Here is a 95,766-nt window from a genome sequence, read left to right as displayed (position 1 = left end):
TAGTATATGTTCGTGCGGGCGTTCAAGTCGTGCTGGCTTACCAGGGTGTCGCGCAGGGAGCCCCGCGGCTGGGGGTGGCCCGCCCCGGGCCGGGGCCCGGCCCCGGACCGGCGCGGGCCCGCGACCCGGCGCCGGGTCGGCCGGGGACGGGACGCCGACGCCGCCCGGGCGGCGTCCAGGGCGGCCCGGGCGATGTCCGAGGGGCGCGCCGGGCGGTCGGCGGACGGCTGGTCAGGCACCGGTGACCTCCTCCAGCGGCAGTCCCGGCTCCGGCCGGACGACCCGGGCCTGCCCGTCTGCGATCTCCACCCGGGTGCCGCGCAGCGCCGCGGGCACGTCCTCGGCGACGGCAGCCGTGATGAGGGTCTGCTCAGCGGTGACCGCAACCTCGGCCAGCGCGGACCGGCGGTCGGTGTCCAGCTCGGCGAAGACGTCGTCGAGCACCAGCACCGGGTCGTCGCCGTCGTCGCGCAGCAGGGCGAAGCAGGCCAGCTTCACCGCGAGCGCGAACGACCACGACTCCCCGTGGCTGGCATAGCCCTTGGCCGGGGCCGGCCCGAGGTGCAGCACCAGGTCGTCGCGGTGCGGGCCGACCAGGGTGACACCGCGGTCGACCTCCTCCTGGCGCCGCTCGGCCACCCGGTCGCGCAGCGCGGCCGCGAGCTCCTCGGCCGCGGGCAGCGCCCGCTCCGGGTCGACCGGGGCGCCGTCCCCGGCCAGCGGCACCGTGCTGCTGTAGCCGAGTGCCGCCCGGTCGGCCGCGGGCCCGGCGACGCCGGCGTAGGCGGCGGCCACGTGCGGGGCCAGGTCGGCGACCAGTCGCAGCCGGGCGGCCAGCAGCTGACCACCGAGCTCGGTGAGGTGGCCGTCCCAGACGTCGAGCGTGGCCAGGGAGTTGCCCCGCGCGAGCTTGGCGGTCTTCAGCAGGGCGTTGCGCTGCTTGAGCACCCGGTCGTAGTCGCTGCGCACGCCGGCCATCCGCGGGGTGCGGCTGACCAGCAGGTCGTCGAGGAAACGGCGGCGCTCGGCCGGGTCGCCACGGACCAGCGACAGGTCCTCGGGGGCGAAGAGCACGGTCCTGACCAGCCCGAGCAGCTCCCGCGGGCGGGGCAGCGGCGCCCGGTTGACCCGGACCCGGTTGGCCCGCCCCGGGTTGATCTCCACCTCGACCAGCAGCTCCCGGTCCTGGCGCCGCAGCGCCGCCCGGACGATCGCCTGCTCGGCGCCGTGCCGGACCAGCGGTGCGTCGGCGGAGACCCGGTGGCTGCCCAGGGTGGCCAGGTAGCCGACCGCCTCGACCAGGTTGGTCTTGCCCTGCCCGTTGCGCCCGACCAGGACCGTCGGCCCGGGGGTCAGCGGCAGGTCGACCGCCTCCCAGCTGCGGAACTGGGCGACCTGCAGGTGCCGGACGTACACGGTCAGATCCTCGGTGAGATGGCGGAACGGCCCCCGTGCTCCCCGCGCCGAGGCTGCCCGGCGCGGGGAGCGTGAGGTGCTGGAACGGCCTCGTTGCAGGGGCCCGCGCCGAGCGTCAGCGAGGCGTGGGGGGCAACGAGGTCCTTCCTCACGCGGGCTTCTCGGCCTCCTGCTGCTGCACGGCCTGGACCGCGTGACCACCGAACTGGTTGCGCAGGGCGGCGACCGCCTTCATGGTCGGCGAGTCCTCCTGCCGGGAGGCGAACCGGGCGAACAGCGAGGCGGAGATGGCCGGCATCGGGACGGCGTGCTCGATCGCCTGCTCGACGGTCCACCGGCCCTCACCGGAGTCCTCCGCGTAGCCGCTGATCTTCTCCAGCGCCGGGTCCTCCTGCAGGGCGCGGACCAGCAGGTCCAGCAGCCAGGAGCGGATGACGGTGCCCTGGGTCCACGAGGCGACGACGCCGGGGACGTCCTCGATCAGGTCGACGGCGGCCAGCAGCTCGTAGCCCTCGCCGTAGGCCTGCATCATCGCGTACTCGATGCCGTTGTGGACCATCTTGGCGAAGTGACCGGCACCGCACGGGCCGGCGTGCACGAAGCCGGCCCCGGGGATGGCGTCGCCGGACTCGTCGTGCGGCGCCGGCGGCTTGAGAGCGTCGAACACCGGCTGGGCCTTCGCGACGTCCTCGACGCTGCCGCCGACCATCAGCGCGTAGCCGTTCTCCAGACCCCACACCCCGCCGGAGACCCCGGCGTCGATGTAGCCGATGCCCTTCGGGCCCAGGTGCTCGGCGTGCATCTTGTCGTCGGTGAACTTCGAGTTGCCGCCGTCGATGATCACGTCACCCGGGCTGAGCAGCTCGCCCAGCTCCCGGACCGTGGCCCGGGTGGGCTCCCCGGAGGGCACCATCACCCACACGATGCGCGGCCCCTCGAGCGCGGCCACCAGCGCCTCGAGGCTGTCCACGTCCCGCTTCCCCGGGCTGCGGTCGTACCCGACCACCTCGATGCCGGCGCGGCGCACCCGCTCCGCCATGTTGCCGCCCATCTTGCCCAGCCCGACCAGCCCCAGCTGCACGTCCGGTCCTCCTCCACGCTCGTCTCCCGCGGGGTCCCGCGGGTGGTCTCGGTGGGCGCACGCGACGCTGCGGGCCCAGCTCCCGGGTCCGGCCCGGGATCTTCCTGCCCCATCGTGCTCGCCCCCTCCGGGGTCCGCACGCCCGGGGGCGGCTCAGCCGGGCAGGCGCACCGGCATGATCAGGTAGCGGTAGCTGCCCGGCCGCTCGGCGGGCCGGGACGCCTCGGCGTCCTCGGCGGCGGGCTCGGGCACCCCGGAGAGCACCGCAGGCTTCAGCGCGGTGGTGAAGTCCATCCGCGCCCGCTCGGTGTGCACCGCGGCCAGCCCGTCGAGCAGGAACGTCGGGTTGAAGCCGATGGTCAGCGGGTCGCCGTCGAACTCGACGTCGCAGCGCTCCTCGGCCTGGCCCTCGTCGTCGGTGCCGCCGGCCCGGAGGGTGACCTGGCCCGGGGTGAACTCGCAGCGCAGCGGCGTGCCCCGGTCGGCGACCAGCGCCACGCGCTTGGCCGCGTCGGTGAACAACCCGACCGGCAGCGTGGCGTACGAGGCGGACTCGGTCGGCATGATCGCCCGGTACTTCACGAACTCCGCGTCCAGCAGCCGGGTGGTGGTCTGCCGGTCCTTCCCGGACAGCCCCAGGATGCCCTCCCCGGACCCGCTCGAGCTCAGGGACAGGACCACCTCGGGTCCGCTGGTCAGCGTCTTGGCGGCGTCGGCCAGGGTGCGTGCGGGCACCAGCACGGCGGCGGAGAGACCGGGGGTCTCCGGGCGCCAGGCGAACTCGCGCACCGCCAGCCGGTATCGGTCGGTGGCGGCGAGGGTGACCAGGTCGTCCTCGATCTCCAGCCGGACGCCGGTGAGCATCGGCAGGGTGTCGTCCCGCCCGGCGGCGATCGCCACCTGACCGACGGCCTCGGCGAAGGCGTCGCTGTCGACGACCCCGGCCGTGGACGGCAGGGAGGGCAGCGACGGGTAGTCCTCCACCGGCAGCGTCGGCAGGCTGAACCGGGCGTTGCCGCAGGAGATCGACAGCCGGGCGCCCTCGGCGACGACGTCGACCGGGTGCGGCGGGAGAGCGCGGGTGATCTCGGCCAGCAGGCGACCCGGGACCAGCGTGCGCCCGCCCTCGGTGGACTGGACGTCGATCTCGGAGCGCGCCGAGACCTCGTAGTCGAAGCCGGAGACCGACAGCTGGTTGCCCTCGACCTCGAGCAGGATCCCGGCCAGGACCGGCACCGACGGCCGAGGCGGCAGGCTGCGCGCGGTCCAGGCGACGGCCTCGGCGAGCACCTCACGTGCCACCCGGAACTTCATGTGGAAACCCATCCCTGCTGTCGTCCGCCCGCTCGTGCGGCGGGGTGTGCGGCGCCCATCCTCTCCTGACCGGCCCCCTGTCTGACCAGTCCCCCGTGCCTCCGACCCACCAGAGGCTCTCCTCGTCGCGGCCGGAGGCCCCCGGAGCGCGGGCCGGCCGGCCCCGATCCGGGCCGTCCCCACCCAGAGTGTGGTTCGAGAACTCCTCGAGATAACTCCTTCATCCTCGTCATCACGGGTGTGGATGCTGGGGACTCGGCCTGTTCGTGCACGTCAGCACGGAAGTGGGCCTGTTGGTGCGCTGTGGGCCGGTGACCCTCGTCCTGTGTCGACACGTGGACAACTCGACGGTTGTGCACCGTCGTCGGCCCCGGTCCACCCTGCGTCCCCGGTCCACCCGCAGCGTCGTCCCCAGTCCGTGCCCAGTCCCCCGGTCCCGCCCCGGTCGTCCACCGTCGCCGGTTGACGACTTGTGGACAGGGCGGGGACGACGACCACGAGCGGTTCCCGGACGCGGCCCCCCGGCCCCGGCCGCTGCGGCCCACCGGACGGTCCACCTGCGGGGCAGCGTTGGGGACCGGATCTCCCCAACCTGTGCACAGATCTGGGGACAAGGCGACACGGAGCGGTGGTCGCGCACCGCAGCACGGCACCGCCGGCCGGTGGACCGCACGCGTCAGGCCTCGTCCCGAGCGTGCGGGGACGAGGCCTGACGGGTCCTGCGGCTACTGCCGGGCGCGGCTCTTGATCCGGGCGGTCAGCTCGGTGACCTGCGTGTACGTGGCCCGGCGCTCGCTCATCAGACCGGTGATCTTCTTGACCGCGTGCATGACCGTGGTGTGGTCCTTGCCCCCGAAGGAGGCGCCGATCCTCGGCAGGGACAGCTCGGTGAGCTCCCGACACAGGTACATGGCGATCTGCCGGGCGTTGACCAGCGTGCGGCTGCGGTTGGCGCCCTGCAGCTCCTCCATCGTCACGCTGAAGTACTCCGCCGTGGCGGCCATGATGATCGCGGCGGTGATCTGCGGGCCCTGCTCGTCGCTGATCAGGTCCTTGAGCACCAGCTCGGCCAGCGCCAGGTCGACCGGCTGCTTGTTCAGGCTGGCGAACGCCGTGACCCGGATCAGTGCGCCCTCGAGCTCGCGGATGTTGGTCTGCACCTTGCTGGCGATGAACTCCAGCACCGCGTCGGGAGCCTGCAACCGCTCGCCCCACGCCTTCTTGCGCAGGATGGCGATGCGGGTCTCCAGGTCCGGCGCCTGGACGTCGGTGATGAGCCCCCACTCGAAGCGGGTGCGCAGCCGGTCCTCCAGCGTCGTCAGTTTCTTCGGCGCGCGGTCGGAGGTGATCACGATCTGCTTGCTGGCGTTGTGCAGCGTGTTGAAGGTGTGGAAGAACTCCTCCTGCGTCCGCTCGGCGCGCTCCAGGAACTGGATGTCGTCGATCAGCAGGAAGTCGATGTCCCGGTAGCGGCGGCGGAAGTCCTCGGCCCGGCCGGAGTGCACGAGGTTGATGAACTCGTTCGTGAACTCCTCGGTGCTCACGTAGCGCACCCGGACGTTGGGGAACATCCGGGCGGCGTAGTGGCCGATGGCGTGCAGCAGGTGGGTCTTGCCCAGCCCGGAGTCGCCGTAGATGAACAGCGGGTTGTAGGCCCGGGCCGGCGCCTCCGCGACCGCGACCGCCGCCGCGTGGGCGAACCGGTTGCTGTTGCCGATGACGAAGCTGTCGAAGACGTACTTGGGGTTCAGCCCCGGGTCCAGCCCGGCCGGCCGGCGGTCGGCGAACAGCGGGACGGCACCCCCGCCGCGCCGGCGCTCACCACCTCGGTCGTCGGCCGGCCCACGCCCGGCCAGCTGCTCGGCGTCGTCACCGGAGTCCCGGTCCCAGGGGGCCAGCCGGCCCTGCACGCCCACGCCGATGCCCGACTCCGCACCGGCGGGCGACCACTCGGGGACGGCGTCCTCCCGCGGCGCACCGCGGGACCAGTCCCGTCCGTCGCCGGACTCGGGCAGCCAGACGCCGGCCTGCCCGGGGCCGCTGCGGCCGGTGTCACCCCGGTCGCCATCGGCCCGGACGGCGTCGGAGCGGACCCCGAAGGCGCTGCGACCGTCGTCGACCCGGTCGCGGTCGGCCCGGTCCTCGGCGGCGCGGTCCTGCGCGGCGCGCTCGCGCTCCGCGGCGGTGCGCTCGGCCGGCGGCCACTCCGCGACCGGCCCGTCGGCCGCCGTGCGCTCCCGCTCGGCCGGTGGCCAGCGGCGGTCGTCGGGGTCGGCGCCCCGACGGGGGGTGCTGGGAGCCGGCATGTCCTCCAGCTGCACCGCGACCCGGATGGCGCGGCCGAACTCCGCGGACAGGGCCTCGGCCAGCTGCATGCGCATGCGGGACTCGAGCACCGTCTGGGTGAACTCGTTGGGAGCCGCCAGCACCGCGGTGTCCTCGACCAGGCCCAGCGGGCGGGTCAGCTCGAGCATCGCCTTCTGCTGGGGGGACAGGCTGCTGGAGAGCCGCTCGCGGATCTGGTCCCAGACCGTGGCCAGGTCGACCGGGGAGTCGGCCATCGTCTGTGTCCCTTCCCGTTCCTCAGATCGTGCTCTCCGCACCCGTCGTCCACAGGTCGGTCGGTGCCCGGCGGGCCGGTCGGCCCCCTGCACGGTCCCCAGGTGTGGACGTGGGACGGTGGCGTTCCACATGAGTGTCCACAGTCTGTGCACGCCCGGCGACGCGTGGCCCGCAGCCAGCGGGGGCCGGCGGTCGGATGCGGCGTCCTCGCTGGTCGGCGCCCGGCCGAGGGGACCCGGGGAGAGCTGGCGAGCGGCTGGCCGGCGGGGCCGGGTGGTCGACCCGGGACCCAGTCGTCCAACGCGGAGCGACGGCGACGCTAACAGCCCCGTCCACAGCCGGGCAACGACGGCGACCCCGGACCCCGGGACGCCGACGGCGTGTCCTCCCCGGGTCCCCCGGTGACCGGTGCACCATGACGGGTCGGGCCAGCGCCGCAGACCCGTCGGGCTCTCGGCTATGCTGGTCCGAGCTGTGGACGGCGCCCTGCGCATCGTGGGCCCGCACAGCGCCAGCAGCAAGAACAGCGCCACCAGCAGCAAGTGCCAGCACCAGCGTGGCAGCGGCGCCCGTCCGGGTCCGTGCCGCATCGATGTCGTCAGCAGTGGGAGTACCTCGTGAGCAAGCGCACGTTCCAGCCGAACAACCGCCGCCGGTCCAAGACCCACGGCTTCCGGCTGCGGATGCGCACCCGGGCCGGTCGCGCGATCCTCGCCGGCCGTCGCCGCAAGGGTCGCGACAAGCTCTCCGCCTGAGGTGCTGCCCGCGCAGGCACGCCTGCGCCGGCGGCCGGAGTTCACCGCGGTCGTGCGGTCCGGCCGGCGTGCCGGCCGTCCGACCCTGGTGCTGCACTACCTCTCCGAACGGCCCGTCGCCCGGGTCGGGGGCCACGCTGCCCCGGACTCCGGGCCGCGGGCCGGTTTCGTGGTCGGCAAGACCGTGGGCAACTCCGTCTGCCGGCACCGGGTGACCCGCCAGTTGCGGCACCTGGTCGCCGCCCGGCTGGACCGCCTCCCGGCGACCGCCGACCTGGTGGTCCGCGCCCGCCCGGAGGCGGCCGGGGCCGACTCCACCGCGCTCGGCCGCGACCTGGACAAGGGGCTGGACCGGCTGCTCGGGGCCCGCTCGTCATGAGCGGTTCCCCCACCCGGGCCCTGCTGGCCGCGGTGCGCTTCTACCAGCGGGCGATCAGCCCGGTGTTCCCACCGCGCTGCCGTTTCCACCCCAGCTGCAGCGCCTACGCGGTCGAGGCCCTCGAGGTGCACGGCGCCGCGCGCGGCGCCTGGCTGGCGCTGCGGCGGCTGGGCCGGTGTGCCTCCTGGCACCCGGGGGGCGCCGACTTCGTCCCGGAGCGGACCGACCCGCAGCGGCGCGGAACCGCAGAGACCACCCACTCGTCGTGCACTGCGGCGCAGCCGTCCGAGCGGTTCCCGGAGCCGGCGGCTCCGGGAACCGCCGGGGCGCGTCGACCCGACAGTGCACCCCCGCCGGCCCCGCGCCGGTCTGCGCAGCAGGAGGCTGGCGTTGCTTGACTGGCTGTACACCGCGATCGCGTGGGTGATGAAGCAGTGGCACGCACTGTTCTCCACCTTCCTCGACCCGGCCGGTGGTATCACCTGGGCGCTGTCGATCGTCTTCCTGGTCATCACGATCCGCCTGCTGCTGTTCCGCCTGTTCGTCAAGCAGGTCAAGTCCCAGCGGGCGATGCAGGAGATCCAGCCGGAGATCCAGAAGCTGCGCAAGCAGTACGGCAGCGACAAGCAGGGCTTCAGCCAGGCGATGATGGCGCTGCAGAAGGAGCGCGGGGTCAACCCGCTGGCCAGCTGCCTGCCGATCCTGCCGCAGATCCCGGTCTTCATCTCGCTGTTCCACGTGCTGCGCCGGCTTGCACCGGACAAGCCCGGCCTCTACAGCTGGGACGACCAGCTGACCGACCAGGCCGCGCGTGCGGACCTGTTCGGCGCGCCGATCTCCTCCTCGTTCAACATGGCGGGGGAGAAGGAGCAGGCGATCCTCGCGCTGGAGGGCGTGACCTACACCAGCATCCGGATCGTCGCCTTCACGCTGATCGTGGTCATGTGCCTGACCACCTTCTTCACCCAGAAGCAGATCATGAAGCGCTCCGGGCCCGTCGAGGGTCAGGCGGCGATGATCCAGAAGCTGCTGCTCTACGGGATGCCGATCAGCCTCTTCGTGACCGGCTTCTTCTTCCCGGTCGGCGTGCTCCTCTACTGGTTCACCAACAACCTGTGGACCATGGGGCAGCAGTTCTACATCCTCAAGAAGCTCCCCCCGCCCGGTTCGCCGGCAGCGCTGGCCAAGGCCGCCGCCGACAAGCCGAAGATCGACCCGAAGGCCCTGGCCCCCAAGCCCGGCGCCAAGCCGGTGCGGCCCAAGTCCGGCCGTCCCGCGACCGCCGCCCCGGAGTCCGCGGCCGACGGCGACGGCGCCGCGCCCCAGACCCCGCCGGCCTCGGGCAACGGTGCCGGTCCCGGCAGTCCGGCCGCGAATGGCGGCACCGGCAGCACGGCGGCCGGCGGCAGCGCCAACGGTCGCCCCGCCGGCGGCAACCGGCCGCGCCAGGGTGCCGGCGGGAACCGTGGTGGCAGCGGTCCCGCCAACCGCGGCAAGCGCAAGCGACGCTGACGCCGACGGCGCACCCGGGCTGCGGTCCGCGCGGTGCCCGTCCCCTCGACCACCGGGTACGCCCGGCCGCCTGCACGACACCGGAGGACCGAACGTGACTGCACCCGACAGCGACACCGCCGCGACGGCCGAGGCCACCTCGGACGCAGTGCTCCCCCAGGTCGGGGGCAGCGGGGACCCCGCACTGCCCGACGCCGACCCGGCGTCCGCGGACGCCGTCGTCGAACCGGTCGACCCGATCGACGATGACGAGAGCGACGAGGACGAGAGCGACGATGACGAGAGCGACGACGACGGGGACCAGGACGCCGACGGCCTGCTGGTCCGCGAGGGCGACGTCGCCGGTGACTACCTGGAGCGCCTGCTCGACATCCTCGACGTGGACGGCGACATCGACCTCGACGTCGAGGGCGACCGCGCCTCGGTCGCCGTCGTGGGCGGGCAGCTGAAGACCCTGATCGGGCCGGACGGCGCCACCCTGGAGGCGCTGCAGGAGCTGACCCGGCTCGCGGTGGCCCAGTCCACCGGGGTGCGCAGCCGGCTCATGCTCGACATCGGCGGGTTCCGGGCCAAGCGGCGGGCCGACCTCACCAGCCTCGCGGCGGCCGCCGCCGAGCGGGTGGCGCAGAGCCGGCAGCCCGAGCGGCTCGCCCCGATGAACCCCTTCGAGCGCAAGGTCGTGCACGACGTCGTCGCGGCGACGACCGGGGTGCGGAGCGAGTCGGAGGGCGAGGAGCCGAACCGCCGCGTCGTGGTCCTGCCCGACGCGTGAGCGGGGGCGACCCGGCCGGTGGGGAGCCCGAGAACCGAGACCAGGCGGTTCCGGTGGCGCCACCGGTGGCGGAGCAGGTCTTCGGCCCCGCGCTCGGTGCGGCCACGGCCTACGTGGCCAAGCTCGCCGGCGACGGGGTCACCCGCGGCCTGATCGGGCCCCGGGAGGTAGAGCGCCTCTGGGACCGGCACGTGCTCAACAGTGCCGCGCTGGCCGAGGTCGTGCCGGAGGGCTCTCGGGTGGTCGACGTCGGCAGCGGGGCCGGGCTGCCCGGGGTGCCGCTGGGCCTGGCCCGACCGGACCTCCAGCTCGCGCTGGTCGAGCCGATGGCCCGGCGGGTGGAGTTCCTGGCCGAGGTGGTCACCGCTCTCGACCGCCCGTGGCAGGTCGTCCGCGGTCGCGCGGAGGAGCGGGCTGTCGTCCGCGCCGTGGGGCCGGTCGACGTGGTCACCGCCCGCGCCGTCGCCCCGCTGCCGCGGCTGGTCGGCTGGTGCCGCGGGCTATTGCGGCCCGGCGCCCAGCTGATCGCCCTGGTGGGCGCCCGGGCGGCCGCCGAGGTGCCCGCGCTCGTCCCGGAACTGGAGGCGGCGGGGATGCGGGACATCTCCACGCGGGCCGTCGGTGTCGGGCTCGGCGCTGCAGCCACTACCGTGGTGCTGATGACGCGGGCCGGCGTCCCGCGCCCGCCCCGCTGAGCAGCTCAACGCGTTCCACGTGGAACACGACCACGTCGTTCCACGTGGAACGCAGTCCGTGAGGAGGACGCACCGATGACGGACCCGGGCGAGCGGCTGCGCACCAGCCTCGCCGCCGACCAGGCAGTCGGTGCCGAGTTCGACAGCCCGATCGCCGCCGAGGCGATGCGGGCCACGCGTGTGCTGCACGCGGCCGACCAGGACCCCTTCCCCCGGCCCGGCCGGATCCGGGTGATCACCGTGGCCAACCAGAAGGGTGGCGTCGGGAAGACCACCTCGACGGTCAACCTGGGTGTCGCACTGGCCATGTACGGCCTGCGGACACTGGTGATCGACCTCGATCCGCAGGGGAACACCAGCACTGCCCTGGGTGTCGAGCACACCGTCGGCACGCCGTCGGTCTACGACGCACTGGTCAGCGACGCCACCCTCGCCGAGGTGACCCACCCGACGACGGCCAGCCCGAACCTGCACTGCGTCCCGGCGACGATCGACCTGGCCGGCGCCGAGATCGAACTGGTCTCCGTGGTCGCCCGCGAGCACCGCCTGCGTCGCTCGATCGAGGGCTACCTCGACGGGCTGCCGCCGGAGGAGCGGCCGCACTACGTCCTGATCGACTGCCCGCCGTCCCTGGGTCTGCTGACCCTCAACGCACTGGTCGCCGGGGACGAGGTGCTCATCCCCATCCAGTGCGAGTACTACGCCCTGGAAGGGCTCGGGCAGCTGCTGTCCAACATCGACCTGGTGCGGGCGCACCTCAACCCGGGCATCTCGGTGAGCACCATCCTGCTCACCATGTACGACGGCCGGACCAAGCTCGCCGACCAGGTGGCCGACGAGGTGCGCAACCACTTCGGCGACCTGGTGCTCACCGCGGTCATCCCCCGCAACGTCCGGGTGAGCGAGGCGCCGGGGTACGGCCAGTCGGTGCTCACCTACGACCCGGGGTCGCGCGGCTCGACGAGCTACGTGGAGGCCGCCCGGGAACTCGCCGTGCGGGGCGCTCGGCTCACTCCGGCGTCGCCGCCGGCCCCGCCGCCGGCACAGCCCCGGACGGCGGCACAGCCGGCTGTCCGCCCGGCGCCGCCGCCGCCCGCGGTGGCCGCCCTGGTGCTCGGCGAGCCGGTCGCCGGCCCCGCCACGGGTGGACGGCATGCCACATGAGCACCGTCCGCCCCACGAGCCTCACCTGGGCGCCGCTGCGGCGTTCCGGCATCGGTTGTTCCACCCCCGCGCCGCACCGGCGGCCGGGCAGCAGCGAGGAGAACCAGTGACCAAGCGCGGCGGACTCGGCCGGGGCCTCGCGGCCTTGATCCCCACCAGCGCCCCGGCGCCCACGGCGACGCCCGCGGCTCGCGCCGCGGAGGCAGCCGAGGCGGAGGCGGCGGGCGTCGGTGCCCCGGACCAGGCGAGCCCTCCCCCGCCGACCTCACTGACCGAGCGGGCCGCCGCCCGGGACGCGGCCGCTGCCGTGGAGCCGGTCGCCGGGGTGCCCGGTGCCCAGCTGCGCGAGGTCCCGGTGGGCGATGTCGTCCCCAACCCCAAGCAGCCCCGCCAGGTCTTCGACGACGAGGCGCTGGAGGAGCTCGCGCACTCCGTCCGGGAGTTCGGCCTGCTCCAGCCGATCGTCGTCCGGGAGGCAGGCGAGGGTCGGTTCGAGCTGATCATGGGTGAGCGCCGGCTGCGCGCCGCCCGGGCCGCGGGTCTGGAGGCGGTGCCGGCGATCGTCCGGGACACCACCGACGACGCCATGCTCCGCGACGCCCTGCTGGAGAACATCCACCGGGTGCAGCTCAACCCGCTCGAGGAGGCCGCGGCCTACCAGCAGCTGCTCGAGGAGTTCGGCGCCACGCACGAGGAGCTGGCGGCCCGGATCGGCCGCAGCCGATCGCAGGTCACCAACACCATCCGGCTGATGAAGCTCCCGGTGAAGGTGCAGACCCGGGTCGCCGCGGGGGTCATCTCCGCCGGCCACGCCCGGGCGCTGCTGGGCCTGCCGGATGCCGAGGCGCAGGACGCGCTCGCGACCCGGATCGTCGCCGAGGGCATGTCGGTGCGGGCCACCGAGGAGGCCGTCGCGCTCGCGGTCGCCGAGAGCCCCACGGCCGCCCGGCGGTCGCAGCGGAAGATCAGCGCGCCCGGTGTCGAGGACCTCGCGGGTCGGCTGTCGGACGTGTTCGAGACCAAGGTCAAGGTGCAGATCGGGCGGGCCAAGGGACGCATCGTCGTCGAGTTCGGCTCGGTCGACGACCTGCAGCGGATCGTGGGCATGATGGCGCCGGACATCACCGGGCGCCGCGCCCAGGACTGACGAAGGACCCCGCTGCCCGCCACGACTCGCGCGCTCGCCGCGGGCCCTGCAGTGGGCCACCAGCTGGTTGCGTCAGTGACGCAACCAGCTGGTGCTCAGCCTCGGCTCGCGGCGCGGGCCAGCAGGCGGCCGAGCACATCGCCCAGCCGGTGCCCGGCGGCTTCGACGGCCATCGGGAACATCGAGGTCTCGGTCAGCCCCGGGGAGACGTTGACCTCGAGGAAGTGCACCTCGCCGTCCGGGGTGACGATCGCGTCGGTGCGGGACAGATCGGCCAGCCCGAGCACCCGGTGCACCTGCAGCGCCACCTCGGCCGCCCGGGCGGCGACCGCGTCGTCGACCCGCGCCGGTGCGTGGTACTCGGTGAGGCCGGGGGTGTAGCGGGAGGTGTAGTCGAAGACCCCGGACTCCGGGGCTATCTCCACCGCGGGCAGCGCCTGCGGCCCGTCACCGAGGTCGACGACGGACAGCGCCAACTCGACCCCGTCGACGAAGCGTTCCACCATCACCGTGTCGCCGTAGGCGAAGCAGCTGACCATGGCCGCCGGCAGGTCCTCCACGCGGCTGACCTTCTGCACGCCCAGCGACGAGCCGCCGGTGGCGGGCTTGACCATCAGCGGCAGGCCCAGCCGGGCCACGATGAGGTCGAGCACCGCGCCGGCCCCGAGCTCGCGGAACGTGCTGTGCGGCAGGGCCACCCAGTCGGGCGTCGCGACGCCCGCGGACCCCACGACGGACTTGGCCGCGGGCTTGTCCCAGGCGAGCCGGCAGGCCGCCGCCGGGGAGCCGACGTAGGGCACCCCCGCCAGGTCCAGCACGGCGCGCAGGGCGCCGTCCTCCCCCGTGGCGCCGTGCAGCGCGATGAACACCGCGTCCACCGGTGCGGCCGCCAGGCCGGGCAGCAGCTCGGCGTCGGCGTCGTGCATCCCGGCGTCCACGCCGGCGCGGGTCAGGGCCTCGACGACCTGGCTGCCCGACGAGAGGCTGACCTCGCGTTCGAAGGTCAGGCCGCCCGCGAGCACCAGGGCACGCAAGGGGTGCTGGTCGGCGCCGGTGGCCTCCACCGGTGCGGCGGCCGGCTCGCTCATGGCTGGCGGTCTCCACTCTGGTCGCTGTTGGACGGGCCGATGACGGGGGGCGTGCCGGGACGCACGGCGCGGAAGGTGCCGGTGTCGACCGCGTCGAATGTCGAGTGCAGGTCCAGCTCGGCCTCGATGACCCGGCCGAGCCGGCGAACGCCCTCCCGGATCTGGTCCGGCTCCGGGTAGCAGTAGGACAGCCGCATGTACTCCTGGCCCTGCCCGTCGGCGTAGAAGCCGATGCCCGGCACGTAGGCGACGTGCGCAGCGACCGCGCGGGGCTGCATGAGCTTCGCGTCCAGCCCGTGCGGCAACTTGAGCCACACGTAGAAACCCCCTTCGGGGCGGGTCCACGTCGTGCCCGGCGGCATGAGCGCGGTGAGTGACTCCAGGGTGGCGTCGCGGCGTTCGCGGTACAGCTCGGTGAAGACCTTGATCTGCTCGCGCCACGGCTGGGTGTCCAGGTAACGGGCGACGGCGTACTGGGTCAGCGAGGGCGGGCAGAGCACCTGCGCCTCGGTGGCCAGCACCAGCTTCTCGCGGACGGCCAGCGGCGCCAGCACCCAGCCCACGCGCAGGCCGGGCGAGAACGTCTTGGAGAACGACCCCAGGTAGATGACCCGTTCGTCGTTCCGGGCCCGCAGCGCGCGCATCGGCTCACGCTCGAAGCCCAGCAGACCGTAGGGGTTGTCCTCGATGACCAGCAGGTCGTACTGCTCCGCGATCGCGATGATCGCCTCGCGCCGGGGCTCGGAGAGGGTGACGCCGGCCGGGTTGTGGAAGTTGGGCACCGTGTAGAGGAACTTGACCCGGTCACCCCGGGCCCGGCACTCCAGCAGCGCCTGCTCCAGCGCCTCCGGGATCAGCCCGTCGTCGTCCATCGCGACGTGCCGCACCTGGGCCTGCGCGGCCTGGAAGACGCCGAGCGCGCCGACGTAGGACGGCGCCTCGGCGATGATGACGTCACCGGGGTCGATGAACACCCGGGTGACCAGGTCCAGCCCCTGCTGGGAGCCGACCGTGACGACGACCTCGCTGGGCGAGGCGTCGGTGATCCCCTCCAGCGCCATGACGTCGCAGATCCGCTCGCGCAGCCGGGGGTCGCCCTGGCCGGAGCCGTACTGCAGGGTCTGCGCGCCCATCCCGGAGACCAGCTCGCCGATCATCGAACCGACGGCGTCCAGCGGGAGGGCGCTCACCGCGGGCATGCCGCCGGCCAGCGAGACGACCTCGGGCCGGCTGACCACGGAGAAGAGCGCCCGGATCTCCGAGCTCTTCATGCCGTGGGTGCGTGCTGCGTACCGGTCCGCCAGCGGGTCGAGCCGCGGGTGACGTGGGTGCACAGGAGGGGTCACCCGTCGCAGTGTATGCCCGTGCGGTGACGTGCTGGCACGGCCCCGCTGCAGGGGCTGGCGGGCAGGGGGTCCTCTGTCAGCCGCGGGCGGGCAGCAGGAAGGTGCCGGTCGGCGGGTCGGCCTCGGCCGGCAGGAACAGCCGCTGGACGGCAGCGACGACGGCCTGCGCCACCGTGCTGCGCAGCCGGGCGTCCAGGAGCAGCAGCCGGTCGACCGGGTGCGAGAGGTAGCCGCAGTCGACCCGGACGGCGGGCATCCGGGTCATCCGCAGGATGTCCCAGGTCTTGGGGTGCGAGCCGCAGTCGAGCATGCCGGTGCGGGCGATGACCTCGCGGCGCACCAGGTTGGCGAACTGCTCGCCCACGGTGGAGCTGGCCCCCGAACCGGTGCCGTAGTAGTAGCTGGCGACCCCGCGGGCGTGGGCGGAGCCGTGCGCCTCCATGTGCAGGGAGAGGAAGAGGTCGGCACGGGCGTCGTTGGCGAAGGCGGTCCGCTCGGCGGCGGTGGGGTCGCCGCTGCGGCCGTGCGTGAGGTAGACCGTGGCGCCGGCCGCGGCGAGCCGCCCCTCGATCCGGGAGGCGAGGTCGAACACCAGGTCGGCCTCGGTGGTCTCCCCGGCCGTGAAACCGGTGTCCTGACCACCGTGGCCGGGGTCGATGACGATGACCCGGCCGATCAGGTGCGGCCCGGAGTCGACCAGCGAGGCGCTCTGCCGGAGCAGCTGCGGTCGGCCGCCGGTGACCCGGCGGCCCAGCTGCTTCAGTGCGCGCAGGGTGGCCGGGCCGCAGGTGCCGTCGGAGGTGAGCCCGTAGTCGCGCTGGAAGGAGCGCAGCCCCGCCTCGGTCTCCGGGCCGAGGATGCCGTCGGCCCGGCCCGCGTCGTAGCCGAGCTCGAGCAGCAGCTCCTGCAGGCGTCGGACGTCGTCGCCGCGGGCGGGGTGCTCGGGGTCGTGGCGCAGCAACCGGTCACCCAGCGACCAGCGCGCCTCGGTCAGCGCCCGGTACGTCTCCTCACCGACGAGCCCGTCGACGGACAGGCCGCGGACCTGCTGGAAGTGCCGGACCGCCAGCTCGGTGACCTCGTCGTACTGCCCGGACGCCGGCTGGCCGGTGAGCATGTCGAGCGTGCTGAGCACCGCTTGCACCTCGGCCACCGCAGGGCCAGAGCTGCCGGGTCGCAGGACGTCCATGCGGAAGAGGTCACTCCTGTTCGCGGGTCCCGGCCGGTCGCCGGGTGGTGCGGGCACCGTCGATTGTGGCGGGTGCGGCTCTGCGGCGCGCGCACCGGGTGACGGGAGGCCCGCGATCCGGTGACGCGTGGCCACCGGACGGGTGACCGGCAGGATGCGGACCGGGACACGACGAGGCCCGCCGGTCCAGGGACGGGCGGGCCTCAGTCGACCCTCCTGCAGGGCCCCGCCGCGAGTGTGCGAGCGGTGGGGGGGCAGGAGGCTCCTTCGTCAGATGTAGTCGGACAGGTCCGACAGGATGGCGCCCTTGGGCTTGGCGCCGATGATGCTCTTCACCGGCTTGCCGCCCTGGAAGACGGTCATCGTGGGGATCGACATGACCTGGTAGTCACGCGCGATCTGCGGGTTCTCGTCGATGTTGAGCTTGGCGATCGTCAGCTTGTCCGCGTGCTCGGCGGCGATCTCCTCGAGCACGGGGGCGACCATCTTGCACGGTCCGCACCACTCGGCCCAGAAGTCGACCAGCACGGGCTTGTCGCTGCCCAGGACGTCGCTGGCGAAGCTGGCGTCGGTGACGGTCACGGTGTTGCCTGCCATGGTGCTGCTCCCTGTGGTCGCTCGGGTGTCTGCCTGGTGAACCAACGGGCCATCGCTTCTATGCCCGCTCGGCCCCCTCGCGGGGGCCCGCGCCGAGCCCCCGAGGCGTGGGGGCGAGGGGGTTCCTCTTTCAGCGCTCGTCGAAGGTCTCGGCGAGCCAGCGCTCGGCGTCGATCGCCGCCTTCGCGCCGGTGCCGGCGGAGGTGATGGCCTGTCGGTAGATCTTGTCCACGACGTCACCGCAGGCGAAGACGCCGTCGATGTTCGTCCGCGTGGTCGGGTGCTCGGCGAGGATGTAGCCCTCGTCGTCCAGCTTGAGCTGACCGGCGAAGAGCTCGGTGCGCGGGTCGTGGCCGATGGCCACGAACAGGCCGGTGACCGGGAGCTGCTCGGTGGCGCCGGTCTCGACGTCGGTCAGCTCGACGGCGGAGACGGCGTTGTCGCCGTGCACGTCGGTGACCTGCTTGCCCAGCGCCCAGCGGATCTTCTCGTTGTCCTGCGCGCGCTTCTGCATGATCTTCGACGCCCGCAGCTCGGTGCGGCGGTGCACCACGGTGACCGACTTGGCGAACCGGGTGAGGAAGGTCGCCTCCTCCATCGCGGAGTCGCCACCGCCGACCACGACGATGTCCTGGTCGCGGAAGAAGAAGCCGTCACAGGTGGCGCAGGCGGAGACGCCGTGGCCGAGCAGGCGCTGCTCGTTGTCCAGGCCCAGGTACCGGTACTTGGAGCCGGTGGCCACGATGACGGCGTGCGCCCGGTGCACCTCCGAGCCCACCTTGACGATCTTCGGGTCGACGGTGAGGTCGACCTCGGTGACGTCGGCGGGCACCAGCTCGGCGCCGAAGCGCTCGGCCTGGGTGCGCATGTCGTCCATCAGCTGCGGGCCCTGGATGCCCTCGGGGAACCCGGGGTAGTTCTCCACCTCGGTGGTGGTCATCAGCGCGCCGCCGAACTGGGAGCCCTCGAACACCAGCGGGTGCAGGTTCGCTCGGGCTGCGTACGTGGCAGCGGTGTAGCCGGCCGGGCCGGACCCGATGATGATCAGGTCACGGACGCCGTCGTGCTCCGCCGGGGGGATGGCGGGGTGGGCCGGATCCGTGGAGACGGCGGGGCCGGGGGTGGGCTGGTCACTCGTCACAGGGCGCACAACCGACAGCCTAGGGCCGCCATTCCCCCGCGCCAGGGCCCTCACCCATGAGGCGGAAAGGGGCGTTGCAGCGGGCCTCGGGACAGGCGCCGCGGGCCTCAGGACGCGGCGGTGACGGTGACCTCGGCCAGCTCGGCGGCGAACCCCTCGCCGGCGGGCACCAGCGAGGTGATCCAGACCAGCACGTAGCGGGTGGTGGCCGGCGCCTCGAAGGCGACCTGGTCGTCGCCGGTCAGCTGGGTGGCGGCGACGACGTCGAAGGCGTCCAGGTCGCCGTCCGGCGTGCCACCGGTGCGCACCTCCACCTCGGCACCGGGGGTGCCGGTGAGCAGCTGCACCCCGGCGACGGGCTGCTCGCTGCCCAGGTCGTAGACGATGCCGACGCCGGGCTTGAGGTTGCCGAACTCCGCGGATCCCCGGTAGGTCAGCGTGGACCACGCGGTGGCCGGGTCGCCGTCGGTGGTCAGCGGGACGTCGTCGTCGTTCTCCGGCTCGCCGTCGCCGAACGGGTCGAAGACGGCGGCGCCGGTGACCGGCAGGGCGGCGCCGGGCTCGGGCGCCGGCTCCTCCGCCGTGCCCGGGTCGGCGCCGTCGGCCGGCGCGCTGGGCGCGGGAGCCGTCGGTGACCCGCTCTCGACGTTGCTGGCGACGGAGAGCACGTTCGAGCCGAACCACCACCCGACCGCCACGACCAGTGCCAGGGCGAGGAGCGGCAACCCGACCAGGGCCAGCCGGCGTCGGGCGGCGGGCCCCTCGTCGTCGGCGTCGTCCTCGGGCAGGGAGTCGGGCCAGTCCAGCTCCTCCTCGGCGTCCGCCTCTGCCCCTGCGGAGGACGCGCCGACCGGGCGCGCCAGCGGGGCACCCGGCACCGGCGGCAGGCCCGCGGCAGGCCGGCGGACGGGGACGTGCTCGTCGGCCCCGCCCCGGCCCTCGGCCTCGGCCAGGTCGCGGCGGTCGCGCAACCGGCGCATCCACCCGCTGTCGCTGACCGGATCGGGGCGCGCGGCCTCCTGCGGACCGGTGCTCGTCCGGCCGCGCTCGGTCAGCAGCGCGGCCATCGCCGCGGCGCTGGACAGCCCGGTGCCCGGGTCGCTGGAGCGGGCCCGCCGCACCAGCGCGGCGAGGTCGGGGGCGGCGATCGGCGGGGGACGGTCCCCGGGGAGGTCGGCGCGGGAGCCGGTCAGGCAGAGCTCGAGCAGCGCGCCGAGGGCGGCGATGTCCCCGCGCACCGAGCCGGTGGCCGCCGGCACCGAGACGAGCCCCACGAGGCCGCCGGGACGGAGCACGACGTGCTCGGCGGTGATCCCGCCGACGGCCAGGCCGGCCCGGTGGGCCTCGGCCACGCCCTCGGCGAGGCGGCGGACGACCGCACGGGCCTCCCGCTCGGGCAGCGGGCCGTCGGCGGCCAGCCGGTCGGCCAGCCGGACGCCGTCGATCCACTCGTTGACCACGTAGGCGGCGCCGCCCGGCTCGGTGCCCCCGGTGCCCTCGGCGGCGTCGTAGACCATCGCCAGCGCCGGGGTGGCCAGCCCGCCGGCGGTCAGCGCCCGGGTGATCCACTCCCGGGCGGCCGGTCCGCCGGGGCTGTGCACGCGCAGCGCGACGTCGCGGTTGAGCACCCGGTCTCGGGCACGCCAGGAGCGGATGACGCCGGTGGGCGTCCGCTCGTCGGGGGCGACCTGGTCCAGCGGGCGGTAGCGGTCGGGCAGACCGGTGATCGTCGACGTCACGGACGGTGCCGACCCCCTGGACCACTCCCCCGCCGGGGACGGCGTCCCCGGTCAGGCACCCGGTCGGCCGGACCGCCGTGGCGTGCCGAGCCGGGCCCGGACACCGGCCCACGCTTCCCGGAGCTCGGGGACGCCGACCACCACGGCACCCGCGACGACCGCGATGCCGATGACCACGGTACCGAGCGCGACGGTGGCGAGCGAGCCCGGCACCGACGTCCCCAGGCCCCGACCGGCGAGGGAGACGACCGCCCAGCCCAGGGCCCCGCCGACGACGGAGACCAGGGTCATCCGGGCCACCGTGACGCCCGCGTCGCGGCCGGCCCGGACGCCGAGCTTGCGCTGCAGGGCCACGCTGCCGGCCACCCAGCCGGCCAGGTAGGTGGCGCTGGTGGCCACCATGAGGCCGGCCACCACGTGCTCCGGCTCGACCAGCACCGGCACCATCAGCAGCAGCGGGACGCGGACGGCGACCATGGCCAGCTGGATGAAGGTGGGCGTCCGGGCGTCCTTCATCGCGTAGAAGACCCGCAGCTGCAGCAGGGTCACCGCCATGGGCAGCAGGCCGAACGCGCCGAAGGCGAGGGCGACACCGATGGCCCGCGCCTCCTCGGTGCCGGTGTTGCCGTAGCTGAACACCACGGTCGCGACCGCCGGGCCCAGGACGATCAGCAGCGCGGTGACCGGCAGCAGTCCGGTCGCCGACAGGCGGGTGCCCAGGGTCAGGTCGGCCACCACGCCGTCCAGGTCGTGCCGGGCGGCCGCCCGGCTCATCCGCGGCAACAGCGCGGTGAGCAGCGCGACGCCGATGATCCCGTAGGGCATCTGGAACAGCAGGCTGGCGATGGCGAACGCCGCCGAGCCCAGGCCGTCCTCGCTGCGGCCGGCCGCGTTGGCCACCCGCATCGCCACGATGACGCCGATCTGGCTGATCGCCGCGTAGGCGACCACCCACAGACCCAGCGAGCCCACCTCGCCCAGGCCGGTGCCGCGCAGCCCCCACTGCGGGCGCAGCGGCACGCCGACCTTGCGCAGCAGCGGCAGCAGCACGACCGCCTGGACGGCGATGCCGGCCGTCGTGCCGATGCCCAGCAACCACACCTGCAGGTCGGTGATGGTGGCCGGGGTCAGCTCGCCGGGACCGCTGGCGGCGATGAACAGGACGCCGGTGAGAATGACGACCACGTTGTTCAGCACCGGTGCCCAGGCCGGTGGCCCGAAGACGTTGCGGGAGTTCAGCACCGCGGTGGCCAGCGCCCCCAGGCCGTAGAAGACGATCTCCAGCAGCAGCAGGCGGGCCAGCCAGTTGGCCAGCTCCACCTGCTCGGCGTTGCCGGTGATGCCGGACAGCCGGGTGAGCAGCGGGGCGGCGAGGACCGCCACGACCGTCATCCCCAGCAGCCCGACGGTCGCCATGGTGATCAGCCGCTGGGCGTACCGGGTGCCGCCGTCGCGGTCCCGCTCCTGGGCCTGCACCAGCAGCGGCACGATGACCGACGTCAGGACGCCGCCGAGCAGCAGCTCGTAGACGAGGTTGGGCAGCGTGTTGGCGGTGTTGTAGGCGTCGTTGACCAGGCCGACGCCGAGTGCCGCGGCGATGACCACGGTGCGCAGCAGCCCGGTGAGCCGGCTGACGAGGGTGGCCACGGCCATGGTGCCCGCGGCGCGCAGGATGCTGCTGCTGCCGCCGGGGGCGCCCTCGCGGCCCTCGGTCTCCTCGTCGGTCTCGTCGAGGGGGCGCATCGCCGGGAAGGCCGGGATCAGCTGGGTGTCGTCGGGCCCGGGCACGAAGCGGCGGGCACGGGGCGGCGGCACCGGGGGCAGCGCGGTGCGCCGCAGCGGCACGACCTCGGTCACCTGCTCATGAGCGTGGCCGGTGGCCTGCTCCGGCGCAGGTTCCGGGCGCCGTCGTGGCGGGGCCGGCGGCGGCACCGGCGGCAGGTGACCGGCCGGCGTCGGCCGGGGACCCGGGGGTGGCGGCAGTCGCCGCTCCGGCACCAGCGGGAGCGGCGGGCGGGCGCCGTCGGCCACGCCGTCGGCCGCCCCGGCGGTCGACGGCGGTGCGGGCACGGTGCGGTAGGGCGGCGGCGGCAGCGGGGGACGCGGGGCATCCGGCGGCTGCTGCTGCGGGGCGTCGGCGGGGTTCCGGCCGGTCACACCGGGCTCCGGGTCGGCGCCGGGGCGGTCGGGTCGCCCGCGCCGGGCGCCTCGTCGGCCGTCCCCCGGCGACGGGCGAGCAGGAAGCGCACCAGCCGGCGCAGGAAGAGCAGCGCCAGCAGCGCGGCGGCCCCGCCGGTGATCGCCAGGGTCACCGGGCCGTAGGCGGTGCTCTTGACCTGCAGCTGGACCGCCTCGCCCAGCGGGGCCCCGCTGGGGGTCGTCAGCTGGGCGTTCACCTGGAACCCACCGGACTGCTGCACCTCCGCCGGCACCTCCAGGGTGGTGCGGGACAACGGCTGGAGCACCTGCACCCCGATGTCCTCGGTGGTGAGGCCGACGTTCCCCCGGGCGCGCAGCTCCAGCCGGACGGCGACGGCGAAGGGCAGGTCGTTCTGCACGGTGAGCACCAGCGGCGCACTGCTGGAGGCGAGGCTGTAGGTGCCCTCGGCGGGCGAGACCAGGGTGACCTCGTCCTGCAGCCGGAGGAGGGTCTCGCGCACCCGGGAGGCGTTCCGGACGAAGGCCTCGGGATCGCCGCGCCAGGCCGCGGAGCCGGCGCGGGCGATCGCGGCGTCGTAGCCGGCCAGTGCGGTGGCCGGCTCCCCGGAGACGGCGGCGGCGACGTCGTCGCGGACCCCGACGGCGCGCGCGAGCTCGGTGACCCCGGCCGGGGGCAGCGCCTCGCCGTCCGTCCGGGCGACGGGGTCGCCGACGTCGGCCGACGGGCCGGTCGCCGGCCATGCCACCGGACCCGCCGCCAGCCAGGGCAGCGTCGCCGTGTCGGTCATCATCGCCGCGACCGTCTCCGGGTCGGGGTCGACCCAGCGGGGCGGCACGACCAGGACGCTCTGGTCGCCGGCGCCGCGCAACTGGGTGGCCAGGGCGCCGAGCTCGGCCAGGAAGCGCTGCTCGGCCAGCCGGCCGCCGTCCGGGTCCGGGTCGGTCGCCGGCCCGGCGACCAGGTCGGCCAGCCGCCCGTCGGCGACCAGCACGGGCAGCGGGCCCTCGGCCGTGGTCACGGTCGCGGCGGCGGTCGCGGCCCGGCCGACGGCGCCGGTCGCCCGGTCGCCCTCGGTCAGCGCCCCCTCGGCGAGCACGACGGTGCCGGCCCCGCCCTGCCGGAGGACCTCCAGGGTGGCCGCGTCGGTGGCGCCGTCGACCGGCCAGGCGAGGTCGGTGCGGGGTGCCACGCCGAGCACCTCGCGGACGATGTCGGCCCCGGCGCCGGTGTCCCCGGCTGCTGCCTCGTCGACGGTGCTGTCGGCGGGCGCGCCGGTGGGCGCGGCTGCCGCACCGTCGGTGAGGTCGCCGGCCCCGTCGTCCAGCGGCTGCCGTGCGGTGCCTGCCGGGGTGCCCGGCAGGGTGCGCAGCACCGCGGCCGGTCGGCCGGCCGCGACCAGCGCCTGGGCGTCGACGTCGGCGTAGGGCAGGGCGGCCACCGGGTGGTCGTCGGCCAGCCGGCGCAGCCGCGCCAGCAGGTCCGCGGCGGCGGTGCTCCCGGTGCCGGCCCGCGGTTCGGCGTCCGGCGGGTCGACGGTGTACCGGCCGGCGGCCATCGTCGCGAGCTCCTCCAGCAGCGCCGGGTCGACGGCGAGGGTGACCGGCACCGCCGGCGCGCTGTCGCCGGGCGCCGCGGCCGGCACCCGCGGGAGCTGCTCGAGGGTGGCGAGCGCCCGGTCCAGGCGGCCGCCGGGCGCGACCTGGTCGGCGAGGTCGTCGTCGGTGAAGACGCCGCTGGGGCCGCGGTGCGGGCGGTCGGTCAGCGGCCAGAGCCAGGCGACGGTCGTGCGGGTGGTCCGCTCCGGTGGCTGGGCGACCAGCCAGGTGGAGCGGTCCCCCACCCGCTCGGTGAAGCCGTCCGCTCGGGTGCCGTTGACGTTCACCAGCACCCGGTAGACGCCGTCGGCGTCCAGCCGCAGCTCCTCGGCGGGGGTGACGAAGGAGAAGGGCTGGGTCTCCCCGGGCTCCAGGTCCCCGTCCAGCTGCTGGAACCGGGCCACGACGTTCGTGACGTCGTCCGGGTCGTCGGCGGCGTCGGCCAGCTCGGCCCGGCTGGTGAGCACCTCGCCGCGCTGCAGCCGCACGGCCAGGTCCGACCAGGTCTCGTCGCTGGTGTTCTCCAGCGTCCCGCTCACCTCGACGGCGGCGCCCGGCACGACCGTCCGCGGCTCGATCCGGTCGACGTCGACCACCACCGGCCGGTCGGTGCCCTGCTGGTCCTCCGGGGCGGCGGCCGCGGGGGACGCGAGCAGGCCGCCCACCACCGCCAGCAACCCGGTGAGGACGCCGGCGCGCCGGAGGGGGCGGGAGGAGCGGTGGCCGTCGGCGCGGCCGGCGGCCCGCCGGCTCACGCGCTGTCGGCCAGCAGGCCCGGGGCCCGCTCGACGAGCGCCCGCTCGTCGGCGTAGGCCAGCCGGCTCCGCAGCTCGGTGAGGGGCACCCAGGCGACCTCGGTGACCTCCACGTCGGCGTCGGACAGCGCACCGCCGACGGCCCGAAGCAGGAAGTGGTGCACGGTCTTGTGCACGCGCCGCCCGTCGGCGACGAACCAGAAGTCGATGATGCCCAGCGGGGCGACCACCTCGCCGAGGATGCCGGTCTCCTCGGCGACCTCGCGGACGGCGGTGTCGGCCGGTGTCTCGCCCTCCTCGATGTGCCCCTTCGGCAGGGACCAGAGCAGGCGGCCGCGGCGGTCGGTGCGGCCGATCAGGGCCGCGCGCGGACCGGTGACGTCGTCGTCGGCGACCACCAGACCCCCCGCCGAGGTCTCGTCGACCCGGCGCAGCCGGCGGCCGGGGCGCTGTCGCCCGCCCGTCCCAGCCATGTCAGGAGGGTAGCGCGCGCGGGAGTCCCCGCCCGGCCGGCACTACCCTCGACCGTCGTGTCCGCGCAGCCCCCGCCCCGTCGTCCGAGCGAGCCCGTGCCCCCGGCGGTCCAGGAGACCGTGCGGGCGCTGGTCGACGTCTCCCCGGTGCTGGCCGAGCTGGGCCGCCGGTTCACCGCTGCCGGCTTCTCCGTGCACCTGGTGGGCGGGTCGGTGCGCGACGCGCTGCTCGCCGCCGGATCGGGTGACCCGGCCCCGCCCGGCGACCTGGACGTCACCACCGACGCCCGTCCGGAGCAGACCCTCGAGGTGATCCGGGGCTGGGCCGGTTCCACGTGGAACGCCGGGATCGCCTTCGGCACGGTGGGCGCGGAGATCCGCGGCCAGCGGGTCGAGATCACCACCTTCCGGGCGGACCGGTACGACCGGGAGTCCCGCAACCCCGAGGTCGCCTGGGGGACGTCGCTGGTCGACGACCTGGCCCGGCGGGACTTCACGGTGAACGCGATGGCCGTGTCGCTCGGCCCCGATCGCACGGTCACCGACCCCTTCGGGGGGCTGGGCGACCTGCTGGCCCGGCGGCTGCGCACCCCGGGCGCGGCGGCCGACTCCTTCGCCGACGACCCGCTGCGGATGCTGCGCGCGGTGCGGTTCGTCGCCCAGCTCGGGCTGACCCCCGACGACGAGGTCGTCCGGGCGATGACCGACATGCACCGGGAGCTGGGCCGGATCACCGCCGAGCGGGTGCAGCACGAGCTGTCGCGCACCCTCCTCAACGACTCCCCGGCAGCGGCGCTGGACCTCTTCGTCTCCACCGGGTTGGCCGACGTCGTGCTGCCCGAGCTCTCCGCGCTGCGCATGGAGATCGACGAGCACCACCAGCACAAGGACGTCTACGCGCACTCGCTGACCGTGCTGGACCAGGCGATCGCGCTGGAGAAGGCGGACCCGGCGGTACCGGGCCCGGACCTGGTGCTGCGGCTCGCCGCGCTGCTGCACGACATCGGCAAGCCGGCGACCCGCCGGCACGAGCCAGGCGGCCGGGTCTCCTTCCACCACCACGAGGTGGTCGGCGCCAAGCTGGTGCGCAAGCGGCTCACCGCGCTCAAGTACCCGAAGGACGTCGTCGAGGCGGTCTCCCGGCTGACGTTCCTGCACCTGCGCTTCCACGGTTACGGCCGCGGGGAGTGGACCGACTCCGCCGTCCGCCGCTACGTCACCGACGCCGGCGACCTGCTTCACCGGCTGCACAAGCTGGTGCGGTCGGACTGCACCACGCGCAACCGGCGGCGGGCCGCGGCCCTGTCGGCGACCTACGACTCGCTCGAGGCGCGGATCGCGGAGCTGGCCGAGCAGGAGAACCTCTCACGGATCCGTCCCGACCTCGACGGGAACCGGATCATGGCACTGCTGGGCATCGAGCCCGGCCCGGAGGTCGGCCAGGCCTGGCGGTTCCTCAAGGAGCTCCGGCTGGAGCGCGGGCCGCTGGAGCCAGCCGACGCCGAGGCCGAGCTGCTCAGCTGGTGGCGTTCCCGCTCGTAGCCGGCCGTGGGTCCCGGCCCAGCTCGGGCCGGCGGCGGGCGCCGGGGGGCGGCTGCTGCGGGTGGAGGGTGTCCGACACCCGGCGCTGGCGGACGGCGCACCAGCGGGCGAACGCCGCCGCGGTGAGCAGGTAGCCGGACCCGACCCCGGCCAGGGCCGCCCAGCTCATCCCCGATGCGGGCAGCAGGAACGCGCCGGCCATCAGGGAGAGCACGAAGGTGACGTTGAACAGGGTGTCGTAGACGGCGAACACCCGGCCGCGGAAGTCGTCGTCGATCGACTCCTGCAGGGTGGTGTCCACGCAGATCTTCACCGCCTGGGCGACGAACCCGAGGGTGCCGACCGCGGCCACCGTCGCCGCGGGCACGAACAGCCCGCCGAGCACCAGCTGACCGGTGCCACCGACGGCCAGCATCAGGGTGATCCAGCGCGCCTTGCCCATCCGCCGCACCGCCACCGGTGTGACCACCGCGGCGAGCAGCGTGCCCACCGCGCCGAGCGCCAGCACCTGGCCCAGCCCGGCGAGCCCGCCGGGGAACAGCCGGCTGCCGCCGGTGAAGGTGTTGCGGTACAGCAGCAGGACCACCAGCGTCAGCAGCCCGTAGAACAACCGGTGCACGGCCATCACGGTCAGCACCGCGGTCGCCGGTGGGTGGGCGAGCACGTGCCGGGCGCCGGCGACCATCCCGTGCAGCACGTCCCGCGCGCCGGCGCGGTCCTGCACGGTGTCGTGATCGGGACCCAGGTGCCCGCGGGTGAAGCCCGCGACCACCGCCGAGGCGGCCAGGTAGGGCAGGGCGGATCCGGCCGCGAGCAGCGCGTAGCCGCCGTTCGCGGAGCCGGCCAGGGCGCTCGCCACGATCGCGGATCCGCCGCCGAGCACCGCGGCGACCGCACCCGAGGTGGTCGAGAGCGCATTGGCCGACACCAGCGTGGGCTCGTCGGCGGTGTGCGGCAGCCCCGCGGACAGCGCCGACAGCACGAAGCGGTTCACCGAGATGACCAGCAGGCCCGCGACGTAGAACGCGGGCCCGGCCACCCCGGCGAGGATCAGCCCGGCGACGACGGCCACCAGCGCGGCCCGCACGACGTTCGCCAGCAGCAGCACCTGCCGCCGGCTCCAGCGGTCCAGCCAGACGCCGGCGAAGGGGCCGACCAGCGAGTACGGCAGCAGGAGGACGGCGAACCCGGCCGCGACGTCGACCGGGTCGGCCGCGCGGGAGGGGTTGAACAGCACGGTGCCGGCCAGCGCGGCCTGGAACACCCCGTCGCCGAACTGGCCGGACAGCCGGGTCAGCAGCAGCCGGCGGAAGTCGGGGCGGCGGAGCAGGGAACGCACGGTTCCCGCTCCCTGTCGCACGTACGCCACGGTACGTCGCCCGGCGCAACGACAGCCCACCCCTCAGGTCCCTCGCTGATGCACACTGGGAGGCGATGAACCCGGTGCCCGCCTCTCCCGATCCCGAGCGCCGTCCCGCCGCCTCCCCGGCCGCCGGACGCCGCCGGGGAGCTGCCGTGCCGGCCCTCTCGGTCGGGTGTATCGACGACGTCCGACCGGGGTCGCTGCTGGTGGCCATGCCGGCGCTGACCGACCCCACCTTCGCCGGCGCGGTCGTCTACGTGCTCGACCACTCCGACACGGGCACGCTCGGCGTCGTCCTCGGGCGGCCCAGCGAGGTACGGATCGACGACGTGCTGCCCGGGTGGTCGGAGGTGGCGGTGGAGCCGGGGGTCTTCCACATCGGCGGGCCCTGCGAGAGCGACACCGCGCTGTGCCTGGCCAGCTGGGCCGGCGACGCGCCACCCGCGGAGGGCAGCGGGCTGCGTCCGGTGGCGGGTGCGGTGCACCTGGTCGACCTGGACGCCGACCCCGCTCCGCTGGCGGGGCAGCTGGACGGCGTGCGGGTCTTCGCCGGGTACGCCGGCTGGTCGTCCGGGCAGCTGGCCACCGAGCTGGCCGAGGGCGCCTGGGCGTGCGTCGCCGGGAGCCCGGCCGACGTGCTCACCGCGGCGGCAGGGCCGGAGCTGTGGCGCGCGGTGCTGCGGCGGCAGACCGGGCGGCTGGCGGTGCTCTCGACGGCGCCGGCCGATCCGTCGGCCAACTGACCGATCCGCCCGCGTGTCGCCTCCCGGCCCGGGCCGGGTTCTGGTACGAAGGAGCTGCGGGAGGGGGCGGCCTGGGGAAGAGGCCGCCCCCTCCCGTTCTTTCTGCCGCTTCAGATGCCCAGCTCGGCGGCGATCTCCGGGTGCTCGGTGGCGTCGAGGGTCTCCTCGTCCGAGGGCGGGGTGATCTCCCGCGGGCCGTGGTCGGACAGCGTGATGGTCACGTCGAACTCCTCGTCGGTGATCCGGCCGACGTACTGGACCAGCAGCTCGCTGTCGGCGGCCACCGCGACCGTCGTCCCCTGGCCGTTGTCGAAGCGGGAGGCCAGCTCCCCGTCGATGAGCTCGCTGCTCTGCCAGGTGTAGCCGGAGAACGACCGCGGGTCCTGCTCCTGCTTGCTGGCCAGCCGCAGCACCATCGTCACCAGGACGTCGATCAGCGCGGCGTTGCCGTCGGTGGCCCCCGCGTCCAGGGGGCGGCGCACGTAGGAGGCCTCGGGCAGGTCGGCAGCGGTGAGCGCCCCGTCGAGCCCGGGGACGTCGCCGAGCCAGAGCGCCTCGTCGGTGAAGAACAGGGTGCGCGCGTCGTCCGGGCGGCCGTCGTCGAAGGCGGTGATCGCCTGGGCCCGCCCGGCGGGCTGGCTGAAGTCGACCTCGCCGGTGAGCGTCAGGACCGCACCCTCGGCGTAGGGCGCGGTGACCACGAAGTCCGCGCCGCCCTCCTCGACGTTGCGGGCCAGCAGCTGGGCCAGCACCGCCGACTCCGCGTCGCTCACCGGGTCGCCGGGGGGCCGGGGGGTGTCGTCGTCCGACGAGCACCCGGCGAGCAGGGCCAGCACGAGACCCAGGACGAGCGCCCGCAGCAGCACCAGCGGACGGCGGGGGGAGGGCATGGCCGTCAGCGTAGGAGGAACGGCCGAGGGACCCGGGCCAACCGGCCCGGGCCCCTCGTGCCGCCGTGGAAGGGCCACCGCTCCGGGAACGGTGGCCCCTCGTCAGTCGCCGCGGATGAAGGCCTCGACGGCGTCGCGGGCCTCGCTGTCGCTGTACTGCACCGGCGGGCTCTTCATGAAGTAGGACGACGCGGACAGGATCGGGCCACCGATGCCGCGGTCCTTGGCGATCTTCGCCGCGCGGACGGCGTCGATGATGATCCCGGCGGAGTTCGGTGAGTCCCAGACCTCGAGCTTGTACTCCAGGTTCAGCGGGACGTCGCCGAACGCGCGGCCCTCGAGCCGGACGTAGGCCCACTTGCGGTCCGACAGCCACGGCACGTGGTCCGACGGGCCGATGTGGACGTTGTCCTTGCCCATGTCCCGGTCGACCTGGCTGGTGACGGCCTGGGTCTTGGAGATCTTCTTGGACTCCAGGCGCTCGCGCTCGAGCATGTTCTTGAAGTCCATGTTGCCGCCGACGTTGAGCTGCATCGTGCGGTCCAGCTGCACGCCCCGGTCCTCGAACAGCTTGGCCAGCACCCGGTGGGTGATGGTGGCGCCGACCTGGCTCTTGATGTCGTCGCCGACGATCGGCACCCCGGCGGCGGTGAACTTGTCCGCCCACTCCTGGGTGCCGGCGATGAACACCGGCAGCGCGTTGACGAACGCGACACCGGCGTCGATCGCGGCCTGCGCGTAGAACTCCGCGGCCTGCTGGGAGCCGACCGGCAGGTAGCAGACCAGCACGTCGGCGCCGGACTCGCGCAGGGCGCTGACCACGTCGACCGGCTGCTCGTCGGACTCCTCGATGGTCTCCCGGTAGTACTTGCCGAGGCCGTCGAGGGTGGTGCCGCGCTGCACGGTGACGCCCAGCGGCGGGACGTCGCAAATCTTGATGGTGTTGTTCTCGCTGGCGAAGACCGCCTCGGAGAGGTCGCGGCCGACCTTCTTGGCGTCGACGTCGAACGCGGCGACGAACTGGACGTCGGAGACGTGGTACTCCCCGAACCGGACGTGCATCAGGCCGGGGACCGACGCGGTCTCGTCGGCGTCCTTGTAGTACTCGACGCCCTGGACGAGCGAGGCGGCGCAGTTGCCGACGCCGACGATGGCGACCTTGACCGATGCCATGGACTGTCTCCCTCCGACGGACCCGCTGCGGGGCCCGGACGATGTGTGCTGACGGTGTGTGCGGGTGGTGCTGCTCAGGGGGTGGTGCGGTCGGGCGGTGGGCTGGGCGTCTGCTCCGCCCGGGCGGTGTCGTCCCGCTCGCTGTCGATCAGCTCGGTGAGCCAGCGCACCTCACGGTCGACGGAGTCCAGTCCGTGGCGCTGCAGCTCGAGGGTGTAGTGGTCCAGCCGCTGCTGGGTGCGGCGCAGCGACTCCATCAGCCGGTCGCGCTGCCGCTCGACGGTGCGCCGGCGGCCCTCCAGGATCCGCAGGCGCACGTCGGCGGCGGTGTGCCGGAAGAAGGCCAGGTGGACGCCGAAGCGGCCCTCGTCGTCGTAGGACTCCGGGCCTGCGGAGCTGAGCAGCTCGGCGAACCGCTCCTTGCCCTCGGCGGTGATCGAGTAGACGACCTTGCCGCGCCGGCCGGTCAGCGCCGGGGCGTCGGCGGGCAGCAGTGCCCGCGGGGTCGGCTCGTCGCTGGCGATGAGCCCGGCGGCGGCCATCCGCTTGAGCGCCGGGTAGAGCGAGCCGTAGGAGATGCTCCGCCGCCCGCCCAGCACCGCGGCGAGCTCCTTGCGCAGCTCGTAGCCGTGCATCGGGGACTGGTGGAGCAGCCCGAGGATGGCGAGTTCGAGCACGTCGCCTCCTCGTCGTCGCCGGCCGTTCACCGGATCGATGTATCGGCACGATACATCGGGGTGCGCTGTCGCCCGCAACTCGAGAACGGCCGGCGGAACGGCCCGGGGGGCCTCGACGATGCGTACATTTGGCGCCGTGCCCGGACGACGGTCGGTGGTGGACTACGCGCTGCAGCGCCGTGCGGTCCTCGCCTCGGTGGCGGCCGGGCGGACCGGGCTGTTCGAGGTCTGCGACGCGAGCCCCTACCTGTCCCGGGCGGCGAAGTACCACGGGGAGCCCACCGGGGCGCCCTGCCCGGTCTGCCGTCGCGCAGAGCTGACCCAGGTCAGCTACGTCTACGGCGAGGGGCTGGGTCCGGTCTCCGGGCAGGCCAAGACCGGGCCGGAGCTGTCCCGGATGGACGCCGCCCAGGACGAGTTCTCCGTGTACACCGTCGAGGTCTGCCGCGGCTGCGGCTGGAACCACCTGGTGACCTCGTACGTCCTCGGTGCCGAGCCGGTTCCCGGTCGGGCACCCCGGCGCACCCGGCGCCGGGCCGCGACCGAGTAGTCACTCCCGCCCGCCCTGTCCGTCGGGCCTCACGTGTGGTGCGTGCCACCACCCGTCCACAGCTGAACGCGTCATCCTGATGGGTGCCGGCGCACCCGCCGCCGCCCACACACCCGAGGAAGGGGCCTGTGCGTGCCTCCCCACGACGAGACCGCCCGCGTCTCATCGGGCCCGGTCCGCCGTCCGCCGGCCGCCCGTGCCACCACCGCCGGCAGCGGCGGCAGCCGTAGTCGCACCACCGCCTCCCGCAGCGGGACCAGTGCCTCCCGGAGCGGGACGGGCGCTGCCCGGAGCGGTTCCGGCGCTGCCCGGTCGGGGGCGCCCGGCCGGCCCGCGGGCGCCCGCCCGGCCTCCGGCGGGGGCGGTGGCCGCCCCCCGGGCAGCCGGCCGCCGACCGCCAAGGGCGGACGCGGGGGCGGCGGCGGGAAGAAGAACCGCAGCGCGAAGCAGCGGCGCCAGCGTTGGTACAAGGTGGTCGCCGGCGTCCTGGTGAGCATGCTCGTGCTGCTCGGGGTCTTCGTCGGCGTCGTCTACGCCACCACCGAGGTGCCCTCGGTCGCGGCCATCCAGAACGACCAGACCACGGTCGTGTACTACTCCGACGGCGTCACCGAGATGGCCCGGCTGGGGAGCGAGAACCGGACGAACGTGTCGCTGGACCAGGTGTCCGAGCCGGCCCGGAACGCGATCCTCGCCGCGGAGAACCGCAGCTTCTACACCGACCCGGGCATCTCCTTCACCGGGATCCTGCGGGCGGCGTGGAACAACCTCACCGGCGGCTCGACCCAGGGTGGTTCGACCATCACCCAGCAGTACGTGAAGAACGCCTTCCTGAGCTCCGAGCAGACCTTCAGCCGGAAGTTCAAGGAGCTCTTCCTCGCCGTCAAGCTGGACAACCAGTACTCCAAGGACGAGATCCTGGAGAACTACCTGAACACCATCTACTTCGGCCGCGGCGCCTACGGCATCGAGGCGGCGGCGAACACCTTCTTCGGGGTCACGGCGGCCGACCTCACCGCCGAGCAGGGCGCGGTGCTCGCCGTCCAGGTGCGCAGCCCCAGCTCCTACGACCCGGAGAACAACCCCGAGGGCGCGCAGGACCGCTGGGCCCGGGTGCTCGACGGCATGGTCGAGGAGGGCTGGTACGACTCCGCTGCCCGCGCCGCCGCGCAGTACCCCGCCGTGCTGCCCAACAGCGGGTCCGGCCTGGGCACGCCGGCCGGCCCGGAGGGGCTGATCGTCGACCAGGTCATCGCCGAGCTCGCCGACTACGGCTACAGCCGGGACGAGGTGGAGGCCGGGGGGCTGCGGGTCACCACCACCGTGGACAAGGGCCGGCAGGACGCCGCCGTGGCGGCCGTGCAGGGCGTCATGACCGGGGAGGACCCGGCGCTCCGCGAGGCGCTGGTCGCGATCGACCCCGCGACCGGTGGCGTCGTCGCCTACTACGGCAACGACCGGCGCAGCAGTGACGACCCGGCTGCCGACACCACCGACTACGCGCAGGCCTTCAAGCAGCCGGGCTCGTCGTTCAAGCCCTACACGCTGGCCGCCGCCCTGGAGCAGGGCATCAGCGTGGAGGCGCGGCGGGACGGCAGCTCCCCGCAGGAGTTCGAGGACCGCCCCGGGCAGCCGGTGGTGAACTCCGGCAACGCGCAGTGCGGGGCCTGCACGCTGCGGGAGGCGATCACCCGCTCGCTCAACACGACCTTCTACGGGCTGGCGCTGGAGGTCGGCCCGGCCGAGGTGGCCGAGGTCGCGCGGAAGGCCACCGGGATCCCGCAGAGCTGGCCGACGGACAACACGGTTCCCAAGAGCCTGCGGGGCCTGCCCTCGCTGGTCAGCCCGGAGAGCCAGCAGACCGGTGGTGCGATCGGGATCGGCGAGTACGAGGTGCGCCCGATCGACCAGGCCTCCGGCTTCGCCACGTTCGCCGCGGGCGGGGTCTGGCGCAAGCCGCACTTCGTGGCCCAGCTGGTCGACAACGCGGGCACGGTCTCCAAGACGATCGACGGGAGCACGGTCGAGTCCCGGCAGGCCGTCGCGCCCAACGTGGCCAGCGACGTCACCTACGCGCTGGAGGACGTCGCGTCCTACTCGAAGCGGTCGTTGACCGGCAACCGTCCGGTCGCCAGCAAGACCGGCACCCAGGGGCTGGACCGCACGAACAACTCCGACGCCTGGATGGTCGGCTACACCCCGTCGCTCTCCGCGGCGGTGTGGGTGGGCACCCAGGGCCTCGCCCCGATCCGGAACGCCCAGGGCAGCATCATCTACGGCTCAGGGCTGCCCGGGCAGATCTGGCAGGACTTCATGGACGCGGCCCTCGCCGACACCCCGGTGGAGCAGCTGCCCAGCCGGGCGCTGATCAAGGGCGACACCGGGGAGGGCGTGCCGGAGCCGACGCCGACCCCGGTGGAGACGTCGCGGGCGCCGGTGCAGACCACCCGGGCGCCGGCGCCGGCGCCGGCGACCAGCTCGGCGCCGTCGTCCTCGTCGTCGCCGTCCTCCTCCTCGGCCGTCGCTCCCCCGCCCGGGAGCGAGAACGACGGCGGCACCGGTGAGGACACCGGTGGCGGCGGCGCCGGCGGCGCCGACGGGGACACCGGGGGGGACACGGGTGGCGACGCCGGTGGCGGTGGTGCCGGGGGTGGTGGTGGCGCCGTTCCGCCGGCTCCCGGTGTCCCCGGCACCAACCAGTGAGCACCCCGGCAGACTGATCGCGTGAGCACCTCCTCCGCGGGCCCGTCCGTCCCGGCCGACCAGCCGGGGGGCGGGCCCGCGGTGTTCGAGCCCGAGGCGTCGGGACAGCCCGACCGGGTGGTGCCCACCTGGACCGATCCGGTGGCGATCCAGGCGAGCGAGGCGGTCGGTGGGCCCTGGGGCCGGCACGCGCTCACCGGCCGGGCCCGGTTCTGGACGCCGCTGCGGGTCTGCCTGCTCTTCACCGTCACCGTGCTCGCGGCGGCCTGGGCGAAGCAGGCGCCGTGCGCGGCGGGCGACTGGAGCGGCTCCAAGCAGTACACGCACCTCTGCTACAGCGACGCCGTCGCGCTGTTCGGCAGCCGCGGGCTGTCCGAGGGGCAGGTGCCCTACCTGGACTCCGCCGTGGAGTACCCGGTGCTGACCGGCGCGATGATGCAGTTGGCCGCCGTTCTCGGCCGGGGGTACGACGCGCTGGCCCGCGGCACCGGGCTGCTGCCCGACCCGGTGCCGGTGCTCTCCTTCACCGTCGTCACCGCCCTGCTGCTGTCGGTGCTGGCCCTGGTGGTCACCCGCGGCGTCCTGGCGCTCAGCGGACGGCGGCCCTGGGACGCGGCGATGGTGGCGCTGTCCCCCGTGCTGTTCGTCTACGCCTTCACCAACTGGGACCTGCTCGCCGTCGCGCTCACCACCCTGGGCATGTGGGCGTGGGCCCGGTGCCACCCGGTGCTGGCGGGGGTGCTGCTCGGGCTGGCGGTGGCGGCGAAGTTCTACCCGCTGATCGTGCTGGGGGTGCTGTTCGCGCTCTGCCTGCGGGCCGGCCGGCTGCGCGCCTGGCTCTCCACCGTGGTCGCGGCCGGCGTCGCCTGGCTGGTGGTGAACGTGCCGGTGGCGCTGGCCGCGCCGGAGAACTGGGCGCGCTTCTTCACCCTCAGCGACACCCGCCCGGCCAACCCGGAGTCGATCTGGGCGCTGCTCATCGACTGGTCCGGGGACCGGTTCCTCGACGGTCCGCTGGCCGAGGGGCAGGCGCCGGAGCAGCTGAACACCGTGGTGGCCGTGGTCCTGGTGCTGGCCGCGGCCGGGGTCTGCTGGCTGGCGCTGGCCGCCCCGCTGCGGCCCCGGCTGCCGCAGCTGGCGTTCCTGCTGGTCGCGGCCTTCCTGCTGCTGAACAAGGTCTACAGCCCGCAGTTCGCACTGTGGCTGCTCCCGCTGGCGGTGCTGGCCCGGCCGCGGTGGCGCTCGCTGCTGGCGTGGCAGGCCACCGAGGCGCTGGTGTGGGCGATGACGATGCTGTACTACCTCGGCTCCGATGCCCGCGGGGTCGGCGTCGAGTGGTTCTACACCGCCGTCGTCCTGCGGGACGTCGCGATCGTCGCCCTGATGGTGCTGGTGGTCCGCGAGGTGTGGCAGCCGGACCGCGACCTGGTGCGGCGCAGCTGGCCGGGGGTCGACGACCCGGCCGGTGGCGTGCTGGACGGCGCCGTCGACCGGGTGGTCCTGCGCCGCACCCGGCGGCCCGGCGGGGCGCACCGCCCCGTCAGGACAGGGTCGACCGCAGCCGGCTGATCTCCGCCGCGTGCGACGCGGCGTCCCCGGGTGTCTCCAGGACGACCGGGCAGCCGGCCTCCCGCGCGACGTGCAGCAGCAGCTCGACCGGGATCTCCCCGGCCTCCAGCGGCGCGTGCCGGTCGCGGCCGGAGCCGGCCGGGTCCCGGCTGTTGTTCAGGTGCACCAGGTCGATGCGCCCGGTGACCGCCCGCACGTCGTCGACGACGCTCGCCAGGTCCCAGCCGGCCGCCCAGGCGTGGCAGGTGTCGAGCACGAACCCGGCGCCGAACCCGCCGACCGCCTCCCAGAGCCGGCCCACCGCGGCCAGCTCGCGGGCCATCGCGTTGTCGCCACCGGCGGTGTTCTCGATCAGCACCGGGACGCCGAACCCGCCGTCGTCGGCCTGCCGGGCGAAGGTCTTGCGCCAGTTGTCGACGCCGGCCGCCGGGTCGTCCGCGGCCAGCACGTGCCCGCCGTGCACCACCATGCCGCGGGCGCCGATCGCGGCCGAGGCCTGGGCGTGCTGCCCGAGCAGCTTCCGGCTGGGGATGCGGATCCGGTTGTTGGTGGAGGCGACGTTGAGCACGTACGGCGCGTGCACGAAGACGGCGACGTCGGAGGCGAGCAGCGCGTCGGCGTCCGGGCGGGGCTTCGGCGCCTTCCAGCCCTGCGGGTCGGCCAGGAAGACCTGGACGGCGTCGGCGTCCAGCTCCGCGGCCCGGGCCAGCGGGCCGCCCTCGTCGAGCTCGTTCGCCTCGGTCAGGCCCGGTCCGACGTGCACGCCGATCAGCTGCTCAGCCACCCGAGGAGCGTAGATCGCCGGTCCGACGCACCGGTGGTGTCACCTGCGCTGGTAGCCTGGCCGGTGCGCGTCTGTCCTGCTGTCCGCAGGTCCGGCGCGCGACGCATGTACGACCCTCCTGCCGCAGATGTGCTGCGGCCGCTGAGACCAGAGGAGGTGGGGTTCTCCGTGCGCAACTACGAACTGATGATCATCCTCGACCCTGAGCTCGAGGAGCGGACCATCGCTCCCAGCCTGGACCGGTTCCTGACCGTCGTCACCAACTCCGGTGGCACCGTCAAGACCGAGATCTGGGGCCGCCGCCGGCTGTCCTACGAGATCAAGAAGAACGTCGAGGGCATCTACGCCATCGTCGAGATCCAGGCCGAGCCGGCCGCCGTCGCCGAGCTCGACCGGCAGCTGAACCTCAACGAGTCGGTGCTCCGCACGAAGCTGATGCGGCCCGAGGTCCACTGACCATGGCCGGCGAGACCGTCATCACCGTCATCGGGAACCTGACGGCCGACCCGGAGCTGCGGTTCACGCCGTCCGGCGCCGCCGTCGCCAACTTCACCGTCGCCTCGACGCCCCGCACCTTCGACCGTCAGTCGCAGGAGTGGAAGGACGGCGAGGCCCTGTTCCTGCGGTGCAACGTCTGGCGTCAGGCGGCGGAGAACGTCGCTGAGTCGCTCACCCGCGGTTCGCGGGTCATCGTCTCGGGGCGCTTGAAGCAGCGCTCGTTCGAGACGAAGGAAGGCGAGAAGCGCACCGTCGTCGAGCTCGAGGTCGACGAGATCGGCCCCAGCCTCCGGTACGCCACGGCCAAGGTCACCCGCGCTGCGCGCAGCGAGGGTGGCGGCGGCGGTGGGTTCAGCGGCGGTGGCGGCGGCGGTGGCGGTGGCTTCTCCGGCGGCGGGGCGAGCGACCCCTGGTCCACCCCGCCGGCGTCCTCCGACGAACCGCCCTTCTGATGAAGGACCCCGCTGCCCCCCACCGCTCGCACGCTCGCGGCGGGCCCCTGCAGCGGGGCCGACAACTCCAGTACTGATCTCCCAGGAGAACCCCAAGTGCCCAAGCCCCCTGTGCGCAAGCCCAAGAAGAAGGTCTGCCAGTTCTGCAAGGACAAGGCGACCTACATCGACTACAAGGACACGACCCTGCTGCGGAAGTTCATCTCCGACCGCGGCAAGATCCGTGCCCGCCGCGTCAGCGGCAACTGCAGCCAGCACCAGCGTGACGTCGCCGTGGCCGTGAAGAACAGCCGCGAGATGGCCCTGCTGCCCTACACCTCCACGGCGCGCTGATCATGAGCACCATGAAGCTGATCCTGACGCAGGAGGTCACCGGTCTCGGGTCCTCCGGCGACACCGTCGAGGTCAGGGGCGGCTACGGCCGCAACTACCTCCTGCCCCGCGGGCTGGCCATCGTCGCCACCCGGGGTGCCGAGAAGCAGGTCGACAGCCTGCGCCGGGCGCGTGCCGCCCGCGACGTCGCGTCGCTGGAAGACGCCCAGTCGATCGCCGCGCGGCTCAGCGGCCTGACCGTCACGCTGCCGGCCCGCGCCGGTGAGGGTGGCCGGCTCTTCGGCCGGATCACCACCGCCGACGTCGCCGCCGCGGTCTCCGCCGCCGGTGGTCCGGAGCTCGACCGTCGCCGGATCGAGATCCCGAGCAGCATCAAGACGACCGGCGCCCACACCGTCACGGTGCGGGTGCACCCCGAGGTCTCCGCAACGGTGAACCTCGACGTCGTCGCTGGTTGATGACGTCCGCCGGCTGACACAGCCGGCCCACAGCACCGCCCACGAGGGGCGTCGGACTCCGGTCCGGCGCCCCTCGTGGCGTCTCCGCGGCCGGTCGCCCGGGTGCGGCCACCCGCCGGTCCACCCGCCGTCCACAAGGTCGCCGCGCCGGGAGGCCGCGCCGGGGCCACCGACCGCGGCCCCGTGTCGACTTCTCCACAGTCTGTGGACATCACGGTGCACAACGGTCCCCGCGGTGGGGAGCACGGGGCCCGGCGGCGGCCGTGGAAGGGCTCCCCGCGGCCCTCGCACCGCCGTCGCCGCCGTCGTGCCCGTCGCGCCGCGACGGGGGCCGGGGTCGTGCACCGTTCACCGGCGGCCGCAGCCCCCGCTGCCCGGGACGACGTGGGCGGGCACCGTCGCCGGGCCGCGCCGTGCCCCGCGATGCGCGTGTGACCAGCGGGAACGCGGACGGCACGCCGACGGTGCGCCGCGCCGGGGAAGTGGCGGACTTTCTCCCGTCCACAGGCTGGGTGCGGCTGCGCCGCAGGTGACGAGGGGGTTGCCGGAACACGACGAGTCGTCGTCCCCCGGGCCGTCCACACGGCGACCACGGTCGTCCACCGATTTGTCCACAAGTTGTGCAGATCGACGTGCACAGCGGTGTTGGACGTGCGGCCGACAGCTTCCTAACGTCCTCACCAGCTGCCGCCGGGCACCGAACTGTCGGTGCCCGGCGGTAGCAACGACCCGACGGTCGGCGCCCGCACGGCAGGGGCCGCCGTCGTGCGGTCAGCACCAGGTGCACAGCAGCAGCCGGTCCCGACGTGGACCGGCGGACAGGAGGATCCAGCGTGGCGGTCGTCGACGACATCAGCCGGCCGAGGCCGACGGCTCCGGAGTACGACCGGCAGCCGCCTCAGGACGTCGCGGCCGAGCAGTCGGTGCTCGGCGGCATGCTGATGAGCAAGGACGCGATCGCCGACGTCGTGGAGGTCCTCGCCGGGCCCGACTTCTACCGCCCGGCGCACCAGATCATCTTCGACGTCATCCTCGACCTCTACGGCCGCGGCGAGCCCGCCGACGCGATCACCGTCGCCGCGGAGCTCAACCGCACCGACCAGCTGTCCAAGATGGGCGGCGCGGTGTACCTGCACACGCTGATCGCCTCCACGCCGACCGCGGCGAACGCCGGCTACTACGCGGCGATCGTCGCCGAGCAGGCCGTGCTCCGGCGGCTGGTCGAGGCCGGCACCCGGGTGGTGCAGCTGGGCTACGGCGCGGCCGGCGGGAAGGGCGACGTCGACGACATCGTCGACCGCGCCCAGCAGGAGATCTACGACGTCACCGAGAAGCGGATGAGCGAGGACTACTCGCGCCTCGAGGACGTCCTGCAGCCCACCATGGACGAGCTGGACGCGATCGCCTCGCGCGGTGGCACGGCCCGCGGCGTGCCCACCGGCATCCGCGACCTCGACGAGCTGACCAACGGCCTGCAGGCCGGCCAGATGGTCGTCATCGCCGCCCGACCCGGTGTGGGCAAGTCGACGCTGGGCCTGGACATCGCCCGGTCGGCCACGGTGAAGCACCACCTGCCCGCCGCCATCTTCTCGCTCGAGATGAGCAAGCACGAGATCACCATGCGTCTGCTGTCGGCGGAGGCGAAGGTGCCGCTGCACCACATGCGCGCCGGCACGCTCTCCGACGAGGACTGGTCGAAGCTGGCCCGGCGGATGGGCGAGATCGCCGACGCCCCGCTCTACATCGACGACTCACCGAACATGACGATGATGGAGATCCGGGCCAAGGCGCGGCGGCTCAAGCAGCGCAACGACCTCAAGCTCATCGTCATCGACTACCTGCAGCTGATGACCTCGGGCAAGAAGGTCGAGAGCCGCCAGCAGGAGGTCTCGGAGTTCTCCCGCGCGCTGAAGCTGCTGGCCAAGGAGCTGGAGCTCCCGGTGATCGCGATGAGCCAGCTGAACCGTGGCTCCGAGCAGCGTCAGGACAAGAAGCCGATGCTCTCCGACCTCCGCGAGTCCGGCTCGATCGAGCAGGACGCCGACATGGTGATGATGATCCACCGCGAGGACATGTACGAGAAGGAGTCCCCGCGGGCCGGCGAGGCCGACATCATGCTGGTCAAGCACCGCAACGGCCCCACCGCGAACGTCACCGTCGCGTTCCAGGGCCACTACAGCCGGTTCGTCGACATGGCGAACTGACGACGCCCGCTCGATCCGCCGCTGACCTGCACGAACGTGACACGCCGCAGGTCCGGCGGTCGGGGTTGCGGGGCCGCTGGGCGCACTACCTTCCCGCTCACACTGCGCACACAGGTGCACCCGTGCCCAGACAGCGGGGAGCTCCAGGTGTTCGGTCTGCGTCGGTCCGTCCGGCGGCCCGGTGGCCGTGTGCGGTCGGTCGGTCTCGTGGCGGTCGCGGCGGCGGCGCTGCTGGGCGCGCCCGGTGTCGCGTCGGCGGAGGAGCCGACGGCGGTCGAGCGCGGCGCCGGCTGGGCCACCGACGGCGACCCCTCTCCCGCAGCTGGGCAGGCCACGGCGCAGGCCGCCCCGCCGGTGGCCGCCGCCTCCTCCCCGATCGCCGCCAAGTACGCCGCGACCGGGGGGTCCGCCGGTCCGCTGGGCCTCGGGGTGGGGGTGGAGGACTGCACGCTGACCGGTGGCGGGTGCGTCCAGGAGTACGAGTACGGCGAGATCGTCTGGTCCGCCGCCACCGGCGCCCGGGCGCTGACCGATCCCGACATCTTCCTCGCCTGGTACGACGCCGGACTGGAGGCCGGGTCGCTGCGCTACCCGACCAGCGACACCTTCTGCGGGCTGCCGGCTGACGGCTGCGGTCAGCACTTCCAGGGTGGGTCGATCTACTGGTCCCCGCCCGCCGACGCCGCGGTCATCGTCCCCGACTCGGTGCGCCGCATCTGGTCGAGCGGCGGTTGGGAGCGGGGCAAGCTCGGCTACCCCCTGCAGGACCAGGAGTGCACCCTCAGGGACGGCGGCTGCCTGCAGCGCTTCCAGCGGGGCGGCGTCTACTCCAGCCCGAGGACGCCGACGGTCGCCGTCCTGAACGGCGTCGTCCGCAACCGGTGGGGCGCCGGCGGGTGGGAGCGCGGCTGGCTGGGCTACCCGACGAGGGACACCTTCTGCGGGCTGGCCGGCGGTGGCTGCGGGCAGCACTTCCAGGGTGGGTCCATCTACTCCTCCCCGGCCGGCGCGTTCGCGGTGTCTGCTGGGATCCGCGACCGCTGGGCCGCCCAGGGCTGGGAGCGTGGCATCGGCCTGCCCACCAGCGAGGCCTTCTCGATCGGCGCCGGGACGGCGCAGCACTTCCAGCGCGGGTCGATCTACCCGACCCCCGGCGCGCCCCTGCTGGTCGTGCCGGGCGCCTTCCGGGACGCCTACGCCCGGCAGGGCTGGGAGCGCGGCTTCCTCGGCTACCCGCTGTCCGGCGTCTTCTGCGGGCTCAAGGACGGCGGCTGCGGCCAGCACTACACCGGCGGGTCCATCTACTCCTCGCCGGCCGGGACGTTCGTGATCCCGAGGGCGATCGTCGACGAGTGGTCGAAGCAGGGCTACGAGCGCGGCGGCATGGGCTACCCGACCTCCGCGGTCTTCTGCGGCCTGCGCGACGGTGGCTGTGGCCAGCACTTCCAGGGCGGGTCGGCCTACGCGGGCGGCCCGATCACGAACGGCTACCGGGCGATCGTCAACTTCGTCTCCGGCCCCATCCGGGACGCGTGGGCCGCACAGGGCTGGGAGCAGGGCCGGCTGTCCTACCCGGCGGGCGCCATGACCGTCCGCAACGGGCTGGTGAGCCAGCCGTTCGTCGGTGGTGGGATCTCGGTCCGTGACGGGCGGGTCTCCGTCTGGTACCGCTGACCCTCCGGGGACGGTGCCACGGCCAGCCGATCGGGTGATCGGCCTCAAGGTGCCGCCGCACCTGCCGATCACTTCCGAGAACGTTCGTTCTCGATGAGGAGTGCCCCATGCTCGGACTGGTCCCTGCCCTGCTCGCCAAGGTCGCCTCGGCGGGCCTGGGCGTGAAGCTCACCGCGGGCGCCGCCGCCGTCGTGGTCGCCGGTGGAGGTGCGGCCGCCACCACCCAGGTGGTGCAGTCCGCCTCGGAGAGCACGTCGGTGACCGCGCCGGACACCACGGTCGAGGCAGTCACCACCGAGGAGCCTGCCGCGCCCGCTGACCCGACCACCGAGGAGCCTGCCGCGCCCGCCGACCCGACCACCGAGGCCCCCACCACCGAGGCCCCGGTCGAGCAGGAGTCCCCGGTCACCGAGCCGGTCGTCGACGAGACCGTCGCTCCCGAGCCCGGCACCGACGAGGACGCCGGGACGTCGCCGACCCATGGCGAGGCCGTCTCCGAGGTGGCCCACCAGAGCTTCGACTCCGGGCGCGAGCACGGTCAGGCCGTCTCCTCGGTTGCCCGGCAGAACGGCGGCGGCAAGAAGGACCCTGCCCCGGCCCCCGCGCCGGCCGAGGAGACCGCCGAGGTCGCTCCGCAGCAGGCGGTCGTGGAGCAGAACGGCAACGGCAGCGGCAACGGCAACAACGGGCGCGGCCGCCAGGGCTGACCCCCGGCCGGCCCGGTCAGGACCGGGCCGGCCAGCGCACCGCGCCGTCGTCCCCGAGCACCGCGCCCTCGGCCGGACGGTGCGGTGCCAGCCGGCCGTCGGGCATCAGGTGGTGCACCGGTGCGCCGTGCGCCAGGACGGCGACGTCGGCGACGAGCCGCCGGTGGCAGCGCCACCACACGCTCTCACTGCACATCACCGCGACGACCCGCTCCCCGGCGGCGGTGAGCACCTCGTCCAGCGCGGTCGCGAACTCCGCCGTCCGGGTGTGCGCGGCGTAGGCGGCGAACTGCGCCACGGTCCACCAGTCGTCGACGACCGGCTCGCCCGGGGGCAGCCGCCGCCGGCCGCCCAGCCGCGGCTCCCAGCGGTAGGCCACGTCGAGCTCCGGCAGCCAGGCCTCCAGCGCCTCCCGCCGGACGTCGGGGTTCACCCGGCTGCCGGGGAAGCGGCGCACGTCGACCAGCTCGGCGATCCCGGCGGTCCGCAGCCGGTCGCCCAGGCGGGTGCGGTCGTCGGGCCCGTGGCCCACGGTGAGCAGCGGCACGCCGGTCAGTCGCGCAGGTTGAGCTGGTCGTGCCGGAGGGCGAAGTCGTCGATCTCCGCCGTCGTCGGCGTGCGGCCGCCGGCGTGCAGCTCCAGCAGCCCGGTGAAGTAGTCCTCCCGCGGGATGCCCGGGGTGAACAGGATGAGGAACCGGGCGCCGACGTCGTCGCCGGCGGACCGGAAGGCGTGCACCCCCGACCGCGGCACGTAGAGCAGGTCCCCGGCGTGCGCGGTCGTCCACTCCCCGTTCGCCAGCACCGCCAGCGAGCCCTCCAGCACGTGGAACGCCTCGCTGAACGTGCGGTGCAGGTGCGGCCCCGGCCCGCTGCCACCGGGGGGCATGGTCACCTCGAACAGCCCGAAGTCCCCGCGCGTCTGCGCTCCGGTCGCGACGAACCGGGTGCGCCCCGCGCTGGGCTGGTCGTCCCGGCGGGAGAACGTGGCGGGGTCGGGCAGGTGGGTCATGCCGCCGTCCTACCCCGTCCGCAGCACCGCGACCAGGAAGTCCGACTCCGGCGTGAACGGCCGCAGGTCCCAGGTGGACAGCAGCAGGTCGGGCACGAGCCCGGCGGCCCGGACGTCGTCCAGGAACTCGTCGAAGTCGTAGCCCCGGCCGGCGCCGAAGCCGATCGCCGCGCGACCGCCGTCGGCCAGGTGGGCGCCGAAGCGCTCCAGCACCGTGCCCCGGGTGCTGGGGGCGAGGAAGGCCATCACGTTGCCCGCGCACACGATGCCGTCGAAGCGGTCGGGCAGGTCCAGCTCGGCGAGGTCGCCGACCAGCCACCGCGGGCCCGGGTGGTCGGCCTCGGCGGCGGCGATCAGCACCGGGTCGACGTCCACCCCGACCACGTCGTGCCCCTCCGCGGCGAGGAAGGCGCCCACCCGGCCCGGGCCGCAGCCGGCGTCGAGAACCCGCGCGCCGCGCGGCAGGAACGCGTCGACCAGCCGCGCCTCGCCGGCCAGGTCGGCGCCCTGGGCGGCCATCACCCGGAACCGCTCGGCGTACCGCGCCGAGTGCTCCGGGTCGGCCTGCGTGATCTGCACCCACTGGCTCTGCTCGGTCATGCCCTCGTCGCTCCTCGTGCTCGGTCGGTCGGGGAGATGATGGATCACCCGGGGGAGCAGCCCCGTGGCGGGCCGGCGTGTTCCCGGGCGGAGGGAGGTGTGGACGGCGTGCGGCGCGAAGCGAGCATCCTGCACCTGGACCTCGACGCCTTCTTCGCCGCCGTCGAGCAGCGGGACAAGCCCTCGTTGCGCGGTCGTCCGGTGGTCGTCGGCGGCACCGGCGGCCGCGGCGTGGTCGCCACCGCCTCCTACGAGGCCCGGGCGTTCGGCGCCCGCAGCGCCATGTCCACCGCCGAGGCCCGTCGGCTCTGCCCGCCCGGCACCGCGTTCCTCGGCGGCCGGTTCGCCGCCTACCGGCGCACGTCGGAGGTGGTCATGGGCCTGCTCCGCGAGCTCTCGCCGCTGGTCGAGCCGGTCTCCATCGACGAGGCCTACGTCGACCTGGCCGCCGGCGGGCACGACCTGTCCGTCGCCGGCGTCACCACGCTGGCCCGCGACCTGAAGTCCCGCATCGCCGCGGCCACCGGCGGGGTCACCGGCTCGGTCGGCGTGGCCACGTCGAAGTCGCTGGCGAAGATCGGCTCCGAGCTGGACAAACCGAACGGGCTCACCGTCGTCCCGCCCGGCTCCGAGCTCGAGGTGCTGCACCCGCTGCCGGTGCGCAGCCTCGGCGGGGTGGGCCCGGCCACCGCCGAGCGGCTGGCCAGCATCAAGGTGACCACCGTCGGCGAGCTGCACCGGCTGTCGCTGGTCGACCTGACCAGCCTGGTCGGCCAGGCGCACGGCACCGGCCTCCACCGGCTGGCCCGCGCCGACGACGACCGTCCGGTGGTGCCCGACCGGGAGGCGAAGTCGGTCAGCGCGGAGGAGACCTTCGCCCGCGACCTCACCGACCCCGCGCGGCTGGCCGCGGAGATCGAGGCGCTCGCGGTGCGGGTGGGCACCCGGCTCCAGCGCTCGGGCACCTCGGGGCGCACCGTCACCCTCAAGGTGCGCCGCTACGACTTCACCACCCTGACCCGCTCGCAGACCCTGCCGCACCCGGTCGACGCCCCCCGGCAGATCGCCGAGGTCGCCCACCGGCTGCTCGCCGGGGTGGACCGCAGCGGTGGGGTGCGGCTGCTCGGCGTCGGCGTCTCCGGATTGTCGACATTCGTGCAGGGCGACCTGTTCGCCGAGCAGGACACCGGTGCGGTGGTGAGCACGGAGGAGCCGGTCGAGCCGCTGCCGGCCGATCCGGCCCCCGGGCCGTCGGTGACCGCCTGGTACCCCGGTCAGGACGTCGTCCACACCGGGCTCGGCGCCGGCTGGGTCTGGGGCAGCGGGCTGAACCGGGTGACCGTCCGCTTCGAGGGACCGCGCACGGCGCCCGGGCCGGTCCGCACCCTGGCCGCCGACGACCCGGACCTCGCCCCCGGCGACCCGCCGGACTGGACCGGCTGAGTCGCGAGCCAGCCGGCGGATCCCCCGGACTGGTCAGTCCGGGTGCGCAGGCGGTCGACGGACGACCGCGGGCCACCCCAGACTGCCCGCATGACCCGGGACGGCGCGGCGGAGGCCGAGATCGACGACCTCATCAACCGTGGCTGCGACCTGGCCGAGGCCGGGGACCACGCAGCCGCGGTGGTCGCGTTCGGCCGGGCCGCCGCGCGCGGCTCGGCGCTGGCCTGGTTCAACCTGGGCAACAGCCTGGCCGAGCTGCGCCGCTGGGACGAGGCGGTGCACGCCTACGAGCGGGCCGCGGCCGACGGTGAGGACGACGCCTGGCTCAACCTGGCGATCGCGTTGTTGCACGTGGAACGGTGGGCCGACGCCGAGGAGGCCGCGCGGGAGGCGCTGGCCGCCGGTGACCGCGCCGCCTGGGCCACCCTCGGCACCGCCCAGCTGGAGCAGGGGCAGCGTGAGGAGGCCCGGGCCGCGTTCCGCCGCGGCGCGGAGCTCGGTGACCCCGACGCCGCCGTCCACCTCGCCTGGTCGCTGCGCGAGGAGGGCGACCTGTCCGAGGCGCAGGCGTGGCTGCAGCGCGCCGTCGACGCCGGCGACGCCCACGCGCGGGCCGTGCTGGCCTGCTGGCGGTGGGACGAGACGCGCGACCCGGCGCTGGAGGGCGAGCTGCGGGCCGGGGCCGACCGGCACCCCTCCACCCGGGTCGACCTGGCCGACCTGCTGCGCACCGCCGGCCGACTGGAGGAGGCGCGCAGCGTGCTCGAGGCCGGGGCGCTGCGCAGCGAGGAGGAGAGCTGGCGGCCGCTGGGCGGCCTCCTCGCCGAGGAGTTCGACCACCCGGTCGCGGCCGCGGCCGCCTACCGGGCGGGCATCGACGCCGGTGACCTGCACTGCCACCACGACCTGGGCGTGCTGCTGCTGGAGCAGGGCGACGTCGACGGCGCCATCGAGCAGCTGCTGCGCGGGGCCGAGGGCGGCGACCAGATGGCCGCCCGGCTACTGCGCCGGGTGCTCGACGCGGAGAGCTGAGCCCTCACCACCAGCCGGCCCTCACCACCAGCCGGCGAAGTGGTGCACCGGGCCGTGCCCGGAGCCGATACTCAGCGTCTCCCCGGCGGCCAGGGCGGCCTGCAGGTAGTCCCGCGCCTGCTCGACCAGCGGCGCCCAGTCCACCGGCCGCCCCGCCTGCCGTTCGCGGGCGGCCAGCGCGGCCAGCGCGGAGGAGAGCGTGCACCCGGTGCCGTGCGTCGACGTCGTCTCGATGCGGGGTCGCCGGGTCTCTACCACGCGATCAGCGGTGACCAGCACGTCGACGCTGTCGTCCCCGCCCAGGTGCCCGCCCTTGAGCAGCACCGCGGCCGGGCCGAGGGCCAGCAGCGCCCGGGCCTGGTCGGGCAGCTCGTCGACGGTCGTGGCCGGGGCGACGTCCAGCAGGGCGGCGGCCTCGGGCACGTTCGGGGTGATCAGGTCGCTGACCGGCAGCAGGTCGGCGCGCACGGCCGCGACCGCATCCTCGGAGATCAGCCGGTCACCGCTGGTCGCCACCATCACCGGGTCGCACACCACCGGGCCGCCCGGCCGGCCGGCCAGCGCGGCGGCCACCTCGCGGACCACCTCCGCGGTGCCCAGCATGCCGAGCTTGGTGGCGTGCACCGTCACGTCGGCGAACAGGGTGCGCAGCTGCTCCCCGACGAACTCCGCCGGGACGCCGTGCACGCCGGTGACACCGCGGGTGTTCTGCGCGGTGAGCGCGGTCAACACCGCGGTGCCGTAGGCGCCCAGCGCGCTGAACGTCTTCAGGTCGGCCTGGATGCCGGCGCCGCCGCTGGGGTCGGAGCCGGCGACGGTGAGGGCGACGGCGGCGGTCATCGGTCGATCAGCTCCTGGGTCAGCGCGGCCCGCAGCTCGCGGGCGGCGGCAGCGGGATCGGGGGCGGCGCAGATGCCGGAGACGACGCAGACGCCGTCGACGCCGGTCGCCCGCACCTCGGCGGCGTTGGCGACGGAGATGCCGCCGATCGCGACGGCGGCGATCCCGCCGGCCTGTGCCCGGGCGGCCAGCGACCGGGTGCCGGCCAACCCGAGCCCCGGGCCGGCGTCGGGCTTGGTCGGGGTGGCCCACACCGGGCTGAGCCCCACCACGTCGACCGTGCCCGGCGGCAGGGCCAGCGCCCCGTCCAGGTCGGCGTCGTCCCCCACCGAGACCCCGACCAGGGCGTCGGGGCCGAGCAGGGTGCGCACCTCGCCGGCCGGCAGGTCGTCCTGGCCGACGTGCACCCCGTCGGCGCCGGCGAGCAGCGCGACGTCGACGGCGTCGTTCACGAACAGCCGCACCCCCGGGGTGGGGGCGAGCACCGCCTGGACGGCGCGGGTGAGCGCGAGCAGGTCGCGCCGGCCCGCGGTCTTGTCCCGCACCTGGACGGCGGTGACCCCGCCGGCCACCGCGGCGGCGACCACCTCCGGCACCGATCGCGGCGCGCACAGCAGGGTGTCGGTGACCAGGTAGAGGGTGGGGTCGAAGGCGCGTCGCATCAGGCGGCGCGGACGTCGGCGCGGGTGAGCGCCTCGCCGTCGAGGGCGTCGAGCGCGTCCAGCCACTGCGGCGCGAAAGTGCCCGGCCCGTCGGCGAGGTCGGCGGCGACCTCGGCGGCCAGCGCCACGTGCGCGTGGGCGGCGACGGCGCCCAGCAGCGGGTCGCCGGTGGCGGCGACGTAGGCGGCGGTGAGCGCGCCCAGCGCGCAGCCCGCGCCGGTGGTGCGGGTGAGCAGCACCGAGCCGCCGCCGACGCGCAGGGTGCGCTCGCCGTCGGTGATGACGTCCACGGGCCCGCTCACCGCGACCACGCCGCCGGTGCGCCGGGCCAGCGACGCGGCGACCTCCACGGCGTCGTCCGGGTCGGCGGTGCTGTCCACCCCGCGCCCGCCGGCCCCGGCGCCGGCCAGGGCGAGCACCTCGGAGGCGTTGCCGCGGACGACCGTGGGCCGCAGCTCGACCAGGTCGGCGGCAAGCGAGGTGCGGAACGCGAGCCCGCCGACGGCGACCGGGTCGAGCACCCACGGGGTGCCGGCCTCACCCGCAGCGCGGGCGGCCAGGCGCATCGCGTCGGCCGTGCGGGCGGAGACGGTGCCGACGTTGACCAGCACCGCGGAGGCGACGGCGGCGAACTCCCCGGCCTCGGCCGGGTCGTCGACCATCGCCGGGGCCGCGCCCACGGCGAGCAGCGCGTTCGCGGTGATCGTCTGCACCACGGTGTTGGTGAGGCAGTGCACCAGGGGTGCGGTGTCGCGCAGCGCCTCGTGGGCGGTGCGCAGGGAGGTGGCGTCCACGCGGTGACATCCCTTCGCCAGTGCGAACTGGAGCAGGTTCGACGGGTGTGATCTCAGTCCCGGGTGGGACACCCCGTGTCAGGGCATCGACGCTAACACCGCACCGCGGCCACCGGGTGAGGAGCGGCTTGCGACGATGACGCGGTGACCGATGCACGGGTGACCGGTTCGCCCCGCCTCCGCCAGGCGCCGTTCGCCGAGCTGACCCCGGCCGAGCTGTACGGCATCCTGCGGCTGCGGGTCGACGTGTTCGTCGTGGAGCAGGCCTGCCCGTACCCCGAGCTCGACGGCCGCGACACCGAGCCGACCACCGAGCACCTCTGGTTCGCCGCCGACGACGGCACGGTGCTGGCCACGATCCGGGTGCTGCACAACGGCGAGGACCGCGCCATCGGCCGGGTGGCCACCGCCGTGGGCGCGCGAGGCCGGGGGCTGTCCGCGGCGCTGATCCGCCGCGGTCTCGAGCTGTGCGCGGGCCGCACCGTCGACATCGGCGCCCAGGCGTACCTGGAGAGCTGGTACGAGCGCTTCGGCTTCCGCCGGTCGGGCCCGGACTACGACGAGGACGGCATCCTGCACCTGCCGATGCGGCTGGTGTCCCCGCAGCTCTGAGCTCGGCGGCGCCGGACCACCCTGCGTGACCGGCCTGCCCGGATGTGCGTCACGTCCTCCCGACTTCGGTCACCCAGTGGAGTGGCACGGTCACCTGGAGTCTTCCAGGCCGGACCGTCCGGTCCTAGCGTCGGGGGCTGCAGGAGGTGGCCGGAGCGGCCGACTCCCCCGGATCCCCGGAGAGCCAGGCATGACGAGGGTGACCCTCCGCCGTCCCAGCCGTCGCGCGACGCGACGCGGGATCGTCGTGTCCTCGGCCGGCGCGCTCGTCGTCGCTGCCGCGCTGGTGTGGCAGGCCGCGTACGCCGGGTTCACCGCCGCCACCCCGACGTTGGCCGCCGGCGTCAGCACCGGCACGGTCGCGGTGGCCAACGAGATCGAGGGCCTCGGCACGTTCACCCTGCCCGCGCTGCGCCCGGGGGTCACCTACACCGAGTGCATCGCCGTGACCTCCACCGGCTCCGAGCCGGCGCAGGTGCGCCTGTACGTGAAGCAGCGGACGGCCACGGTCTCCGGGCTGACCGAGGCCCTGGACTTCAGCTGGACCGCCGGCACCGGTGGCGGCGTCAACGACGACTGCGCCGGCTTCACCGCCCTCACCGCGCCGCTGGCGACGACGCTGGCCCGGTTCCCCACCACCTACGCCGACGGCGTCCTGCCCTGGGACACCGCCGGCGGCGCCGCGCCCGAGCGCCGGACCTACCGGGTGAGCTTCGCGCTGTCCGAGGACGCGCCGACGAGCGTCAAGGGCGCCTCGGCCAGCGTCACCTTCGCCTGGGAGGCGCAGCAGCGATGAGCAGCACCACCTGGCGGCAGGGCTGGACCGCGCTCGTCCTGAGCACGCTGAGCCGCATCGCGCTCGGCGCCCTGGCGCTGCTGCTGGCGGCCTCGGTGCTCCCCGCCCTCGTCGGCTGGCAGTCCAGCGTCGTGATGTCCGGCTCGATGCAGCCCACCTTCTCCCCCGGCGACGTCGCCGTGGTCCGGCCGGTCGCCACCGGCGCGCTGGAGCCCGGCTCGGTCGTGCTCGTGGACGACCCGGACCTGCCCGGTCAGCTGCGGCTGCACCGACTGGTCGCCGTGGAGTCCGGCGGGCTGCAGCTGAAGGGCGACGCCAACCCCCGGGCCGACGGCTCCCTGGTCGACCCGGCCGACGTCCACGGGGCGGTCGCGTTGCGCCTGCCGCTCGTCGGTGAGCCGGCCGTCTGGCTCGCCGAGCGGCGGGTCTGGCCGCTGGTGGCCGCGGTGCTGGGGCTGGCCGCGCTGCTGGCGCTCGCCGTGGCCCACCGCCGTCCCGACGACGCCCCTCCGGCCGGACCACCGGCCGAGCGGACCGACGACGGGAAGCGACCCGGCTGGGGCGGCGTCCGGCGACCACCGGCCCGCGTCCTGCGCCGGGGCACCGTGCTCACCGCCGCCGTGGTGCTCACCGTCTCGCTGCCCGGCGCCACCGCGGGTTTCAGCGACACCGCGTCCACCCCGCGGCTGACCGTGCCGATCGCGGCCGCCTGGAACTGCACCGATGTCGCCGGCGGGGCCAACGCCGCGCAGTACTACCGCCTCCAGGAGACCCGGGGCAACGTCGCGAGCAACACCGGTGCGGCCCGGACCGCGGGCAACGGCACCTACGCCGGCAACCTCACGTCGACCGCGAGCGGCGCGCCGTGCGGGGTGGGGGACGACCGGGCGATCGTCTTCGACGGCAGGAGCGGCAGGGTGTACAGCACCCAGGCCGTAGCCGGCCCGCAGACGTTCTCGCTGCAGCTGTGGTTCCAGACCACGACCGGCGGGGGCGGCAAGCTGATCGGCTTCGGCAACGGTACGAACGGCGACCTGTCCAGCAGTTACGACCGGCACGTCTACATGACCGACAGCGGGCAGCTCGTCTTCGGCGTCTACAACGGTTCCATCAGCACGGTGACCAGCCCGCGGTCGTACAACGACGGTGCGTGGCACCTGGTGACCGCGACCTTCTCCGCCGGCGACGGGCTGCGCCTCTACGTGGACGGTGCGCTGGTCGCGAGGGGCTCGGCGACGGGGGCGGAGCCCTTCACCGGGTTCTGGCGGATCGGCTTCGACAACCTGAACACCTGGCCGTCGGCTCCCACGAGCAGGTACTTCGCCGGGTCGCTGGCGCACGTGAGCATCTACGGCACGGTGCTCAGCGCCGCCCAGGTGCGGGACGCCTGGCAGATCACCCGCTGACGGGGATCAGTCAACACCGGTCAGCGAGGCGGCGGGCAGCCAGTCGGCGTCCAGCAACTCGGCGATCTGCTGCAGCCCGGCGGTGTCCCCGCCCGCGGTGGACCCGGTGACCGCCAGGCGCTCGACCATCACCCGGGCGACGTCCTCCTCGACGGTGTCGGCGGCGAACGCGACCCGCCACGGCGACACCTGGTGGTCGCGGTGCGTGCGGCCGGTGACCTGCCGGGCCGCGATGCCGGAGAACCGCGGCTGGTGGAACAGCCCCACCCGCGGGGTGGTCGAGGCGACGAGGCCGCCGGGCAGCTGCTCGCCGGCGTGCAGGCTGATCGAGGCGGTCACGGTGAACACGCACACCGGCGCCTCGCCGGTCTGGAACCGCAACCGCTCCGCCTCGACGTCGAAGCGGTCCCGGCCGTAGATCCCGGCGACGGCGATCCCGCCGTCCAGCAGCGCCTCGCGGATCGGGTCGGCGGCGGTCTCCACGAACTCCGCCGACACGGCGACCTGCCGGTCGGCCTCCACCTGAGCCGTCACCCAGTCGACGGTGGCCGCGGCCCGGATCAGCCCGGCCTTCTGCCGGAAGCGCAGCAGCGCCGCCCGGCCGCGGGCGGTCTCCCGCTTCCGGCGGGCCAGCTGCATCTCGGCGCGGAACTCCGACCACTCCGCCTCGTACTGCGCGCGCTCGGCCGGGGTCAGCTGGACCGGGGTGCCGGTGACGGACACCGGCCCCCAGGGCGCGGGCCGGTGCAGGGTGGCCGGCGGGTCGGTGTCGGCCAGCCAGCTGCGCAGCCGGGCGAGGTCGGCGCGGCGCTCGTCGGCGTCCTCGGTCCACGCCCAGCCGTAGCGGCCACGTTCCACGTGGAACCCGTGCGCGGCGAGCCGGGCAGGCAGATCGGCCCACTCCCGCAGCGGCTCGCCGTGCAGCGTGGCGAAGTGCGGCGCCAGGTAGGGCAGCTCGAGCGGGGTGTGCGCCGGCGTCGCCGTCGCGAGCAGCACGAACGGGGCGTCCTTGACCCGGCCGCTGCCGGAGACCGCCTTCCAGTGCTTCCACCGCTGGGTCGTCGTGTGCCGCACCATGTGCGCCTCGTCGGCGACGACGACGTCGAAGCCGTGCCCGGTGGCCTTCGTCGCGGCGGCCACCTTGCCCAGCCGGTCCCAGGTGGTCACGCACCAGCGCAGGCCCTGCCCGCCAGGCGCAGCGCCCCCGAACCCGCCGATGGAGCGGGCCCAGTGCGGCACGGTGATCGCCGCCGGGCGGTCGGCGACGACGAGCACCCGGCGCACCGGGCGGGGGGTGGCCGCGCGCTGCTCGGCGATCCGCTGGACGGCGAGCACGGCGGTGCCGGTCTTCCCCACCCCGGGGTCGTCACCGAGCAGGAACATCCGCCCGCCGGCGGCCGCGTGCGCCGCGATCACGCCCGCGCCGGTGACCTGCTGCTCGCGCGGGGTCATCGGCCGGGCGGCCGGCAGCGGACGGGGGACGGTGTTGAGCTCGTCCTCCAGGTACCGCTCCAGGCTGTGCGGCGGCGGGTCGTAGGGCTGCAGCGCCGCCGGGAGGGTGGCGCCGACGTACACGTGCGCGGAGAGCCCGGCGTGCCAGCTCGCCCCGGGCGCGGGAGCCCGGAAGGGGACGGCGAGCACCCACACCCGCTCCCCCGGCCCGGCCACCGGCAGCTCCGGCGCTGCCTTCTTCGGGGCTGCCTTCCGGGCGGCCGCCGTGCGGGCCGGGGCCGCCTTCCGCGTGGGGGCGGCCTTCCGGGTGGTCGTCGTCCGGGCGGTGGTGCTGGTGGACGAGCGGGTGGCACGCCGGCGGCGTCCGGGCACGGGGATCTCCTCGCAGCGGTGGTGCAGTGAGCCCGTCGACGGTAGGTGCGGGCACCGACGATCCGGTGCAGGGACATGGGCTGGGCGCACGATCACCGGCTCATCTGATGGGATCGGGGCATGACCGACCCGAACCGGCTGGCGGCCCGCACGCTCGGCGACACCGGACCCCGGGTGGTCTTCGTGCACGGCCTCTTCGGCCAGGGGCGCAACTGGACGACGATCGCCAAGGCCCTGGCCGACGACGGCCACCGGGTCACCCTGCTCGACCTGCCGAACCACGGGCACTCGCCGTGGACCGACCGGGTCGACTACGGCGACATGGCCGAGTTCGTCGCCGCGGAGCTCGCCCTGCTCGGCGAGCCGGTCACCCTGGTCGGGCACTCCATGGGCGGCAAGGTCGCGATGCAGCTGGCGCTGCGCTGGCCGGAGCTGCTGCGCGCGCTCGTCGTCGTCGACATCGCGCCGGTCGACTACCCGGAGACCGGCGGGCGCACGGACGACCCGGACGAGGAGGCCTCGGCGTTCGCCGCCTTCATCGCCGCGATGCAGGCGGTCGACGTCGACGCGCTGGAGACCCGGGAGGACGCCGACCGGGCGCTGCGCGATGCGGTGCCCAGCACGATGGTCCGGGGCTTCCTGCTGCAGAGCCTGGTCCGCGACGGGCAGGAAGGGTGGAAGTGGCGATTGAACCTGGAGACCCTCGCCCGCGACCTGGGTGAGCTGCGGCGCTTCCCCGAGCCCGAGCCGGGAGCGACCTACGACGGCCCGGTGCTGTGGATCGCCGGGGCGAACTCGCACTACGTGCTGGACGACGACCGGCCGCGGATGGACGAGCTGTTCCCCTCGACCCGGCTGGTGCGGGTGAAGAACGCCGGGCACTGGGTGCACTCCGAGCAGCCCGAGGTGTTCCTGGAGACCGTCCGGCGGTTCCTGCAGCAGGTCGAGCGATGACCACCTGGCCCCGGCCGGTGCCGCTGATCGGCGACGGCAGCGCCGCCTCCGAGCGCGCCGCCGACCCGACCGGCTGGGCGCTCCCCGAGGCCGACCGGGCCGGGCTGTACCGCGCCATCGGCGCCCGGCGCGACGTCCGCCGCTACCGGCCCGACCCGGTGCCCGACGCGGTGCTCACCCGGGTGCTCACCGCCGCCCACCAGGCGCCGTCGGTGGGGCACAGCCAGCCGTGGCGGTTCGTCGTCGTCCGCGACCCGGCCATCCGGGACCGGGCCGCCGTGCTCACCGACCGGGAGCGGCTCCGCCAGGCCGCGCAGCTGGAGCCCGAGGCCGGCGCCCGGCTGCTGGACCTGCAGCTGGAGGGCGTGCGGGAGGCGCCGTTGGGCGTCGTCGTCTGCTGCGACCGTCGCACCCCGGCGGCCGGGGTGCTCGGGCGGGCCACCTTCCCGGACGCCGACCTGTGGAGCTGCGCCACCGCCATCCAGAACCTGTGGCTGGCCGCCCGCGCCGAGGGGCTGGGCCTGGGCTGGGTGACGTTGTTCCGCCCCGAGGAGCTCGGGGAGCTGCTCGGCCTGCCCGAGGGGGTGGTCACCCTGGGCTGGCTGTGCCTGGGCTGGCCCGACGAGCGGCCGCCCGCGCCGGGGCTGGAGCGGGCCGGCTGGTCGCGCCGGCAGCCGCTGGACGATGTGGTCCTCACCGACCGCTGGCCGGACGCCGACGCCGCGCCCCCGCCGAACCGGCTGCGCAGCCCGGAGCCGGCCGCCGTCGTCGGTGCCCGCGACCAGGCCGACCGGCTGCTCACCCCGCCCGGGTCGCTGGGCGTGCTCGACCGGGCGGTCGACCGGGTCGTCGCGCTGGGCCGCACCGGGCTGACCGGCGGCACCCTGCTGCTCGCCGCCGCCGACCACCCCGTCACCGGCTCCGGGATCTCCGCGTTCCCCGTGGCCACCACCCGGGACATCGCCGCGGCCGCCGTCGCCGGACAGGCGCTGGGGGCGACCGCCGCGCGCTCGGCCGGCCTGGACGTCGTGGTCGTGGACGCCGGGGTGCAGGGAACCGCGGTGCCCGGGGCGCTCGACGTCCGGCCGGCCGGGGCACGCGGCGACCTGGTGACCGGCCCGGCGCTGACCGCCGACGACGCGGCGGCGCTGCTGGCCGCCGGCCGCCGGCTGGGCGCCGAGCACGGGGCGGCGACCGGGCTGGTCGCCCTCGGTGAGGTCGGGGTGGGCAACACGACGGTCGCCGCGGCGCTGGCCGCCGGCCTGCTCGGGCTCGAGCCCGCGGACGTCGTGGGCCTGGGCGCGGGCGCGGACTCGGCGATGGTCGAGCGCAAACGCGCCGTGGTCGGCGCCGCGCTGGACCGGGCCGGCGCCCGGCTCGACCCGCTCACCGCGCTGGCCGAGCTGGGCGGGCCGGAGCTCGCCGTCCTCGCCGGCGCGGTGCTGGGCGCCGCGGACGCCGGGGCGGTCGTCGTCGTCGACGGGTTCGCCACCTCGGTGGCCGCGCTGGTCGCCGTCGGGCTGGAGCCGGCCGCGCAGTCGGCGCTGGTGGCCGGTCAGCGCAGCCGGGAGCGCGGGCACGAGCTGGTGCTGCACGCGCTCGGCGTCGAGCCGCTGCTGGACCTGCGGCTGCGCGCAGGGGAGGGCGTCGGCGCGGTGCTCGCCGCCGGGCTGCTGCGGCAGGGGCTCACCCTCCGCCGGGAGGCCGCCCGCGTCGATCGCTGAGCAGCCCCCCGGACGGCGCGGGTCAGCGGTGGTGCGTGCCCTGCAGTGCGATGTCCACCCACACCATCCGGTGGTCGGAGCTGGGGAACCCGTTGGTGAACTGCGGGTCGTAGACCCCGGTCAGCCGCGACAGCGGGTCGTCCGACGACGGCCAGAAGACCCCGGCGCCGCAGACCCGGAGCCGCTTCGACGGCAGCACGTGGTCGACGCGGAGGTTGCCCGGGTCGGTCTCCCCGTCGGCGAAGTCGGCGGTGTCGAGGGCCGGGTCGCCGTCGTGCCCGAGGTTCGCCCCACCCTGCCGGGCCGCCGCCTCGGCCGCCCCCTCGCTGGTGGGCCGCGGATCCTGGACCTGCCGGAGCCCGATCACCTGGTCGGCCGCGCCGGGCAGCCCGTTGCCGTCGTCGGCCGGGTCGGCGTTGAGGTCCCCCATGATCACGAACCGGTCGCGCGGGTGCAGACCACCGGGTTCCCCCTGGTCGTCGTAGATGTAGGAACCCTTCCCCGGGGTGACGTAGTCGGCCCAGAAGCGGATCTCGTCCGCGTTGCGCAACCCGTTGCGGTCCTCCGGCCCGTCGAAGGTCGGCGGGGTGGGGTGGCTGGCCAGCACGTGCACGGTCCGCCGGCCGATCTGCACCGGGACGTCGACGTGGTTCTTGCTGGACAGCCGGACGACGTCCAGCTCCTCGGCGGAGTAGAAGTCGGCCGGCTCGGGGGTGGCCGGGTCGTCGGGCAGCCGGGCACCGGGCATGTCCGCCCACCGGAACTCCTGGAAGGTGCGCACCTCGTCGGTGTCGATCGGGTGCTTCGACAGCACCGCGAAGGCGTACTGGCCGGGGAAGGTGCCGAAGCCGAACGAGTCGTCCCCGTAGGCCTGCCCCTCCGTGCCCACCGTGCCGTCGTCGTTGAGGTCGAAGCCGCTGGCGACGCCGGTGTTCGACGCGAACACCATCGCGTACGGGTACTCGATGGGCTCGGCCTCCTCCCCCGCGGGGCCCTGGCCGACGGCGAGGAAGTTCTCCTGGAACCGCTCCAAAGCCAGCCCCTCGGCGTCGTGGTCGAACTCGTTCAGCAGCAGCACGTCGGGCCGCTGCCGCTGGACGACCTCGGCGACGTTGCGCACCTCGGCGTCCTGCGCCTCGTCGTCGGCGTCGGCCAGGTCGTCGGCCAGCTCGCCCTCGGTGGTGCGGAACATCGAGACGTTGTAGGTGGCGAAGCGCACCGGCTCGGCGTCGCGGCCGTAGCCGTGGCCGCCCGAGCCCGCGGCCGCCGGACCGGCGGTGACCAGCGGGACGGCGAGGGCCGCCGCGAGAGCCAGGGCGCCGGCGGAGGCGCGCGGTGCGCTGAGGTGGGACGGGTGCACGGGGACCTCCGAGGGAGTGGGACGCCGCGCGGGAGGGGCCGGCGCTGACCGACACGGTGCGAGGAGAGGATGGCGGCCCGGCGCCTGTCACGGCGACCGCAGGCGACGGGACCGCGAACCCCGGGTTGCCGGCGGCGTGGCGGTGACGGAGCGCAGGTCGGCGCGTCCGCGTGCCATCCTCGGACCGTGACCAGCGAGTGGGTCGGGCACCGGCCGCACCCGGCGCTGCGCGGGCTGGTCGCCGAGGCCACCGGGTACCGGCAGGACGGGCTGGCGCCCGGCCTGCACCGCGGGCTGCCCTCTCCCACGCTGACGTTCGTCGTCACCCTCGACGACCCGCTGGAGATGGCCGCGCACCCCGATCCGCGGCAGGCGCCGGGCCGCTACGCCGGGCTCGTCGGTGGGCTGCACACCGCGCCCGCGCTGATCCGCCACCCGGGGCGGCAGGCCGGCGTCCAGTTCGCGCTGACCCCGCTGGGCGCCCGTCGGCTGCTCGGGGTGCCCGCCGGTGCGCTGGCGTCCCTGGACTGCCCGGTCGAGGACGTCCTCGGCCCGGATGGAGCCGAGCTGGTCGAGCGGTTCCGGGCGGCGCCCGACTGGCCGGCCCGGTTCGCGGCCCTGGAGCAGGTGCTGCTGCGCCGGGTGCGCCCGGACAGCGCGCCGGCGCCGGAGGTCGCCGAGGCGTGGCGGCTGGTGCTGGCCTCGGGTGGGCGGCTGCGGGTGGCCGACGTCGCCGATCGGGTCGGCTGGTCGGCGCGCCACCTGCTCACCCGGTTCCGGGCCGAGACGGGGTTGACCCCCAAGGAGGCCGGCCGGGTGGTCCGGTTCTCCCGCGCCCGCCGGGCGCTGCAGGCCCGGGCCGGGGCGGGCCGGCCGCTGGACCTCGCCGGCCTGGCCGTCGCCGGCGGCTTCGCCGACCAGGCGCACCTGACCCGGGAGTGGCGGGCGTTCTCCGGGCTGCCGCCGTCGCGCTGGCTGGCCGAGGAGTTCGGATACGTCCAAGACGGGCGGCCGCCCGTGTCGACAACCTGAGCGCATGACCGATACCGCTCCCCCGCCGCCCACCGTCTGGCCCGCCTTCCGCGCCCGCGACGCCCGCGCCGTCATCCGCTTCCTGGTCGACGCCCTCGGGTTCGAGGAGACCCTGGTCGTCGCCGACGGTGACCACGTGGTGCACGCCGAGCTGTCCTGGCCGCCCGGCGGCGGGGTGATGCTCGGCTCGGTGCGCGACGTGCCCGACGACCCGTGGCCCGCGCAGCCCGGCACCGCCGCCGCCTACCTGGTCACCGACGACGCCGATGCGGTGCACGCCCGCGCGCTCGCCGCCGGGGCGGAGGTCGTGCAGCAGGTGCACGACACCGACCACGGGGGCCGCGAGTTCGCCGTCCGCGACCCGGAGGGCAACCTGTGGAGCGTCGGCACCTACCGGGGTGAGCCGCGGCGCGGCTGAGCCTGACCCGCTGCTGCCACGCGGGTTGACCCGCCGGGGGTGACGTTGAGCCGCGGCACGACGCGGCTCGACGTCTGCTGGGCCGGGTTGACCCGCGCTGGCGCTGCCCCCCGCCCCGGCCGGACCCCTCCGTTGGGAGGGTCGGTGCTGTTCGTCGCCCGGATCGGCTTCTACGGTCGGTGCGTCCGACCCATGGGGGCGGCTCCCGTACGGCGGCGAACACAGGGGACGAGCAGATGAGTCAGGACGACGGCAACTGGCACCCGCGGCCGCAGGCGCAGCAGTACGGCCAGCCCTACGGCCCGCCTCAGGGGCCTCCCGGCCCGCCCTACGGTCCACCCGGTCAGCCCTACGGTCCACTCCCGTACGGGTACGGCTACCCGCCGCCGCAGCGCACCAACGGCCTGGCCATCGCGTCGATGGTGTTGGGCATCGTCTGGATCTACTGGATCGGCAGCATCCTCGCGCTCGTCTTCGGTTACGTCGCCAAGCGGCAGATCCGCGAGCGCGGGGAAGGCGGCGACGGCATGGCGACCGCGGGGATCGTGCTCGGCTGGGTCGGCATCGGCTTCCTCGCCATCCCCTTCCTGCTGGCCGTCGCTGTGCGCTGGAGCTGACTGACGACGCCTGACGCGGTCGAGCCGCGGCAGCGCTGATCGGAGCCGGCTGCTGCTCCGCGGGTTGAGCCTCCGCAGGTGACGTCGAGCCGCGGCAGGACACGGCTCAACGTCTGCTGGGCCGGGTTGACCCGCGGCACGGCAGGGTGGATCGGGTCAGCCGAACAGACCCCGGACGTCGTCGGCGGTGAGCGCACCGGAGGCGAGCGCGCCGTCGTCGACGACCCGGGAGAACAGCGCCGACTTCCGCGCCTTCAGCTCCATCACCTTCTCCTCGATGGTGCCGACCGACACCAGCCGGTAGACGATCACCGTCTTGTCCTGGCCGATGCGGTGCGCCCGGTCGACGGCCTGCGCCTCGCTCGCCGGGTTCCACCAGGGGTCGAGCACGAACACGTAGTCGGCCTCGGTGAGGGTCAGCCCGAACCCGCCGGCCTTGAGGCTGATCAGGAACACCGGCGCGCTGCCGGTGCGGAAGCCCTGGACGACGGCGTCGCGGTCGCGGGTGCGCCCGTCCAGGTACTCCCAGTCGATGCCCTCGTCGGTCAGCCGGTCGCGGACGCTGCGCAGGAACCGGGTGAACTGGCTGAACACCAGCACCCGGTGGCCCTCGGCGACCACCGCGCGCAGGTGCTCGAGGAAGGCGTCGGCCTTGCTGGAGGGGACGTCGGCGTAGGCCGGGTCGACCAGCGCCGGGTCCAGGCTCAGCTGCCGCAGCAGGGTCAGCGACCGGAAGATCGTCATCCGGTTCTTCGACATGTCCTCGACCAGGCCGAGCACCTTGATCCGCTCGCGCTGCAGGTGGGTCTGGTAGAGCTTCTCGTGCCGTGGGTTAAGCACCACCTCGAGCACCTGCTCCTGCTTGGGCGGCAGGTCGGCGGCGACCATCTCCTTGGTCCGCCGGCGCACCAGGGGGCGGATCCGGCGGCGCAGCACGGCGAGCTTTTCGGCGTCGCCGTCCCGCTCGATCGGGATGCGGTAGGCCTCGGTGAACCGCTGCGGGTCGGGGAAGAGCCCGGGCGCGACGATCGACATCAGCGCCCACAGGTCCATCACGCTGTTCTCCAGCGGCGTGCCGGTCAGCGCCAGCTTCACCGGGGCACGCAGCCGCCGGGCGCACTGGTAGGTGCGGGCCTGGTGGTTCTTCACGAACTGCGCCTCGTCGAGCACCAGCCCGCGCCACGGCAGCCCGGTCCAGGCGTCCTCGTCGATCCGGAACAGCGCGTACGAGGTGACGACGACGTGCGCGCCGGCCACCTCGGCCTGCAACGCCGTGCCCCGCTTGCGTTCGGTCTCCGACACGGTCACCACCCGCAGGCCCGGGGCGAACCGCGCCGCCTCACGGGCCCAGGTGGGCACCACGCTGGTCGGCGCCACCACCAGCACCGGCGCGTCATCGAGGTCGCCGGTCTCGTGCGCGCGGACCAGCAGCGCCAGGGTCTGCAGGGTCTTGCCCAGCCCCATGTCGTCGGCGAGCACCCCGCCCAGCCGGTGGTCCCAGAGGAACGCCAGCCAGCCGTAGCCCTCCCGCTGGTACGGGCGGAGCTCGGCGGCCAGCCCGGCCGGGACGGGCGGTGGTTCGGCGTGCTCGAGGTCGAGCAGCCCGCGCACCTCGCGGGTCCAGCGCTCGCTCTGCTCCTCGATCACCCCGAGCCCGAGCAGCTGCTCCCAGAGCCCGGCCTGGAAGCGGCTGACCTTCACGCCGTCGCCCGGCACGTCCTGCAGCGCGCGGGCCTCCTCGATGAGCAGCCGCAACTGCTCGAACTCCGGCCGCTGCAGGGAGAAGTAGGTGCCGCTGAGCAGCACCAGCCGGGTGCGCCCCGCGGCGAGGGCCTTGTACAGCGTCTCGAAGGGCACGCTCTGGCCGTCGACGCTCACCGAGACGCCCAGGTCGAACCAGTCGGACTCCCGGCTGTCGCGGGTGGTGAAGCTGATCTGCGGCGCCGCGGTGTTCGGCCGGTAGTCGGGCGGGCTGCCGACCAGCGTGACGTCGACGTCGGGCGCGGCCTGCAGCGCGGGCAGCACCTCGGTGGTGAACTCCAGCGCCTCCACCCCGGCCAGCTCCACCGCATCGGCCAGCCGGCGCCCCGGCGTCCACAGCTCGGGAAGCCCGGCGACCGGTTCGGGCAGCTCGTCCAGCAGCCGCTGCTCGGCCACCGGGTCGCGCCCGGAGCCCGGCACGGCGGCCTCCTCGCCGGTGGGCAGCGGGAAAGCGCGGTCGGCGCCGTAGCGGACCGTCCAGGCCACGCAGACCGTCGCGTCCCCGGGGTAGCGGACCTCGACGGCCAGCCGCGGCCGGGGCACCTCCGGCAGGGCGACCGAGCCGTCGCCGGAGATGACCGGCACCGCCTGCCGCAGCCCGGGGTACCAGTCGCGGAGGAAGCGGTCGACGTCGCCGGGCGGGATGTCGATCCCACCGCCGCGGGCCACCAGCCCGGCCAGCACGGGCGGCACCGGCCGGTCCAGGCGGGCCAGCACCAGCCCGGGGACGTCGCCGTCGGTGCCGACGGGGCCCTCCACCGACACCCCGTGCGGGGGCATCCCGAGGAAGGACAGCCGGCCGGGGTCGGCCGTGCGGCCGTCGACCTGCAGCACGGCGGACAGCTCGGCGCGCTCGCCGTCCCGGCGCAGGTCGACGGCGACGTCCGCCGGCTCCCGCGCCAGCACCACCGGCCGGGCCGCCCGGTCGGCGGTGACCAGCGGGACGCCGTCGGCCACGGCCTCGGCGAGCAGCCGCCACAGGCCGGGGCCGAACTCGTGCAGGTACACGTCGGCCGGGGCGTACGACCAGTACTGGTTGCGGGCGGCCTGGTGGGTGGCGTGCAGCGCGCGCATGGCGGCGAGGTGCGCCGGGTTCCACGAGGCCTGGGCGCTGTCGTACTGCAGCTGCCGCCACGAGACGCCGCTGCGCACCCACTGGCCGCGCTTGCCGGGCACCACCGGCCGCAGCCGGATCAGCCGCTGCCGGGTGCCCGGTGCGGCGACCGAGGCACGCCCCCGGCCGGGTTCGGGCTCGACCAGCTCGAACTGCAGCCCGATCGGCACGGTGGCCGGCGCCGGTCGGCCGGCGGCGCTCACCAGCTCGGTGAGCTCCTGCTCCCAGGTGCGCGCGGCCGGGCGCCCCGGGCGCGGTCCGCCCGACGCGCGCTGGATGTCCGGACGCAGGTGCAGCAGCACGGCCACCGCGTGCTTGCAGTCGTCACCCACGGGGCACGTGCAGGCCGCGGCCCAGCCCACCCGGCCGCCCTCGGTGCGCACCACCGTCGTCCGGTAGGGCTCCGGCGCCCCGCCCTGGACCAGCCCGGTCAGCCGGCGGGCGTCCTCGGCCACCCGGACGTCGAGCACGCTCCGGGCGGCGTAGGGCCGCGCCCGGTCGAGCACGTGCTGCCCGACCGCATCGATCAAGGCCGCATCGGTGACCATCTCCCGCCAGTCCCCGAGCACCCGACCAGGCTACGACCGGCCACCGACAGGGCGGTCCCGGTCGCGGGCAGGTGGGGATCCGGGTCAAGATCAGGCCATGTCCTCCGACCGCGCCGGTCAGCCGGCCCAGCCCAGCGACCTGGTCGACGTCCCCCACCTGGTCACCGCCTACTACACGGTCGAGCCCGACCCGGCCGACGTCGCCCAGCAGGTCACGTTCGGCACCTCGGGTCACCGCGGCTCCTCGCTGGACGGCGCGTTCAACGAGGCGCACATCCTGGCCACCACCCAGGCCATCTGCGAGTACCGCGCCCAGCAGGGGTTCGACGGCCCGCTGTTCATCGGCCGCGACACCCACGGGTTGAGTGAGCCGGCCTGGGTCAGCGCGCTCGAGGTCCTCGCCGCGAACGACGTCCCCGTGCTGGTCGACTCCCGGGACGGCTACACCCCCACCCCGGCGGTCAGCCACGCGATCCTCACCGCCAACCGGGGGAAGACCAGCGGGCTCGCGGACGGCATCGTGGTCACCCCCTCGCACAACCCGCCCCGGGACGGCGGCTTCAAGTACAACCCGCCCTCGGGTGGCCCGGCCGACACCGATGCGACCGGCTGGATCGCCAAGCGGGCCAACGAGCTGCTGGCCAACGGCCTGGACGGCGTCCGGCGCATCCCGTTCGCCCGGGCCCGCGCCGCGGCGCAGCCCTACGACTTCCTCGGCAGCTACGTCGACGACCTGCCGAACGTCCTGGACCTGGCCGCGGTGAAGGACGCCGGCGTCCGGATCGGCGCGGACCCGCTGGGCGGCGCCAGCGTGCACTACTGGGGGGAGATCGCCGAGCGGCACGGGCTGGACCTCACCGTGGTCAACCCGCTGGTCGACGCCACCTGGCGGTTCATGACGCTGGACTGGGACGGCAAGATCCGGATGGACTGCTCCTCGCCGTCCGCGATGGCCTCGCTGATCGGGGCGAAGGACGAGTACCAGATCGCCACCGGCAACGACGCCGACGCCGACCGGCACGGCATCGTCACCCCCGACGGCGGGCTGATGAACCCCAACCACTTCCTGGCCGTGGCGATCTCCTACCTGTTCAGCCACCGGCCGGAGTGGGGAGCGCAGACCGCGGTGGGCAAGACGCTGGTGTCGTCGTCCCTCATCGACCGGGTCGTCGCCGACCTGGGCCGGCGGCTGGTCGAGGTGCCGGTCGGGTTCAAGTGGTTCGTGCCCGGCCTGCTCGACGGGTCGGTCGGGTTCGGCGGGGAGGAGTCCGCGGGCGCGTCCTTCCTCCGCCGGGACGGCGGGGTGTGGACGACGGACAAGGACGGCATCCTGCTCGCCCTGTTGGCCTCGGAGATCCAGGCGGTCACCGGCAGCTCGCCCTCGCAGCTGCATGCGTCACTGACGGAACGGTTCGGGGAGTCTGCCTACGCCCGGGTCGACGCCGCCGCCACCCGGGAGGAGAAGGCGAAGCTCGGCAAGCTCTCCCCCGAGGCGGTCACCGCCACCGAGCTGGCCGGTGAGCCGATCACGGCGAAGCTCACGAAGGCCCCGGGCAACGACGCCGCGATCGGCGGGCTGAAGGTCACCACCGAGAACGCCTGGTTCGCCGCGCGCCCCTCGGGCACCGAGGACGTCTACAAGGTCTACGCGGAGTCGTTCAAGGGCGCCGACCACCTCGCCCAGGTGCAGCAGGAGGCCAAGGCCGTCGTCTCGGCTGCCCTGGCCGGCTGAGATCACCGCTCCTGGATCAGCACGCCGTACCAGCCGAGGCCGGCGTAGGTCTCGTAGCCGGGAGTGCGGGCGAAGCCGATGGTGCGCTCGCCGTCGGTGTACGAGCCGCTGGCCGCACCCTGGGTCTGCAGCTCCACCCGCTCGGTGAGCACGCCCTGCTCGTCGGAGGCGGCGAGCACCCGGCCGTCGGCGTCCAGCAGGAGCGCGCGGGTGCGGGCGCGCTCGTCGTCGGCCAGGCGGAGCCCGTCGAGGATGGCCTGGGTCTGCGGGGCCCAGTCGAAGAAGACGCCCAGCGCCCCGATCACCTCGCCGTCGGTCTCGCCGTCGCGGCGCACCGCGGTCGCGTAGGTGGCGACCGCGGAGCCCAGTGCCGCGGAGGCGGTGACGTCCTCGACGGCGTAGGCGTCACCGTCGGCGGTGGCGAGCGCGTCGCGGAACCACTGCTGGCCGCTGACGTCGCTGCCCACCACCCCCGGCCAGCGCTGCGGCGCGGCGTTGGCCAGCACCCGCCCGGACAGGTCGGCGATCCACAGGTCGAGGTAGACGGTGTAGTTGCGCAGGATGACGCCCAGTCGCCGGGTGGCGGTCGCGGCGGCCGGGCCGTGCGGGTCGCCCTCGGAGGCCGCGTCGACGACCGCGGCGTCGGTGGCCCACCACCGGACGTCGCAGGTGCGCTCGTAGAGGTTGCGGTCGACCAGCTCGATGGCGTTGAGCGCCAGGTCGGCCAGCCGCTGTCCGCGGACCTGGGTGACCAGCCGCGCGCCCAGTTCGTGCAGCTCGGCGACGGTGGGCCCGAGCTCCGCGGACAGCCCGGTGCTGATCCCCGCGGCCTGCTCGGCGATCTGCTTGACCTCCTCGGCGACCACGGCGAAGCCGCGGCCGGCGTCCCCGGCCCGTGCCGCCTCGACCAGCGCGTTGAGCGCGAGCATCCGGGTGGTCCGGGCGATCGTGTCCAGGTCGCGCAACCGGGCGGCGGACTGCTCCTGCACCCGCCCGGCCAGCTCGACGACTCTCTCCGGCACCTGACGACCTCGTTCCCGACGACTGCTCCCGCTCCCGCATTGATCGACCCGGCGGGGAGGTTGTGCAGGCGACGGACGTGACGTTCAGGTCAACAAGACCGCACGCCGCCTCAGCGCATGAGCAGGCCGGCGGCGAGCGTGCCCAGCAGGAGGGTCAGCGGGGTGCCGACCAGCACGACCACGGCCCACCTCGGCAGCGGGACCATGTCGGCGCCGGTGCGCGGATCGGTGACCCGGTCGCCCGAGGTGCGGACGGTGCGCACGATCCGGGCGACGCAGAGAGCCAGCACCAGGGCGGCGGTCGCGCAGACGGCCCAGGCGGGCAGCCCGAGCAGCGACGTCTCCCCGGCGCCGAGGGCCCAGAGCGCGTCGGAGAGCAGGAAGGCGCTGACCCCGATGACCATCGCCGTCGCCCAGTCGCGCCACGACACCCCGCGCACCGCGTCGCGCCAGCCCTGGCTCGGCGGGGCGCCGATCGCGTCGGCGATCCGGTCGGCGTACTCCCTGGCCGGGCCGAAGGCATCCCGCGGGTGCTCACCGGTCTCGGCGACGTGGCTCTCCACCTCGGCGAGCACCTCGCCGATCCGGGCGCCCGGGACGTCGCGCGTCCGCAGCCGCGTCAGCAGGTCGCCGGTCCAGCCCTGCTCGGTGTCGTTCGAGACCTTTCCCATGACGGGGCTCCTCACGCGGGGACGGACGGGGACGACAGCAGGCCGGCGGCCCGCTCGGTGAAGACGCGCCACTGCTCGGACCGCTGCCGCAGCGACTCGACACCGGCCCCGGTCACGGTGAACACCTTGCGGCCCGGGCCGCCGTCCCCGGCCTCCCAGGCCGCGGTCACCAGCCCCTCGGTCTCCAGACGGGTGAGGATCGGGTAGAGCGTGCCGCCTTTGACGGCGCCCAGGCCGGCCTCGGCCAGCCGACCGGCGATCGCGTAGCCGTGGCTGGGGCCGTCGGCGACGACCCGCAGCACGCACAGCGACAGCACGCCGCGCATCCACTCGCCGGGCCACCGCTCGTCGCTCACGGAGTGGACAGTACGACTGACTAGTCAGTCGCACAAGCTACTCGGCCGCGGCCCCGCTGCCGGGTCCCGCCGCGGGCCTGCGAGCGGGTGGGGGCAGCGGGGTCCTTCCTCAGTCGACGTCCTCGTCCACCCAGTCCAGCGACTTGGTGACGGCCTTCTGCCAGTTGCGGTAGTTCCGCTCCCGCTCGTCCTCGGGCATCTGCGGCTCCCAGCGCTTGTCCTCGGCCCACTTGGCGGTGAGCTCGTCGAGGTCGGACCAGAACCCCACCGCCAGTCCGGCCGCGTAGGCGGCGCCCAGCGCCGTCGTCTCGGCGATCTTCGGCCGGATCACCGGCACGCCGAGCAGGTCGGCCTGGAACTGCATGAGCAGTTCGTTGCCGACCATCCCGCCGTCCACCCGGAGCTCGGTGAGGTCGACCCCGGAGTCGGCGTTCATCGCGTCCAGCACCTCGCGGGTCTGGTAGGCGGTGGCCTCCAGGACGGCGCGGGCCAGGTGGCCCTTGTTGACGAACCGGGTGAGCCCGACGACGGCGCCCCGCGCGTCGGAGCGCCAGTGCGGGGCGAACAGGCCGGAGAACGCGGGCACGAAGTAGGCGCCGCCGTTGTCGTCGACCGAGCGGGCCAGGTCCTCGATCTCCGGCGCGTTCCTGATCATGCCCAGGTTGTCCCGGAGCCACTGCACGAGCGAGCCGGTGACCGCGATCGAGCCCTCCAGGGCGTAGACCGGCTTGGCGTCGCCGAGCTGGTAGCACAGCGTGGTCAGCAGGCCGTTCTCCGAGGGGACGGCCTCCTCGCCGGTGTTGAGCAGCATGAAGTTGCCGGTGCCGTAGGTGTTCTTGGCCATGCCCTTGCTGAAGCAGACCTGGCCGAACGTCGCTGCCTGCTGGTCACCGAGCGAGCCGGCGATCGGCACCCCGGCCAGGAACCCGGCCTTGCGGCCCCGGCCGTACTCCTCCGAGTTCGACCGGATCTCCGGGAGCATGGACATCGGGATGCCCATCTCCTCGGCGATGTCGGCGTCCCAGGCCAGCTTCCGGTAGTCCATCAGCATGGTGCGCGAGGCGTTCGAGACGTCGGTGAGGTGCAGGCCGCCGTCGGCTCCACCGGTCATGTTCCAGATCAGCCAGGAGTCGATGGTGCCCATCAGCAGGTCACCGCGCTCGGCGCGCTCCCGGGCCCCGTCGACGTTGTCCAGGATCCAGCGGACCTTGGGGCCGGCGAAGTAGGTCGCCAGCGGCAGGCCGACGGTGTCCTTGTAGCGGTCGGCGCCGCCGCCCAGCGCGCCGAGCTCGTCGCAGATCTTCCCGGTGCGGGTGTCCTGCCAGACGATGGCGTTGTGGACCGGCCTGCCGGTGGTCCGGTCCCAGACCACCGCGGTCTCGCGCTGGTTGGTGATGCCCACCGCGACGATGTCGGAGGCGCTGGCGTCGCTGCGGGCGATGGCCTGGGCCACCACCTCGCGGGTGTTGCCCCAGATCTCCATCGCGTCGTGCTCGACCCACCCGGCGCGCGGGAAGATCTGCTGGTGCTCCTTCTGGCCGACGGACACCACCGCGCCGTCGTGGTCGAACAGCATGCAGCGCGTGCTGGTGGTGCCCTGGTCGATGGCGGCCACGTACTGGGCCATGGGGTTCCTCCTGCGGACGGGGGCCGGCAGCCGGCCCGATGGGTCGGGGTCAGAGGTTGACGTGGGAGAGCCCGCCGGCGATGACGGCGCCGATGAGCGGGCCGACGATCGGCACCCAGGCGTAGCCCCAGTTGCTGTCGCCCTTGCCGCGGATGGGCAGGACGGCGTGCGCGAGGCGCGGCCCGAGGTCGCGGGCGGGGTTGATGGCGTAGCCGGTCGGGCCGCCGAGCGAGGCGCCGATGCCGACGACCAGCAGCGCGACGGCCAGCGGGCCGAGCTGCGTGGGGGTGTCCCCGAACCGCAGGATGATGTAGACGAGGACGAAGGTGCCGACCACCTCGGTGACCACGTTGTCCTTGACCGTGCCGATGGCCGGGCCGGTGGCGAAGGTGCCCAGCTGGGTGCCGGCCGCTTCCGGGTCGTTGTAGTGCCCGTAGTAGGCCAGGTACGCCACGACTGCACCGATGAAGGCGCCGACCAGCTGCCCGGCGAAGTACGTCAACGTGCTCGCGACGCTGACCTCGATGCCAGGCGCGTACGTGTCGGTCCCGCTGACCAGCAGCCCGACGGTGACGGCCGGGTTGATGTGCGCCCCCGAGGTCGCCCCGGCGAAGACGCCGGCGAAGACGGCGAGCCCCCAGCCGAAGATGATGACGATCCAGCCGCTGCCGTTGCCGAGGGTCTTGGGCAGCACGACGTTGGCGACCACGCCGACGCCGAGCAGGATCAGGACCCCGGTGCCGAGTACTTCACTGCCGAAGACGGTCCAGAGACCGACGGTGTCCACGAGTAGGCGCTCCTTCCGACGGGTCCGCGGCTCTGCGGACCGGGGTGGTACAGGTCGGACCTGTGGCGGTGGTCACCCCGGGTCGTCCCGTGCCAGGACCGTAGGGAGCGGGCTGTGAGCCGGACAACACGTCGGGTCCGACATCATCGGACAAGCTGGGTCAGGGAGCCCCCCAGGCGATGCTGAGCTCCACCGCCCGCTCCCAGCGGGGGTACTCCGCGGTGAGCGCGACCGCGCGCGCCGGTGACGGCGTCCACTGCGCCGACCGGTGCCAGTTCCGGCGCAGCGCCTCGACGTCCGACCACACCCCGACGGCCAGCCCGGCGGCGTACGCGGCCCCCAGCGACACCGTCTCCCCCACCATCGGGCGCACGACCGGGGTGTCCAGCGCGTCGGCGACGAACTGCATGAGCAGGTTGTTGGTGGTCATGCCGCCGTCCACCCGCAGGGCCGGCAGGCAGAGCCCGGAGTCGGCGGCCATCGCCTGGACGACGTCGCGGGTCTGCCAGCCGGTGGCCTCCAGCACCGCCCGGGCCAGATGCCCCTTGGTGACGTAGGAGGTCAGCCCGGCGACCAGGCCGCGGGCCTCACCCCGCCAGTGCGGGGCGAGCAGGCCGGAGAACGCCGGGACGACGTAGCAGCCGCCGTTGTCCGTCACCGTGCGGGCCAGCGTCTCCACCTCCGCGGCCGAGCCGATCAGGCCCAGCCCGTCGCGCAGCCACTGCACCAGCGCCCCGGCGACGGCGACCGAGCCCTCCAGCGCGTAGCGCACCGGCTCGCCGGCCAGCTGGTAGGCGACCGTGCTGATCGAGCCCGACCGGGTGCGCACCAGCTCCGTGCCGGTGTTCTGCAGCAGGAAGCTGCCGGTGCCGTAGGTGCACTTGGCCTCGCCGGGGGCGAAGCAGGCCTGGCCGAACAGCGCCGCCTGCTGGTCGCCGAGCGCGCCGGCGATCGGCAGCGCCGGCGACAGCGCGGTGGCGTGCCCGAGGACGCCGACCGACGGGCGGATCTCGGGCAGCATCGCCGCGGGGATGCCGAAGAAGGCCAGCAGGTCGCGGTCCCAGCGGCAGCTGCGCACGTCCATCAGGAGCGTGCGGCTGGCGTTGGTCACGTCGGTGACGTGCACCCCGCCGTCCGGGCCCCCGGTGAGGTTCCAGATCAGCCAGGTCTCCATCGTGCCGAACAGCAGCTCGCCCCGCTCGGCGCGCTCGCGGGCCCGCGGCACGTGGTCGAGGATCCAGCGCAGCCGCGGGCCGGAGAAGTAGCCGGCGATCGCGATCCCGCTGCGCTCGGCGACCAGACCGGCGTCGGTACGGGCGGCGAGCTCGGCGACCAGGTCCGCCGTGCGGGTGTCCTGCCAGACCAGCGCCCGGGTGATCGGCCGGCCGGTGGCCCGGTCCCAGACGACGGTGGTCTCGCGCTGGTTGGCGATCCCCAGCGCGACGACCTCGCCGCCGCCGGGGAGGTCGGCGAGCACCTGGGCGGCGGTGCGCCGGGTGTTCGCCCAGATCTCCATCGGGTCGTGCTCGACCCAGCCCGGGCGGGGGAAGTACTGGCGGTGCTCCCGCTGGCGGACGGCGACCATCCGGCCACCCCGGTCGAAGACCAGCGAACGGGTGGACGTCGTCCCCTGATCGACGGCGAGCACGTACCGCTCAGGCACCGCCGCCCCCCAATTCCCGGGACACGCCGGCCGCGGCGTCGGTGACCATGCCGACGAGCGGGGCGCGCGGGGCACCCCGGCCGTCGAACAGCGAGCCCACCGGCCCGTTGATGCCGAGTGCGGCGACGACCAGGCCGCCGGAGGCGCGCACCGGGGCGGCGATGCAGCCGCGCCCGGGCTGGTGCTCCCCGCGCTCGACGGCCCACCCCCGGGCCCGGACCTCGGCCAGGTCGGCCGCGACCGCCCCGGCGCCGGGGCGGCCGGGGCGGCGCCGGGGAGCGGAGGCCAGCAGCACCCGGCCGAGCGCCGTGGAGTGGGCCGGCAGCGTGCTGCCGACCTCGAGGACCTGCGCGGAGTCGTCGGGCCGGAACACGTGGTGGACGACGACGACCTCGTCGTCCCCGGCCAGCGTGACCAGCCGCACCGCCTGCCCGCTGCGGGCGGCCAGTGCGTCGGCCCAGTTCGAGGAGCGGGCGCGCAGCTCGTTGGCGTCCAGGTGGCTGCCCAGCTGCAGCAGGCCCGCGCCCACGGCGTAGTGGCCGGTCGCCCGGTCCTGCTCGACGAAGCCGACGTGCAGGAGGGTGCGCAGCAGGCTGTGCGCGGTGGTCTTGGCCAGCCCGACCGCCTCGGCGATGTCGGTGACGCCCAGCGTGCCGCCGGAGGTCGCCACGACCTGCAGGATGGCGGCTGCCCGCTCGATCGACTGCACGGTGCCCGGCACGGCGCCCGACGCTAGGGCATCCGGGGTCGGGATGGTGATCCCTGCCACGCGGGCTGTCCGACGATGTCAGACGGCGGGCGTCGACGGCCCTCCCGGCGCCGACCTACCGTGGGTGCATCGTGCGCCGTCGTCGCGACGGCCCGTACCGAGGAGTTCGCATGACGGCAGTACGCCCGCTCGGTCCCCAGCAGCGCGCCCAGGCGTGGGAGGAGCTGGTGAAGGCCGAGTTCGAGGTCCTCGTCATCGGCGGCGGGGTCACCGGCGCGGGCGTCGCGCTCGACGCCGCCACCCGCGGGCTGCGGACGGCGCTGGTCGAGGCCCGCGACTTCGCCAGCGGCACCTCCTCCCGCTCGTCCAAGCTGTTCCACGGCGGGCTGCGCTACCTGGAGCAGCTCGACTTCGGGCTGGTGCGCGAGGCGCTGCACGAACGCGACCTGTCGGTCAACCGGATCGCCCCGCACCTGGTCAAGCCGGTGCCCTTCCTCTACCCGCTCACCCGCCGTGGCTGGGAGCGGCCCTACGTCACCGCCGGCCTGGCGCTCTACGACGGGCTGGCCCGGCTGGGCGCGCTCTCCGAGCCGATGCCCGGGCAGAAGCACCTGACCCGCACCGGGGCCCGCCGGCTGTTCCCGGCGCTCAAGCCGGACGCGCTGGTCGGCGCCGTCCGCTACTTCGACGCCCAGGCCGACGACGCCCGGCACACCCTGACCGTGGCGCTCACCGCCGCCGCCTACGGCGCGACCGTGCTGAACTCGGCCGAGGTCGTCTCCTTCCTGCACGCCGGTGGCCGGGTGGTCGGCGCCCGGGTCCGCGACGTGGAGACCGGCCAGGAGGTCGAGGTCCGCAGCGAGGTGGTCGTGAACGCCACCGGGGTGTGGACCGACGACGTGCAGACCATGGTCGGCGGCCGCGGCCGGTTCCACGTGCGCGCCAGCAAGGGCGTGCACATCGTCGTCCCCCGGGACCGGATCAACGGTGAGACCGGGTTGATCCTGCGCACCGAGAAGTCGGTGCTGTTCGTCATCCCGTGGGGCAGCCACTGGATCGTGGGGACGACGGACACCGACTGGGCGCTGGACAAGGCGCACCCGGCCGCCAGCCGGGCCGACATCGACTACATCCTCGAGCACGTCAACGAGGTGCTGTCGGTGCCGCTGACCCACGACGACATCACCGGGGTGTACGCCGGGCTGCGCCCGCTGCTGTCCGGGGAGAGCGAGTCGACCAGCCAGCTCTCCCGGGAGCACGCCGTCGCCCGCCCGATGCCCGGCGTGATCGCCGTGGCCGGCGGCAAGTACACGACCTACCGGCCGATGGCCGCCGACGCCGTGGACGCGGTCGCCGAGGACGTCACCCGGCGGGTGCCGCCGAGCGTCACCGAGAACATCCCGCTGGTCGGTGCCGAGGGTTACGTGGCGATGGTCAACTCCCTCGACGGCCTCTCCGACCGCTGGGGGATCCCGCGTTTCCGCGCCGAGCACCTGCTCAACCGGTTCGGCTCGCTCACCCCGCAGCTGCTGGCGCTGGCCGCCGACCGGCCCGAGCTGCTGGAACCGGTGCCCGGTGCCGAGGAGTACCTGATGGTCGAGATGGTCTGGGCCGTCGAGCACGAGGCCGCGCTCCACCTGGACGACCTGCTGGCCCGCCGCACCCGGATCTCCATCGAGACCGCGCACCGCGGCGTGGAGTCGGCCGAGCCGGTGGCCCGCGCGGTCGCCGCGTCGCTGGGCTGGGACGAGCAGCGGATCACCGCCGAGGTGGAGGGTTACGCGGCCCGGGTGGAGGCCGAGCGTCGCTCGCAGGCCGCCCCCGACGACCAGGCAGCCGATGCCGCCCGGATCGCCGCCCCGGACACCCGCGCCGTCCTGGTCGGCCGCACTCCCGACTGACCGCCCGGGATCAGGGCAGCTGATCGTGGGTGCTCCTGGCTCACGGTGCGGCGTGAGCCAGGAGCACCGGGGCTGAGCCAGGACGGCGATCAGCCGCGCGGCAGCGGACGGATCCTGTAACGAGCGGCGACGCCGACCCGGACAGCGGCTCACGCTGAGCCGGTACGTGCCCTGCCGGGCCCGGGGACGGTGCGCGCACCAGGGAGCAGTGCACGTCACACCCGTCTCGAGTTCTGGATACAGCGCCGTATCCAATACAGTCCTGCATCGTGACGGCGACCGATCTGCAGCGGCCCAAGCGCCGCCGCGAGGCGACCGTCGAACGGCTGCTGGACGCCGCCCTGGACACCTTCGCCGAGCGGGGCTTCGCCGCGGCCAGCGTGGAGGACATCTGCAGCCGCGGTGGATTCACCCGTGGCGCCTTCTACTCCAGCTTCCGCACCAAGGACGAGCTGTTCGAGGCGTTGATGACCCGCGAGGTCGAGCGCGACCTCGCCCGGGTCGCCGAGCTCCTCACCGGCCTCGCCGACGAGCCCGACCCGCTGGCCGCCGCCGTCGACCGGGTGCTGGGTGCCTTCCGGTGCGACCGCACCTGGGCGCTGGTGGTCACCGAGTACACCCTGCACGCCGCCCGCCACCCCGAGGCCGCCGAGGTGCTGCGCCGGCACGACGAGCAGGTCGGCGGCCGGCTGGCCGCGCTGGTCGACCGGACGGCCGCCGAGGCGGGGCTGACCTTCACCCTGCCGGCCGCCGACCTCATCGGGGCGGCCACCGCGCTGCTCAGCGGGCTCACCGTCATGTCGCTCACCGCCGAGAGCGACCTCGAGCCGCTGCGCCGCACCGCCCTGCTCACGCTCGTCCGCGGGGCGGTCGCACCGGCCCCGTCGTCCCGCTGATCCTCCCGCCGCAGATCCGCCGACCAGGAGAACCGATGTCCACCCTGCTCTACCGGCTGGGCCGTGCCGCCTACCGCCACCGCGCGCTGTTCACCGCGGCCTGGGTCGCCGTGCTGGGCGCGGTCGTCGCGCTCTTCCTCACCGTGGGGGGCGAGTTCGACGACGAGTTCACCATCCCCGGCTCGGAGTCCCAGACCGCGTTGAACCAGCTGCGCGAGGTCTCCCCCGCCGCTGCGGGCGCCGGCGCCGACCTGGTCTTCGTCGCCCCCGACGGCGCCACCGTCGTCGAGCCGCAGTACGCGCAGGCGATCGGCGAGGCCGTGGCGGCCGCCGGTCAGGTCGACGACGTCGCCGCCGTGCAGGACCCCTTCGCCACCCAGCAGATCAGCCCCGACGGGCGGGCCGCGCTCGCCACGGTGCAGTACGAGGTCGGCCCGATGGAGCTCGCCGGCGACGCGCTGGAGCAGCTGCAGGACGCCACCGCACCGGCGACCGAGGCCGGCCTGGAGGTGGCGGTCGGCGGCGGGGCGTTCAACGCCGGCGCGGTCACCGTCGGCCCGCTGGAGCTGGTCGGCGTCGTCGTCGCGGTGATCGTCCTGGTGGTCACCTTCGGCTCGCTGCTGGCCGCCGGGATGAACCTGCTGATCGCGCTGGTCGGGGTGGGCATCGGGCTCACCGGCCTGCTCGCGCTCTCCGGCGTCATCACCCTGTCCTCCACCGCGCCCACCCTGGCGCTGATGATCGGCCTGGCCGTCGGCATCGACTACACGCTGTTCATCCTCAGCCGGCACCGCTCCCAGCTCGCCCAGGGGATGGCGCCCGAGGAGTCCGCCGGCCGGGCCACCGGCACCGCCGGCTCCGCGGTGGTCTTCGCCGGCCTGACCGTCGTCATCGCGCTGTCCGGGCTGGCCGTCGTCAACATCCCGTTCCTCACCGTGATGGGCCTGGGTGCCGCCGGCACCGTGGCCGTGGCCGTGCTGGTCGCGCTCACCCTGGTGCCCGCGCTGCTCGGCTTCGCCGGGGCGCGGCTGATCCCCGCACCGGGCTCCCGGGCGCACCGCCGCGAGCTGGCGCTGGCCGCGCACGCCGACGCCCCCGCCAGCACCGGCGGCGCCCGTTGGGCCCGGCTGGTCACCCGTCGCCCGGCGCTCACCGTGCTCGGCGTGCTGGCCGCGCTGGTCGTCTGCGCCATCCCGGCCGCCCAGCTGCAGCTGGCCCTCCCCGACGCCAGCAGCGCCGGTGAGGAGACCCCGCAGCGCCAGGCGTACGACGCGATCGCCGAGTACTTCGGTCCCGGCGTGAACGGCCCGCTGCTGGTGTTCCTCGACGGCCTGGACCCGGCCGCCGCCGAGCAGACCGCCGGCCAGGCCGCGGCGGCCATCGGCGGCACCCCGACCGGGACGCCGGGGCAGTTCGAGGGCGGGCTGGACGACGTCGCGTACGCCGTGCCGCAGGTGGTCGCCGACGGCACCGCGGCGATCGTGCAGGTCGTGCCGGAGAGCGGCCCGCAGAGCGAGGAGACCAGCGAGCTGGTCGGTGCGCTGCGCGACCTGGGCGCGGACCTGGAGGACCAGACCGGCGCGGACGTCGCGGTCACCGGGCAGACCGCCGTCGCCATCGACGTCTCCGACCGGCTGGCCGACGCGCTGCTGCCGTTCACCGTGGTCGTCGTCGGCCTGGCGCTGGTCCTGCTGCTGCTGGTCTTCCGCTCGATCCTGGTGCCGGTCAAGGCCGCGCTGGGCTTCCTGCTCTCGGTGGGCGTGTCCTTCGGCGCCGTCGTCGCGGTCTTCCAGTGGGGCTGGCTGATGGACCTCTTCGGGGTGCCGACCACCGGCCCCGTGATCAGCTTCATGCCGATCCTGCTCATGGCCGTGCTCTTCGGGCTGGCGATGGACTACGAGGTCTTCCTCGTCTCCCGGATGCGCGAGGAGTACGTGCACGGTGCGCAGCCGCGCGAGGCGATCATCGGGGGCATGCGCCACGCCTCGCGGGTGGTCGTCGCGGCTGCGCTGATCATGTTCTCCGTCTTCGGCAGCTTCGTGACCATCGAGGACGTCACGGTCAAGGCGATCGCCTTCGGGCTGGCCGTCGGTGTCCTGGTCGACGCCTTCGTCGTCCGGATGACGCTGGTTCCCGCGGTGCTCGCGCTGCTGGGCCGCTCGGCCTGGTGGCTGCCGCGCTGGCTGGACCGGCTGCTGCCCGACCTGGACGTCGAGGGCGCCAAGCTCACCGCCCGGGACGACCAGCAGCGGGTCCCGGAGCCGGTCGCCGGCTGAGCCGTGGGGCAGGCTGGGCCCATGCCGAACCTCGTCGGACGGGAAATGCGCCCGCCTGCCCCTCCCGCTCCCGGCCGGCCTGCCGGGGATGCGCTGACCGGGCCGCTGCACGCGGTCGCCGCCGGGCCCGGGGCGGTCGCCCGGGACTCGCACGAGCCGGTGCAGGCGCTCTGCGGGGCCTGGGTGCGGGTCGTGCCGGTCGAGGACGTCCCGGACGACACCGGCCTGTGCCGGGCCTGCCAGTACGGCTGACTCGTTCCACGTGGAACGCCGAGCGGGCACGATGAAGGGATGAGCGCCTTCGACAGCGACTTCGACCTGGTGCTGCCGGCGGCGGTCGACGTCCGGGAGGTCGGCATGCGCGACGGCCTGCAGCTGGAGGACCCGCTCCCGCTGGCCGGCAAGCTGGCGATGCTGGAGGCGATCGTGGCCACCGGTGTCCGCCGGGTGGAGGTCACCTCGTTCGTCTCGCCGAAGGCCGTGCCCGCGCTCGCCGACGCCGACCAGGTCGCCGCCGAGCTGCACCGCTTCCCCGGAGTGCACTTCTCCGCCCTGGTCGCCAACCCGCGCGGCGCCGTGCGGGCGGTCGACGCAGGCATCGCGCACCTGGAGTACGTGGTCTCCGCCGCCGATTCGCACAGCCGGGCCAACGCCGGGCGGGCCACCGCCGAGGCGCTCGCCGCCGTCGGCGAGATCGCCGCGCTGGCGCACGGCGCCGGCGGCTCGCTGGAGGTGGTGGTCGCCACCGCCTGGGACTGCCCCTTCGACGGCCGCACCCCCATCGCCCGCACCGTCGACGTCGCCCGCGCCGCCGTCACCGGGGGCGCGGACGCCCTCTGCCTGGGCGACACGATCGGCACGACCACCCCGGCCCGGGTGGTGCGGCTGCTCCACGCCGTCCGGCGGGCCTGCCCGGGCACCCCGGTCGGCGTGCACTTCCACGACACCCGCGGCACCGGTCAGGCCAACGCGCTCGCCGCCCTGCAGGCCGGCGTGACCCAGCTCGACGCCTCGGTCGGCGGCCTGGGCGGCTGCCCGTTCGCGCCCGGCGCCAGCGGCAACATCGCCACCGAGGAGCTCGTCTACTGGCTCGCCGACGCCGAGGTCGAGACCGGCATCGACCTGGCCGCGGTGCTCGCCGCCGCGGCCGTCACCGAGCGCGCGGTCGGCCACCCGCTGCCCAGCTCGCTGCACCGGGCCGGGGGGCCGTCGGTTCCGCGGGGGCAGGTCCGGCCGACCTGAGCCGCGCCGGCCGGACCGTGGTGGGATGGGGTGCGTGAGTGCCGACGTCCCCGCTCCCGTGGTCGACCCCCAGCTGATGCGCGACGTGCTGGGCCACTTCGTCTCCGGGGTGACCGTGGTGACCGCCACCGGTCCCGACGGCCCGGTCGGCTTCACCTGCCAGTCGTTCAGCTCGCTGTCGCTGGACCCGCCGCTGGTCGCCTTCGCGCCGGCCCGCACCTCGCGCACGTGGCCGCAGCTGCGTGAGGCCGGCCGGTTCTGCGTCAACGTGCTCAGCGAGGAGCAGAGCGACCTCTCCCGCCAGTTCGCCCGCTCCGGCACCGACAAGTTCGCCGGGGTGGCCTGGGCGCCCAGCCCGCACGGATCCCCCATGCTCGAGGGCGTGGTGGCCTGGATCGACAGCGAGCTGTGGGCCGAGTACGACGGCGGCGACCACACGATCGTCGTCGCCCGGGTGCTCGACCTCGGCGCCGATGCGAGCCGCACGCCGCTGCTGTTCCACCGCGGCGCCTACGGCCTGCAGCATGCACTGATCGACGAGGGCTGATCAGTTGCTCTGTCGGCCCCGTCCAGAGGCTCGCCCCGAGCGTGCGAGGGGTGAGGAGGACGGGGTCCTTACACGAAGCGGACGGCGATGACGGCGATGTCGTCCCGGCGGTCCGGGTCCGGGCCGACCGCCGCGACGCACAGCTCCGCCGGGGGTGCGTCCAGCGGTGCGTCCGCCAGCCGCTCGACCAGCAGGGCGATGCCGGTGTCCATGTCCGCACCGGGGCGCTCGATGAGACCGTCGGTGTAGGCCACCAGGGTCGAGCCGGCCGGCACCTCGACGGTGTGCGACCGGCGCTCCGCGCTGGCGTCGACGCCGAGGAGCAGCCCGGTGACTCCGTCGAGCAGTTCGATCGAGCCGTCGGGACGGCGCAGCGCCAGCGGCGGGTGCCCCGCGTTGGCCAGGGTCAGCTGCCAGGGGCGGCCGACCTCGGCCGGGGGCACCGCCCGGGCGTAGACCATGGTCGCCATGCGGGCCACGTGCAGCCCCTGGACCAGCGTGTCCACCCGGCCGAGCACCCGGCCGGCGTCGGTCTCCCCCGCATCCCAGGCGCAGGCGCGCAGCAGCCCGCGCAGGTGGCCCATCGCGGCGGCCGCGGCCAGGTCGTGCCCGACGACGTCGCCGATGGCGATCCCCACCGAGCCGTCGGGCAGGTCCAGCAGGTCGTAGAAGTCCCCGCCCACCTCGGCGGCGCTGGAGGCGCTGACGTACTGCCCCGCGGCGCTGATCCGCGAGATCTCCGGCAGCTCGGGCAGCAGCGAGCGCTGCAGCGCCTCGGCGACCGAGTGCTCCTGCTGGTAGAGCCGCACGTTGTCCATCGCCATCGCGGCCCGGCGGGACAGGTCCCGGGCCAGGTCGACGTCGTCGGGGCCGAACCGGCGTTGCTGGGTCTCGGCGACCAGGGTGAGGGCACCGAGCGTGCGACGGCGGGCCACCAGCGGCACGGTCAGCTGCGAGGAGGTGCCCAGCTCGGCCATCACCGCGCGCAGCGCCGGGTCGGGCGCGGCCGCGACCAGGATCTCGTCGGTGATCTCCGGGACCAGGACCGGCTCGCTGGACCGCAGGACCCGCCGGATGGGCGCTGCCTCGGGCAGGTCGGCGACCCGCAGTGCGGCGAAGCGGCGCAGCTCCTCGGCCAGGCCGCGGCGGTGGGCGGCCGAGGTGCCGGTGACCGTGCCGTGCTCGTCGACGAGGGTGATGAACACCCAGTCGGCCAGCAGCGGCACGCACAGCGCGGCGAGCCGGTCGAGCAGGTCGTCGAGGTCGAGGGTGGCGCTGAGCGTGCTGGTCGCCTCGGCCATCAGGGCCAGCCGGCTCTGCGCCCGTTCGGCGGCCTCGCGCGCGACCTCGGCCTCGTGCCGGGCGGCCTTCTCGGCCGCGAGGGCGGCGGTCCGGTCCTCTTCCACCCGGACCCGCTCGGTCACGTCGGTCTGCACCCCGACGAAGCTGATCAGCTCGCCCGCGCCGTCGAAGACCGGGGTGATGGAGACCTGGTTCCAGAACGCCGTGCCGTCCTTGCGGTAGTTCAGCAACGTCCTCGTGATCGGCTCGTGCTGCTGCAGGGCCGTGCGCAGCTCGGCGGTCCGCTCGGTGTCGGTGGCCGGGCCCTGCAGGAAGCGGCAGTTCTGCCCGATGCTCTCCGCGTAGCTGTAGCCGCTGATCCGGCTGAAGGACGGGTTGACCCAGACCAGCGGGTTGTCGGGCCGGCGCGGGTCGGTGATGGTGAAGGCGATGTCGGTGGCGACGACGGCGCGGTCGCGGAGGGCCTTCAGCTGCGTCTCGGGATCGGCGGTGGCGTGGCCCTCGTCCAGGTGCAGGAAGACGACGAGCGCCAGCCGCTGGTCGCTGTCGGCGCGGGAGAGCGGGAAGCCGGTGACCCAGAGCAGCTGCTCGTCCGTGGCATCGGCGGCGCTGGCCCGCAGCTCGTCGGAGCTGCGCCGCGCGGAGAGCCGGACCGCCTCCCCGGTGACCGGGCGCCCCAGGGCCAGGCGGGAGAGCGGGTTGCTCGTGCTCGCCAGCGCGGCGCCGGAGAGGTCGGTCAACCCGGCCGAAGCCCCCCAGGTGTCGATGGGCAGCGGCAGGTGGGGGTTGCCGGCCAGCTCGATCGCCGCGGTGTTGGCGTAGACCACGGTGCCCTCGCCCTGGTCGATGACGAGGACGGCGACCGGGACCTCGGCCAGCACGCCGGGCAGCGCCGACGGCCCACCGGCGCCGTCGGTGACCGCGGCCGCGGCGGCGCCGACCAGCGACTGCTGCTGGTCGCGCTCGTCCTCGCCGACCGGCGCACCCATCGCGGCGACGGCGGCCGCCGCCTCCAGCGGGACGTCGGTGCCGGGGTCCACCGGCACCCCGGCACGGTCCACCACGGCGTCGACCCTAGCGATCCACTCTGTTGGGCACCACCGACAGGTCCGGATCACGCGGCCGGGGTCAGCCCGCGGATCCGCCCTGCCCGGCGGCGACGTCGGACCGGTGGCGCAGCCAGAGCAGGCCGAGCACCGGCAGCGCCAGCGGGACGAAGCCGTAGCCCTGCCCGTAGTTCGACCACACGGTGGCGTCGGGGAAGGCGTCCGGGTCGACCAGCGAGAGCGTGCCGACGACGAGCACGCCGGCCAGCTCGACGGAACAGGCGACCAGCGCCGTCCGGCGGCCGCCCCGGCCGCCGCGCGCCAGACCGACGGTGGCGACCAGGTACACCACCGCGGCGAACGCCGAGAGCAGGTACGCCAGCGGTGCCTCGCCGAACCGGGTGGCCAGCTGAACACCCGCCCGGGCGCCGGCGGCCAGGGCGAAGACGCCGTACAGGGCGACCAGCACCCGGCCGGGCCCGCGCGTGGTGTCCGCCGTCGCCGAGGTCGACTCGGCCGGTGCATCGGCATGCTCAGCCACCGGTCACCTCCCACACCTGGTCCAGCCGCCAGACCATGACCGCGACCGCGGCGGCGGCCACCGCGATGACCGTGCCGGCCCAGCGGGTCGGGTCGGTGCGCGCCCACAGCACGCCGGCCACCGGCAGCAGCACCACGCTGGCCAGGTAGCCGAGGAAGGTGGCCAGCTCGGTGGGCCGGTGCCCACCGACCAGCCCGGCGACCGCGACCCCGGCCAGCGCGAGGACGAGCAGCTGCAGCAGGCCGGCGCCGGCGAGGTGGGCGGTGCCGATGCGCCGCCGCAGCGCGGTGCTCAGCACGCCGAGCAGGGCCAGGGCGACGGCGACGACGGTGACCGCGACGAGCAGCGGGGTGTTCACCGGCGGGGGCCGGACGGGCGGGGACGCACCCGCCCATCCTGCCCCGTCCGCTGGCCGGCTCGGCTCAGCGGTGCACGGTCGACATGTCCGGGTAGCGGTCGCCGACGGTGGTCCCGGCGGGCGCCGCCGCGTCGATGCGGCGCAGGTCCTCCTCGCTGAGCTCCAGCTGCGCGGCGGCGGCGTTCTCCTCCAGGTACTGCACCCGCTTGGTGCCGGGGATCGGCACGACCACGGGGTTGCCGCCCCGGCCGGACTGCGCCATCACCCAGGCCAGCGCCAGCTGGGTGGCGGTGATGCCCTTCTCCTCGGCGATCTCGCGGACCCGGTCGACCAGCCGCAGGTTCTGCTCGAACGCCGCCCCCTGGAACCGGGGGTTGTGCCGGCGGAAGTCGTCGGGCGCCAGGTCGTCGAGGCTGCGGATCTGACCGGAGAGGAACCCGCGGCCGATCGGGGAGTAGGCGACGAAGCCGATGCCGAGCTCGGCGCAGGTGGCCAGCACGCCGTCGTCCTCGGGGTCGCGGGTCCACAGCGAGTACTCGGTCTGCACCGCGGTGACCGGCTGCACGGCGTGCGCCCGGCGGATGGTGTCCGGCGCGGCCTCGCTGATCCCCGCGTGCCGGACCTTCCCGGCGTCCACCAGCTCCTTGATCGCGCCCCAGGTGTCCTCGATCGGCACCGTCGGGTCGACCCGGTGCTGGTAGTAGAGGTCGATCTCGTCGACCCCCAGCCGCTGCAGCGAGGCGTCGCAGGCGGCGTGGACGTACTCCGGCCGGCCGTTGATGCCGCGGAAGGACCCGTCCTCGCCCCGCTCGTTGCCGAACTTGGTGGCCAGCACCACCTCCGCCCGCCGCCCGGCGATCGCCTGGCCGACCAGTCGCTCGTTGGTGAACGGCCCGTACATGTCCGCGGTGTCCAGGAAGGTGACGCCCAGGTCGAGCGCCCGCTGGATGGTCCGCTCGGCCTCCGCCTGGTCACCGGAGCCGTAGAACTCGCTCATCCCCATGCACCCCAGGCCCTGGGCGGGGACGGTCAGGTCGCGCAGTGTCCGTGTCTGCATGGGCCGGGGGTGCCCGCCGACGGCCGGGCGCAACCGGTCTCCCGGTGAGCGGGAACTCCGGCCGATCTGGTCACGAAACGGTCACGGGGGTGTGACAACACCGCCGTCGTGAGGTGTGGTTAGGCTCTGCTAACTGAGGCGAGCCTCTCCTAGCTCTGCCCGACAGGCTCTTCCCCGACACTGGAGTTCTGCATGCGCGCAACGCCCCGGCCCCTGGCCGGCGCCGCCCTGTCCCTCTCGGCGCTCCTCGCCCTGACCGCCTGCGGCGGCGAGCAGGACGCCGAGGCTGCGGGCGGCACCTCCTCGAGCAGCGCCCCCGCCGAGGTCACCGTCTCCCACGCCCAGGGTGAGACCGAGGTCCCGGTCGACCCGGAGACCGTCGTCGTGTTCGACCTCGGCGTGCTCTCCACCCTGGACTCCCTCGGGGTGCAGGTGGACGGCGTCCCGGAGGCCAGCTACCCGGAGGCGCTGTCGGAGTACGGCGGCGACGAGTACGCCAAGGTCGGCTCGCTGTTCGAGCCCGACTACGAGGCGGTCAACGCCCTGGAGCCCGACCTGATCATCGTCGGCGGGCGCTCGGCGGCGGTGTACCCCGAGCTGGCCGAGATCGCCCCGACCATCGACCTGACCGTCGACAACACCGACTTCCTGCCCTCCTTCACCGAGCGGACCACCGCGCTGGCCGAGGTGTTCGGCGCGGAGGACGACGTCACCGAGCGGCTCGACGCTCTGGACGAGCGGATCGCCGAGGTCTCCGAGGCTGCCGCGGACGCCGGAACGGGCCTGATCGTGCTGACCACCGGCGGTGAGGTGAGCGCCTACGGGCCGAACTCCCGGTTCGGTGGGCTGATCCACGACACCCTCGGGGTCACCCCGGCCGACGGGAACCTCAGCGACGCCACCCACGGCGATGCGATCTCCTTCGAGTACATCGCCGAGACGAACCCCGACCTGCTGTACGTCATCGACCGGGACGCCACCATCGGCGAGTCCGGCGCCGCGGCCGAGCAGGTGCTCGACAACGAGCTGGTCCGGAGCACCACCGCCTGGTCCGAGGACGCGGTCACCTACCTCGACGGCACCGACTGGTACCTGGCGCCCAACGGCCTGCCGAACGTCGAGCGGATGGTCGAGGAGATCGCCGAGAGCGTCGGCGCCTGACCTCCCGCATGGCCGACACGCTGAAGACCCGCGACGCCGCGGCTCCCGCCTCCCGGGAGCCGCGGCGTCGCGGCGTGCGCCGCTGGCACCTGCTGGCCGGGCTGCTCCTGGTCGTCGGTGGCGCCTTCGCGTCGCTGTTCATCGGTGTCACCGACCTGACGCCGCTCGACCTGCTGCACCCCGACGAGGCCCAGGCCCGGGTCTTCCTCGCCTCCCGGGTGCCCCGGCTGCTGGCGATCCTGCTGTCCGGCTCGGCCATGGCGGTGGCCGGGCTGGTGATGATGACGCTGACCCGCAACCGGTTCGTCTCCCCGCACACCGCCGGGACGGCGGAGTGGGCGGGGCTGGGCATCGTCGTCGCCACGCTGCTGTTCGGCAGCAGCTCGCTGCCGGCCAAGATGGGCATCGCCATCGCGTTCGCGCTGTTCGGCACCTGGGTGTTCCTGCACCTGCTGCGGCGGATGGTCTTCACCGACATGATCGTCGTGCCGCTGGTCGGGATCATGCTCGGCGGCGTGGTCATCGCGGTGGCGATGTTCCTGGCCTACCGCTACGACCTGCTGCAGACCATGGACGCCTGGACCAACGGCGACTTCTCCGGCGTCGTCTCCGGCCGGTACGAGCTGCTGTGGGCGGTCGCCGCCGCCACCGTCGCCGCCTACCTGTTCGCCGACCGCTTCGCCGTCGCCGGCATGGGTGAGAGCTTCGCGATCAACCTGGGCATCGCCTACGACCGGGTGGTGCGGACCGGGCTGGTCATCGTCTCGGTGGTCACCGCGATCGTGGTGGTCACCGTCGGGTCGATCCCCTTCCTCGGCCTCGTCGTCCCCAACCTGGTGACCATGCTGCTGGGTGACCACCTGCGCCGGGCGCTGCCGGTCACCGCCCTCGCGGGCGCCGCGTTCGTGCTCGTCTGCGACGTGATCGGGCGGACCGTCCGGTACCCGTACGAGATCCCGGTGGGCAGCGTCGTCGGCGTCGTCGGCGGCGTGCTGTTCATCGCGCTGCTGCTGCGCGCCCGGACCCGGGGCGCCTGATGGCCACCGCCACTGCGGCCGCGAGCACCGAGGCCCAGCGCGCCGCCCGCCGCCGGCGGGTGCTGCTGCTGCTCGGGCTGGTGGCCCTGGTCTGCGCCGGCCTCTTCCTCACCGTCGGCGTCACCGGCTCGTGGGAGTTCTCGCTGCGCCTGCGCAGCCGCCGGCTCGCCGCGATGGTCGTCGTCGGGATCGCCGTCGCCGTCGCGACCGTGCTGTTCCAGACGGTGACGAACAACCGGATCCTGACCCCGTCGATCATGGGGTTCGACTCGCTGTTCGTGCTCATCCAGACCGTCGGCGTCTTCTGGTTCGGCGCCGGCACCCTGGCCGGGACCGACGTGCGGCTGCGCTTCCTCGTCGACCTGGTGGCGCTGGTCGCCTTCGGCGCGCTGCTGTACCGGATGCTGTTCGGCCAGACCCAGCGCGACATCTACGTGCTCGTCCTGGTCGGGGTCGTGCTCGGGACGCTGTTCACCAGCCTGACCCTGCTGGTCTCCCGGCTGATCGACCCGAACGAGTTCCTCACCCTGCAGGACCTGCTGTTCGCCAGCTTCAACGGGGTCGACCCCCGGCTGCTCACGTTGTCCGCGGTCATCGTGGCGCTGGTCCTGTCCGGGGTGGTCCGGCTGGTGCCCCGGCTGGACGTCGTCGCCCTGGGCCGGGACACCGCCGTCGGCCTCGGCGTCGACCACCGCCGGGTGGTGGCCGTGTCGCTGCTGGCGATGACCGTGCTCGTGGGGGTCTCGACGGCGCTGGTCGGGCCGATCACCTTCCTGGGGCTGCTGGTGGCCAACCTCGCCCGCCAGCTGCTGGGCACCCACCGGCACGCCTGGACGATCCCCGGGGCCAGCCTGCTCGCGGTGATCGCGCTGGTCGGCGGCCAGCTGGTGCTGGAGCAGGTGTTCGGCTTCAACTCCAGCCTGTCCATCGTCATCAACTTCGTGGGCGGCATCGTCTTCATCGCCCTGCTCACCCGCGAGCCACGACTGTGAGAGGGCGCCTCCTGTGATCCGCATCGAGGGAGTCAGCAAGTCCTACGGCGACGTCCGGGTCGTCGACGACGTCAGCCTGGAGATCCCGGACGGCGGGATCACCTCGCTGATCGGCGCCAACGGTGCCGGCAAGTCCACCCTGCTGTCGATCGTGTCCCGGCTGCTGCCCGCCGACGCCGGCCGGGTCACCGTCGACGGGCTGGACGTCGCCAGGACGCCGGGTCAGGAGCTGGCCCGCCGGCTGGCGGTGCTGCGCCAGGAGAACCACATGTCGGTGCGGCTGACCGTGCGGGAGCTGGTCGCCTTCGGCCGGTTCCCGCACTGCGGTGGCCGGCTGACCGCGGAGGACCGGCGGCTGGTCGACGAGGCGATCGAGTGGTTCGACCTGGGCCCGTTCGCCGATCGGCACCTCGACCAGCTCTCGGGTGGGCAGCGGCAGCGGGCGTACGTGGCGATGGTGCTGTGCCAGGGCACCGACTACGTGCTGCTGGACGAGCCGTTGAACAACCTGGACATGAAGCACTCCGTCGGCATGATGCGGATGCTGCGCCGGATGGCCTCCGAGCTGGGCAAGACCGTGGTCCTGGTGGTGCACGACATCAACTTCGCCTCCGCCTACTCCGACCGGATCGTGGCGATGCGCGACGGCCGGGTGGTGGCCGAGGGGCCGACGGCGGAGCTGATGGAGACCGCCGTGCTGCGCAAGGTGTTCGACGTGGAGGTCGACGTGCACGAGATCGGCGGCCGCCAGGTCGGCGTCTTCTGGACCTGACTCCTGCCTGGCCCGGTCCACTTCTGGCGGCAGCGGTTCCACGTGGAACGCCGGCGAAACCCGGGTCGCCTACGGTGGACCGGTGACCAGTGCACCGCGTCGACTGGCCGGACACCGCACCCGACGGGAGCCCCGGGCGCCGCTCACCAGCCGCTCCTGGCAGCAGCCCGATGCCCACGACCTCGCCGGCATGGCGACCGACGTCGTCCTGGACATGGGCTGGGGGCGGCTGGTCTTCGGTCAGACGTTCGCCGACCTCTCCGGCGTGCTGGCCGCGCTGCGCGCGGAGGAGACCGGCCGCCGGGACATCTGCATCTACCCCCGCGACCCGCAGGTGCTCGTCGGCCTGGCCCCCGACGAGCTGTTCATCGACCCCTCCTACGTCTACCGGCTCCCGCTGCACCGGTACCGGCCCCGGGAGGAGGTCATCCGTGGGGTGTTCGTGCGCACGGTGACCTCCGCGGCGGAGATGGACCGGATCAACGACCTCTACGCACGGGCCGGGATGGTGGTCGGCGACGCCGCGACGATGTGGCGCAACCACCGCACCCGGACGTTCACCTACCTGGTCGCCGAGGACCGCCGCACCGGCGCGGTGATCGGCACCGTCACCGGCGTCGACCACGTGCTCGGGTTCGACGACCCCGACGGCGGCACCAGCCTGTGGTGCCTGGCGGTCGACCCGCAGGACGCCCCGCCCGGCACCGGCGAGGCGCTGGTCCGGGTGCTGGCCGAGCGGTACATCGGCCGCGGCCGCGCCTACCTGGACCTGTCGGTCATGCACGACAACACCGGGGCGATCGCGCTCTACCGCAAGCTCGGCTTCGACCGGGTCTCGGCGGTCTGCGTCAAGCGGAAGAACCCGATCAACACCCCGCTGTTCTCCGCTCCCCCGGCCGGCCTGGAGCAGCTGAACCCCTACGCCCGGATCATCGCCGACGAGGCGCTGCGCCGTGGCATCCGCGTGCAGGTCACCGACCCGGAGTGGGGCGAGATCCGGCTGTCCCTGGGTGGCCGCTCGGTGCTCGCCCGGGAGTCGCTGTCGGAGTTCACCAGCGCGGTGGCGATGAGCCGGTGCGACGACAAGCGGGTGACCCGGCGGATCGTCGAGCGGGCGGGGGTGCGGGTGCCCCGCGCCGTCGTCGTCGACGGCGACGACCTGACCGCCGCCCGCGGGCTGCTCGCCGAGTGCGGTGAGCTGGTGGTCAAGCCGGCCCGCGGCGAGCAGGGCAAGGGCATCACCGTCGGCGTGCGGGACGACGACGGGCTGGCCCGCGCCGTCGACCTCGCCGGCCAGTTCTGCCCCGACGTGCTCGTCGAGGAGCTGGTGGCCGGCGACGACCTGCGCGTCGTCGTGATCGACCACGAGGTGGTGGCAGCGGCGCTGCGCCGCCCCGCCGAGGTGGTCGGCGACGGCCGCCAGGACGTCGCCGCGCTGGTGCAGGAGACCAGCCGGCGCCGCGAGCGGGCGACCGGCGGGGAGTCGAGCATCCCGCTGGACGACGCCACCGCCGAGGTGGTCGCCGACGCCGGGCACCGGATGGACGACGTGCTGCCGTCCGGGCACCGGCTCCGCGTGCGGCGGACGGCGAACCTGCACACCGGCGGCACGATCGAGGACGTCACCGACCGGCTGCACCCGGAGATCGGCGCCGCGGCCGTGCGCGCGAGCCGGGCGATCGGCATCCCGGTGACCGGCATCGACTTCCTCGTGCCCGACGTGACCGGGCCCGACGCGGTGTTCATCGAGGCCAACGAGCGTCCGGGCCTGGCCAACCACGAGCCGCAGCCCACCGCGGCCCGCTTCGTCGACCTGCTGTTCCCCGAGACCCGCCGGCGGTGATCGGGTACGTCGCCGCCGCGCTGGGCGGTGCCCTCGGTGCGCTGGCCCGCTGGGGCGTCGCGGAGGGGCTCCCCTCCCCCGCCGGCGGGTGGCCGTGGGCCACCCTGCTGGTCAACCTGACCGGCTGCCTGCTGCTGGGCGCCCTGCTCGGCGCGGTGTTCCCCCGGCACCCCGACCACCCCTGGCTGCGGCCGTTCCTCGGCACCGGCGTGCTCGGCGGCTTCACCACGTTCTCCACCTTCGCCGTCGAGACGGTGCGCCTGGCCGACGGCGGCGCCTGGGCGACGGCGGCCGGCTACGTGGTCGCCTCGGTGCTCGGTGGGTTGCTGGCGGCGGTCGCCGGGGTCCGGCTGGCCGGGGGACGACGCCGGTGACGGCGCTGTGGGTGGTGCTGGGCGCGCTGGCCGGGGCGCCGCTGCGGCTGCTCGCCGAGCGGGTGGCCGTCGCCCACCGCGGCCGGGGCAGCGTCGTCGGCACGCTCACCGTCAACGTCGCCGGCAGCGCGCTGCTCGGGGTGCTGCTCGGCCTGCGCGGCGTCTCCCCCGCCGTCGTGGCACTGGTCGGCACCGGCTTCTGCGGCACGCTCACCACCTTCTCCACCTACGGGAACGACGTCGTCCGGCTGGTCGAGGAGCGGGTGGTCGGCCGCGCGCTGGCCTACCTGGCGGGCACGCTGGTGCTCGGTCTGGCGGCGGCCGCCGCCGGCTGGTCGCTGGTGCGCTGAGCGGCTGGAGGCGCGCCCGACCCCACCGGTTGCGTAGGGTCAGGGCCGTCAACGGACCGGCGAACGGCGGAGGTGCACAGGTGGGCGCGGACAGCCCGGTCGTGGTGGTCGCCAACCGGCTCCCGGTCGACCAGGTCACCGACCCCGACGGCACGACCCGCTACCAGCGCAGCCCCGGAGGGCTGGTCACCGCACTGGAGCCGTTCGTGGCCGGCCGGGGCGGGGCATGGGTCGGCTGGTCCGGGGCGGCGGGCGAGGCGCCCGAGCCCTTCGAGTCCGGCGGGATGCAGCTGGTGCCCGTGCCGCTGTCGGAGGACGAGGTCGACCGCTACTACGAGGGGTTCTCCAACGCCTCGCTGTGGCCGCTCTACCACGACGTGGTGGAGAAGCCGGAGTACCACCGCAAGTGGTGGGACGCCTACGTGCAGGTCAACAGGCGGTTCGCCGACCGCGCCGCCCAGGTGGCCGCGGAGGGCGCGATCGTCTGGGTGCACGACTACCAGCTGCAGCTGGTGCCGGCCATGCTCCGCCAGCAGCGACCCGACCTGACCATCGGCTTCTTCCTGCACATCCCCTTCCCGCCGTACGAGCTGTTCACCCAGCTCCCCTGGCGCTCGGCGATCATCGAGGGGCTGCTGGGCGCCGACCTGATCGGCTTCCAGCAGCCCGCCGCGGCCAGCAACTTCGTCAACCTGGCCCGGCGGCTGCACGACCTGCAGTGCAAGGGCAACACGGTGAGCTACGAGGGCCGCACCGTGGTGGCCAAGTCGTTCCCGATCTCCATCGACGTCGCCGCCTTCGACCGGCTCGCCAGCGCCCCGGAGGTCCTCGCCCGGGCGAAGGAGATCCGCGCGGAGCTGGGCAACCCGGAGAAGCTCGTGCTCGGGGTCGACCGGCTCGACTACACCAAGGGCATCGGCGTGCGCCTGGAGGCGTTCGAGGAGCTCCTCGAGGACGGCGCCATCGAGGCGCCCTCCACGGTGTTCGTGCAGGTGGCCACCCCCAGCCGCGAGCGGGTCGAGCACTACGTGACCATGCGCGAGACGATCGAGCAGCAGGTCGGCCACATCAACGGCCTGTACGGCTCGATCGCCGGGCCGGCGGTGCAGTACTTCAACCAGTCGATGCCCCGCGATGAGCTCGCCGCGATGTACCGCGCGGCCGACGTCATGCTGGTCACCCCCTACCGCGACGGCATGAACCTGGTCGCCAAGGAGTACGTCGCGGCCCGGGGCGACCTGGCCGGGGTGCTGGTGCTGAGCGAGTTCGCCGGGGCCGCGGCCGAGCTCAAGCAGGCGCTGCTGGTGAACCCGCACGACATCGCCGGGGTGAAGAACCAGCTGCTCCGGGCGTTGCGCATGGACCCGGCAGAGGCGACCAAGCGGATGCGGTCGATGCGCCGGCACCTCGCCAAGCACGACCTGGACCACTGGGCGAACTCGTTCTTCGACTCCCTGAAGGCCCAGGCGTGAGCAGCGGCCCGACCGAGCTCGACCCGGCCCTCACCGCGGCGCTCGACGGGCTGGCCGCCCGGCGTCCGCTGCTGGTGGCCAGCGACTACGACGGCGTGCTCGCCGGGCTGCGCGACGACCCCGCCGCCGCCGTCCCCGAGCCCGGCGTCGGCGAGCTGCTGGCCCGGCTGGCCGCCGTCGACGGCGTCACCGTGGCGCTGGTCAGCGGCCGCGGGGTCGAGGACCTGCAGCGCACCAGCGGGCTCACCGGGCCGTTCCGCTGGATCGGCAGCCACGGGGCGGAGTTCGACGGCCCGCTCGCCGGTGAGCTGCGCGCCGCCCGGGACGAGCTGGTGGCCTCGCTGTCGCCACTGGTGGACGCCGTCCCGGGTGCCCGGCTGGAGGTGAAGCCGGCCGCCGTCGCGGTGCACGTGCGCACCGTGCCCGAGCCGGCCGCGCGTCCGGCCCTGCTGGAACGGGCCGCGGCCGCCGCGGGCCCGCACCACACCCCCAAGCCCGGCAAGGACGTGCTGGAGATCGCCGTCACCGACGCCGACAAGGGCACCGCGCTGCTGCGGCTGCGCGACGAGCTCGGCGCCGACGGTGCGCTCTACCTCGGGGACGACGTCACCGACGAGGACGGCTTCCGCGCCCTGGGCGGCGACGGGGTGACCGTCAAGGTCGGCGACGGGGAGACCGCGGCCGCCCACCGGGTCGCCGATCTGGCCGGGGCCCGGGCCGTGCTGGCCCGGCTCGCCGACGCACTCGGCGGCTGAACCACCCCTTCCCCGCCTCCCTCCCTCCGGGGTGTCCCCGCCCGCCGGCGGTCAGGATGCCCCGCTCCCCTGCCGATGGCTGAGAGCACGCCGGGCAACGCCGGCGCCCGGCCTCACCCGTTCGGTGGCGTCCGGAGCAGAAAATCGTGCACAACGCCTGGGTTCCCCTCAAGGAGATCGGCGGTGTGCCGATGAAACCGACGCTGCGCGGGGAAGGCCCGCCGCGGCACCACAGGGAAGAGGCGGGCGTGGACGGTCTGGACGACATCGTCGAGGAGTTCCTCGTGGAGAGCCACGAGAACCTCGACCAGCTGGACCAGGACCTGGTGGCCCTGGAGCAGGACCCCCGTTCCCGTGAGCGCCTGTCGAGCATCTTCCGCACGATCCACACCATCAAGGGCACCAGCGGCTTCCTCGCCTTCAACCGGCTGGAGGAGGTCGCGCACGTCGGGGAGAACATGCTGTCCCGGCTGCGCGACGGCGCGCTGGACCTGACCCCCGTGCGCACCGACGCGCTGCTGACGATGGTCGACTCCATCCGCGCGCTGCTGGCGGCCATCGAGGCCTCCGGCGGCGAGGGCACGGTCGACGTCACGAGCACGGTGGCCCTGATCAGCGCGGCCCTCGAGGACGCCCCCGCCCCCGTCGTCGAGGACACCCCCGCCCCCGTCGTCGAGGACGCCCCCGCCCCGGCCGAGCCGGCGCCGGTCGCGGCCGCTCCGGCCCCGGCGAAGAAGGCCCCTGCCCGGAAGGCCCCCGCGAAGGCCGCCGCGAAAGCGCCCGCGAAGGCCGCCGCGAAGGCCCCGGCGAAGAAGGCCCCTGCCCGGAAGGCGCCCGCCAGGGCCGCCGCCGCACAGCCCGTCGTCCCGGCGCCCGCTCCGGCGCCGGAGGTCGAGTCCATCCGCACCGCGGCTCCGGAGGTCATCGACCTCCCGGCCGTGGCCGAGGTCCCCCTGGAGGTCCCCGTGGACGTTCCCCCCGCACCGGTGGCCCCCGCCGTGCCAGCCGGCGACCTGGCTCCCGAGCCGGGCACCCCCGAGGCGCAGAACGGCCGGCGCGCCGTCGCCGACAGCACCATCCGCGTCGACGTCGACCTGCTGGACAACCTGATGCTGCTCGTCGGTGAGCTGGTGCTCACCCGCAACCAGATCGTCCAGTACGTCGGCCGGCAGAACGACCAGGACCTGGTCCGCGCCTCCCAGCGGCTGAACCTGATCGCCAGCGAGCTGCAGGAGAGCGCGATGAAGACGCGCATGCAGCCGATCGACCACATCTGGAGCAAGCTGCCCCGGGTCGTGCGCGACCTGGGCCTGCAGTGCGGCAAGTCGGTCCGCCTGGAGATGGAGGGTCGCGACACCGAGCTGGACAAGACCCTGCTCGAGGCGGTCAAGGACCCGCTGACCCACCTGGTGCGCAACTCCGTCGACCACGGCATCGAGCCGGCCGCCGGGCGGTCCGCCGCCGGCAAGCCGACCGAAGGCGTGCTCACCCTGCGCTCCCGGCACGAGAGCGGCCAGGTCGTGGTCGAGGTCGCCGACGACGGCGCGGGCATCGACCCGGCCAAGATCGGCGCCAAGGCCGTGGAGAAGGGCCTGCTCACCTCGGACGCGCTGTCCCGGATGAGCCCGCAGGACGTGCTGCAGCTGATCTTCCTGCCCGGCTTCTCCACCGCCGCGGCGGTCACCAACGTCTCCGGCCGCGGCGTCGGCATGGACGTCGTCAAGACGAACATCGAGGCCATCGGCGGCACCATCGAGGTCGAGTCGGTGCCCGGCCACGGCACCTGCACCCGGCTGCGCATCCCGCTGACCCTGGCGATCGTCCCCGCGCTGACCATCGAGTGCGCCGGCGACCGCTACGCCATCCCGCAGATCAGCCTGCAGGAGCTCGTTGCGCTGGACGCGGAGAAGGCCGCTGCCGCGGTCGAGGACGTCGGCGGTGCCTCGGTCTACCGCCTCCGCGGCGAGCTGCTCCCCCTCGTCCACCTCGCCGACGTGCTCGGCCTCCCGTCGGACCGGCACGACGGCCACGTCGTGATCGCGGTGCTCAGCTCGGAGGGGCGCCGGTTCGGCCTGGTGGTCGACCGGGTCATCAACACCGAGGAGATCGTGGTCAAGGCCGTCAGCGGCCAGCTCAAGCAGATCGGCCTGTACTCCGGGGCCACGGTCCTGGGTGACGGCGCCGTCGCGCTGATCCTCGACGTGCAGGCGCTGGCCCGCCGCGCCCTGCGCACCGAGACCACCGAGCGCCAGGAGCACCGCAACGCGCTGGCCGCCGCGGCCGCCTCGTCCGCCGAGCGGACCCGGATGCTGCTCGCCGCGATCGGTGGGGGCCGCCGGGTGGCCATCCCGCTGGACACCGTCACCCGCCTCGAGCAGGTGCGCAGCGAGACGGTGGAGCGCGTCGGGTCCCGCGAGGTCGTGCAGTACCGCGGCGCGATCCTGCCGATCGTCCGGCTGGACCGGCACCTGGGTGCCTACGGCGACGCCGACCGCGAGGTGCTCGAGGTCATCGTCTACGCCGACCACGGCCGCAGCGTGGCGATCGTCGTGGAGGAGATCCTCGACATCGTCGACGGCGAGGCCGCGGTGCAGAGCGACATCGACGACCTCGGCCTCCTGGGCTCCGCGGTCATCGGCGACCGGGTCACCGAGCTGCTCGACGTCCGGGCCGCGATCCTCGCCGCCGACCCGGCCTTCTACACCAGCACCGCCCCGATCACCGAGCTGCCGGGGACCGGCTTCGACTCCCCCGGCTACGGCTTCGAGAACACCGACTCCCTGATGGAGGTCTGACATGAGCAGCGCGACCGCCACGATGCCGGCCAGCGCGCAGCTGGCCACCTTCTGGCTCGACGGTGACCTGTTCGGCGTGGAGGTGGAGCACGTGCAGGAGGTGCTCCGCAGCCAGGGCATCACCCGGGTCCCGCTCGCCCCGCCGGCCGTCGCCGGCCTGATCAACCTCCGCGGCCAGGTGGTCACCGCCATCGAGCTGCGGGAGCGCCTGGGCCGCAAGCCCCGGCCCGACGGGCAGGAGGCGGTCGTGATCGTCGTCCGGCTGCGCGGCGAGGCGGTCAGCCTGCTGGTCGACAGCATCGCCGACGTCGTCGACGTCAACGTCCGTGACTTCGAGGCGCCGCCGGACACCCTCGACGGTGCCGGCCGGGACCTGATCCGGGGCGCCTACAAGCTCGACGGGCAGCTGCTGCTGGCCCTCGACGTCAACCGCGCGGTCGGAGCCTGACGAAGGACCCACTCCCCCACCGCACCGCCACGACGGCCGTCGTGCCTCCTCCGGGAGGCCGGCGGCCGTCGTCGTGTCGGTGACCGGTGGGACCGGGTCGACTCGTCGATCTCCCAGAATGGTCACCCGACCATTTCCGGCAAGCGCGCGACAACTGCCCCCGTCTTCGGGAGAATGGTCTCGTGCCGGGCGGGCCCCCCCCGCCCCACCGCGGAATGCCGAACGTCCCGGTCCGGTGGTCGGTCCCTCGACCGGGACACCCCCCCACCACCGCGGCCCCTGCCC

86 protein-coding genes, 1 pseudogene and 1 riboswitch are annotated in these 95,766 nt (G+C 74.5%); of the genes and pseudogenes, 48 read left to right on the top strand and 39 right to left on the bottom strand.

Translation table 11 applies throughout. From position 1 onward, the window contains the following. From ACI79A_RS12545 to dnaA, 5 genes and pseudogenes are all read right to left on the bottom strand, one after another. Window positions 1–239 (bottom strand): annotated as a pseudogene (locus ACI79A_RS12545) (hypothetical protein); the annotation flags it as partial. Then, window positions 232–1,416, bottom strand: a complete 1,185-nt coding sequence (gene recF / locus ACI79A_RS12540) for a DNA replication/repair protein RecF (RefSeq protein ID WP_457083576.1) — start codon at window positions 1,414–1,416, stop codon at window positions 232–234. The pseudogene ACI79A_RS12545 and the gene recF, both read right to left, overlap by 8 nt. A gap of 148 nt (window positions 1,417–1,564) precedes the next feature. Then, the gene (gene gnd, locus ACI79A_RS12535; RefSeq protein WP_457083574.1) at window positions 1,565–2,497 is read right to left on the bottom strand and encodes a phosphogluconate dehydrogenase (NAD(+)-dependent, decarboxylating); all 933 of its coding nucleotides are present in this window, start codon (window positions 2,495–2,497) and stop codon (window positions 1,565–1,567) included. Between the two features lie 153 nt (window positions 2,498–2,650). After that, window positions 2,651–3,811, bottom strand: a complete 1,161-nt coding sequence (gene dnaN, locus ACI79A_RS12530) for a DNA polymerase III subunit beta (RefSeq protein ID WP_457083572.1) — start codon at window positions 3,809–3,811, stop codon at window positions 2,651–2,653. A gap of 725 nt (window positions 3,812–4,536) precedes the next feature. After that, the gene (gene dnaA / locus ACI79A_RS12525) at window positions 4,537–6,372 is read right to left on the bottom strand and encodes a chromosomal replication initiator protein DnaA (RefSeq protein WP_457083570.1); all 1,836 of its coding nucleotides are present in this window, start codon (window positions 6,370–6,372) and stop codon (window positions 4,537–4,539) included. Window positions 6,373–6,990: 618 nt separating this feature from the next. Between dnaA and rpmH the strand changes: the two genes are divergently transcribed. The 8 genes from rpmH to ACI79A_RS12485 all read left to right on the top strand — a co-directional run bounded on the left by rpmH (window position 6,991) and on the right by ACI79A_RS12485 (window position 12,797). Further along, window positions 6,991–7,128 carry a 50S ribosomal protein L34 gene (gene rpmH, locus ACI79A_RS12520; RefSeq protein WP_056296149.1) on the top strand — a complete coding sequence of 46 codons (138 nt, stop codon included), beginning with the start codon at window positions 6,991–6,993 and terminating at the stop codon, window positions 7,126–7,128. Between the two features lies 1 nt (window position 7,129). Further along, window positions 7,130–7,507 carry a ribonuclease P protein component gene (gene rnpA / locus ACI79A_RS12515; protein WP_457083568.1) on the top strand — a complete coding sequence of 126 codons (378 nt, stop codon included), beginning with the start codon at window positions 7,130–7,132 and terminating at the stop codon, window positions 7,505–7,507. Then, complete coding sequence (gene yidD / locus ACI79A_RS12510) at window positions 7,504–7,905, top strand: membrane protein insertion efficiency factor YidD (protein ID WP_457083564.1); 402 nt, start codon at window positions 7,504–7,506, stop codon at window positions 7,903–7,905. Before rnpA ends, yidD begins: the two co-directional genes overlap by 4 nt. Then, the gene (gene yidC, locus ACI79A_RS12505) at window positions 7,898–9,019 is read left to right on the top strand and encodes a membrane protein insertase YidC (protein ID WP_457083562.1); all 1,122 of its coding nucleotides are present in this window, start codon (window positions 7,898–7,900) and stop codon (window positions 9,017–9,019) included. Before yidD ends, yidC begins: the two co-directional genes overlap by 8 nt. 94 nt (window positions 9,020–9,113) lie before the next feature. Continuing rightward, entirely contained in the window at window positions 9,114–9,791 is a 678-nt protein-coding gene (locus ACI79A_RS12500) for a Jag family protein (protein WP_457083560.1), read from the top strand. A gap of 53 nt (window positions 9,792–9,844) precedes the next feature. Beyond that, window positions 9,845–10,486: a 16S rRNA (guanine(527)-N(7))-methyltransferase RsmG gene (rsmG, locus tag ACI79A_RS12495; protein ID WP_457083558.1), complete on the top strand. Its 642-nt coding sequence runs from the start codon at window positions 9,845–9,847 to the stop codon at window positions 10,484–10,486. 75 nt (window positions 10,487–10,561) lie between these two features. Next, window positions 10,562–11,650: a ParA family protein gene (locus ACI79A_RS12490; protein ID WP_457083556.1), complete on the top strand. Its 1,089-nt coding sequence runs from the start codon at window positions 10,562–10,564 to the stop codon at window positions 11,648–11,650. A gap of 106 nt (window positions 11,651–11,756) precedes the next feature. After that, window positions 11,757–12,797, top strand: a complete 1,041-nt coding sequence (locus ACI79A_RS12485; protein WP_457083554.1) for a ParB/RepB/Spo0J family partition protein — start codon at window positions 11,757–11,759, stop codon at window positions 12,795–12,797. Window positions 12,798–12,892: 95 nt separating this feature from the next. On the opposite strand, the gene ACI79A_RS12480 is transcribed toward ACI79A_RS12485, so the two are convergent. From ACI79A_RS12480 to ACI79A_RS12440, 9 genes are all read right to left on the bottom strand, one after another. Further along, the gene (locus ACI79A_RS12480) at window positions 12,893–13,885 is read right to left on the bottom strand and encodes a D-alanine--D-alanine ligase family protein (RefSeq protein WP_457083552.1); all 993 of its coding nucleotides are present in this window, start codon (window positions 13,883–13,885) and stop codon (window positions 12,893–12,895) included. Then, window positions 13,882–15,231: an aminotransferase-like domain-containing protein gene (locus tag ACI79A_RS12475; RefSeq protein WP_457083550.1), complete on the bottom strand. Its 1,350-nt coding sequence runs from the start codon at window positions 15,229–15,231 to the stop codon at window positions 13,882–13,884. Before ACI79A_RS12475 ends, ACI79A_RS12480 begins: the two co-directional genes overlap by 4 nt. 76 nt (window positions 15,232–15,307) lie before the next feature. After that, entirely contained in the window at window positions 15,308–16,420 is a 1,113-nt protein-coding gene (locus ACI79A_RS12470) for an N-acetylmuramoyl-L-alanine amidase (protein ID WP_457083548.1), read from the bottom strand. 270 nt (window positions 16,421–16,690) lie between these two features. Next, window positions 16,691–17,017 carry a thioredoxin gene (gene trxA, locus ACI79A_RS12465; protein ID WP_153359386.1) on the bottom strand — a complete coding sequence of 109 codons (327 nt, stop codon included), beginning with the start codon at window positions 17,015–17,017 and terminating at the stop codon, window positions 16,691–16,693. A 130-nt stretch (window positions 17,018–17,147) separates the two neighbouring features. Then, entirely contained in the window at window positions 17,148–18,167 is a 1,020-nt protein-coding gene (gene trxB, locus ACI79A_RS12460) for a thioredoxin-disulfide reductase (RefSeq protein ID WP_457083545.1), read from the bottom strand. Between the two features lie 98 nt (window positions 18,168–18,265). Next, window positions 18,266–19,897 (bottom strand): hypothetical protein, encoded by a 1,632-nt coding sequence (locus tag ACI79A_RS12455; RefSeq protein ID WP_457083543.1) that lies wholly within the window; start codon window positions 19,895–19,897, stop codon window positions 18,266–18,268. Window positions 19,898–19,948: 51 nt separating this feature from the next. Further along, window positions 19,949–22,054: a murein biosynthesis integral membrane protein MurJ gene (gene murJ, locus ACI79A_RS12450; RefSeq protein ID WP_457083541.1), complete on the bottom strand. Its 2,106-nt coding sequence runs from the start codon at window positions 22,052–22,054 to the stop codon at window positions 19,949–19,951. Beyond that, window positions 22,051–24,408 carry a DUF6049 family protein gene (locus ACI79A_RS12445; protein ID WP_457083539.1) on the bottom strand — a complete coding sequence of 786 codons (2,358 nt, stop codon included), beginning with the start codon at window positions 24,406–24,408 and terminating at the stop codon, window positions 22,051–22,053. The genes murJ and ACI79A_RS12445 overlap by 4 nt, the downstream gene beginning before the upstream one ends. Further along, window positions 24,405–24,881, bottom strand: coding sequence for an NUDIX hydrolase (locus ACI79A_RS12440; RefSeq protein ID WP_457074030.1), 477 nt, complete (start codon window positions 24,879–24,881; stop codon window positions 24,405–24,407). Before ACI79A_RS12440 ends, ACI79A_RS12445 begins: the two co-directional genes overlap by 4 nt. Window positions 24,882–24,938: 57 nt before the next feature. Here ACI79A_RS12440 and ACI79A_RS12435 point away from each other — a divergent pair, with 57 nt between their 5' ends. After that, entirely contained in the window at window positions 24,939–26,423 is a 1,485-nt protein-coding gene (locus ACI79A_RS12435; RefSeq protein ID WP_457083537.1) for a CCA tRNA nucleotidyltransferase, read from the top strand. Here the strand turns inward: ACI79A_RS12435 and ACI79A_RS12430 are convergent. After that, window positions 26,398–27,762 carry an MFS transporter gene (locus ACI79A_RS12430; RefSeq protein WP_457083535.1) on the bottom strand — a complete coding sequence of 455 codons (1,365 nt, stop codon included), beginning with the start codon at window positions 27,760–27,762 and terminating at the stop codon, window positions 26,398–26,400. The two genes, ACI79A_RS12435 and ACI79A_RS12430, sit on opposite strands and share 26 nt — an antisense overlap. Before the next feature lie 176 nt (window positions 27,763–27,938). On the opposite strand from ACI79A_RS12430, the gene ACI79A_RS12425 reads away from it, so the two are divergent. After that, window positions 27,939–28,529 (top strand): YqgE/AlgH family protein, encoded by a 591-nt coding sequence (locus ACI79A_RS12425; RefSeq protein WP_457083533.1) that lies wholly within the window; start codon window positions 27,939–27,941, stop codon window positions 28,527–28,529. A 110-nt stretch (window positions 28,530–28,639) separates the two neighbouring features. Here the strand turns inward: ACI79A_RS12425 and ACI79A_RS12420 are convergent, their stop codons facing one another. From ACI79A_RS12420 to ACI79A_RS12410, 3 genes are all read right to left on the bottom strand, one after another. Further along, a complete protein-coding gene (locus ACI79A_RS12420; protein WP_457083531.1) occupies window positions 28,640–29,419 on the bottom strand; it encodes a hypothetical protein in 780 nt (259 codons plus the stop codon). A gap of 102 nt (window positions 29,420–29,521) precedes the next feature. Then, entirely contained in the window at window positions 29,522–30,592 is a 1,071-nt protein-coding gene (locus tag ACI79A_RS12415) for an inositol-3-phosphate synthase (RefSeq protein ID WP_457083529.1), read from the bottom strand. A gap of 74 nt (window positions 30,593–30,666) precedes the next feature. After that, window positions 30,667–31,269, bottom strand: a complete 603-nt coding sequence (locus tag ACI79A_RS12410) for a PadR family transcriptional regulator (RefSeq protein ID WP_457083527.1) — start codon at window positions 31,267–31,269, stop codon at window positions 30,667–30,669. A gap of 136 nt (window positions 31,270–31,405) precedes the next feature. Between ACI79A_RS12410 and ACI79A_RS12405 the strand changes: the two genes are divergently transcribed. The 3 genes from ACI79A_RS12405 (at window position 31,406) to ACI79A_RS12395 (ending at window position 36,091) form a co-directional block, all read left to right on the top strand. After that, window positions 31,406–31,819, top strand: a complete 414-nt coding sequence (locus ACI79A_RS12405; RefSeq protein ID WP_457083525.1) for a DUF5318 family protein — start codon at window positions 31,406–31,408, stop codon at window positions 31,817–31,819. A 471-nt stretch (window positions 31,820–32,290) separates the two neighbouring features. Further along, window positions 32,291–34,522 carry a transglycosylase domain-containing protein gene (locus ACI79A_RS12400; RefSeq protein WP_457083523.1) on the top strand — a complete coding sequence of 744 codons (2,232 nt, stop codon included), beginning with the start codon at window positions 32,291–32,293 and terminating at the stop codon, window positions 34,520–34,522. 21 nt (window positions 34,523–34,543) lie between these two features. After that, entirely contained in the window at window positions 34,544–36,091 is a 1,548-nt protein-coding gene (locus tag ACI79A_RS12395) for a glycosyltransferase family 87 protein (RefSeq protein WP_457083521.1), read from the top strand. Here the strand turns inward: ACI79A_RS12395 and ACI79A_RS12390 are convergent. Next, window positions 36,063–36,875 (bottom strand): deoxyribonuclease IV, encoded by an 813-nt coding sequence (locus ACI79A_RS12390; RefSeq protein ID WP_457083519.1) that lies wholly within the window; start codon window positions 36,873–36,875, stop codon window positions 36,063–36,065. The genes ACI79A_RS12395 and ACI79A_RS12390 overlap by 29 nt on opposite strands. 168 nt (window positions 36,876–37,043) lie before the next feature. On the opposite strand from ACI79A_RS12390, the gene rpsF reads away from it, so the two are divergent. The 7 genes from rpsF to ACI79A_RS12355 all read left to right on the top strand — a co-directional run bounded on the left by rpsF (window position 37,044) and on the right by ACI79A_RS12355 (window position 43,201). Next, window positions 37,044–37,331, top strand: a complete 288-nt coding sequence (gene rpsF, locus ACI79A_RS12385) for a 30S ribosomal protein S6 (protein ID WP_457083517.1) — start codon at window positions 37,044–37,046, stop codon at window positions 37,329–37,331. A gap of 2 nt (window positions 37,332–37,333) precedes the next feature. Further along, on the top strand, window positions 37,334–37,825 hold the full coding sequence (locus ACI79A_RS12380) for a single-stranded DNA-binding protein (RefSeq protein WP_457083515.1): 492 nt from the start codon (window positions 37,334–37,336) through the stop codon (window positions 37,823–37,825). Window positions 37,826–37,921: 96 nt separating this feature from the next. After that, window positions 37,922–38,158: a 30S ribosomal protein S18 gene (gene rpsR, locus ACI79A_RS12375; protein WP_089305905.1), complete on the top strand. Its 237-nt coding sequence runs from the start codon at window positions 37,922–37,924 to the stop codon at window positions 38,156–38,158. Between the two features lie 11 nt (window positions 38,159–38,169). Further along, the gene (gene rplI / locus ACI79A_RS12370) at window positions 38,170–38,616 is read left to right on the top strand and encodes a 50S ribosomal protein L9 (protein WP_457083513.1); all 447 of its coding nucleotides are present in this window, start codon (window positions 38,170–38,172) and stop codon (window positions 38,614–38,616) included. An 833-nt stretch (window positions 38,617–39,449) separates the two neighbouring features. Further along, window positions 39,450–40,820, top strand: a complete 1,371-nt coding sequence (gene dnaB, locus ACI79A_RS12365; RefSeq protein WP_457083511.1) for a replicative DNA helicase — start codon at window positions 39,450–39,452, stop codon at window positions 40,818–40,820. 207 nt (window positions 40,821–41,027) lie between these two features. Further along, window positions 41,028–42,494: an LGFP repeat-containing protein gene (locus ACI79A_RS12360; RefSeq protein WP_457083509.1), complete on the top strand. Its 1,467-nt coding sequence runs from the start codon at window positions 41,028–41,030 to the stop codon at window positions 42,492–42,494. Between the two features lie 107 nt (window positions 42,495–42,601). Further along, window positions 42,602–43,201 (top strand): hypothetical protein, encoded by a 600-nt coding sequence (locus ACI79A_RS12355; protein ID WP_457083507.1) that lies wholly within the window; start codon window positions 42,602–42,604, stop codon window positions 43,199–43,201. A gap of 16 nt (window positions 43,202–43,217) precedes the next feature. Here ACI79A_RS12355 and ACI79A_RS12350 read toward each other — a convergent pair whose 3' ends face one another. Genes ACI79A_RS12350 through ACI79A_RS12340 form a run of 3 tightly spaced genes read right to left on the bottom strand, consistent with a single transcriptional unit; the run spans window position 43,218 to window position 44,812 of the window. Beyond that, a complete protein-coding gene (locus tag ACI79A_RS12350; protein ID WP_457083505.1) occupies window positions 43,218–43,748 on the bottom strand; it encodes a DUF488 domain-containing protein in 531 nt (176 codons plus the stop codon). Window positions 43,749–43,753: 5 nt separating this feature from the next. Next, window positions 43,754–44,212 carry a cupin domain-containing protein gene (locus ACI79A_RS12345; protein WP_457083503.1) on the bottom strand — a complete coding sequence of 153 codons (459 nt, stop codon included), beginning with the start codon at window positions 44,210–44,212 and terminating at the stop codon, window positions 43,754–43,756. A gap of 9 nt (window positions 44,213–44,221) precedes the next feature. Further along, complete coding sequence (locus ACI79A_RS12340; RefSeq protein WP_457083501.1) at window positions 44,222–44,812, bottom strand: class I SAM-dependent methyltransferase; 591 nt, start codon at window positions 44,810–44,812, stop codon at window positions 44,222–44,224. Window positions 44,813–44,920: 108 nt separating this feature from the next. Between ACI79A_RS12340 and ACI79A_RS12335 the strand changes: the two genes are divergently transcribed. Together ACI79A_RS12335 and ACI79A_RS12330 are read left to right on the top strand one after the other, a co-directional pair. Beyond that, window positions 44,921–46,255 carry a DNA polymerase IV gene (locus ACI79A_RS12335; protein WP_457083499.1) on the top strand — a complete coding sequence of 445 codons (1,335 nt, stop codon included), beginning with the start codon at window positions 44,921–44,923 and terminating at the stop codon, window positions 46,253–46,255. 90 nt (window positions 46,256–46,345) lie between these two features. Further along, window positions 46,346–47,287, top strand: a complete 942-nt coding sequence (locus ACI79A_RS12330; protein WP_457083497.1) for a tetratricopeptide repeat protein — start codon at window positions 46,346–46,348, stop codon at window positions 47,285–47,287. A 21-nt stretch (window positions 47,288–47,308) separates the two neighbouring features. Here ACI79A_RS12330 and thiD read toward each other — a convergent pair whose 3' ends face one another. From thiD to thiM, 3 genes are all read right to left on the bottom strand, one after another. Next, complete coding sequence (gene thiD / locus ACI79A_RS12325; protein ID WP_457083495.1) at window positions 47,309–48,127, bottom strand: bifunctional hydroxymethylpyrimidine kinase/phosphomethylpyrimidine kinase; 819 nt, start codon at window positions 48,125–48,127, stop codon at window positions 47,309–47,311. Further along, window positions 48,124–48,789, bottom strand: a complete 666-nt coding sequence (thiE, locus tag ACI79A_RS12320; protein WP_457083493.1) for a thiamine phosphate synthase — start codon at window positions 48,787–48,789, stop codon at window positions 48,124–48,126. The genes thiD and thiE overlap by 4 nt, the downstream gene beginning before the upstream one ends. Beyond that, complete coding sequence (gene thiM / locus ACI79A_RS12315) at window positions 48,789–49,583, bottom strand: hydroxyethylthiazole kinase (protein WP_457083491.1); 795 nt, start codon at window positions 49,581–49,583, stop codon at window positions 48,789–48,791. The genes thiE and thiM overlap by 1 nt, the downstream gene beginning before the upstream one ends. Then, window positions 49,576–49,669, bottom strand: a riboswitch (TPP riboswitch). (Overlaps the previous gene by 8 nt.) Before the next feature lie 58 nt (window positions 49,670–49,727). On the opposite strand from thiM, the gene ACI79A_RS12310 reads away from it, so the two are divergent. The 3 genes from ACI79A_RS12310 (at window position 49,728) to ACI79A_RS12300 (ending at window position 52,397) form a co-directional block, all read left to right on the top strand. After that, window positions 49,728–50,195, top strand: a complete 468-nt coding sequence (locus ACI79A_RS12310; RefSeq protein ID WP_457083489.1) for a GNAT family N-acetyltransferase — start codon at window positions 49,728–49,730, stop codon at window positions 50,193–50,195. Between the two features lie 190 nt (window positions 50,196–50,385). Beyond that, entirely contained in the window at window positions 50,386–50,991 is a 606-nt protein-coding gene (locus ACI79A_RS12305) for a hypothetical protein (RefSeq protein WP_457083487.1), read from the top strand. Continuing rightward, complete coding sequence (locus tag ACI79A_RS12300; RefSeq protein ID WP_457083485.1) at window positions 50,988–52,397, top strand: LamG-like jellyroll fold domain-containing protein; 1,410 nt, start codon at window positions 50,988–50,990, stop codon at window positions 52,395–52,397. Before ACI79A_RS12305 ends, ACI79A_RS12300 begins: the two co-directional genes overlap by 4 nt. A gap of 6 nt (window positions 52,398–52,403) precedes the next feature. Here the strand turns inward: ACI79A_RS12300 and ACI79A_RS12295 are convergent, their stop codons facing one another. Next, entirely contained in the window at window positions 52,404–54,221 is a 1,818-nt protein-coding gene (locus tag ACI79A_RS12295; RefSeq protein WP_457083483.1) for a helicase, read from the bottom strand. 120 nt (window positions 54,222–54,341) lie between these two features. On the opposite strand from ACI79A_RS12295, the gene ACI79A_RS12290 reads away from it, so the two are divergent. Both ACI79A_RS12290 and bluB read left to right on the top strand, forming a co-directional pair. Continuing rightward, window positions 54,342–55,175: an alpha/beta fold hydrolase gene (locus ACI79A_RS12290; protein ID WP_457083481.1), complete on the top strand. Its 834-nt coding sequence runs from the start codon at window positions 54,342–54,344 to the stop codon at window positions 55,173–55,175. Next, complete coding sequence (gene bluB / locus ACI79A_RS12285) at window positions 55,172–56,899, top strand: 5,6-dimethylbenzimidazole synthase (RefSeq protein WP_457083479.1); 1,728 nt, start codon at window positions 55,172–55,174, stop codon at window positions 56,897–56,899. The genes ACI79A_RS12290 and bluB overlap by 4 nt, the downstream gene beginning before the upstream one ends. A gap of 22 nt (window positions 56,900–56,921) precedes the next feature. Here bluB and ACI79A_RS12280 read toward each other — a convergent pair whose 3' ends face one another. Then, complete coding sequence (locus tag ACI79A_RS12280) at window positions 56,922–58,259, bottom strand: endonuclease/exonuclease/phosphatase family protein (RefSeq protein ID WP_457083477.1); 1,338 nt, start codon at window positions 58,257–58,259, stop codon at window positions 56,922–56,924. 186 nt (window positions 58,260–58,445) lie between these two features. Between ACI79A_RS12280 and ACI79A_RS12275 the strand changes: the two genes are divergently transcribed. The 3 genes from ACI79A_RS12275 (at window position 58,446) to ACI79A_RS12265 (ending at window position 60,326) form a co-directional block, all read left to right on the top strand. Then, window positions 58,446–59,291 carry a helix-turn-helix domain-containing protein gene (locus ACI79A_RS12275; RefSeq protein ID WP_457083474.1) on the top strand — a complete coding sequence of 282 codons (846 nt, stop codon included), beginning with the start codon at window positions 58,446–58,448 and terminating at the stop codon, window positions 59,289–59,291. Window positions 59,292–59,295: 4 nt separating this feature from the next. Then, window positions 59,296–59,709, top strand: coding sequence for a VOC family protein (locus tag ACI79A_RS12270; RefSeq protein WP_457083472.1), 414 nt, complete (start codon window positions 59,296–59,298; stop codon window positions 59,707–59,709). 236 nt (window positions 59,710–59,945) lie between these two features. After that, the gene (locus ACI79A_RS12265; RefSeq protein ID WP_457083470.1) at window positions 59,946–60,326 is read left to right on the top strand and encodes a DUF4190 domain-containing protein; all 381 of its coding nucleotides are present in this window, start codon (window positions 59,946–59,948) and stop codon (window positions 60,324–60,326) included. A 156-nt stretch (window positions 60,327–60,482) separates the two neighbouring features. Here the strand turns inward: ACI79A_RS12265 and ACI79A_RS12260 are convergent, their stop codons facing one another. Next, window positions 60,483–63,770, bottom strand: a complete 3,288-nt coding sequence (locus tag ACI79A_RS12260) for a DEAD/DEAH box helicase (protein ID WP_457083468.1) — start codon at window positions 63,768–63,770, stop codon at window positions 60,483–60,485. 76 nt (window positions 63,771–63,846) lie between these two features. Here ACI79A_RS12260 and pgm point away from each other — a divergent pair, with 76 nt between their 5' ends. After that, window positions 63,847–65,481, top strand: coding sequence for a phosphoglucomutase (alpha-D-glucose-1,6-bisphosphate-dependent) (pgm, locus tag ACI79A_RS12255; protein WP_457083466.1), 1,635 nt, complete (start codon window positions 63,847–63,849; stop codon window positions 65,479–65,481). Between the two features lie 2 nt (window positions 65,482–65,483). Here the strand turns inward: pgm and ACI79A_RS12250 are convergent, their stop codons facing one another. The 7 genes from ACI79A_RS12250 to ACI79A_RS12220 form a co-directional block, all read right to left on the bottom strand. After that, window positions 65,484–66,503 (bottom strand): methyl-accepting chemotaxis protein, encoded by a 1,020-nt coding sequence (locus tag ACI79A_RS12250; RefSeq protein WP_457083464.1) that lies wholly within the window; start codon window positions 66,501–66,503, stop codon window positions 65,484–65,486. Window positions 66,504–66,613: 110 nt separating this feature from the next. Next, window positions 66,614–67,174: a hypothetical protein gene (locus tag ACI79A_RS12245; RefSeq protein WP_457083462.1), complete on the bottom strand. Its 561-nt coding sequence runs from the start codon at window positions 67,172–67,174 to the stop codon at window positions 66,614–66,616. A gap of 11 nt (window positions 67,175–67,185) precedes the next feature. Next, complete coding sequence (locus ACI79A_RS12240) at window positions 67,186–67,530, bottom strand: PadR family transcriptional regulator (protein WP_457083460.1); 345 nt, start codon at window positions 67,528–67,530, stop codon at window positions 67,186–67,188. 109 nt (window positions 67,531–67,639) lie between these two features. Continuing rightward, window positions 67,640–69,157, bottom strand: a complete 1,518-nt coding sequence (glpK, locus tag ACI79A_RS12235; RefSeq protein WP_457083458.1) for a glycerol kinase GlpK — start codon at window positions 69,155–69,157, stop codon at window positions 67,640–67,642. Between the two features lie 49 nt (window positions 69,158–69,206). Further along, window positions 69,207–69,944 carry an MIP/aquaporin family protein gene (locus ACI79A_RS12230; protein WP_457083456.1) on the bottom strand — a complete coding sequence of 246 codons (738 nt, stop codon included), beginning with the start codon at window positions 69,942–69,944 and terminating at the stop codon, window positions 69,207–69,209. Between the two features lie 160 nt (window positions 69,945–70,104). Beyond that, window positions 70,105–71,607: a glycerol kinase GlpK gene (gene glpK / locus ACI79A_RS12225; protein WP_457083454.1), complete on the bottom strand. Its 1,503-nt coding sequence runs from the start codon at window positions 71,605–71,607 to the stop codon at window positions 70,105–70,107. Beyond that, the gene (locus ACI79A_RS12220) at window positions 71,600–72,328 is read right to left on the bottom strand and encodes an IclR family transcriptional regulator (protein ID WP_457083452.1); all 729 of its coding nucleotides are present in this window, start codon (window positions 72,326–72,328) and stop codon (window positions 71,600–71,602) included. The genes glpK (ACI79A_RS12225) and ACI79A_RS12220 overlap by 8 nt, the downstream gene beginning before the upstream one ends. 158 nt (window positions 72,329–72,486) lie before the next feature. Between ACI79A_RS12220 and ACI79A_RS12215 the strand changes: the two genes are divergently transcribed. The 6 genes from ACI79A_RS12215 to ACI79A_RS12190 all read left to right on the top strand — a co-directional run bounded on the left by ACI79A_RS12215 (window position 72,487) and on the right by ACI79A_RS12190 (window position 79,178). Next, window positions 72,487–74,217 carry a glycerol-3-phosphate dehydrogenase/oxidase gene (locus ACI79A_RS12215; protein WP_457083450.1) on the top strand — a complete coding sequence of 577 codons (1,731 nt, stop codon included), beginning with the start codon at window positions 72,487–72,489 and terminating at the stop codon, window positions 74,215–74,217. A gap of 269 nt (window positions 74,218–74,486) precedes the next feature. Next, window positions 74,487–75,113, top strand: a complete 627-nt coding sequence (locus ACI79A_RS12210) for a TetR/AcrR family transcriptional regulator (protein ID WP_457083448.1) — start codon at window positions 74,487–74,489, stop codon at window positions 75,111–75,113. A gap of 35 nt (window positions 75,114–75,148) precedes the next feature. Beyond that, window positions 75,149–77,389 carry an MMPL family transporter gene (locus ACI79A_RS12205; RefSeq protein ID WP_457083446.1) on the top strand — a complete coding sequence of 747 codons (2,241 nt, stop codon included), beginning with the start codon at window positions 75,149–75,151 and terminating at the stop codon, window positions 77,387–77,389. 21 nt (window positions 77,390–77,410) lie between these two features. Beyond that, window positions 77,411–77,641: a hypothetical protein gene (locus tag ACI79A_RS12200; RefSeq protein ID WP_457083444.1), complete on the top strand. Its 231-nt coding sequence runs from the start codon at window positions 77,411–77,413 to the stop codon at window positions 77,639–77,641. A gap of 39 nt (window positions 77,642–77,680) precedes the next feature. Further along, window positions 77,681–78,631 (top strand): hydroxymethylglutaryl-CoA lyase, encoded by a 951-nt coding sequence (locus tag ACI79A_RS12195; RefSeq protein ID WP_457083442.1) that lies wholly within the window; start codon window positions 77,681–77,683, stop codon window positions 78,629–78,631. A gap of 34 nt (window positions 78,632–78,665) precedes the next feature. Continuing rightward, window positions 78,666–79,178 carry a flavin reductase family protein gene (locus ACI79A_RS12190; protein WP_457083440.1) on the top strand — a complete coding sequence of 171 codons (513 nt, stop codon included), beginning with the start codon at window positions 78,666–78,668 and terminating at the stop codon, window positions 79,176–79,178. Window positions 79,179–79,246: 68 nt separating this feature from the next. Here ACI79A_RS12190 and ACI79A_RS12185 read toward each other — a convergent pair whose 3' ends face one another. The 4 genes from ACI79A_RS12185 to ACI79A_RS12170 form a co-directional block, all read right to left on the bottom strand. Then, window positions 79,247–81,544 carry a SpoIIE family protein phosphatase gene (locus ACI79A_RS12185; RefSeq protein ID WP_457083438.1) on the bottom strand — a complete coding sequence of 766 codons (2,298 nt, stop codon included), beginning with the start codon at window positions 81,542–81,544 and terminating at the stop codon, window positions 79,247–79,249. Between the two features lie 64 nt (window positions 81,545–81,608). Continuing rightward, window positions 81,609–82,067, bottom strand: a complete 459-nt coding sequence (locus tag ACI79A_RS12180) for a hypothetical protein (RefSeq protein WP_457083436.1) — start codon at window positions 82,065–82,067, stop codon at window positions 81,609–81,611. After that, window positions 82,060–82,425 (bottom strand): hypothetical protein, encoded by a 366-nt coding sequence (locus ACI79A_RS12175; RefSeq protein WP_457083434.1) that lies wholly within the window; start codon window positions 82,423–82,425, stop codon window positions 82,060–82,062. The genes ACI79A_RS12180 and ACI79A_RS12175 overlap by 8 nt, the downstream gene beginning before the upstream one ends. 64 nt (window positions 82,426–82,489) lie before the next feature. After that, window positions 82,490–83,482 (bottom strand): aldo/keto reductase, encoded by a 993-nt coding sequence (locus ACI79A_RS12170; protein ID WP_457083432.1) that lies wholly within the window; start codon window positions 83,480–83,482, stop codon window positions 82,490–82,492. 192 nt (window positions 83,483–83,674) lie between these two features. Here ACI79A_RS12170 and ACI79A_RS12165 point away from each other — a divergent pair, with 192 nt between their 5' ends. From ACI79A_RS12165 to ACI79A_RS12115, 11 genes are all read left to right on the top strand, one after another. Continuing rightward, window positions 83,675–84,643 (top strand): siderophore ABC transporter substrate-binding protein, encoded by a 969-nt coding sequence (locus tag ACI79A_RS12165; protein ID WP_457083430.1) that lies wholly within the window; start codon window positions 83,675–83,677, stop codon window positions 84,641–84,643. An 8-nt stretch (window positions 84,644–84,651) separates the two neighbouring features. After that, the gene (locus ACI79A_RS12160; RefSeq protein ID WP_457083428.1) at window positions 84,652–85,680 is read left to right on the top strand and encodes an ABC transporter permease; all 1,029 of its coding nucleotides are present in this window, start codon (window positions 84,652–84,654) and stop codon (window positions 85,678–85,680) included. After that, complete coding sequence (locus tag ACI79A_RS12155) at window positions 85,680–86,672, top strand: iron chelate uptake ABC transporter family permease subunit (RefSeq protein WP_457083426.1); 993 nt, start codon at window positions 85,680–85,682, stop codon at window positions 86,670–86,672. The genes ACI79A_RS12160 and ACI79A_RS12155 overlap by 1 nt, the downstream gene beginning before the upstream one ends. A gap of 13 nt (window positions 86,673–86,685) precedes the next feature. Continuing rightward, window positions 86,686–87,444 carry an iron ABC transporter ATP-binding protein gene (locus ACI79A_RS12150; RefSeq protein WP_457083424.1) on the top strand — a complete coding sequence of 253 codons (759 nt, stop codon included), beginning with the start codon at window positions 86,686–86,688 and terminating at the stop codon, window positions 87,442–87,444. Between the two features lie 82 nt (window positions 87,445–87,526). Further along, window positions 87,527–89,287: an N-acetylglutaminylglutamine synthetase gene (gene ngg, locus ACI79A_RS12145; protein WP_457083422.1), complete on the top strand. Its 1,761-nt coding sequence runs from the start codon at window positions 87,527–87,529 to the stop codon at window positions 89,285–89,287. Beyond that, entirely contained in the window at window positions 89,284–89,661 is a 378-nt protein-coding gene (gene crcB, locus ACI79A_RS12140) for a fluoride efflux transporter CrcB (protein ID WP_457083420.1), read from the top strand. The genes ngg and crcB overlap by 4 nt, the downstream gene beginning before the upstream one ends. Further along, window positions 89,658–90,011 (top strand): fluoride efflux transporter FluC, encoded by a 354-nt coding sequence (locus ACI79A_RS12135; protein ID WP_457083418.1) that lies wholly within the window; start codon window positions 89,658–89,660, stop codon window positions 90,009–90,011. The genes crcB and ACI79A_RS12135 overlap by 4 nt, the downstream gene beginning before the upstream one ends. 80 nt (window positions 90,012–90,091) lie before the next feature. Continuing rightward, window positions 90,092–91,483, top strand: a complete 1,392-nt coding sequence (locus tag ACI79A_RS12130) for an alpha,alpha-trehalose-phosphate synthase (UDP-forming) (RefSeq protein ID WP_457083416.1) — start codon at window positions 90,092–90,094, stop codon at window positions 91,481–91,483. After that, window positions 91,480–92,238 (top strand): trehalose-phosphatase, encoded by a 759-nt coding sequence (gene otsB, locus ACI79A_RS12125; protein ID WP_457083414.1) that lies wholly within the window; start codon window positions 91,480–91,482, stop codon window positions 92,236–92,238. The genes ACI79A_RS12130 and otsB overlap by 4 nt, the downstream gene beginning before the upstream one ends. Before the next feature lie 248 nt (window positions 92,239–92,486). Beyond that, entirely contained in the window at window positions 92,487–95,033 is a 2,547-nt protein-coding gene (locus tag ACI79A_RS12120; RefSeq protein ID WP_457083412.1) for a chemotaxis protein CheA, read from the top strand. A 1-nt stretch (window position 95,034) separates the two neighbouring features. After that, complete coding sequence (locus ACI79A_RS12115) at window positions 95,035–95,481, top strand: chemotaxis protein CheW (protein WP_457083410.1); 447 nt, start codon at window positions 95,035–95,037, stop codon at window positions 95,479–95,481. Window positions 95,482–95,766 lie beyond the last annotated feature (285 nt).

The organism is Modestobacter sp. SYSU DS0657 (assembly GCF_054050925.1).
The sequence above is the reverse complement of the archived record's forward strand: the minus strand, read 5'-3'. Positions and strand labels throughout refer to the sequence as shown.

Excerpts from the sequence above, each read along its gene's own strand:
- dnaN (WP_457083572.1), bottom strand. The coding sequence starts at position 3,811 with ATGAAGTTCCGGGTGGCACGTGAGGTGCTCGCCGAGGCCGTCGCCTGG.
- dnaA (WP_457083570.1), bottom strand. The coding sequence starts at position 6,372 with ATGGCCGACTCCCCGGTCGACCTGGCCACGGTCTGGGACCAGATCCGC.
- yidD (WP_457083564.1), top strand. The coding sequence starts at position 7,504 with ATGAGCGGTTCCCCCACCCGGGCCCTGCTGGCCGCGGTGCGCTTCTAC.
- ACI79A_RS12490 (WP_457083556.1), top strand. The coding sequence starts at position 10,562 with ATGACGGACCCGGGCGAGCGGCTGCGCACCAGCCTCGCCGCCGACCAG.
- ACI79A_RS12480 (WP_457083552.1), bottom strand. The coding sequence starts at position 13,885 with ATGAGCGAGCCGGCCGCCGCACCGGTGGAGGCCACCGGCGCCGACCAG.
- ACI79A_RS12470 (WP_457083548.1), bottom strand. The coding sequence starts at position 16,420 with ATGGACGTCCTGCGACCCGGCAGCTCTGGCCCTGCGGTGGCCGAGGTG.
- trxA (WP_153359386.1), bottom strand. The coding sequence starts at position 17,017 with ATGGCAGGCAACACCGTGACCGTCACCGACGCCAGCTTCGCCAGCGAC.
- ACI79A_RS12440 (WP_457074030.1), bottom strand. The coding sequence starts at position 24,881 with ATGGCTGGGACGGGCGGGCGACAGCGCCCCGGCCGCCGGCTGCGCCGG.
- ACI79A_RS12420 (WP_457083531.1), bottom strand. The coding sequence starts at position 29,419 with ATGCCCTCCCCCCGCCGTCCGCTGGTGCTGCTGCGGGCGCTCGTCCTG.
- ACI79A_RS12415 (WP_457083529.1), bottom strand. The coding sequence starts at position 30,592 with ATGGCATCGGTCAAGGTCGCCATCGTCGGCGTCGGCAACTGCGCCGCC.
- ACI79A_RS12380 (WP_457083515.1), top strand. The coding sequence starts at position 37,334 with ATGGCCGGCGAGACCGTCATCACCGTCATCGGGAACCTGACGGCCGAC.
- rplI (WP_457083513.1), top strand. The coding sequence starts at position 38,170 with ATGAAGCTGATCCTGACGCAGGAGGTCACCGGTCTCGGGTCCTCCGGC.
- ACI79A_RS12355 (WP_457083507.1), top strand. The coding sequence starts at position 42,602 with ATGCTCGGACTGGTCCCTGCCCTGCTCGCCAAGGTCGCCTCGGCGGGC.
- ACI79A_RS12345 (WP_457083503.1), bottom strand. The coding sequence starts at position 44,212 with ATGACCCACCTGCCCGACCCCGCCACGTTCTCCCGCCGGGACGACCAG.
- ACI79A_RS12340 (WP_457083501.1), bottom strand. The coding sequence starts at position 44,812 with ATGACCGAGCAGAGCCAGTGGGTGCAGATCACGCAGGCCGACCCGGAG.
- ACI79A_RS12330 (WP_457083497.1), top strand. The coding sequence starts at position 46,346 with ATGACCCGGGACGGCGCGGCGGAGGCCGAGATCGACGACCTCATCAAC.
- thiD (WP_457083495.1), bottom strand. The coding sequence starts at position 48,127 with ATGACCGCCGCCGTCGCCCTCACCGTCGCCGGCTCCGACCCCAGCGGC.
- thiE (WP_457083493.1), bottom strand. The coding sequence starts at position 48,789 with ATGCGACGCGCCTTCGACCCCACCCTCTACCTGGTCACCGACACCCTG.
- ACI79A_RS12305 (WP_457083487.1), top strand. The coding sequence starts at position 50,386 with ATGACGAGGGTGACCCTCCGCCGTCCCAGCCGTCGCGCGACGCGACGC.
- ACI79A_RS12300 (WP_457083485.1), top strand. The coding sequence starts at position 50,988 with ATGAGCAGCACCACCTGGCGGCAGGGCTGGACCGCGCTCGTCCTGAGC.
- ACI79A_RS12290 (WP_457083481.1), top strand. The coding sequence starts at position 54,342 with ATGACCGACCCGAACCGGCTGGCGGCCCGCACGCTCGGCGACACCGGA.
- bluB (WP_457083479.1), top strand. The coding sequence starts at position 55,172 with ATGACCACCTGGCCCCGGCCGGTGCCGCTGATCGGCGACGGCAGCGCC.
- ACI79A_RS12270 (WP_457083472.1), top strand. The coding sequence starts at position 59,296 with ATGACCGATACCGCTCCCCCGCCGCCCACCGTCTGGCCCGCCTTCCGC.
- ACI79A_RS12265 (WP_457083470.1), top strand. The coding sequence starts at position 59,946 with ATGAGTCAGGACGACGGCAACTGGCACCCGCGGCCGCAGGCGCAGCAG.
- pgm (WP_457083466.1), top strand. The coding sequence starts at position 63,847 with ATGTCCTCCGACCGCGCCGGTCAGCCGGCCCAGCCCAGCGACCTGGTC.
- ACI79A_RS12245 (WP_457083462.1), bottom strand. The coding sequence starts at position 67,174 with ATGGGAAAGGTCTCGAACGACACCGAGCAGGGCTGGACCGGCGACCTG.
- glpK (WP_457083458.1), bottom strand. The coding sequence starts at position 69,157 with ATGGCCCAGTACGTGGCCGCCATCGACCAGGGCACCACCAGCACGCGC.
- ACI79A_RS12215 (WP_457083450.1), top strand. The coding sequence starts at position 72,487 with ATGACGGCAGTACGCCCGCTCGGTCCCCAGCAGCGCGCCCAGGCGTGG.
- ACI79A_RS12205 (WP_457083446.1), top strand. The coding sequence starts at position 75,149 with ATGTCCACCCTGCTCTACCGGCTGGGCCGTGCCGCCTACCGCCACCGC.
- ACI79A_RS12200 (WP_457083444.1), top strand. The coding sequence starts at position 77,411 with ATGCCGAACCTCGTCGGACGGGAAATGCGCCCGCCTGCCCCTCCCGCT.
- ACI79A_RS12195 (WP_457083442.1), top strand. The coding sequence starts at position 77,681 with ATGAGCGCCTTCGACAGCGACTTCGACCTGGTGCTGCCGGCGGCGGTC.
- ACI79A_RS12170 (WP_457083432.1), bottom strand. The coding sequence starts at position 83,482 with ATGCAGACACGGACACTGCGCGACCTGACCGTCCCCGCCCAGGGCCTG.
- ACI79A_RS12165 (WP_457083430.1), top strand. The coding sequence starts at position 83,675 with ATGCGCGCAACGCCCCGGCCCCTGGCCGGCGCCGCCCTGTCCCTCTCG.
- ACI79A_RS12160 (WP_457083428.1), top strand. The coding sequence starts at position 84,652 with ATGGCCGACACGCTGAAGACCCGCGACGCCGCGGCTCCCGCCTCCCGG.
- ACI79A_RS12155 (WP_457083426.1), top strand. The coding sequence starts at position 85,680 with ATGGCCACCGCCACTGCGGCCGCGAGCACCGAGGCCCAGCGCGCCGCC.
- ACI79A_RS12115 (WP_457083410.1), top strand. The coding sequence starts at position 95,035 with ATGAGCAGCGCGACCGCCACGATGCCGGCCAGCGCGCAGCTGGCCACC.